Here is a 114,362-nt window from a genome sequence, read left to right as displayed (position 1 = left end):
CACACCTATGAACGCGCCTGGGTTGCGAATTCGCCGCTACTTGTGTGTGGTGGAGTTGTGACGAACACTTCCGGAGACGCGTATCCCCTCGCGGACACGATGACCACCACCGTCGCCGCCCAGGACGGCGCGACCGTCCTCACGGTGGCAGGCGAGGTCGACCTGGCGACGGCGCCGGCCCTGGAGAGCTCGATCGAGGCGATCCTGAACGGCAAGCCCGCGGCCCTGATCATCGACCTGAGCGCGGTCAGCTTCCTCGCCTCGGCGGGCATGGCCGTACTCGTCGCTACCCACCAGCGTGCGGGTGACTCGACCGCGATCGCCGTCGTCGCCGACGGCCCGGCCACCAGCCGCCAACTGAGAATGACCAATCTCGACCAGGTCTTCGCCGTGCACTCCACCCTGGAGGCGGCCCTCGCGGGCTTCCGCGACCGCTGATCCGACCGCGGCGCTCAGCCCAGATCGAGGTCGTCTCGAAGTGGGGCCAGGCGCTGCGGCCCGGGGGGCGTCCGGTTCGCCGGCCCGCCCCCGGCCGCCGCGGAGTCGTCCGCAGCCCGCTGATCGTCGAGCTCGGCACCCAGCTCATAGATGCGCCACGCCGCGTCGGACAGCTCCTCCGCGTCGGCGTCGGCGACACCGTGCCGACGGGCGACGTCCACCAGGCGCAACACGATCCGCGCGCGACGAACGAGCTGATCGAGCATGAATTCACACGTCTCGAGGTAGGCGTACGCACCCAGCAGCGCGAGTGGGCCGCGCAGGTCCGGATCCAGATCCGGGTTGTCCAGATACAGATCCACCATCAGCGCCACATCACCCCACTTCGGGGCGGTCGAATGGGTCAGCGCCGGGTCGAAACGCTCCGCCAGCGGCGCGGGCAACCGCCCCGACGCGATGAACGCGACCAAGCCAGGTGGCATCTCCGGTATGTCCAACATCGTCCTCGCCCGCAAGCCGAATCACTGATCGGCACCGCACCGCGGACCCGACCACGGCAGCCTACGGCGCGGCGAGCAAGCCGACAATGCTTGCCCGCCGGCCGCTTCGGCGAATCAGCAGAGTTCGCGCAGCTGCTCGATCAGCTTGACCCGGGCGGCCGGGGTGGCGGCCATCGGGAGCACGTTCAGCACGGTGACGCCGGCTTCGGCGAAGGCGGCGACCCGCTCCTTGACGTAGCTCGCGGGGCCGACCAGCGAGACGTCCCGGACCAGGGCGTCGGGGACGACCTTGGCCGCCTCCTCCTTCTTGCCCGCCAGATACAGCTCCTGGATGCGGTCGGCCTCCGCGCCGAAGCCGTACTTGGTGGCCAGCGCGTGATAGAAGTTCTTGCCCTTGGCGCCCATGCCGCCGATGTAGAGCGCGAGGTGCGGCTTCACGAATTCCAGCAGCGGCTCGACGTCATCGCCGATGGCCAGCGCCGGGCTCGCGTACACCTCGAGCGGGCCGAGCTGCGGATCCCGCTTGGCGAAACCGGCCTCGAGCGACTCGCCCCAGATCTTGTTCGCCTGTTCGGGCAGGAAGAAGATCGGCTGCCAGCCCTCGGCGATCTCGGCGGTCAGCTCGACGTTCTTCGGGCCGATCGCGGCGAGCAGCACCGGAATGCGTTCGCGCACCGGGTGATTGATCAGCTTGAGCGGCTTTCCCAGCCCGGTGCCCTGCCCAGCGGGCAGCGGGATCTGGTAGTACTTGCCCTGGTATTCGAGCTTCTCCCGCCGCCACACCTTGCGGCAGATCTCCACCAGTTCCCTGGTGCGTCCGATGGGCGCGTCGTAGGGCACGCCGTGGAAGCCCTCGATCACCTGCGGACCCGACGCGCCGAGGCCGAGGATGTAGCGGCCGTCGGAGACGAAGTCGAGGCCGGCCGCGGTCATCGCGGTCAGGCTCGGGGTGCGGGTGTAGATCTGCAGGATGCCCGAGGCCAGCTGCAGCCGCGTGGTCTTGGCCGCGAGGTAGCCGAGCGCGCTCACCGCGTCGTACGAGTACGCCTCGGGAACGAACACGATGTCCAGGCCGGCCTGTTCCAGATCGGCGACCTCCGCCGCCGCCTCTTTGAAACCGCCCGAGTAGTTGATGCCCAATCCGATCCGCATAGCACTCAACATAATGGCGACTACGGGCCGCCGCCGCACCGGACCGGTCCGGCAGGCGACGCCGACGGTCAAACCGGTAGCGTTGACCGCGCACTCCCCACCGCCGCCGCACCATGAAAGGCCACTGACCCGTGTCGCAGCCGAGCACCTCGTCCCAGGAAACCGCCTCCTCGTTCGGCGAGGCGACGCTCGCGCGGTACCTGGACGATCTGGCCGCCAAGATCCCCGCGCCGGGCGGCGGAGCCGTGGCCGCGCTGCATGCCGCGCAGGCCGCCGCGCTCGTCGCGATGGTGGCGCGCTACACGACCCGGGCCAAGGACGCCGACAACCGGCCGGTGGTCGACCGGATCATCGAGGCCGCCGACGCCGCCCGCGCCCGCTCGCTGGCCCTGGCCGACGCCGATGCCGCCGCGTTCACCGCGGTCGGCGCCGCCTACAAGCTGCCGAAGGACACGCCGGAGCAGATCGCCGAGCGCACCGCCACGATCAACGCCGCGCTGGTCGAGGCCGCGCGGGTGCCCGCCGCGGTGGTGGACGAGGCCGACGAGGTGCTCTCGCTGGCCACCGAGCTGTTCCCGATCGGCAACCCGAACGTGGTCACCGATATCGGCGCCGCCGCCGACGCCTGCCGGGCCGCGGCAGGCAGCTCGCAGCTCAATATCGAGATCAATGTCGCGTCGCTGCCCGCCGCGGCGGGCGACCAATTCGCCCCGGTTTTGCTGCGCATCGAGGAGCTCGTCGCGCGGGCCGACAGCCTGCATGCCGACGTGGTGCACGCGGTGCGCGGCTAGCCCCGGTTTCCGTAGCGCACGGCCGGGTATGTCGGCGGAAAGTCGCCGACCAAGCCGAGGAGGTAGCCGTGCAGATCGGATATAAGCTGGCCGCGGAGGCATTCGGACCCAAAGAGCTGATGCGCCAAGCGGTTCGGGCGGAATCCGCCGGATTCGACTTCGTCGAGATGAGCGACCACTATCACCCGTGGCTCGACGTGCAGGGGCATTCGCCGTTCGCGTGGACGGTGCTGGGCGCGATCGCGGCGCAGACCGAACGGATCGGCCTGGCGACCGGGGTGACCTGCCCGACCGTCCGCTATCACCCGGCGATCATCGCGCAGGCCGCGGCCACGCTGGCACTGGTCTCCGATGGCCGGTTCACCCTCGGCGTCGGTTCGGGCGAGCGGCTCAACGAACATGTGGTCGCGCGGGAGTTCCCGGACGCGCACCGGCGGCAGGAGATGCTGCGTGAGGCGCTGGAGATCATCCGGCTGCTGTGGCGCGGCGGATATCGCTCGTACGACGGGCGCTATCTGTCGCTGTCGGATGCGCGGGTCTTCGACCTGCCCGACGAACTGCCGGTCATCGCCGTCGCGGCCAGCGGACCGCCCTCGGCGCGCATCGCCGCCGAACTCGGTGACGGGCTGTTCGCCACCGAGCCGAAGGCCGAGATCGTCGAGCGTTATCAGGCGGCCGGCGGTACCGGACCGCGCTATGCGGAGGTCCCGATGGCCTGGGCGCCGGACGAGGAGACCGCCGCCAAGGCCGTGCTCGAGACCAGCCGCTGGGCGCTGACCGGGTGGAAGGTGATGAGCGAACTGCCCAACCCGGTCAATTTCGACGCCGCGTCCAAGACGGTGCGGATCGAGGATGTGGTGCAGCAGTTCGCCTGCGGTCCGGATCCGGCCCGCTATGTCGACGTGGCGCAGCAGTTCGTCGACGCGGGGTTCGATCACCTGGTCATGCAGAACGCCGGACCGGACCCCGACGGTTTCATCGACTTCTATCAGCAGGAGCTCGAACCCCGGCTCCGGCAGCTCACCCCGCGGCCCGCGGCCTGATCAGATCGGCGAATTCCACGCCGTCAGAACGATTTTGCCGCGCACCCGGCCGGATTCGCCGAGCTGATGCGCCTTGGCCACGTCGGCGAGCGGCAGCACCTGATCGACGGTGACGCGCAGGTGCCCGTGGTCGACCATGGTGGCGATCTCGCGCAGGGACACACCCGACGGTTCGACATAGAAGCGTTCGTAGCGCGGATCGGTGGCGTCGCCCGGATCGGTCGCGGAATCCGGGCCCTGCATGTCGAGGTAGCGCCCGTTCGGGCGGAGCACGCGCAGCGAACGCGCACCGTATTCGCCGCCGACCAGGTCGAGCACGACATCGATGTCACCGACCGCGTCGGCGAAATCGACTGCGGTGTAATCGATCACCTCATCGATGCCGAGTTCCCGCAGATACTCGTGGTTGCCGGCGCGGGCGGTGCCGATCACGTGCGCGCCCCGATGCTTGGCGATCTGCACCGCGAGATGTCCGACGCCACCGGCCGCCGCGTGCACCAGGACGCGCTGCCCCGCGCCGACGGCGGCCAGCGCCTGCCACGCGGTCGACGCGGCCACCGGCAACGCCGCCGCGTGGACGTGGTCCAGGCGCGCCGGTTTCAGCGCCAGCGTATGCTCCTGCGCCACCAGGTATTCGGCGTTCGCTCCGCCCATCACCATCCCGTGGACGGCATCGCCGCGCTGAAACCGTCCGGCCCCGGGCCCGAGCTCCTCGACGATCCCGGAGACGTCCAATCCCAGTGTCAGCGGCGGACTTCCGAGCACCGGCAGCTGTCCCGCGCGAACCTTCCGGTCCGCCGCGTTGACGCTGGTCGCGACGACCCGCACCAGCACCTCCCCCGGCCCCGGCCGCGGTTGATCCACCTCGGTCTGCTGCAGGACGTCCGGACCGCCGAATGCGCGTTGAATGATTGCCAACATGCCGACGATTCTGCGGCGACCTAGTATCTATTGGAAAGAAGGCACCTTAATGATCCCGAGGTACCCAATGGATACTGCCCCGCCTCCGACGCTGGTCGAGAGCTACCTGCACCAGTGCCCGGCGCGCGAGATCTTCGCCGTGCTCGCCGACAAATGGGTCCTGCTGGTCCTCGTGGTATTGCGCGACAGCGGGACTCCCGTCCGCTTCAACGATCTCCGCCGCCGCCTCGACGGCATCACCCAGAAGATGCTCACCCGCACCCTGCGCAACCTCGAACGCGAGGGCCTCGTCCACCGCGCGGTCTACCCGACCGTCCCGCCCAAGGTCGAATACTCCCTGACCGCCCTCGGCGAAAGCCTCGGCGTGATCAGCCAGGCCCTCGGCAATTGGTCGGATCAGCACCAACACCAAATCCTCGCCGCCCGAGCGGCTTTCGACGCCCGCCCGGCCCCGGAGCCGCTTCCCCGCTGATCGCACGCTCCGATGCGTTCAGGATCGGCGGGGAACGCTCGGATCGATCACTGACCTGCACGAACGTTCGTGCGAGCGGTGAATACCCGGGTTTGCGAGCAGAGGGGGCGGGTAGGCAACATAGGGAGGGGCATGGTGGTCGGTTACGACTGCGGCACGGCTGGGATCGATTCGTAGACCCGAATTGATCATGCGGCCTAAAATTTAGTTTGCTTGCCTACCCACCATCTCGAAGGGGTGGAGCTCATGAGAAAAGTCATCCGATATCTGTTCCTAATGATCTTGATCGCGGCAATGGCCGTGTTCTGGTCGGGAACGGCGACAGCGACGCTGATCGGAAACACCACAACAATCGGTCCGGTCGAATCGATCGGGCCCGCGGCCGGGCAGGTGGTTGGCGTGGCCCACCCGGTGACCGTCCGATTCGCCGCGCCGGTCGCCGATCGCACGAAAGCCGAGCGGAGTATCGATATCCGGGCCACGCAACCGTTGACCGGGACGTTCGCGTGGACCAGCGACCGGGAGGCGGTGTGGACGCCGACCGGCTTCCTGCCCGCCAATGCCAGGATCACCGTCGGCGTGGGCCACGCCCGCACCGAATTCGAAACCAACGCAGGCGTTTACGGGGACGGCGACATGTCGGCGCACACGTTCACGCTGACCGTCGGCGGCATACCGAGGACGATGCCCGCCTCGTACGGCAAGCCGAAGTACCCGACCCCGTCGGGCACCTTCCCCGTGCTGGAGAAGGCGCGCAGCGTCGTCTTCGACTCGCGCACCATCGGCATTCCGCTCAGTTCACCCGAGGGATATGTGATCAACGGTGAATTCGCCGAACGCCTCACCTGGGGTGGTGTTTACATCCACTCGGCGCCGTGGTCGGTCGAGGATCAGGGCAACGCGAATGTCAGCCACGGTTGCCTCAACCTGTCTCCGGAAAACGCCGAATGGGTCTATAACGTCATCAATGTCGGTGATCCGGTAACCCTGCACTGGTAAAAACGCACCGCACACCCGCGCACCGTTTCGGCGGTCCGCGGGTCCGGATACCCGCATCGGGGCGGCGAACATCGCGTCGCGGGCAGCTCCCACGCATGACATGATCGAGCGAGTGAGACAGCAGATCTCAGTCGCTGGACCTGGTAGGAGCTGATTGATGACGACCGCGACCCGCTCGGATATCGAATTCCAGTCGGACGGCAGCACGGTACGCGGCTGGCTATTCCGGCCGGAGAGCACCGGCGATCCGGTTCCCGTCGTGGTCATGGCGCACGGGCTCGGCGCGGTCAAGGAGATGCGCCTGGATGCCTTCGCCGAACGGTTCGCCGCCGCCGGGATCGCCGCCGTGGTGTTCGACTACCGCCATTTCGGGGCCAGCGACGGCGAGCCGCGGCAGCTGTTGAGCATCGGCCGTCAGCTCGCCGACTGGTCGGCGGCGATCGATTACGCCGCGCGCCTCGACGGTGTCGACTCGGCTCGAATCGCTCTGTTCGGAACGTCTTTCAGCGGCGGCCATGTGTTGCGCGTGGCCGCGCAGGACCGCCGGGTCGCGGCGGTCGTCTCGCAGTGCCCGTTCACCGACGGTCTCGCCTCGGCGCCGACCGTCGGCCTGCGGCCGCTGCTGGGCATCGCCGCCCGCGCCATCGCGGACGTCGCCGGCGCGGCGCTGCGCAGGCCGCCGGTCACCGTCGCGCTGACCGGCAAGCCGGGCGAGACCGCCCTGATGAACGCACCGGACGCGGCCCCCGGCTACACCGGACTGGTGCCACCGGCGTTCACCCACCCCAACGCCGTCGCGTCCCGCATCGGCCTGACCCTCCCCCTCTACCGCCCCGGCCGCAGCCTGCGCAAGATCGACGTCCCGGTCTTCCTCGGCGTCTGCCTGGCGGACACCGTCGCCCCGGCGCGCCGCACCCTGCGGTACGCGGCGGCCGCAGGCCCCGCCGTCGAGGTACACGAGTATCCGGCCGGGCATTTCGACATCTACGTCTCCCCCGACTTCGACCGGGTGGTGGCCGACGAGACCGCGTTTCTCGTCGAACACCTGCTGCGCTAGGCCGCCTCGATCAGCGCGTCGTCGCGGGAAAGCAGTGCGGCATAACGCCCGTCGAGCTCCATCAGCTCGTCGTGCGATCCGCTCTCGACGATGCGTCCCCGGTCGAGCACGACGATCTGATCGGCATCGCGAATGGTCGACAGCCGGTGCGCGATGGTGATCGTGGTCCGGTCGACCGACAGCGCATCGATCGCCTGCTGCACCTCTTGCTCGGTGCGGGTGTCCAGCGCACTGGTCGCCTCGTCCAGCACCAGGATCGGCGGATTCCGCAGCACCGCACGGGCAACCGCGAGCCGCTGCTTCTCGCCACCGGAGAACCGGTAGCCGCGCTCGCCGACCAGGGTGTCGTACCCGTCCGGCAGGCTCATGATGTGCTCGTGGATCTGCGCGACGCGGGCCGCGTTCTGCAATTCCTGTTCCGTCGCATCGGGTTTGGCGAAACGCAGGTTGTCGGCGACCGTGGCATGGAACAGGTAGGTCTCCTGCGACACCACACCGACGGCGGCGGCGAGATCGGCGAAGGACAACTCGCGCACGTCCTTACCGTCGATGGTTATCCGTCCCGAGGTCACGTCGTAGAGCCGCGCCACGAGATAGCCGAGAGTGGTCTTCCCGGAACCGGTTTCGCCGACGATGGCCAGGCTCGACCCGGCGGGCACCGTGATGTCGATGTCGCTCAGCACCTCTCGGCTCCCCGATCCGTAGGAGAACCCGACGTGATCGAACCGGACCGCACCCGTCACCGGGCCGAGCGGTACCGGCTCGACCGGCTCTTCGATATCCGGCTTCAGATCCAGGTACTCGAAGATCCTGCCGAACAACGCCATCGAGCTCTGCACCTCGACACCGGTCGACAGCAACTGCACCATCGGCCGCAGCAGCGTGGTCTGCAACGTGGTGAACGCGACCAGGGTGCCGATCGACACCAATGGCCGGCCGCCCGTCGCGGTGAGCCCGGCTGCCCAATAGATGACGGCAGGCATGGCAGACATGACGATCATGATGGTCGACTGCCGCCACCGACCCGCCATGCTCGCGCGCACCTCCAGATCGACCAGCCCGCGCGATTCCCGCGCGAAACTGTCGACCAGCGCGGGCGAGCGCCCCATCGTGCGGCCGAGCAGAATGCCGCTCACCGAGAGCGACTCCTCCACGATCGCCGACATGCGGGCCAGTTTCTCCTGGCGCTGACCGGTGATCTTGCGCCGCTCGCTGCCGACGCGGCGGCTGATCCAGACGAACAGCGGCAGCATGACCAGCGAGACCAGGGTCAGCCGCCAGTCCAGCACGAGCATCGCGGTCACCGCGGCGAGCACCGTGGTGAAGTTCGAGACCAGCGACGTCGCGGTGGAGGTGACGGTCGACTGCATGCCGCCGATGTCGTTGGCGATGCGCGACTGCACCTCGCCGGTGCGCGTCTTGGTGAAGAAGGACAACGGCATTCGCTGCAATTGCGCGTACACCGCCGAGCGCAGGTCGTGCATGACGTCCTGGCCGACGGTGGTCGAGATATAGGTCTGGAGCACGCCGAACACACTGGTCAGCGCGGCGACCGCGACCATGCCGGCGGCGAGCAGGGTGAGCAGGCCGGTGCGCCCGTGCGGGAGCGCGTCGTCGAGCACCGCGCGCAGCATGAACGGCGAGGCCAGCGCGACGACCGAGGAAAGACACACGAGGGCGGCCACGAGGGCCAGCCGGGCCCGATAGGGCCGGAACAGCCGGACGATCCGGCGGAGCTGATGTGGGGGCTGCATAGGCGCCTCCTTCCGAGAACTACCTCATGAAACTGAGCATGACTCATAATTGTTCCCGAAACAATGAGTTATGCTCAGAATCATGGAGCCCGTCGACACCGACCTGCCCGAACTGTTCCTGCGCGCGGCCAAGCGGATCCGGCGCAACCAGGTCGGCCGGCTCGCCCCGCTCGGCCTCACTCCGGCGCAGGCGCGTGCCTTGCGCATCATCGCGCACCACGACGAACCCCTGCGGATGACCGAACTCGCCGAACGCCTCGGCATCGTGCCGCGCTCGGCCACCACCGTGGTCGACGCCCTCACCGCCGCCGACCTGGTCACCCGCGCACCCGACCCGGCCAACCGCCGCGCCACCCTGGTCACCCTGACCGAGTCCGGCCGCGCCACCCTCGCCCGGATGGCCGAAGCGCGCCGCGCGGCCGCCGAGGAACTCTTCGCCACCCTCACCGCCGAGCAGCGCGACACCCTGCGAGACCTGCTGGCCACCCTCGATTCGACCAGCGGATAGCACAATCCGGACTTACCGGCCGGTATCCCCCGCGCGTACACCATTGTCAGCAACCGGGCAGTATTCTGCCCGGAGCGACAGCGAGTCGGCTGGACATACGCGTCCGCACGTTGCTGCATTTCGGGAACGGTGCGGATAACCTGGCGATATGACCTGACGAAGGTGGGGCGATGGATCGACCGGAGATGGGCGGACAGCCCGGATACGACTATGGGCGGGGGCCGCAGATGATGAATCGTGGTGTGCCGGAACAGCGGTACACACCGGAGCAACGGTATGCACCGGAGGAGCGGTACCGGGGCGAGTACGCCGACTGGGTCGACCAGATGCCCGCGCGCGAGCCGGAACCGGACTACCAGCCGGAGTACTTCGAGGACGAGTTCAGCGGACTGATCGACCGGTCCAAGCGAAACCGATCCGCCCGGCGGTGGGCGGTGCCGCTGCTCGGTGTACTCGGCGCGGCGGCGGTGGCGGGCGCCGCCTTCGTCTTCTTCGCCGGCGGCGACGAGCCGGCCTCGGTGGCGACCAGCACGCCGCGGATCGCCGATCCGGCCGCCTCCCCCGGCGCGCAGTGCACGTCGGAGAAGGTCGGCAATCGGATCAAGGGCAACGACGCGGGCAACTTCGACTCCGGGCCCGGCGCGATCTTCGCCTTCCAGCACGCGTACTACGTCACCCGTTCCGGTGACGAGGTGCGCGCCGCGACCACCCAGGACGCGGCGGTGGAACCGGCCGACGCCATCCAGCGCGGCATCGACAGCATTCCGGCGGGCACCACCTACTGCGTCGCGATCACCCCCGGCGCGTTCGCCGGCCAGTACATGGTGGTCGTCACCGAGAACCGCCCCGGCCGCGCGCCGGTCACCTACAACCCGCAGCTCGTCACCACCACCAAGGATGACGGCCGGACCCTGATCAGCGCCATCAGCCCCGGCCAATAACCCTGCGGCTCAGGCGAACTCGTACTTGGCGACGACGTCCTCGTCGAGTTCGATGCCGAGCCCCGGTCGCTGCGGCACCTGCACCTGATTGGCCCCGTACGTCAACCGGGTCTCCGGGGTGAGCAGCTGTTCGAAGTTGTAGATGCCCTTCTCCAGCGCGAAGTACTCGACGACCAGCGTGTTCGCCACCGCGCCGCACAGGTGCACGTGCAGGTTGTGATGCCAGTGCGGCGCCATCCGCAGGCCGAACGCGTCGGCCGCGTGCGCGACCCGCAGCCACTCGGTGACCCCGCCGACCACCCCGGCGTCGGCCTGCAGGATCGAGGCCGCGCCCGCCTCGATGAGTTGCCGGAATTCCCACCGGGTCTGGTGGATCTCGCCGGTGGCGACCGGCGTGCGGATCTGCCTGGCGAGCTCGCCGTGCCCGGCGATCGCGTCCGGCGAGAGCGGCTCCTCGAACCACCACAGTTCCCGGTCACCGGCCGCGCGCTCGAACGCCTCGATGGCCCGGCGGGCTTCGTGCACCGAGGGATAGGCGTTGTTGGCGTCGAGCGCGAGCCTGCCGGTGTCGCCGATCGCCTCGATCGCGGCCGCCACCCGACGCGCGTCCTCGGCCACGCTCAGGCCGCCGACCTTGATCTTGTGGTCGGTAAAGCCCTGTCCCGCATTGAATTCGATCTCCTTACGCACGGCCCGGGTCCATTCGCCCTCGTCCGGCCGGTAGTAGCCGCCGGACGCGTACGCGGGCAGCGGGGCGGCCGAGCCGCCGAGCAGGCCGACCAGGGGTAGTCCGGCTCGCTTCGCGCGCAGGTCCCAGAGCGCGATGTCGATGGCCGACAGGGCCCGCAGCACGGCCCCGCGACGGCCCGCGAGCAGCGCCTCCTGGTAGGCCAGGCTCCACAGTCCGGAGACGTCGTTGTGGTCGGCGCCCAGGTAGACCGGCGCGAGCAGGTCGTCGACCGCGCACTTGGTCAGCGCGCCGCCGCTGGTGCCCGCATAGGTGTAGCCGAGGCCGGTCGCGCCGGTGTCGTCGGCGACCTCGACCAGGACGTAGTGCCGATCGGTCAAGTCGCGGTTGGACATTCGGGTCGGCTTGTCGACCGGGATGCCGACCACACGGGCGGAGATTCGGGTGATGGTCATCGACTGCTCCTCGCGGATGGGGCGGTGCGTACCGCCTGGATGTTGGCGAATTCGGTGGCGCCGTAGGTGCTCAGCTCGCGGCCGTGCCCGCTGGCTTTGACCCCGCCGACGGGCAGGCGCGGGTCGGATTCGGAGATGCGGTTGACGAAGACGGAGCCGGCCGCGATATCGGCCGCGAGTTGCTCGACCCGGCCGAGGTCACGACCCCAGATCGAGCAGCTCAGGCCGTAGGCCGAGGCGTTGGCGGCGGTCAGGGCGGCCGCCGCCGAGCCGACCGGCAGTAATGCCCCGAGCGGGCCGAACGTTTCCTCTTGGAACGCAACGGAATACGTGTCCGGCACCTCGACGATGGTCGGCGTGAACCAGGCGCCAGGACCGGAATCGCCCGCGCCGCCGACCAATACCTCGGCCCCGGCGGCGACCGTCGCGTGCAGTTGCCTGCGCAATTCGTCGCGCAGGTCGGCGCGCGCCATCGGGCCGATGTCGGTGCCGGGCAACGCCGGATCGCCGACGACCAGCTTGCCGAGTTCGGCGACCATCGCCTCGGCGAACTCGGGAAAGATGGTCCGCTCGACGATGATTCGTTTCGCGGCGATACAGCTCTGCCCGGCGTTGAGGAACCGGGAGCGCACCGCCGCGGCGGCCGCGGCGCCCACCTCGGCGTCGGACAGCACGATGAACGGATCGGACCCGCCGAGTTCGAGCACGACCTTCTTGACCGCGCGACCGGCCCTCGCCCCGACGATCGCACCGACCCGATTGCTGCCGGTGAACGCCACCGCCGCGATGCGCGGATCGTCGATCAGCGGCCCGATCCGGTCCGGCGGCAGCAACACGGTGGTCAGCACCCCCGTGCCGCACACCTCGTCGAACAGCCGCTGCACGGCCAGCGCGCACCCGGTGACATTGTCGGCGTGCTTGAGCAGCACCGTGTTGCCGATCGCGATCGCGGGCAGCATCGACCGGAAGACCTGCCAGAACGGGTAATTCCACGGCATGATCGCCAGCACGACGCCGAGCGGCCGGGTTCGGATCTGCCCGCCGTCCGGGAAGACGTCGACCGCCTGCGGCGCAACGAGATCCGGCACCCGATCGGCGTAGTAGTCACAGGTGAACGCGCACTTCTCCAGCTCGGCGAGCGCCTGGCCGATCGGCTTGCCCATCTCGGTGGTGATCAGCGCCGCCAGCGTAGGCGAGTCGGAGCGCAGCCGGGCGGCCAGCAGCCGCAGCCGATCGGCACGGTCCGCCAACGGCGCGTCGACCGCCCGGCGGCTGGCGGCGACGGCTCGGTTCAACAGCGCCGACAGCTGGTGATCCGGGGTGAAAGAGTATGTCTCGACCGGACTTCCGTCGACGGGATTGATCGTGGTGATCATCGGCCCGCCTGCTCGGTGGAGCGGGCGGCGAGCCAATCCTGGAAGCGCCGACCGAGGATCACCGGGTTCTCCAACAGCTTCGGCACGCCGGTGGCATTGCCCACCGCGATGCGGACGTGCAGCAACACCGGGCCGTCGAGCGCCAGCACCTCGGTCAACCGTTCGCCGAGTTCTTCGGGATCGGCCGCGCGACGGACCGTCCAGCCCGCCGCGGCGGCCAACTCCCCCAGGTCGATGCGCGAACCATAGGTCGGCAGATTTGCCGTCGCGCCGTACACGCCGTTGTCCAGCAACACCATCACCAGCTTCGCCGGCCGCAGAAAGCCCGCTGTCGCAAGCACATTCGGGTTCATCAGCAGCGATCCGTCGCCCTCGATCGCCAGCACCTTCGGCACATCGGTGTCCGCGATCCCCAGCGCGACCCCGGTGGCCACCGAACCGGCCAGCCCCATCGCGTCGAGCAGATACAGATGGTTCGGCCGGTCCGCCACCGCCGCCAGCTCCCGGCTGGACGCGGCACAGGTCACCACCACTGGCAGATCGGTCGTGTGGTTGGCGATAATGCGCAGTGCGTCAATGCGTTTCACGATCAGGCCGCCTTACCGTCGGTCGCCCAGAAGTGCGCGAGCACCACCACGGGGCGGAAAGTCATGCGGGCGTGCACCCCGGCCTCGGTGACCACCGCCGCCCAGTCCTCGGGGCCGCTGCGCCGGTCGAGCTGGAAGGTCTGGATGCCGAACTGGTCGAGCACGCGCGGCACGTGCTGGCTGAACGTGTGGATCATCGAGTTGTACTCGCCGAGCCCGCCCCTGGTGTTCGCCACGATCAGCATCGGCAGGTGGTAGGCCACGTTGAACGTGGTCAGCGCGGTCAGCGCGTTGCCGAAACCGTTGTCCTGCATGACGATCGCGCCGAGCTTCCCGGTCAGCGGCAGAGCGCCGATCAGGCCGGCCGCCTCTTCCTCCCTGGAGAGCGGGAACACCCGCTCCGAGATGCCCGCCGTGCCGCCGCTGGTCTGTACCAGCGCGGTGATGACGGGCGCCACGCTGACCGATGGCACATACCCGACCAGATCGACCTCCGCCGCCCAGATGCCGCTGGCGACGGACGTCGCATACGAGTTGGAATTCACCGAATGTCCCTTCGCCGGACCGGCTGCCGAGCGCAGCCTCTTGGCGTGTGCAACATACTACTCATCTTGAGTAGCATGCAACACTCGAATATGAGTGACACCTATCCGGTTTCGAACGGAACTCTCAGTAGGTGACTCGGTCGCCCTCGGGCACCGACACCGAGACCCAGCGCCGCCATTCCGCGACCAGGCCGCGGTTGTCGTCGCTGCTGTGCGCGACGAGCAGATCACCCGAACGCACCAGATGTTTGCGCATCGCGCGCTCGGCGCCGACCCCGTCGCGCTTGCGCAGCGCGTCGATGATGTCCCAGTGGTCCTTCAGCGCGGTGTCCACCGGCTGATAGCGCGGCACGCTGTGCCTGCCGTCCAGGGCCAGCGTCTGGCGCAGCTCGTTGACGAACTTGGCCAGCCGGCGATTGCCGCTGGCCTGCAGGATCAGTTCGTGCAGGCGCTCATCGGCGGCGAAGTACTCGGTGCCGCCGTCGGCGGTGCGCTCCATGATCCGGTATTCGGCCAGCATGGCCTCGTCGTCGCGGCTGGTCATCACCGCGGCGGCGCTGCGGCAGGCAGGCGGTTCCAGCAGCACGCGCAGGCTGCACAGGTCGACGATGCCCCGGCCGTCCTGCCCGAGCACCCGGGCGCCGCGGTTGCGTTCGATCTTGACCAGGCCCAGATCGGCCAGCTTCAGCAGCGCCTCCCGCACCGGCGTCCGCGAGGCCCCGAACCGTTCGCCCAGTTCGCGCGACGAGTAGAGGATGCCGCGCTCGAGCCGCCCTTGCCGGATCGCGTCCCGGATCTCGGCAGCGATCTGCTCGGACTTGCTGTCAACCGCGTCCTGCGACAAGGCACCTCTTCATGGAGCGAAAACAATGGGAAATCGCCCGTGGCACACCGACCTCGGGCGATTCCCCAGCATAGCCGCTCAGGCGGCGGGTACCGCCGCGGCGCGGCGGGCCCGCGTCCGCACCGCGATGGCGCCGACCACCGCCAGCGCGCCGACATTGGCCAAGATCATCACCGCGATCGCGAAGCTGGTGTGCCCGCCGGACGCGTCCTTGATCCAGCCGAACGCGTACGGGCTGACGAACCCGGCCGCGTTGCCGAGCGAGTTGATCAGCGCGATGCCGCTGGCCGCGCCCGCGCCGGCCAGGTAGGCCGTCGGCACCGACCAGAACAGCGGTTTCGCCGTCTGCGCGGCCATGGTCGCCACGGTGATCGCGGTGAACGCCAGCAGCGGCGAGCCGAGCGCGAACGCGGTCACGGTGAACGCCACTACCGAGATGGCCAGCGCGATCAGCACCGGCCGCGACGAACGGTCGTTGCGCACCAGCCGCCCGGTGACATACATCCCGACCGCGGCGAGCAGGAACGGAACCGCCGAGAGCCACCCGATCTGGAAGCTGGTCAGCCCGTGCCCGACCTCCTTGACCACCGACGGCATCCAGTAGGCCAGCGGGTACGCCCCGCACAACACCAGGAAGTAGGCCAGGCACAGGGCGATCACCCGCCTGTCCCGCAGCGCCGCGAGGTGACCGGCGGGCGCCGTCCGCGCGCGCTCGGCGTTCTCCGCGTCCAGGGTCTCCTTCAGCCACGCACGCTCGGTCTCGTCGAGCCATTTCGCCTTGTCCGGCGACTCGGTGAGCAGGCAGAAGAACACCACGCCGAGTAGCACCGCGGGCACGCCGCCGACGATGAAGATCCAGCGCCAGCCGTCCAATCCGAGCACGCCGTCGAACGTGTCCAGAATCCATCCGTTGAGCGGACTGCCGAGCACGCTGGCCACCGGGATGGCCATCATCACGGTGGCAATCACCTTGGTGCGCTGGGCATTCGGATACCACCGGGCCAGATACACGATGATGCCGGGAAAGAAGCCCGCCTCCGCGACGCCGAGCAGGAAGCGCAGCACGTAGACCATCTCGACACTGGTCGCGAACGCGGTCAGCGCGGCGATGAGGCCCCAGGTGACCAGGATCCGGCTGAGCCAGACCCGGGCGCCCACCTTGGTCATGATGATGTTGCTCGGCACCTCGGCCAGCACGTATCCGACGAAGAAGATGCCGGCCACGAACCCGTACTGGGTCGCGCTCATGCCGAACGTCTCCTCCATGCCGAACTTGGCGAAGCTGACGTTAATCCGGTCGATATAACTGACGATGTAGCCGATCACCAGCAACGGCACCACCCGGCGGGTGATCTTCCGGATTGCGTTCGCCTGCATAACTTCCCCCTCGATACGGGGGATCGCACGGTCCATCTTCTTTCCTCCACAGCACAGAGCCACAAGCTGTGATGGCATGCCACCCAGATAAGTAACATGTCCAACTTGATGAGTGGCATGCTACTCATGCTGTGACCTGACGCACAAGAGTTTCGCAGACGCGCCGGACGGAGATGGCCGAAATGCGCTAGCGCGGATCCGGCACGCTCGATCAGCCGATCGGTGGTGCGAGGTACTCCAGCGCGTAACCGTCGCCGGCGGAGGTGATGCGGGCGATGCCGGGCGAGTCGAGATGGGCGCCGGCCACGAAATGGTGTGGCCGGGCCAGCTGTTCGAGCAGGCTCGCGCGCGCGGCGCGCGCCTGGGCCTGATCACCGTCGAACTCCCAGGTCACGCTGGGCCGATCGAATTGCAGCGTGGGCACGTGCACGGTGTCACCCCAGGCGATGAGGTGGCCTGCGCCGCCGCGGATCTCGTAGACGGTGTGACCGGGCGTGTGGCCCGGCGCCGGGATCGCGGTGGCCCAGTCGTTGATCGCGACCCGCTCCGACACGGGCACGACCCGGTCCCGCAGCGGCGCGAGCCGCCCGGTGAACACCGAGGTGTCGCCCGCCCCGATCCACACGCGCTCGAGCGCGGCGAACGCCGCCGAACCGCCCGGCGCGATCAGGCCGCCGACATGATCTTCGTGCCGGTGGGTGATGGCCACATCGGTGATGGTCGCGCGGTCGATTCCGGCCTCGTCGAGCGCGGCGTAGATCAACCCCATGGTGGGTTCGTGCCAGGCGTCGGACGCGCCGGTGTCGACGAGCAGCGACCGCGTGCCGTCGGTGACGAAGAAGGCGTTGACCGACAGGCGCAAGTTGTCGCCGACCAGGGGAACGGCGGGCGGCAGCGCGGCGAGCACGCATCCGTCCTCGCCGCGGAGCCGGGACGGCGGCATGTCGATGTACCCGTCGCGCAACGAAACCACCTGCAGGTCACCGAATTCGAACGTGGCGTGGTGCCGGCCACTAGAGCTGAGTCGCATGGAACCTCCATCATGTTCGGCGCGTAGCGCGCCTCTCCGATAGGAGATTACATCTACTTTGGAAGAAAGCTAGACTGAGCGCAGCAAGGCGCCCATCGATCGAGGAGCAAGGTGGTCCAGCAAGACGCGAACGCGGCCGAAGCCAAGCGGCGTGACGACCTGGCCGGCGCGTTCGGCGGTAACGTGCGGCGACGCCGCGAGGAGGCCGGTCTGACGCTGGAGCAGCTGGCCATCCAGTCATCGGTCAGCCGGGCGATGCTGTCGAAGGTCGAACGCGGGGAGAAGAGCCCGACGATCGGCGTCGCGTCCAAGATCGCCCACGCGCTCGACGCGTCGCTCTCGGACCTGATCGGCGGGCCGGCCGGCGGCGGGTCCGGTGTGGCCGTCGCCCTGCGCAGGCACGAACGCCCCGTATTCCGTGACCCGGCAACCGGTTTCGAGCGGCACATGGTGTCCGCGGCCCCCGGCGCGAGCGGCGCGGAGATGATCGTCCACCACCTCCCCGCGCACGTCTCGACCGGCCTGCTGCCCGCCTATCCCGCGGGCACGGAGAAGCAGCTCGTGGTGCTCGACGGCACCCTCACCGTCGCGATCGGCGGCATCATCGAGACGCTGAACACCGGCGACTCCCTGTTCTTCCAGGCCGACGCCGACCACGGCTTCGCCAACCGAACGAACGCGCCCTGCGAATACATCATGGTCATCACCCGCAGAACCTGATCGGCCGCTCGGCGACGGCCGTCGCCTCGGCCACGGCCGGACCGAGTTCGCTACGCTGCCCCGGCCCAGCCGTAATCGATTGCGGCGCAGCGCAATCGGACTCCGCGACTGGTCTAGTTCGCGGCTTTCTCCGCGGCGACGACGACGTGCCGCATGAGCAGCGCGGTGGTGACGGGGCCGATCCCGCCGGGGACCGGGCTCAGGGCCGCGGCCTTGCCGCGCACCGAGTCGGCGTCGACATCGCCGACGATGCTGCCGTCCGCGGCCTCGTTGGTGCCGACATCGACGACGACCGCGCCCTCGCGCACGTGCTTGCCGGTGACCAGGCCGATGCGCCCCGCCGCGGCGACGACGACATCCGCCGCCGACGTCACCGCGGGCAGATCGGTGGTCCGCGAGTGACAGATGGTGACCGTGGCGTTCTCCGCGAGCAGCAGTTGCGCCAGCGGCTTGCCGACCACGTTGGACCGCCCGACGACCGCGACATGCCGACCGGACAGCGGAATCTCGTGATGCTTCAGCAGTTCGACCACCGCTTCCGACGTCGCGGCGACGAATCCGTCCAGCCCGGAGGCGAGCAGGCCGAGCGACAGCGGGCTCACGCCGTCGACGTCCTTGGCCGCGGCGATCGCCGAGCTGACGTCTTCGAGGGTGATGCCGGCCGGCAGCGGCGTCTGCAGCATGATGCCGTCGGTCGCGCGGTCCGCGCTGCGCGCCGCGAGTTCCGCGCGGATCGTGTCCGCGGTCGCGTCGGCGCCGAGATCGACGGTGTCGCAAGCGATTCCGAGACGCTCGGCGGCCTTGCGCAGCGAGTTCACGTACCAGGTGCTGGCCGGGTCGTCGTTCGCCACGATCAGGGCCAGGCGCGGCGCGGCGCCCGCCTCGGCGCGCGCGGCGGCACGTTGCTTGGTGTCGGCGTTGATGGCGGCGGCGAGTTCCTTGCCGGTGAGCGAAACGGTATCCACGCTGTCACACCTTATCCGGACCGCCGCGCGGCGCGGTGACCGCGCCCGACGAGCCGCGCCCGGTTTGTCCCGATGCCCGAAATAAGCCGCAGAATCCGCCCGGCAAATACGCGATTTCCAGATCACGCCGCCGTATCGTGATCATGCTTGCCCACGGCTAACTGCCAGCACGTGCCCTACCCGTTCTATGCCCTCAGCATTTTCGCGGAAAGGTGTCGACTGTAGTGAAGATTTCGAGGCACTGGAAACATCTGGCCGCGTCCCTGTTCGCGGCCGTCATCGTCACCGGCCTGGCCGGCGTCCCGGCGCACGCCGGTGAGACCGACGCGCTCTACAACTCCGCCCAGCGCAACTTCACCGACGGCAACGACGTCGCAGGCCGCGCCGACCTCCGCACCCTGATCGGCGCCGACCCGGACGACGCCGACGCGCTCTCGCTGCAGGCCATCTGGTCGCACTACGCGGGCGATCTGCCCGCCCTCGCCGACGCGATGGCCCGGCTCAATGTCGTCGACCCCGGCATGGCGGCGGGCACCACCCACGTGCTCAACGCCATCGGCGCGGCGGTCGGCACCCTGCCGAATCCGCTGCCCGCGCTGATCGGCCCGCAGACCGGCATCGTGGTCCTCGGCTACGGCCTGCTGCCCGACGGCGCGCTGCGCCCCGAGCTGGTGAACCGGCTGACCGCGGCCTGGCTGCAATCGATCGCCGCGCCCCTGTCCCCCATCGTGGTGACCGGCGGCAACCCGCAGAACGGCATCACCGAGGCGGACGCGATGGCGGGCTGGCTGATCGGCCACGGCGTGCCGCCGACCCGGATCAGCGTGGAGGGCCGGGCCGGGTCGACCGTGCAGAACGCGCTGTTCGGCACGCAGAAGCTGCGCGAGGTCGGTGCGACCAGCGCGGTGGTCGTCACCTCGCCCAATCACATCCGGCGCGCGGTCGCCGACTTCATCGTGGCGGGCACCCAGGTGGTCGGCGCGACCACCTCGCTGGAGCAGCTGGTCTCCCAGCTGCCGCCGCCGGCCAGGCAGTCCCAGCGCGGCATCTACCTCGACGCCACCCGCACGTTCGAGTTGGACACCTCGCGCTGAGCGCGGCGCCCGCGCCCGGGATCCGCGCGACCGAGCCGATCCCGGGCGCGTGGCCGTCGAGACCGGCGTCACCGGAAAATCCAGTGGCCCGGCGGCGCCCCGGCACGGCAGGATGTCCGGGTGATGGCAGGTAGTACCGAGGTGGTCGAGGTCTTACGCGCGGCGGGATGCGTCTTCGCCGAGGAGGAAGCCCGCCTGCTCATCGCCGCCGCCGCGGAAACCGGCGCCGAGCTGAACGCCCTGGTGGCGCAGCGGGTCGCGGGCACTCCCCTGGAACATCTGCTCGGCTGGACCGAATTCCACGGCCTGCGGGTCGCGGTGGCACCGGGGGTATTCGTGCCCCGCCAGCGCACCGCCTTTCTAGTCGAGGCCGCCGCCGAGCTGGTCCGCGCCCGCGACCGGCATTGCGTGGTCGTCGATTTATGTTGCGGCTCAGGCGCATTGGGCCTCGCGCTGGCCACCATGCTGACCGCCGAGCAGGCGCTCGTCACGCTGGCCGCCGCCGATATCGACCCCGTGGCCGTCGAGTGCGCCCGCCGCAACCTCACGCCGATCGGCGCACCGGTCTACCAGGGCGACCTCTTCGCACCCCTGCCCGAGGAACTGCACGGCTGCATCGACATCCTGCTCGCCAACACCCCGTACGTCCCGTCCGGCATGATCGAGCGGATGCCGCCGGAAGCCCGCGACCACGAGCCGCGCGCCGCCCTCGACGGCGGCCCGGACGGCCTGGACGTCTTCCGCCGCGTCGCCGCGGACGCCCGGACCTGGCTCGCCCCCGGCGGCCACCTGCTGATCGAATCCAGCCGGGAGCAGGCGCAGGCGGCCCTCGATGTCCTCGCCGAGCACGGACTCACCGGCCGGATCGCCGAATCCGACGAGGACTACGCCACCGTCGTCATCGGCACCAGACCCGCTCGCTAGCCCCTACTTCTTGCGACCGGTGAACTCGTCCATCGAGTGGTAGACGCCGACGGTGTTGAGGAACAGGTCGCGCAGCTTGATCGGCAGGATGCCGGACAACGCCTTGTTCAGCCGCGACGTCCACGGCAGGATCACCAGCGGCGTGCCGTTCTTCATCGCCCGCCACGACGTGTCCACCACCTCGTCCTGCTCCAGGATCGGGGTGAACAGGAATCCCTTTGCGCCGTCGAACATTCCGGTGTTGATGTAGGTCGGACAGACCGTCGTCACCTTGACGTGTTCGTGCCCCGCCTGCTCCAGCTCGATGCGCACCGAATCCGACCAGCCGAGCGCCGCCCACTTCGACGCGGCGTACACGCTCATCCGCGGGTTCGACACCAGTCCGGCGGACGACGCGATGGTCAGCACCCGCGACTCGGCCGAACCGGCCACCATCGCGGGCAGGAATTCCAGGGTGACGTACATCGGCGCGTGCGCGTTGATCGCCATCGTCTGCTCGATGTCGCCGCGGTTCGCCGTCTCCCAGAAGTAGCTGTTGCCCCGGACGATGCCCGCGTTGTTGACCAGGACGTCGATGGCGCCGACCTCGGCCCGGACCGACTCCGCCGCCTCGGCGATGGCGTCCGGCGCGGACACGTCGACCACGAAGTGGTGGATGGTGCCGCCGAGCCCGGTCAGTTCCGCGGCGGTCTCCTTCAGCGCGAGCTCGTTGATATCCCACAGCACCACCGCGGCCGCGCCCTCGCGCACCGCCCGCTCGGCGAACAGCTTGCCCAGGCCCATCGCGGCGCCCGTGACGAGCACCTTCTTGCCCGCAACCGTGTCGAGTTTCATCCGTCCCTATCCCTGTCGATTCCGCTGAAAGTTACTTCTGCCGAAGCTTTTTCATGACCCCGAAGTAGAGCGTCATGGTCTTGGCCCACAGCTCCTCGGACATGCCGGGCAGCGGCGCGATCGGCAGCATCCGCTGCACCGCGATGGTCTGGGTGTCGATGTATTTCAGCAGGCCCTCGGCGCCGTGCCTGCGTCCGGTGCCGGAGATGCCGAGCCCGCCGGACGGCGCGTCGGCACTGCCCCAGGCCGCGATGAAGCCCTCGTTCACGTTCACCGACCCGGCGTTGATCCGGGCCGCCACCTCGCGGCCACGGCCGATGTCCTTGGTCCAGACGCTGGCGTTCAGGCCGTACGCGGTGTCGTTGGCCTGCTCGACCGCCTCGTCGTCGCTGCCGACCCGGTAGATCGACACGACCGGGCCGAAGGTCTCCTCGCGGTACACGGTCATGCCGGGCCGCACGCCGCTCAGCACCGTCGGCTCGTAGAAGTACGGGCCGAGGTCGGGCCGATGCTTGCCGCCGGCCAGCACCGTCGCGCCCTTGGCCACCGCGTCGTCGACATGCGAACGGACCGTGTCCAATTGGCGCGGGAAGGTCAGCGAGCCCATGTCGTTGTCGTAGGTCAGCCCGCCGCCGAGCTCGATTCCCCGGACGTGCTCGACGAATTCGGTGACGAACTGGTCATACACCTTGTCGTGCACATAGATTCGCTCCATCGATTCGCACAGCTGCCCGGCCGAGGCGAAGCAGGCGCGGATGGCGATCTTGGCGGCCCTGGACACGTCGGCGTCGGCGAGCACCACCAGCGGATTCTTGCCGCCGAGTTCGAGCGAGTAGCCGATGAGCCGCTCCCCCGCCTGCTGCGCGATGGTGCGCCCGGTCGCGCTGGAACCGGTGTAGTCGACGTAGTCCGCGCGACCGATCACCTCGTGCCCGATCACCGAGCCACGTCCGAGTACCGCCTGCCACAACCCCTTCGGCAGGCCGGCCCGCTCGGCGGCGTCGATGGCCCAGAGCGCGGTGATCGCGGTCTGGTTGTCCGGGCGCGCGACCACCGCGTTGCCCGCGACCAGGGCGGGCAGGGCGTCGGAGGCGGCCAGCGCGAGCGGGTAGTTCCACGGCGAGATCACCGCGACCACGCCCTTCGGCCGGTGCCGGACGTCGACCTGGGTGAGCACCGGCAGCACGCCGCGCGGTTTGCGGGTGGCCAGCAGTTTCGCGGCGACCTGCGCGTAGTACCTGGCGTTGACCGCGACGTCGCCGACCTCGTCGAAGGCGTGCGCGCGCGACTTGCCGGTCTCGGTCTGCACGATGTCGAGGATGGTGTCCTGCTCGGCGAGCACGATGTCGTGGAAGCGGCGCAGCACCGCGGCGCGCTCGCGGATCGGGCGGCGGGCCCACTCCTGCTGCACCGCGCGCGCCGTCGCGAAGGCTCGATCGATGTCGGCGACCGAGGACTGGGGCAGGTCCGCGAGTTTGGCTCCGGTGGCGGGCGCGAACACCTCGACCGCGGGCGCGCCACCGGCGACCGCACGGGCGAGCAACGGCTCCACCAGCGACGATGGCAATGCGTCGGCGGCGGTGAGCTGGGCGGCGGTCGTCATTGTCTGCCCTCTCCTGGGGACGGTCGGCGGCGTCACAGCACAGCCACCCTTAACTGAACACTAGTGTTAGATTAATAGCCGTGCCACACCTCGTGTCAAGCTCTTCGTCATGGAACACAGGCATGACCGGCGGTTCGCTGTGAGCCGGCACCATGTCCACGAGGCGCGATGACCGAGGCGACGACGCGGCGCGGCCGACCGCCGCAGACGCAGGAGCAGGCCGAGGAGGTCCGCGCCCGGATCGTGCTCGCCACCGCCGAGGTGTTCACCCGCAACGGATCGCGCGGGCTGAGCGTCGCGCAGATCATCGAGCAGGCGGGACTGGCCCGCCCCACCTTCTACCGCTACTTCGGCAACGCGACCGAGCCGCTGCACGTGCTGCTCAACACCTCGAACGACGGCCTGGTCGACGGCATCCGGCTGGCGCTGACCGGCACCGACGAACCCGTCGACCTCGGCATCCGGCTCATCGACGCCTATCTGGACTGGGCCGGCGGGCACGGCGCGATGCTGCGCCCGCTGTTCGCCGAACTGCACGACCCCGGCTCGCCGGTCTCGGCGTATCGCGAACGGGCACTGGACGATATCCGCGGCCTCGTCCGCGCGAGATTCACCGAACTCGGCCGCCCGGTCCCCAGCCCGCTGGATCTCGATGCGGCACTGCACGTCTGCGAGTACATCGTCTATCGCATCTCCGCGGGCACCGAACCCGGCGGCGAGCCGGACCCGGAAACCGTTGCCGCGGGCCGGCTCACGATGATCCGCGTGCTGCTGACCACCCTCGGCACCCGCACCGACCTCGAATACGCGATGCGGCTGCCCGGTATTTTCCCGGTGTGATCGCGGCGGGTCAGCGGATCGCCGACCCGCGAACTCGGCGAACGACGTTGGTCGCCGAGTCCACAGGTTTCAGGACACCGGCGCGAAACGCTCGGTGTACAGCGCTGCCGTCGGGTCGTGCAGCGACAGCACCTGCCGCGCGGACTCGGCCAACGGTGTTGGGGCGCAGACGTATACGGCCGCGCCGGTGGGCGTCTGCTCGAAGATCACCCGCGGGTTCGGCCTGCCGAACTCGTCGTCCGGCCGCACCACCACGTCGCCGCCGGTCAGTCGCGCCAGTTCGCACAGGAACGGCATCCGTGCCCTGGACCGACCGAGATACATGAGCCGCCAGCGCGTTCCGGCGCGTTCGGCCGCGTGCACCATCGACAGGATCGGCGCGATCCCGACGCCGGCGGCGACGAACAGGTACTGCCGCGCCTCGACGAACGGGAAGGTGTTGCGCACGCCGCGCACCGACAACCGATCACCGGCCCGCAACCGCTCGTGGATCTCCCGCGATCCGCCGTCGCCATCGGCGATGTGGCGCACGGCGATTCGGTATCGCCCGCGATCGAAAGGATCACCGGTCAACGAATACTGCCGCCGCCTGCCCGACGGAAGACTCACGTCGAGGTGCGCGCCGGGCGTCCACGCGGGTAACCGCACGCCGTCCGGATCGGTCAGGATCAGGCTGACCACCCCATCGGCCTCCGGCTCGATCCGATCCACGACGACCTGCCGCATCGAAAGCGGCTGCGGCGCTTCGACCGAGGCCATCATCCGCAGCCCGGAGCCCGCCCGATACCCTTCCTCGACGACCGTCACGCGACCGCGCGCGCCTGATCGGTACAGACCGTGGAGCTCATCTCGCATCCCTCATCTCTGATCGGCGAAGCCCAGCACCGGCAACGAAGCCCAGTATGCTGGCAATCTATTGATGACATCAGACGCTGTCAACATCGCCCGATGTCAATACCCGGCCTGTGAGAAGATGGCGGGATGGTCGCCGAAGACGACGGGTCCATCCCCGGCATGCGCCGTTGGCGCGGACGGTCCCCCGCCGATCGGGTCGCGGGACGCCGTGAGCAACTGATCGAGGCGTGCACCGAACTGATGGCCACCGTGGGCGCCGCCGAGACGTCGATGCGGGGCGTGTGCCGGCAGGCCGGGCTCACCGAACGCTATTTCTACGAGAGCTTCGCGAACCTGGACGCGCTGCTCACCACCGTGCTGGACGCCGTCGTCCTCGGCGCACGGGACCGACTACTCGACGCGTTACCCAGCGCGCCGATCGAGCGCGACGCCATGTTCCGTCATCTGGTCGGCGTTTTCACCGACTACCTGGTCGACGATCGCCGCCGCGGCCGGATCATGTTCGTCGAATCGCAGGCCACGCCGGTGCTGATGCCCCGCGCCAACGAACTCATCGGGTTATTCACGGCGCCGATCGCTCTGACGATCGGCGCCGGTGACTACTCGAACGCACCACCCGACGAGCACGACAACGCCCTCAACGCCAGCGCCATCTTCGGCGCCCTCGCCTACCTCTACCGGCCCTGGCTGGACGGCGAGATCCCGGTTCCCCGTGCCCGATTCGACGAACACGCCGCGACCGTGCTGGAACACATCGCCCGCGCCCGGTCCTCGGTGCGCACCGAGGCCTAGTCCGGCACCGCCACCGGCGCGGGATGCCCGGCCCGCGCGAAACTGATCGCGTCATCGGCGACCGACCCGTGCCGCAGCGTGACCAGGTCGCGCAGATAGTTCATCCGCAACCGCCACGGCGCCCGATCGCCCTGGATCGGGAACTCGCTCGCCGAACGCAGCACATAGCCGGGATTGAAGTCGGCGAACAATGATTCGGCGCCGACCGACGGATCGCCCACCGGCATGCAGCGCACGTAACCGCGCCGGTCCATGTGCCGGAGCAACCGAACCACGTACTCGGACACCAGATCCGCCTTGAGCGTCCACGAGGCGTTGGTGTAGCCGATGATGTAGGCGAAGTTCGGCACATCCGAGAGCATCATCGCCTTGTAGGCCATCCGTTGCGCCAGTGCCACCGGCTCGCCGTCCACCACCAGCTCCATGCCGCCGAACGCGAGCAGGTTCAATCCCGTTGCGGTGACGATGATGTCGGCGTCCAGCGTCGCGCCGGAGGCCAGGCGCAGACCGGTCTCGGTGAACGTCTCGATCCGGTCGGTGACGATCTCCAGCCGGTCCTTGCGGATGGCCCGGAAGAAGTCGTTGTCGGGGGTCAGGCAGAGTCGCTGATCCCACGGGTCGTAGCGGGGCGTGAAATGTGTGTCGATGTCGTAGCCCGGCGGCAGCCAGCGTTGCTGGAGGCCGCGGATGCGGGCGCGCATCCAGGCCGGATAACGTTGACTCAGTTCATACATCGTCGTCGTGAAGGCCACGTTCTTGGCCCGGACCACGGCATAGGCCGCCCGCGGCGACAGGTAGCGGCGCACCCGCATCGCGATCTTGTCCCGGGCGGGGCGGGAGACGATATAGCTCGGACTCCGCTGCAGCATGGTGACGTGCGCGCCCTGCTCGGTCAGCGCGGGCCCCAGGGTGACCGCGGTGGCGCCGCTGCCGATCACCACCACCCGCTTGTTCGCGTAATCGAGGTCCGCGGGCCAGGACTGGGGATGCACCACGGGTCCGGCGAAGCGGTCGACACCGGCGAACTCCGGCACATACGGCTCGTCGTAGCGGTAGTAGCCGGAGCAGGAGAACAGGAAACCGGCGGTGAGCGTGACGGTTTCGCCGGTGTCGGTGCGCTCGGCGGTCACGGTCCAGCGGTTGTCCGCCGAGGACCATTCGGCGCGGCGCACCCGGTGCCGGAATCGGATGTGGCGATCGATGCCGTTCTCCGCGGCCGTCTCCCGGACGTAGTCGAGGATGGTGTCGCCGTCGGCGATCGACTTCTCCCCGAGCCACGGCTTGAATCGGTAACCGAGGGTGTACATGTCGGAGTCGGAGCGAATCCCGGGGTACCGGAACAGATCCCAGGTCCCGCCGAGCGCCGCGCGACCCTCCAGGATCGCGTAGGTCCGGCGCGGGAACGCTCGCTGCAACTGATAGGCCGCGCCGATGCCGGACAGTCCGGCCCCGACAATGAGCACATCGATGTGCTCGGTAGCGGTTGTCATCGCTGTCTCCTCGGCTAGGCGGGATGCGTGCCCAGCCTACGACCCAGACAGTTGCTTCCGCGCGGCCGGCTGAATCGTGGGATGTATACGCCGCGGCGCGGCCGCCCGCTGTGCACGGATTCCGTTCGGCCCCAACGTAGTTAAGCGTTGAACGAGCGGGATGCGCCGACCGGAACCGATCGGCATCCCATCGCCCGGCCCGCAGTGAACTCACTCACATCACAGCAGCGCGCCACCCATTGTCCGCCCGCGAAGTTTGCGTTAGCTGAGCATTCGCTAGCTCGCCGAGCCGTCGCCATGCACAACGCCGCCGAGCCGTCGTACACCAGACCCGAAAACCATTGGCGACCCGCGAAATTCGGGCCACAGCAACACTGTTCCAGCTCCATAGCCAGCCGGTCACCAGTTAGTGATACCTCACGGAACACATACTCCCGCACTGTCACTCACCCCAACATCCGAGCCATAGGCGTTCCTAGTTACCGTCGGGTAGTGTCCGTCGCACCGAAGATCAGAGACGATCCGGAACCGTTTTCTTTCCACGATTTCCAGGAGCGCGCGTGTCGCATTCTCGATTCGAATCCATCGGCGCCTATCTGCCTTCGAATATCGTCACCACCCAGGAGCTGCTCTCCCGACTCAAGGAACCCCCGTCTTTCGATCTCGAAAAAATTACCGGCGTGAAACAACGCCGGGTGCACGACACGAACCCGGACAGCTACGAGGACTCCTTCGCGATCGCGATGAAGGCCGCGGAAGACTGTCTGTCCAGGTCGCGGTACGACGCGAGCGAGCTCGACGTCATCATCTCCACCTCCATCACGCGGAGCAAGCACGCCACCCGCATGTACATGGAGCCATCCTTCGCCGGTTCGATAAGCCGTCTTATTGGCGCGTCCAACGCCATTACGTTCGATGTATCGAACGCCTGCGCCGGAATGCTCACCGGCACTTACATCCTGGACCGGATGATCCGCTCCGGCGCGGTGCGCAACGGCCTGGTGGTCAGCGGTGAGGCCATTACTCCGATCGCCGACACCGCGGTGGCCGAGATTTCGGAGAAATACGATCTGCAGTTCGCGTCGCTGTCGGTGGGCGACTCGGGCGCCGCGGTCGTGCTCGACGAGGCCGTCGACGACAACGACAAGATCCACTACATCGAGATGATGACCGCCGCGGAGTACTCGCAGCTGTGTCTCGGCATGCCCAGCGACAAGAGCCAGGGTGTTGCGCTGTACACCGATAACCGCAAAATGCACAACGAAGACCGCTTCCTGTTGGGCACCAACAGTCAGATCAACTACCTCCAGGCGCAGGGCCGCACGTTCGCCGACGAGCAGTTCGACTACGTCATCCACCACCAGTTCGGCGCGGCCGCCATTCCGTGGATGAACGCCATCTGCGAGCGCGAGTTCGGCACCCCGATGCCGCCGGATCTGCGGGTCATCGAGAAGTACGGAAACACCTCCACCACTTCGCATTTCATCGTCCTGCACGATCAGCTCAGCGACCAGAACATTCCGGCGGGCTCGAAGCTGCTGATGATTCCGGCCGCCTCCGGCATCGTGACCGGGTTCCTGTCCACCACCATCTCGTCTCTGAAGGTCTGAGGTCAGCCATGGGCGTGCGCATCAAATCCGTCGGCATCAGCCGGGACACGCAAAGCAGTGTGGAGAACAGCGGCCGGGCCGCGAAGCAGAGCCTGGAGCGGGCCGGGGTCCGGCCCGACCAGGTCGGCGTGCTGATCAACGCGGGAGTCTTCCGGGACTCGAACACCGTCGAACCGGCCGTGTCCGCGCTGATCCAGAAGGCGGCGGGCATCGGCCTGGAGTACGCGAAGAACGACCCGCGGACCTTCTCCTTCGACCTGATGAACGGCGCGACCGGCGTGCTCAACGCCGTGCAGGTCGCCAGCTCGCTGCTGGCGACCGGCAGCGCCGAGCACGTGCTCATCGTGGCCGGCGACGGCCACCCGTCGATGACCCGCACCGCCGCCGCGGACGACTTCCCGTACGCCACTTCGGGAGCCGCGTTGCTGCTGGAGTACGTCGACGAGCCGGACGGCTTCGGCACGGTTCACACGGTCAACGGCGAGGGCACCCCGGCGGTCGAGGCCTATGTCGACACGGCCACCATGGGCAGCGTCGGCCGCGGTCTGATGACCGTCGACCGGGAGCCGGACTTCGAGGATCGGCTGCTGCGCGTCGCGACCGAGGCGGCCAAGGCCGCGCTCGCGGAGCATGCGGACCTGGCGGGCACGGCGCTCATCGCCTCGACGCCGACCGTGCAGTTCCCCACGCGGCTCGCGGATGTCCTTGGCATCGACCAGGATTCGGTGCGGACACCGGACCTGACCGACGGTGACCCGCACACCGCGTCGCTGCCGCAGGCCTACGACCGGGCCGTCATCGCGGACACGCTGCAGGATTTCACCCATGTGCTGTTCGTCGCGGCCGGCGCGGGCCCGTCGGCGGCGGCGGTGCTGTACCGGCTGCCCGCGCTCGCCGGGGCGGCTGCGTGACCTCGGCGACCTACTGGGCGGCCATCGACCGGTTCCGTGCGTTCGCGCGCACGGAACCGGATCGAGAGGCGGTCATCTTCCCCGACGGGACGGCGTCGAGCGACCTCCCGTCCTATCGGCATGTCACCTACCGTGAGCTCGACGACTGGTCCGAGGCCATCGCCGAGCGCCTCACCGCGGCCGGGGTCGGCTCGGGCACCCGCACCATCGTGCTGGTGCTGCCGAGCCCGGAGCTGTACGCGATCCTGTTCGGGCTGTTGAAGATCGGCGCCGTGCCCGTGGTGATCGACCCGGGCATGGGTCTGCGCAAGATGGTGCACTGCCTGCGCGCGGTCGAGGCGGAGGCGTTCATCGGGATCCCGCCCGCGCACGCCGTGCGGGTGTTGTTCCGGCGCAGCTTCCGCAGGGTGCGCACCACGGTCACCGTCGGCAAGCGCTGGTTCTGGCGCGGCGAACGACTGGCGGCGTGGGGCAGGACGCCGTCCGGCGCCGCGCCGCAGCGGACGCCCGCCCCCGCGGACGACGTGCTGGTCATCGGATTCACCACGGGCAGTACCGGACCCGCCAAGGCGGTCGAGCTGACCCACGGCAATCTGGCGTCGATGATCGACCAGGTGCACACCGCGCGCGGCGAGGTGGCGCCGGAGACCTCGCTGATCACGTTGCCGCTGGTCGGGATTCTCGACCTGCTGCTCGGATCCCGGTGCGTACTACCGCCGTTGATTCCGAGCAAGGTCGGTTCCACCGATCCGGCGCACGTCGCCCACGCGATCGAGAAGTTCGGGGTGCGGACCATGTTCGCCTCCCCGGCGCTGTTGATTCCCCTACTGCGCCATCTAGAGCGGCAGCCGGCCGAGCTGAAGACGTTGAGCAGCATCTATTCCGGTGGCGCGCCGGTGCCGGACTGGTGCATCGCCGGATTGCGCGAGGTGCTGGCCGAGGACGTGCAGATCTTCGCCGGCTACGGATCGACCGAGGCACTGCCGATGTCGCTCATCGAATCGCGGGAACTGTTCGGCGGTCTGGTGGAGCGCACGCATCGGGGCGAGGGCACCTGCATCGGCCGTCCCGCCGACAAGATCGACGCGCGGGTCATCGCGATCACCGATGCGGCGATCCCGGACTGGGCGCGGGTCGAGGAGCTGGCCGGTGAGCTCGAGAACTCGCGCGGTATCGGCGAACTCGTGGTCGCGGGCCCGAATGTCAGCACGCACTACTACTGGCCGGAGGAAGCCAACCGGCAGGGCAAGATCGTCGACGGCGACCGGATCTGGCACCGCACCGGCGATCTCGCCTGGATCGACGACGAAGGCCGAATCTGGTTCTGCGGGCGCAAGAGTCAGCGGGTGCAGACGGCCGACGGCCCGATGTTCACGGTTCAGGTCGAGCAGATCTTCAATACCGTGCCCGGCGTCGCCCGCACGGCCCTGGTCGGCGTGGGTGCGCGCGGCGCGCAACGGCCGGTGCTGTGTTTCGAGACGAAGCCCGAGGCCGACGGCGCAGCGGTCGGGGCCGCGCTGCGGGCCCGCGGACAGGAGTTCGAACTCACCCGCACGATCGCCGATTTCCTGAGCCATCCCGGGTTCCCGGTCGATATCCGGCACAACGCCAAGATCGGCCGCGAGCAGCTGGCCCCGTGGGCGGCCGAGCAGATCGGAACGCGCGGATGAGCGGGAAAACAACGGCCCTGCGGGCAATTCCGGTGCTCGGCTGGCTGTACCTGGCCGGCGGCGTCCTCGCCGTCGCGACGGATCGGGTGCCGGGCAACCGGCTGCTGCGCGCCGCGTGGTGGATCGACGCGTTCCTCAGCGTCGTCGTGCACGCGGCGCAGATCCGGCCCGCGCTGCGGGCGGCCGAGGGTTCGGGACGCTCCCCCGTCGAGACGGCCGTGCTGACGCAGATCTTCGGAATGACCTGGTGGCGAACGCAGGAGACGCGATGACAAAGGTATTGGTGACCGGCGCCTCCGGGTTCCTCGGCGGCGCGCTGGTCCGCAGGCTGGTGCGCGACGGCGAGCACGATGTCTCGATCCTGGTGCGGCGCACCAGCGACCTCACCGACCTCGGCGCGGACGTCGATCGGGTACAGCTGGTCTACGGCGATCTGACCGACCCGGCCTCGCTGGTCGCCGCGACCAACGGCGTTGACATCGTGTTCCACAGTGCCGCACGGGTGGACGAACGCGGGACCCGGGAACAGTTCTGGGCAGAGAACGTCCGGGCGACCGAACGCCTCCTCGACGCCGCGCGGCGCGGCGGCGCGTCGCGGTTCGTCTTCATCTCCAGCCCCAGCGCGTTGATGGCCTACGACGGCGGCGATCAGCTCGACATCGACGAGTCAGTGCCCTATCCGCGGCGCTACCTGAATCTCTACTCCGAGACCAAGGCCGCGGCCGAACGCGCCGTATTGGCCGCGAACACCGAGGGTTTCACCACCTGCGCGCTGCGCCCGCGGGCGATCTGGGGCGCCGGTGACCGGTCCGGTCCGATCGTGCGCCTGCTCGGCAAGACCGCCGCAGGGACGCTGCCGGACATCTCGTTCGGGCGCACCGTCTACGCCTCGCTGTGCCACGTCGACAACATCGTCGAAGCGTGCGTCGAGGCGGCGGCCTCGGCTGCGGTGGGCGGCAAGGCCTATTTCATCGCCGATGCCGAGCAGACCGATGTCTGGGAGTTCCTCGGTTCCGTCGCGACGGATCTCGGCTACGCGCCGCCGAGCCGCAGGCCGAACCCCAAGGTGATCAACGCCGTGGTGAACGTCATCGAAACCATCTGGCGCATACCGGCCGTCGCGACCCGCTGGTCGCCACCGCTGTCCCGCTACGCCGTCGCCCTGATGACGCGCAGCGCGACCTACGACACCACCGCCGCCACCCGCGATTTCGGCTACCGGCCGGTCGTCGATCGGGACACCGGGCTGGCCACCTTCCTCGCGTGGCTCGAAACCCAGGGCGGCGCAGCAGAACTGACCCGACATCTGCGCTGAGCACTCCCCCAGTCGTCACCGGAGGCCATCATGACCACAGACACCGTCTTCCGCCGGAAGATCTCGCCCACGGAGCGCCTGTACTTCTTCACCAGGGAGGTATCGCCGCCGTTCCTGATGCACATGGTCGTGCACGGCGTCGGCACCCTCGACCCCGACGTGGTGCAGCGCGCCGTCGACGTGGCGTCCGCGGCGAATCCGGGTGCGCGGCTGGTCCGCGACGGCAAGTACTGGGTGGACAGCGGCGTCTCGGCGCAGGTCCGGGTCGTGCCGGGGTGGACGCTCGACTACGCCACGCTGGAGAACGACGAGGTCCTGAACAGCCCGATCGGGCCCACCCCCGACCGGACCACCGAGGTGCTGCTGCTGACCGGTGAACACACCGCCGTGGTATTCCGTGTCTTCCACGGAGTGATGGACGGGATGGGCATGCGGATGTGGGTCGACGATGTACTGCGCGCGCTGCGCGGCGTGGCTCCGCTCGGCGCGCCCGACCCGATCTCCGACGCCGAGCTGGTGGCGCAGGTGGGGGCGCCGGGCAGGCAGACGCTGGTGCTGCCCACCTATCCGGCGCCCACCGGACGCGGTCGGCAGGATCCGGGGGCGTCGCGCTGGTTGTTGCGGCACCGGACCATTCACGCCACCGGCAAGGGCATGGTCGCGCGGGTCGCGGCGATCCTCGCCGCCGAGACGGGCGCGCGGTCCCGCTTCATGGTCCCGGTCGATCTGCGCAGGCACGATCCCGCGCTGCGCTCGAACGGAAACCTCGCGCTGCCACTGTTTCTCGACGTGGAGCCCGGCGACAGCTGGGAGACGGTCAGCGCCCGCATGCGCACCGGATTGCAGCAGAAGACCGAACTGAATCAGCTCGACAACGGCGGCCTGTCGAAATTCCCGCCCGCCGTGATCCGCGCCGTGCTGCGGGTCAGCAACTGGATCGGCGCCAGATTCAACCGGAACATGGTGTCGGCCACCGTGTCCCACATGGGCAAGTTCGACCTGGACGAGATGGCCGTGCCCGGGTGGACGCCGAGCACCATGCGGGTGCTGCCGCAGCACAGCGGGGCGATGCCACTGCTGTTCGGGATGATGGAATCGGGCGGAAAGATCGACCTGACGGTCTCGTGCCGCAACGGCGAAGGCATCGAGCCGCGGCTGGAGGCCCTGCTCGACAAGATCGCCGCCACGCTGGAAGCCGAGCTGGCGCCGCAAGATTCGCCGGTGCGATGACCGGCTGGGCTCGGTTCGTCCTCGCTCGGCCGCGCACGGTGCTGGCCGTGGTGGTCGGGGTGATGCTGCTGTTCGGGTTGCTCGGCCTGCACACCGCCGACAAGGTCAGCGCCGCCGGATTCAATGACCCGCACAGCGAGTCGGCGGCGGTCGATCGGCTGGTCCGCGACCACTTCGGCCCGCAGACACCCGACGCGGTCGCGCTCTACACCGCGCCCGCGGGCGAGAGCCTGGACGACATCGGCCCGCGCGTGCGGCAGTCGCTGGACCGGATCGATCCGGCCCTGCTCCAGCGCCCGATCGAAACCTATTGGAACAGCGTCCCGCCGCGGAAACAGTTCCTGAAGTCCGCCGACAACCGGCAGGCGCTGGCGGCGGTGTTCCTCGCCGGCGACGACAACCGGCGGGTCACCGCCTACCCGGATATCGAAGCGGCACTGAAGGTTCCGGGCATCGATACCAAGCTGTCCGGCTACAGCGCGCTCGCGACCCAGATCAACGGTCAGTCCCAGCACGATCTGGTGCGCGCCGAATCCATCTCGCTGCCACTGACCTTGCTCATCCTCGTGCTGGTGTTCGGCGGCCTGGTCGCGGCCTCGATGCCGGTCGCGGTCGGTGTGCTCGCCGTGCTCGGCGCGATGGGCACCATCCGGGTGCTCACCGAATTCACCGAGGTCAGCACGTTCGCGGTGAATATCGCCTCGCTGCTCGGGCTGGGCATGGCCATCGATTACGGGCTGTTCCTGGTGACCCGATTCCGGGAAGAACTCGCCGGTGGTCGCACCGTCGAGTCCGCCGTCGAACGCACCTGCGCCACCGCCGGCCGCACCGTCGCCTTCTCCGCCCTGCTGCTGATCTGCGCCTTCGCCGGAACATTCGTCTTCCCGCAGGCCGTGCTGCGCTCACTCGGCTTCGGCGCCATCGCCGCGGTCGCGCTCGCCGCCGGACTCTCGCTCACCGTGCTGCCCGCCATGCTCGCGCTGTTCGGTGCCCGAATCGGCAAGGCCGGCAACAAGAATCGCACCGAGCGAGGCTGGGGCCGGGTGGTGGACGCCGTGCTGCGCAGGCCCGGCCTCGTCGCCATCGTCGTCGGCGCGGTGCTGCTGGTCCTCGCCGTGCCGCTGACCGGCGCGAAACTCGGCGACATCGATCATCGCGCGTTGCCCGCGGGCGACGAAATGCGCACCACCGTCGAGGAACTCACCACCGGGTTCCCCGCCGCGAGCAGCGGCGTCACGGCGGTGCTGCAGGGCACCGACGGCCCGCCGCAGTCCGCCGCGGTCGACGCCGCGAGCACCGCGCTGAGTCACGTCGAGGGCGTCCGGCAGGTGCTACAGGTGGGCCGCGCCGATGATTTCGTCGTCTTCCACGCGTTCCTCACCGCCACCGACCGCAGCGAAACCGCCGCGGCCACCGTCCACGACCTCCGCGCCCTGACGCCTCCCGACGGCACCGTGCTGCGGATCGGCGGCGACACCGCCGCCACCGTCGACAGTGTCCGCTCCATCGTGCACGCCATGCCGTGGATGATCCTCGCCATGGTCACCGCGACCGTCCTGCTGCTCTTCGCGGCCTTCCGGTCGATCGTGTTGCCGCTCAAGGCCGTGCTGATGGCGTTTCTCAGCCTTGCCGCCACCTTCGGCGTGCTCACCTGGATCTTCGGCGACGGCCACCTCGCGGGCCTGCTCGGCGTCAGCCCCGGCCCGCTCGCCGCGGGCATGCTCGTCTTGATCATCGCGGTGGTCTTCGGCCTCTCCACCGACTACGAGGTCTTCCTCCTCTCCCGCATGGTCGAAGCGCACAACGCCGGTGCCGACACCGCGACCTCGGTCCGCGTCGGCACCGTGAAGACGGCCCGGGTGATCACCGCCGCCGCCACCCTGCTCGTCATCGTCACCGGCGCGTTCACCCTCTCGCCGCTGACCCCCATGCGCTTCCTCGGCCTAGGCATGATCATCGCCCTCCTGATCGACGCCACCCTCGTGCGCATGCTCCTGGTCCCCGCCCTCGTCGAACTCATGGGCGCGGCCAACTGGTGGACGCCGCTGCGCCGCCCGCGCCGAATCGCCGCCACCGTCGAACGCACAGCACAACCAGCGCCAATTCCGTGAATCATGCTGGGGCCCGGTCGAAGCGCAACACCGGATCCCGAAAACATCTGGAACATCGGTGAATATCTTGTCCGCCGAATATTTTTCATACCGATCAGTCGCCACGCCGCGATGAAGATTGCAATACCTTCGATCGCTCTCCAGGCTTAGCTCCCATGTCCGCCGCCTGCCCCTCCTGCTCCTGGCCATCGCCCATGCTTGTGTCCACCCACGGGGCGGTGCGCTATATGCGCTGTGTATGCGGCAGATTCCTGGTTTCGCACCAGGGCGGGGTGAATTCGGTGACCGGCCGGAGTGCTTGCAAGCCAGCTAAAGTTGCCGAACACCTCGAGCTGATTCCGATTCCCGAGGCGTAGCACTCCGCCGGTCATTCACCGGTTCACATACCGTGCCGACGATCGGCCGACACCAATTCGCTGACCCGCGCTTCGTTTTCGGCGGCGAACGGGTTTCGATATGCCGCCACGGCTCGTTCGGTGTCCTCGGTCACGAGGTCCGCGTTGATCTGCGCGGCCGCGAAAGCGCCTGCCGCAGCGGCCCCACCGACCTGCGCGGACAGATCGGTGACATTGCCCGCGACCCACACGCCGGGCACCTCGGCCCGGCCCATCGCGTCCGCGACGAGGTGCTCGCCGAGACCGGACGGGTGCTGGGTCGGCCGCAACCCGAGTCCGGCGAGGAAATCGGTGCGCGCCGACATCCGGCTCGTCACCGTGAGCGCCGCGCGATGGACCAGCCTGCCGTCGCGCATGCGCACGCCGACCAGTCGATCGTCGACGATCTCCACCGACGCCACCTCGCCGTTCACCACGGCGATGCCGCGCGCGGCGAACTGCTCCAGCTCCGCACCGCTCGGCGCCGGCATGGTGTGCGTGAAAAGGGTGATGTCCGCACTCCATTGACGGAACAGCAAGGTCTGGTGCACCGCCATCGGCCCGGTGCCGAGCACCCCGATCGCCTGATCGCGGACCTCCCAGCCGTGGCAATACGGGCAGTGCAACACATCTCGGCCCCACCGCTCGCGCAGGCCGGGAAGCTCCGGCAACTCGTCGACCAGTCCGGTGGTCACCAGCAGTCGCCGCGCGCGAACCGTCCGGCCGTCGGCCAGCGTCACGACGAATCCGTCGTCCGCGCGGGACACGGTCTCGACCGCACCGGAGACGACCGCTCCCCCGTATCCGCGCACCTCCGCCCGACCGCGTGCGACCAGCTCGCCCGGCGCCATCCCGTCCCTGGCCAGCAGCCCGTGCACGCCGCTCGCCGGGGCGTTGCGCGGCGCGCCCGCGTCGATCACCACCACCGACCGGCGCGCCCGCGCGAGCATCAGCGCCCCGCTCAATCCGGCCGCGCCGCCGCCGACCACCACCACGTCATAGCCGTCTTTCAGCTGTTCAGTCATCATGACCACCTCCACGACCACTCTGCGGGCATGTCCGGCGTATCGGCAAACTTTGTTGCCGATATGGCAAGCTGTGGGCATGGACGAAGACCTCGATCAGGCACTCGACGCGGTCGGGCCCCGGCTGCGCGCGCTGCGCAAGCAACGCGAAACCACGCTGGCCGCGTTGTCGGCAGCCACCGGCATCTCGGTGAGCACCCTGTCCCGGCTGGAATCCGGCGGGCGCCGCCCCACGCTCGAGCAACTGCTCCCGCTCGCCCGCGCGCACGGCGTCACCCTCGACGAACTCGTCGACGCCCCGCCCACCGGCGATCCGCGCATCCACCTGCGCCCGGTGGCCGCGAACGGCATGACCATCCTTCCGCTGACCCGCCGGGCCGGCGGCATCCAGGCCTACAAGATGGTGCTGCCGGCCAAGTCCAGCCGCACCGAGCCATCGCCGCAGACCCACGAGGGCTACGAGTGGCTCTACGTGCTCAACGGCAAGCTGCGGCTCGTGCTCGGCGAACGCGACCTCGTGCTCACCCCGGGCGAGGCCGCCGAATTCGACACCAGGGTGCCGCACTGGTTCGGCGCCGCGACCGCCGAATCCGTCGAATTCCTCAGCCTTTTCGGCAAGCAGGGCGAACGCGCGCACCTCCGTGCCCGGCCCAGACAGCCGGATAAGTAGTGGTCAGAAAATGGTTCGAGATCGTCACCGGCAGTGGGCACCATCCGATGTCATGGAGTGATGACCGATGCCGAGTGCGCCCGCCGAATAGCGCTGCCGCAGTAGCGGTTCGAGCGTCCGGCGGTGCTGCCCGCATCCGTCATCACTCCTGCGACCTAGGACACTCATGCCCGACGAAACCTTCCTGCAGCACGTCACCGACCGGTTGGCCACCATCCCCGGCGTCCGAGCGGTCACGCTCGGCGGCTCGCGCGCCCAGGGCACGCACACCCCGGACAGCGACTGGGACCTCGCCATCTACTACCGGGACACCCTCGACCCCGCCGACCTCCGCGAACTCGGTTGGCCCGGTGAGGTTTCCGAACTCGGCGGCTGGGGCGGCGGCGTCTTCAACGGCGGCGCCTGGTTCACCATCGAGGACCGCCAGGTCGACGTGCACTATCGCGATCTCGACGTCGTCGAACACGAACTCGCCGAAGCCGGACAGGGCCGGTTCCATTGGGAACCGCTGATGTTCCATCTGGCCGGGATCCCCAGCTACCTCGTCGTCGCCGAACTGGCCATCAACCAGGTGCTGCACGGCGCCCTGCCCCGCCCCGACTACCCCCGGGCGCTACGCGCGACCGCGCCACCGGTTTGGCAGAGCCGCGCCGCGCTGACCTTGCAGTACGCCGAGCACGCCTACGCCACCCGCGGCCAGCGCGCCGAAGTGGCGGCGTCCCTGGTCATCGCCGCGATGCAGACCGCCCACGCGGTCCTGGCCGCTCGCGGCGAATGGACCACCAACGAGAAGCGGCTGCTGGACCGAGCCGGACTCCGCGACATCGACACCATCGTCAGTGGACTCGACTCGGACCCGAAGTCGTTGACCGAGGCCATCATCGAGACCGAGGCACTGCTCGCCAGCGCGATGAACTGAACCGCGCGCCCGCTCCTCGGCAGGACTGCCGAGGAGCGGGCGGGTCTCAGTGCGGCCGCAGCCGGCTTTGCAGTCGCGGGCTGTGGTGTCCGTATCCCGGCTGATTGAGCACTGCGACAACGAAATCGGTGGGCAGCAGCCTGCGTCCGAGCCGGGATTCGAGACACCCGACGCACAGAATGCTGTCCGCCGCCGCCGCGGCGCTTGCCCATACCGAGTCGTGCACCGTGTACCACTCATCCGGGCCGTCGATGGGCGCGGTTGCCACTCCGCATTCGTGGCACGGGAATTCATCGCGCTCGTCATGCCGCGCGGCGATGGAGCGATCGCCGATGCCGTTCAGCCACATCAGCAATCGATGCAGCGAGTCCGGAATAGCCTGCGCTGTCATCGCTTGGCGCGGCGCTGCACTCTGCCTTTCTTTATGCACGAGGTACACACCTTCATTCGCACGGGCGCACCGTCTTTCACGGCTCGTACGGATTGGATATTCGGATCGAACCGGCGGCTCGTCCGGCCCTTCACGTACCGCTGCTGCGCACGGCGGCCAGCGCGCGCCACCTGCTTTCCGAAGCTCGGCTTCTTGCCGCAGACGTCACAATGGGCGGACATCGTCTCTCCTGTTCTCCGAAGGGGTTGCCGTCGGCGTCGGTGGTCACTGGCATTGTTGATGGTCGCCGCGAACCGTGCGGCGCGGCCGAGCCGCGGGGTCGGCCCTGGATAGGGGCACTGAACAGCGCGAATAGCGTTCGTTCCGGCAGTCGCCGGTCACCGGATCGATGCGGATCGCACGGCATTCCGTGCAGAGTGCACTGCTTCAGATCCAGCCGCGGTCGGTGGCGATCCGGATCGCCTCGATGCGGTTGCGCGCGCCCACCTTGTGCTTGATGGCGGCCAGGTTGTTGCGCATCGTGCCCGGCGAAAGATGCAGCGCCGCGGCGATTTCGGCGGGCGTGCGGCCGCGCGCGGCCAGCCGGAGGATGTCGACGTCGCGGGCGTTGAGCGGATTGCCCGGTCCGTGCAGCGCCTCGGTGACCGCCCGCGGGTCCAGTACCCGGTCGCCGTGCGCGACCCTGCGCACGGTGTCGGTCAGCGCGTCGATCGATGCGCCCTTGCTCACGAACCCCTCCACCTGCGCGGCGAGCGCGGCCCTGAGTACGTCGGGCCGGTCCGGGGTCGTCACGATGATCACCCGGCAGTCCGGCAGCACCGACTTCAACCGTGCGCCTGCCGAAATCCCGTCCAGCCCTGCGAGTTCCGCGTCCAGCAGCGCCACGTTCGGCCGGGTGCGCCGCGCGCTCGCCAGCACCTCGGTGCCCAACTCCACCTGCGCGACCACCTGTATCCCCGGCACGCCGGACAGGACAGCGGCCACCGCCTCGCGGGGGAGCCGTTGACCCCCGGCGATCAGCACTCGAATCATGAGCGTATTCCTTGTCGGCGAATGCCGAATACACTGCGCCCGTCGACGTCACGCGACCGCCCGCGCGCACCGCGCCGATCTGCCCGGAACTCGGTACCGGGGTCGGGCAGCGGAATATGCGACGGGCAAGGCCAGGCCACGTGCGTCAACTGCGCACAGGGGCAGGAAAGGTACAACGAATATCCCAGGCCATGGGGAGCGGCCGTCCACAAACTGACCCGAGCACGCCTCAGCGGCTCACGGTGTCAGTGCCGGAACGACGACTCCTAAGCGTTTGGGATAGGTCATCACCTCAGAACTCGATGGAAGCCGGACGCGGTTCGCGCCCCGCGAAACGCCATCACCCTACGACCGGCCTCCGCCGCGCGCCAACCTATTTTCGCTCAGCTGCTCGATCATCAGGTCGCGGAACCGGCGCGCCGCGTGGGACAGATAGGCGTCGTCGCGCCAGACGAGCCGCAGCGTGCGGTAGCTGTCCGGGCTGTTCAGCCGCACCCAGCCGACCTCGGGATGGGTACCGACACGCAGCGACATCGCCGGGATCAGGCCGATGCCGAGCCCGGCGCTGACCAGGTACTGCACCGCCGCGAGCTCGTCTCCTTCCACGACGACGTTCGGGACCAGGCCGGCCGCGGCGAACAGCTGATCGGTGAGCGCGCGCTGCCAATATCCGGTGCGGGTGGTGACGATCGGCTCGCCCGCCAGCGCAGCGACCGGGACATCGCCGCGGCCGGCCAACGGATGCGCGGCAGGCACGGCCAGCAGGACAGGCTCGCGGGCCAGCTCGACCGTGTGCAGGTCGGGGCCGGTGAGCGGCTGGGACGCGAGGCACAGATCGACCTCGCGCGCGGCGAGCTGCTGCACCATCCGTTCGGCGGTGGACTGGTAGAGCTGGATCTCGACTCCGGGATAGCGGGCGCGGAAGCCGGGCAGGAACTCGGTGAGCGAGAGCAGCGTCTCCGACGCGACCGCGACCAGGCCCTGCTCCAGGCCGGCGGCATCAGCCAATTCCCTACGCGCGTCGTCGATTTCGGCGAGGGCGTGGGATATCCGGCGCAGGAAGGCGGCGCCGAATCGGTTCAACCGGATCTGGCGGCCCTGCCGGTCGAACAGCTGCACACCGAGTTCGGCCTCCAGGCGGGCGATCGTCCGGCTGATCGACGGTTGCGCGACGCGCAGCTCCGCGGCGGCGCGGCTGATGTGCTCGTGGCGCGCGACCACTTGGAAATAGCGCAGGGCCAGCAGGTCCACGCCGACCACCCCCTCATAACCGTCATGGCATCAATTCATGAGCATTTCGGTCTTGGACGCTATCACCCGTCCGATTCTAACGTTGGTCGTGCCGCCGTCGAGTGCGTGCTTTCCGAGCGATAGTTGTTCTGCGAGAGGATGTTCCATGCCCCAGCAAGAATCCGGCGCGTTCGTGCGGGCGATGATGCGCTGGCACTTCAGCGAGCAGACCGGTTCGCCGTTCTGGTTGGCCCGGGCCAAGACCCTGGATTTCGATCCGCTGGTCGACGTCCGCGGCTTCGACGATCTCGCCCGGTTTCCCAATGTCGTCGACGAATTGCGCGACATCGAGGTTCGCGACCTGATTCCGCGCGGCTGTGACGACCGCGCGGTGCGCGTATTCGAAAGCGGCGGCACCACCGGGCAACCGAAGCGGGTGGTGTTCACCGCGGACTGGGAACGTAGCGCCGCGGTCTGGCTCGGCGAGCGCTTCGACGCGCTCGGCATCTCCCGGGACGCCGACTGGCTCAGTGCGATTCCGAGCGGACCGCACGGTGTCGGCGCGACGATCGCCGGCCTGTGCCGCGCGCGGGGCAACCTGAACTTCACCATCGATCTGGACCCGCGCTGGGTGAAGCGACTGATCGCCGACGGGCACGGCGACCAGGCCGAGGCCTACACCGACCATCTGATCGAGCAGATCGGTCACGTCCTGCGCGGCCAGGAGGTCGGCGTGTTCGTCTGCACCCCGCCGCTGCTGGAACGGCTGGCGCGGCACGACGATCTGGTCGACCTGGTCGATCGTAAGGTCCGCACGATCATCTGGGGTGGCGCGCATCTGGACGCCGATACCAGGAACCTCCTGCGCTGGGAGGTCTTCCCGCACGCCGACCTGGTCGGAATGTACGGCAGCACAATGATACTCGGCGCGGCGATCGAACGTCCCGGCCTGCGGGACGACGAGCCGTGCGTATTCGACACGTTCGCCCCGTACACCACCTTCCGGATCGTCGACCCCGACACCGGGCACGTTGTTCCGTACGGCGAACGAGGTCAGGTCGTGATGCATCATCTGAGCAAGGCGGCACTGCTGGTCAACAACGCCGAACGCGACCATGGCGTGCGAATGGCCGCGCCGACAGCGGGTTTCGGGGATTCCGTCGCCGACGTCGCGCCGGTCGCCGCCTTCGGCGGTGCGGCCGTGATCGAGGGGGTGTACTGATGCTCCAGCTCGATGCGCTCGGCCCCACCGGCCCGTACCGCGCACGCAAGCAGGAGACCATCCGGGACCGCACCGGAAACCCTTTCGCCACACTGAGTCTCGTGCCCCAGCTCTACGTCACGCGGGCGATGCGCGCCATGCACCGGTCGTCCCCCGTCCCCGTCGATGAACGGATCGCGGCGATCGCGCGGGCGGGCCGCGCATTCGCGACCGAACGGGTCGCCGGCCAGACCGCCGACGAATACCAGCGCACGGTCAGCGCGGTCGCCGGCCTGCCGATCACCGTGGTGCGCCGGGCAACCGAGGACATCGAGCGCGCCGCGGCGCACGCCTATCACACCGTGCAGAACGCGCGCCCGACCGGTGCGGTCGGCGAGTGGCGGGACCCGTCCACCCGTGCGGGCCGGGCGGTGTGGACCCGGCGCGGCGAGGTCTTCGCCGTGCATGCCGCAGGCAATCACCCTGCGGTGCACCAGGGTTGGCTGGAACCCCTCGCCCTCGGGTATCGCGTCGCGGTGCGTCCGTCACGCCGGGAGCCATTCACCCCGCACCGACTGATCAGCGCACTGCGCGCGGCCGGATTCGGCGACGACCAGGTCATGCTGCTGCCCACCGATCACGATGCGGCCGACGAGATCCTGCGCCTGGCCGACCTCGGCATGGTCTACGGCGGTGACGACGTGGTCGCCAAATACGCGGGCAGCCCCGGCATCCTGCCCCAGGGACCGGGACGTTCCAAGATCCTGCTGACCGCGGACACCGACTGGACCGCCGCCCTCGACACCATCGTCGAATCCGTCAGCGGCGGTGCAGGTGTCGGATGTGTCAACGCCACCGCAGTGCTCGTGGAAGGCGATCCCACCCCGGTAGCCGCCGCGCTCGCCGAACGCCTCGCCGCCCTCCCCAGCCTGCCCGCACACGACGAACGAGCGGTCCTCCCCGTCTACCCGCTCGAAGCCGCCCGCCGGTGGGAAGCCCACCTGCTCGAGCGGGCCACAGGCACCAAACCCTGGCTCGGCGGCACCGGAATCGTCGACGACCTGGGCGACGGCAGCGCCGTCCTCCGCCCCGCCGTCCACCAGGTAGACACACCCCTCGCCGACCAGATCACCGCCGAACTCCCCTTCCCCTGCGTCTGGATCGCCCCCTGGACCCCCACCACCGGCCTCACCCCCCTACGCGACACCCTCGTCCTCACCACCCCGACCACCGACCCCCACCTCATCGACAACCTCATCAACGACCCCACCATCAGCAACCTCCACCTAGGCAACCACCCCACCAACTCCCGCACCCCCGGCCTCCCCCACGACAGCTACCTGGCCGACTTCCTCATGCGAACCAAAACCGTCCTCCGCTGACGACCGTGTCACCCGCCATCGGCATCTACTTACCCTGGCCGACCAAATCTGTTGGTAATGAATTGATCCCGCCATCCTGAGGCATCACCTCGGATTGTTTCGGCGCCGCAGGGACCCATCCGCGCAGCGGCTGCACCACCGATCCATAGAACGCGTCGGTCGCCGACTTCACACTGGCGATGAAGCTGGCTGCGGTCCCGGATCGCCGGTTGCCCATCGGGAAGTTCTGCTCCAGTACGAACGACACGATCGGACCCGTTCGACCCGCCGTCAGCACCTTCGGGTTCGCACGCACCGTTGCGAGGAGTTCGCACGCTTCGGTGCCGCGTTCCGCAAAAACCACTTCGACCTGTAGGTCGTCCGGTGCGTCGTCGAGTTGCCTGATCAGCCAGGACAATCGGCGACCAGAGGTGCCCTCGTTCGGTGCGTCGAGGGTGGTGCGACAGCGAATCTTGTTGGTGCGCACATCGGCGACCACCACCAGGTCGCCTGCGGTGTCGGGGATCCGGAGCACCGCCTCGAATGTTCCATCGGTAGCTAGCCGTTCGGCCACGGCAGCACTGCGGGCGGCCGGATCGGCACGGTGGCGGCGGGGCAGCACATGGTTGACGGTCGCGCCGAGCTGAGCGGTCAGCCGCAGCGCGAGGTGCCGGGACAGCGACACCCAGGTGTCGGCGACGGCCAGCGCCTTCTGATCGCCCGCGCGCAAGGTTCCGGCCGTCACCGAGTCCCGGACCGCGACCCAATGTCGGCCCATGTCAACGAATTCCGAGGCACCCGAGCGTGGGCAGTCGAGATAGCGCAGGAATTCACTCAGAATCCAGGCGTGCAGGTCCTCTTCGATACCGCCGTGCGAGAGCAACATTCGTGCCTCGTGCGCCACCTCGGACCACGACAGATGCCGCAGTGCGACCTTGGCGAGCTTGCGCCGATCGACCTCGACCGGAAGTTCGCCGGGGCCGGCCGGAACATCGTTGGACAGGCTGACCACCACGTCGTACTTCTTCCTGCGCGCCACATCGAGGTAGTTCTCCAACTGTTCCCGCCGCAGCTTGCCGTTGCCGGTCTTGACCTCGAGCAGCCCGGTCCACACCCGGTTGCCGCGCGCCACCTTGAGCACCGCATCCGGAACAACCTTCGAATCACCACGTTCGAACGGCACCTCGACATACCCCTCGAACGCCCCGACCGGTGCACCGATCCGCGCACATATCGCCCGTGCGAACGGGCGCACGGCCTGCATCGTGGCAATCAGAGCCGATGTCGCACGCCGCTCTTGCTCTTCGCCGGCACCGACCCCGATCACCGAGAACAGCGGAACGCGCTGCCAGGTATCGAGCTCGGCAAGCTTGAACTCCATCGGCTTTGCCTTTTTCAATGCCCGCTTGGTGGTGCGTACTCCGCGGTTCCGTACCGGAGGGGCAGCGTGTTCGCGCGGCGGTGGTGCGGAGACAGTCGGTTCCGGACGCACCGATGGCGCCTCGACCGGCTCCTGCTCGACGTCCTCGTCCACCTCGACGCCGAAGTGCGTCGCCAACCCGGCCAGACCTGACTCCCACCCCTGCCCCACCGCGCGGACCTTCCACTCACGGCCGCGCCGGTACACCTCACCGAAGACGAACGCCGACTCCGTGGTCGCATCGGCGGTGGTGTACTCCGCCAGCGAGTGTCCCGCAGCATCAACGACTTTCAACGTCAGCTTGCCGAGTTCGCCGAACGTACCGATACCGAGGCTGCCGACAAGCGCCACGGTATGAACCGACTCGGAGACCGCCGACAAGTCGACCGCGATCCGCGCCTGCGCGCCCTCCTCGGTGGCGCTCATCCCGAGGAAACGTACCGCCCCGTCCACCGATTCCGGCTGGTTGTAGAAGACGAAATCGCCGTCACACCTGACCTTCCCGTCCGCCCCCAGCAGCAGCGCCGACCCATCGACCTCGATCTCCGACTCGGTCCACCCGATCACCACGTCGATGTGCACGACATCATCCGGCAACGACAGATTCTGTCCTTTGCTCAGCATCGGAGACGTCACAGCGACCACCCTTCTCGCGGTTCGACACGCCCGATGAGTCTCCCAACCAGGACATTCGATGTCTGTCCCCCGAACACTCGACACCCGCGCCACCGCTTCGGACCGGCGGATCAGCGTGTGACGGAGCATGTGTGGCCCTCCCCTGAGTTCACGCACCGTCTCCGAGAAACGGCGACGCATACGACCGCGCATAGGTGTAGTGCGGCGACACGGTGATCACGTCACACACCCGCACCACCCGCTCCGGCACCTTTCCCCCGAAATGCTCCGCACTGGGCACCACAACCGCCTCGGCCCCCACAGCGCGAATCACGTTCAGCAGGCGATCAACCGGCTCGTCGGTCTCCGCACCGAACACCACCGTCTTCGCCACCTCATATCCCAACCGCTTTGCCAGACTGCGCATCTGAGTCTCATGCCAAGGCTGCGAGAAGCCGGACACATCGCGCCGCAGATACCCGATCGCCTTAGGTCGACTCACCGTTTCACCCCATTCGACTCGCTGTTGGCCGGCAGCTCGGAACCGGGTTGACCGGCACCAGTCCCAAGCGCCGCTTACGACGTTAGGAAGATCGACGATGGCGGGTCCAGCACATTGCACGATCGTGCACCAAACTCATTTCTCCACTACAGAACCGGTATCGGTGGACGATAATGGTTCCATCGAAAGCATGATCCTGCACGAGCCAAAGGAGAACGCATCATGCGGTTACGGTTCCTTGGTAAAGGCGGTAGCACGAACAACGGTTGCCCTTCGCTGTTCGCCACCGACCAAGACAGCTATGTGGTGATGGGCTGGAAGACCGAACGCCCCGAGACTGTTGAAATCCCGCACCTCCTAACAGGGTTCGCTGAGCCGAAGACGTTCATCGGAGCCGCGCTCGGCGACACCGGACGGGGCACTTTCACTCTCACCGGCCGGCCGATCACCGATCGCGAGACGTTGAGTCAGCTGCAACTTGCCGACGATGAGGTAGCGGTCGAAGTACCCAAGCGTGAAAGGACGTTCTACGGTGCAGCTGGTAGGTGACGATGGATTCAGGGACTTACTACGATCCTGCAAACGCGAAGCTTTCCATCTGGAAGTGCTCGACTCCTATGCCGAACCGCATGAGCACGAACCGCTTCGCCGTTTTCTCGATGGCGAGCCAGACGACTATGCCTGGTTCCGACCGTGGATGAATATCGTGCAGGAAACCACGGACCGCGGAGTAGCAGTCACCCGAACTCGGATCGTGTCGGTGCCCCACACCGACTACACGAGGTTCTCGCTGGCCGTCGCTGAACTCAACATTCAGGCCGGGGAGGATATCCGCTACCTGCCGCGCCATGTGGCCGAAGATGTACCACCAGACGACTTCTGGCTGTTCGACGACGAACTGGTGATCTTCTCGGCGTTCGGCCCGTCCCGCGCGTGGTCCGGCGCGGTGACCGTCGACGCAACCATTGCGGGCTATTGCCACAGGATGAAGGAACAGTTCTGGGCACTGTCCGTGCCGTATTCGGAGTACATCACGGCGTGACCGATTCCATACAGCAGCAACGTGAATCCCTCGGAGCACGGCTTCGGGAGATGCGTGTTGCCGCAAGCGTCTCCGGCGCCGAGCTCGCCCGCCGCAACGCATGGCATCCGAGCAAAGTCTCGAAAATCGAATACGGGAGGATCAAGCCGTCGCGCGCGGACATCACGGCGTATTGCCGCGACTGCGACGCCAACAACCAGTTGGCAGATCTCCTCGCAACTCGGCACAACATTGATTCCGCATACATGGAGTGGCGGAAGATTCTCGGCACCGGAACCAAACGGCGCCAACAAGCATCAGTCAAATGGGAAGCCGAAGCCCGGGTTCTGCGGTGGTACGAGCCTGTACTCATACCTGGCCTTCTCCAGACCGCCGACTACGCGACGGGCATACTCCGGAAGGTCATCGACTTCCACCGTGTCCCTGATGACCTCGACGAAGGCGTGTCCAAACGCATGGAACGCCAACGCGTTCTGTATCAGCGGGATCATCTGTTCCACTTCGTCATCGCCGAACAGGCGCTGTACACCACCGTCGGAGACAACCAAACGATGATCGGCCAGCTGGACCGACTCATCGCCATTCAGGGAATGTCCAGGGTAACCCTGGGAATCGTGCCCTGCACGGCACCATTCGAGACCGCAACGACAAGCTTTGTCATGTTCGACACCAAGATGGTCCTGGTCGAGGGAATCACGGCTGAACTCAGCATTACTCAGCCGAGGGAAATCGGAATCTATCACCGAACGTTCGACATTCTCGTCAAACAGTCGGTAACCGGAGATCCCGCTCGAGCGCTCATCGGCAAGGCACTCGAACACAGACGCGCCATCAGCTAGATCTCAAAGTACCTATGCCCGAGAGGATGTCACGGTGCAGCAGCAGGAAAGTCATGAGTGGCGAGACGTGCTCGGTACCGGCCTGGAACGCCGTCAGCAGCGATCTATCGAGCTCGAAGCCGAAACCACCGAACTGCGCGTCTACCAGACACAGATCGTACCCGGTCTGCTCCAGACAGCAGAGTACGCGGAGGCGCTGATGCGCAGACTGGTCGACTTCTATCGGATACCCGACGACATCGAACGGGGTGTTGCCGCCCGGATGGCACGGCAACGCGTCCTCCATCAGTCCGGTCATCAATTCAACTTTCTCATCGCCGAACAGTCGTTGTACTCAACCGTGGGCGGGGAGAACGTGATGTGCGACCAACTCGATAGATTGGCGTCGACTCTCAGCATGCCCCGCATCAGGCTGGAAGTCATACCGGCCGCAGCTGAGGTGTACACAATCTCGACCAGTTTTGTCATGTTCGATGACCGCACGGTGATGGTGGAGGGCACAGCCGCCGAACTCACCATTACCCAACCGCGGGAGATAGCCATCTATCGGCGCGCGTTCGACACGATCTCGAAGCAAGCCGTGACCGGCGTCGAGGCTCGAGCTCTGATCATGTCGGCCATCGAACATCGACGCGGCGCCGAATCGCAGCCGCCTATCTCGTGATCCAGGCGGTGTCGCCTTCGGCGGGAGTTGGGCGGGATGCGGCAAGCGGTCATTGCCCGTAGGAGAGGCGGAGGTTCGCGAAGAGTAGGTGGTTGAGGCGGCGGCGGAGGTGGCCGGTTTTGCTTTGGTCGGGCGGGGCGGTGGGGGTGCAAAGGGTGAAGTTCAGGAGGGTTTCGGCGGAGTCGGTGGGGGCCAGGTGGAAGCGGATCTGGTCGTCGGGTCTGGTGGGCCAGAGGGAGGACCAAATGACTCGGTGGGGTTTTTCGGCGGCCAGCACCGTGGGGTCGACTTCGTCGGGGAGGAGGTCCAGCCAGGGGCGGGACTGGGGGCGGCGGGGGTGGGTGAGGGATTCCCAGACGATGTGGGGTGGGGTGGGGCGGGGAGGCGGCGGGTTCTCGAGCCGAACTCGATCATCCTTGCAGCGTAGGGCGGCGAACGCGGGTCTGGCGACACCGCGCGGAGGTCGGTTGCGGATAGGTGAAAGCGGGTAGAGCCCCTGCGACGAGGGGCTCTACCGTTCACTGCTCGGGGCTGAGGATTTCTCCGGTGTCGGCCGCGCGAATGAGGATCGCCTCGATCGGGCAGGATTCGGCGGCATCGATGAGCAGGTCGTCGGGCTGGACGACCTCGGCGATCGGACTGGAGCGGCCGTCGACGAGGGTGAAGTGCTCGGGGGCCAGGCCGGTGCACATGCCGGAGCCGAGGCAGGCGCCACGATCCACTTCGACCCGCCACTTCTGTTCTGCCATAACAGTTTCCCCTTACCAGCTGACGGGAAGCGCCTTCGGCCCACGGACCAGCAGGCCGGTCTTCCACGGTACTTCCTCGAACGGGACCGCGAGGTGCAGTGTCGGGAAGCGTTGCAGCAGTGAGCCTAACGCGACCTGTAGCTCCAGTCTGGCGAGTTGGGCGCCGAGGCAGTGATGAATGCCGTGACCGAACGCCATGTGCGGGTTGTTGTTTCGGGTGAGATCGAGCTCTTCGGCGTTCTCGAAGACGCTCTCGTCGCGGTTGGCGGCCTGGGTGTTGACGATCACCGACTCCCCCGCGCGCACGGTGACGTCACCCAGCACCACGTCCTCGGTGGCCACCCGGGCGAAGGACCCGCCGGAGCCGAGCTGGACGTAGCGCAGCAACTCCTCGACCGCGCCGGGCAGCAGCTCCGGCCGGCCGCGCAGCAATTCCCAGTGCCGCGGCTCGCTGAGCAGGACATAGGTGAAGTTGGCGATCTGGTTGGCGGTGGTCTCATGACCCGCGATCAGCAGACCGATCCCCATGTTGACCAGCTCGTCCTCGGTGAGCCGGTCGTCGTTGTCGCGGGCGGCGACCAGCGCGGCGAGCAGGTCGTCGGTGGGCTCGGCCCGGCGCTGCGCCACCAACTCGGCGAGGTACTGCTCGAGCGAGGCGCGTGCCGCGTCGATCTGCTCGGGGGTGTGCGCGGTGGTGGACAGCACGGTGTCGGAGAAGTCGCGGAAGCGGTGCTGGTCCTCGGTGGGTACGCCGAGCATCTCGCAGATCACGGTGACCGGCAGCGGCAGCGCGAGACCCTGCACCAGATCGGCGACCGGGCCGGATGATTCGATCTCGGTCAGCCGCTCGTCCACGATCTGCTGGGCACGCGGACGGAGCTGCTCGACCCGGCGGCTGGTGAACGCCTTGGCGACCAGCTTGCGCAGCCTGCTGTGTTCGGGCGCGTCCATGTTGAGCATCGAGTTCTGCCGCGCCGGGCCCGGCGTGGTGCGCGGAATGTCTTCGCGGTCAACGGTTACCGCGCGACTGAACCGCGGGTCGGCGAGCACCAGCTTGGCGTCCGCGTAGCGGGTGACCAGCCAGCCCTCGCCGCCGTAGGGCAGCTGGACGCGCGAGGTCGGCTCCTCGCGGCGCAGCTTGGCGAAGAGCGGATCCATGTCCAGGCGGATGGGTTCACCGAAAGGGTATTGGCGCACCTCGGTTTTCACGGTCATGCGAGTCTCCCTTGGCCGACGCTCAGTGGCGCGGTAGCGATGTAAGCAATTGCTTACAACACTTCATGTTAGGGAGGTCACAATGCCCCGTCAACGGTCGGATTCCGTTACGGCGGCGGGAAATTCACGTCCGTCCTGGGCAGCAACGCCTGGGCGGCCTTCAGCACATGCCGGGCAACCGTGGCCGAATCCGCGCTGGCCAGCGGCTCTCTGCGGTGCACGGTGCGCAGCAGCCCGATGCCGAGCAACCAGGCGAGCAGCAGATCGGCACACAGCTCGCTATCGGGGTCGTCGCCGAGCGAGGACATCGCTCGCACGTACTCGTCGCCCAGCTCGCGGCGGATCGCCGAGGCCCCCTCGTCGTGTCCGCTGGACCGCAGCGCGGCCTGCAACCAATGCTCCTGCCCCACCGAACCGCTCGGCTCGAGTATTCCGCCGAGCAGCCTGCCCAGCAGTCCTTCGACCGGCCCCTCCGCCAGTCTGCGCCGTCCCTGATCCGCGATCGCCGCCCGGAACAGTTCGTCCTTGTTGCCGAAGTACCGGAACAGCAACGCCTGGTTCACCCCGGCCCGCGTCGCGATGTCGCGCACCGTCGCCCGTTCGTAGCCGCGCTCGGCGAACAGCTCCTGCGCCGCCGTCAGAATCGCGGCGCTGGTGGCGGCCGAATCCCGTTTGCGGCTGACCGTTTCGTTCTCGCTGGACATGCATCCTCCGGTTGCCGAATCTCCGGGAGAGCAGCGTAAAGCAGGCAACCGATCCTTCGCTGACACCGGCCGCGGCGGGCGAGCGAACGGGCCACGGCTGACGCTAAGGATTGTCTACTTTGCCCGTTCTGGCGAGGTCGGCGGTCACGCGCCGAGCGCACCGGCCAGCAGCGGCCAGGAATCGTGCAGGTCCGTCTCGAACTGTCCCCAGGTATGCGCGCCCTCAGGCCGGTTGACGTGCACCGCGGGCACTCCGAGCTGATCGAGCCGACCGGCGAACGCGGCCGTGCACGCGCTCGCGATGGCTTCGATCGGCGGAAAGGCCAGTCCGCCTTCGTCGATCGCGCCGGGAGTGCCGGTCGCGGCGGACAGGTAGATCGTTTTCCCGGCCAGCGCAGCGGCATTGGCGAACGCGTCGTGCGCTCGCCAGATCGCGTCCCCCGGCGCGCCCCACATGTTCGCGGTGTTGCCCCCGCCGCGCACGACCTGGGCGCTGACCATCGCGACGCCGAGCGCGTCAGCGGTCCACGGACATCCGCTGTAGGCGGCGACGGCGCGATACACGTCGGGCGCCTGGATCGCGAGGTCGACCGCGGAACCCGCGCTCATCGACACCCCGGCGATGGCGTTGCGTCCGGTGCTGCCGAGTTGCGCGTCGAGCACGCCGGGAAGTTCGCGCGTGAGATAGGTCAGCCAGCGGTTGCGGCCGACCATCGGGTCGTCGGCGAGCCAGTCGGTGTAGAGACTGTACGCACCGCCCACCGGCATCACCACGTTGACGTGCTTGTCCGCGAAGAACTCCCGCACGTCGGTGTCGTCCCACCAGGAGATGCCGTCGGTCCCGCCGCCGATCCCGGTGAGCAGATACAGCGTGGGCGCCGGGCCACCCGCGGCCCGGATCACCCGGTTGGTCACCACCCGATCCATCGCCGGCGAGTAGACGTCCAGCCGCGCGACCGACCCGCCCAGCGAGGACTCTTCGACCACTCTGGCGCCGGACGGGGCCGACGCGGCCGAGCCGATGGACAAGGCCGAAACCATCACCGCACCGACCAGCGAAACCAAAAACCTTGAAGCCGCCACTATTTCGTAGTACCGCCGCATGATCGGCCCGAAACCCGAAGGCGAAGACCAAGATTCGGGTCTTGACAAGGCCGCCCGTTCCGCGCTGCCGTCCGCGCTCGCCGAAACCCGAGCGCGACACATCGTGGCCGACACCATGACAAATTTGATCGTACCCAATTTCTGGCGAGAAATCTCAGCGAGCTGGACACCCAGGAAATTAGCGCGTATAAGCAGCCCGAAACCCGCACCGCGCGACAATTTTCCTGCCGTGAAAATTCGCCACCGTCGCTCGCGCCCGAACTAAACCCCGATTTCGGTGAACAAATCACACTCAATGCCGCACCGCCTGGCGGATCCGGCGGCGCGCCGAAGGATCGACCCAGGTTGTCGGCGGAGCCGCCCACCCGCGATCCGCCGGAAAAAGGTAGGCTGACGCGGCGCTAGTGCTGTCGGCAGCAGATCGGCCGAGCAGTGAGCGGAGAATGCTTTTGCACACATTCCGCTCGCCCGCGTTAACCATGCGGCCAGCGCGCATGGAATGCTGTCCACTGAGTCCGTAATTTTGCAACATTTCTGTGGACTGAAACATCACTGAGTACAAGGAGAAAATATGACACAGGGCGTCGTCAAGTGGTTCAACGCGGAGAAGGGGTTCGGCTTCATCGCGCAGGACGGCGGCGGTCCCGACGTCTTCGTCCACTACTCGGCTCTCGGCGGGTCCGGGTTCAAGTCCCTCGATGAGGGACAGCGTGTGGAGTTCGAGGTCGGCCAGGGCCAGAAGGGTCCGCAGGCCACGGACGTCCGCGCCATCTGATCAGGCCGGATTGACGCTCCTCCCACCGTTCGGGTGGGAGGGGCACACCTGCACGACTCCTCACATGCCGCGATCGATCATGTCCAGTATCCGCTGTCCCATGGCGTCGAGCTGATCGTCCGGCATGGATCGCAATGGCCCGTCGATGGCCAGGAACGCCAGCCCGTGCACGGCCGACCAGGCCAGATACTCTGCGCCCGGCCTGCGTTCGGCGGGCAGGCTCCCGGTATCGACCATCTCGTCGAGCGCGTCTCCGAGAAGCTCTATGCCGGATCGACCGGTAGGGCCCGCCGCTTCCGGTGAGCCCGTCGCGGTGTCATCGCGCCCGATGGTGAACGCGGTGCGGAACAGCCCGGGTTCGGTCCGGGCGAATCGCAGATAGCCGAGGCCGACACCGCGGAACCGCTGCCGCGCCGCCACCGCGGGATCGTCGCTGAGCGTCAGACCTTCCTGCTCGGCCGCCATCATGGTCGCCATCTGCGCCAGCGCCGCGCTCGCCACCGCGCCGACGAGCGCGTTGCGGTCGGCGAAATGGGTGTACGCGGCGTTCGGCGCGACGCCGGCCTGCCGGGCCGCCTCCCGCAACACGATCGCGTCCGGGCCGCCGCCGGCCCGCGCCAGGCGCAACCCCGCCTCGATCAGCGCCGGCTTCAACGCACCATGCCGATAGGTCGTGCGACGCGCGGCTTGCGGACCAGTCATGACACCCCTAGTTGTGATTCGCCTCACACGATCTGTACGGCATCCAGATTACGTTCTACGTTCTGTACGCCGTTCAGATTAGTGGAACGGACACATCTACCGAGGACGACTCATGGACCCCATCAAGCTGTTCACCGCGATCGCGCTGATCTCCCTGCCCACCGTGATGTTCGGCGGGGTCATGGCGCTGCGCCTGCTCGCCGCGCAGAAGCTGACCGAGTACCAGCGCACCTACTTCCGGGCCGGTCACGCGCACGCCGGCGTGCTGCTGGTGATGACCTTGGCGACGCTGGCGATCCTGGCGGACACCGGATTCGGCGACGGCGTGCGGTGGGTGGTGTGCACGCTGCTCGCCGTCGGGGTGATCGCGCAGTCCGGTGGCATGTTCCTCAATCTCGCGGTCGGCACGCCGGGCAAGTGGTCGGTCGCGAACACGGTGAGCGCGCTCGGCGGTGTGCTGCTCGCGATCGCGATGCTCACCACCGCGTACGGCGTGCTGGCCTGACGGGTCGCCGGTCTCAGATAGCCAGCGGCAGTATCAGATCCGCGGACTCGAGGTCCAGCAGGGCGCGTTTGGCCGGCAGGCCGCCCGCGTAACCGGTGAGCGCGCCGTCCGCGCCGACCACCCGGTGACACGGGAGCAGGATCAGCAGTGGGTTGCGGGCGAGCGCGCCGCCGACCTTGCGGGCGTCCGCGCGGTCACGGCCGAGGGCGCGGGTGAGTGCGCCGTAGGTCGTCGTGCGGCCGTATCCGGTTGTGGCTTCGAGGGTTTCCAGGACCTGCCGGTCGAAGCCGCTCAGCCCGGCGCGGTCCATCGGCACGGTGAACTCCCGCCGGGTACCGGCCAGGTACCCGGCGATCTGGGCGGTCGCGGTGACGAGATATTCGAGGGCGCAGGAGTTCTCGGCGGTCGGCACGGCGGGCGCGGCCGCGGTGAACGCGACGCGGGTGACGCCGAGCGCGCTCGCTTCGATGCGGAGGTTGCCGAGGGGCGAGGCGTGAACTGTGCGGGCAGTCGAGGTCTGCATGGTGTGCTCCTGTTCGGCGTTCTTGTCCTTCGGTAGACGCCAGCCGGGGCGGAACCGTGAGATCACTCGGAATTGTTGTGCCCTGCGGCTTTCCATGCCGCGTACGACCGCGGCAGGCAGACCGCGCACGGCCGGTAGCCGGCGCCGATCGCGGTGGGCTCGTCGGCGAAGAAGACGCGGTGGGCGCGATAGGCGCCGCGGGACAGCGCGCGCAGCGCGGATGGGCAGTCCAGGCGGCCGTAGATCCGGCCGCGCCGATTACCGCCGTACGTTCCCGGAGCCGGGCTGAGATACGGGCGGCCATCGGCGTCGAGCAACGTGAACATGTGGTTATTCGGCGTCATGCAGCACGAGGCCGAGGGTGTGCCGGATGCCGCCACGAATTCGGCTGACGCCGTGGCGAACCGGCGCACGCGACCAGCCGCGGCTCGACGGAGTCGGCCGGTCCCGAGTGGTGAAGATCAGGCCGTGTCCCTGTTCCAGCACGGTGACGGTGGCCTTCGACTGCGCGCGTGGACGTTGCTCGACGAGCGTGAACTCTCCGCCGGTGTGGTCGGTCCCCGGGCGGTCCAGCCCGATCACCACCTGCAAGGGGAACACCAGGTCGCCGTAGAGGTCGCGATGCAAAGCATTCCAGTCGCCTTCGGTGTAGCGCAACAGAATCGGCGTCGGCTTGGACTGGCCCGCGGCATGACAGGCGTCGAGCCAGTCGCCGAAGTCGTCGGGCCACGGTGCCGGATCACCCAGCCGTTCGGCCCAGGAACGGGCCACCGGCAACAACTTCCGGTAGAACGCCGCACGCATCGCCATGATCGGCTCGGGCACCGGAGCGGCGAAGTAGCGATAGGTGCCCTGCCCGAATCTGTAGCGCGCCATGTCGATGGTGGAGCGGAACAGCGCCGGGTCGTCCCACATCGCGGTGAACTCGGCGCATTCGCCGGGGGTCAGCAGCGGGCCGGTCTGGGCGCAGCCATAGGCGTCGATCTCCTCGATCAGGTCGGGCCAGGACTGCGCGGCCACTCGAGCGGCCGGCGGGGCCGCGGTTTCGGTGTTGTGCATTCCGCCTCCAAGGTCAGCGGGGTCGTCGGCGCCGCGCTGACCATCCGCGGGTGATCACCGGATGGTCAGCGCCGCACCAGGTCTCGGTTCTGCCGAGCCGGCGGGTGACCGGCACTCACGCGGCTTCCAGGGTCAGCAGCGCGGTTTTGGCCGCGATGCCGCCCACGTACTGTCCGATCGTGCCGTCGCTGCGCACCACCCGATGGCACGGAATCACCACGGGCAGTGGGTTGTGCGCACACGCCGAGCCGACGGCGCGCACCGCCCGCGGGTTGCCGACGGCGGCGGCGACGGTGGCATAGCTTTCCCGGTGCCCGTATCCGATGTCGACCAGATGCTCGATCACCTGACGACGGAAGCCTCCGGTCAGTCGCAGATCCAGGGGGAGGTCGAAATGCGTTCGGGCACCGGCGAAGTACTCATCGATCTCGCGGGCGGCGGCGTCCAGGCGGGCGGGTGCGGCGAGCACGCGCGGGCTGATCCGCTCGGCGAGCGTGGCGAGGACGGTGTCGTGGTTTTCGTTGGGGTAGGCGACGCGGACCAGGCCGGCCGGGGTGGCGGCGAGCAGCAGCGTGCCGACGGGGGTGTCCATGGTGCGGTAAGCGACGTCGAGCAGGCCCGCGGACTGCGCCTCGGCCGCCAAGCGGCGGCGCAGTTCGGTCAGCCGGGCGGCGTCCGGGGTCAGGCCGTCGAACAGGCCGTTCGGGTCGCCACGATCGATGGTGGCCATCATGAGTCATCCTTCGGGTAGAGCTTGCGCAGAGTTTTCAGGCCGTCGGCGGCGGCGCGGCGGGCGGCATCGGTGGAATTGCCCAGGAGCTCGGCGATTTCGGCGTGGGGCAGGCCTGCCAGGTAGTGGTAGGCGACCGCCTGGCGCTGCTTGGGCGGCAGCGTCTTCAAGGCGGCCCAGAGGTGCGGGTCGTAGTCGGCGGGGTCGGGCGCCGCGGACGGGCGCTCGGGCAGGGTCTCGGCCGGGATCGGCGCCCGGGTGAGCGCGCGGCCGACGTCGATCGCGCGGCGGTGCGCGATGGTGACCAGCCAGGCCTCGATGTTCGCGTCGGGGTCGAGGTCCGGATAGGCACGCAACGCGGACAGGAACGTCTCCGACCACGCGTCGGCCGCGTCCGTCGGACCGAGCACGGCCCGGCAGACGCGCAACACCATCGGGCCGTACTCGGCCACCACTTCCTCGAACGGAGGCAATCTCACACTGGGTAGACGCGCGGGGCAGGGAAAACGTGAGATGCGCCGGTCATCGCGCGCCGTCCGCCCGGCGGGACAGACCGCTGGCGCGCAGCACGCGCCGGGCGATGCCGGCCCGGATGGACTCGTCGGTGCCGATCACCCGGACGTGGCGGCGGGCGCGGGTGATCGCCGTGTACAACAGTTCCCTGGTCAGCAGGGTCGACTCCGGTTCGGGCAGGACCACCGAGACGGTGTCGTACTGACTGCCCTGGCTGCGGTGGATGGTCATGGCGAACACGGTGACCACGGCCGGGAACTGGGTCGGGTGCACCAGGTACGGCTCGCTGCCGCGTTGCAGTGCGGCGCGCAGCGAGCCGTCGGGCATGCGCACCACGACGCCGGTGTCGCCGTTGTAGATGCGGGCCTCGTGATCGTTGGCGGTGACCAGCAGCGGCTGGCCGGGATACCAGGGGGCGGAGTGGGATTCGGGGCCCGCCCCGCCGGCCGCGGCCCATTCGGCGGCCATCCGGTCCCAGCGTTCGACGCCGAACGGGCCTTGGCGGTGCGCGCAGAGCAGGCGGTGCGATTCGAGGGCGGTGAGCGCGCCCGCGGCGTCGCCGTCGAGGGCGGCGGTGGTCACCTGGCGGGCCGCGCGCACGACATCGGCACGCACACCGGCCATTTCGTCGGGGGCGCTGAGCGAGAGCTCGTCGCCGCCGGCGCGGAGCAGGTCCAGGGCGGTGTCGGCGTCGCCGGCCCGGACGGCGACGGCGAGGTCGGCGATCCGGCCGCCGAAGCGGCGACCACGGGTCAGGCGAACGATGCCGCCGCGCAGGCGGGTTCGTTCCAGGGCGGTGAGGGCCGACGAGTTCTGTTCCGGCGCGGCCGATTCCGGGGAGTCGGCGCCGAGGATCTCGTCGAGCAGCGGATTCGGGGTGCCCGCGACGGGTCCCGCGACCAGGTCGGCGAGCACGGCGCCCGCGTCGACGGAGGCGAGCTGGTCCGGGTCGCCGACGAGGACCAGGCGGGTGTCCGGGCGCAGCGCGGCGAACAGCCTGCTCATCATGGTCAGCGAGACCATGGAGGTTTCGTCGACCACGATCACGTCGTATGGGAGCCGGTTGAATTCGTGGTATTTGAACCGGGTGGTGCGGCCGCGCTGCCAGCCGAGCAGGCGGTGCAGGGTGGCGGCGGTGAGGTCGGGCAGGCCGAGTTCGTCGGCTTGTTCGCGCACGGCCTCCTGCAGGCGCGCGGCGGCCTTGCCGGTCGGTGCGGCCAGCGCGATGCGCAGTGCGGGCAGCTTGGGGTTGGCTTTGCGGTGCGCGTCGAGCAGGCCGATGATGCGCGCGATGGTGTGGGTCTTGCCGGTGCCGGGGCCGCCGGCGACCACCGTGGTCCAGTGGGTGGCGGCGAGCGCGGCGGCGAGGCGCTGGCGGTCGGGCACGCCGTCGACCGGCGCGTCGAACAGCCGATCCAGTTCGCGGCGAATGATTTTCGGGTCGACCACCGGGTGATGTCCGGAGCGCTCGGTGAGGACGCGGCGGACCGTCTGCTCCTGCTGGTAGTACCGGTCCAGGTAGAGCAGCGGGCCGGAGTCGTCGCGGCTGCGCGATTCCACCAGCCGCAACGGTTGCAACGGACCCGCGGGTCCACCGGTGACCAACGGGCTGACCCGCAGCGCGGCCACCACCGCGTCGATGTCGGGCCACGGCAGCGTCGCCGGATCGATGCGCTCACCGGTGTCCCAGGTTTCGTCCGCGTCGATACCGATCTCCCGCATCCGATGCAGCTCCAGGCACACCGACCCGGACCGCACCGCCCGCACCGCAAGCGCCGCCGCGAACAACACCACCTCGGTGTCCTCCCGCCCCAACCGCCCCAGCCGCACCGCGACGTGCACGTCCGCAGCAGACAACACCCCCGCCTCATTGAACGTCCGCAACAGCCCGGTCCCCCGCTGCGCCAACTGAATCGACGTCACAAGACCACCCCGCCGCACCACTCTCGACTCCCCGCACCGAGATTCGCATGCAATTCCCGGTGCGCGAAATCAGAACCCGTGCGTCGGTGCGAGCCATCGGCCCGGCCGGGCGGTGGCGACGGGAAGACGCACACCTGTTGATTCGTCGCACACCCCATCGCATGCGGAGCCGTGTGCGGGAGGTCAGCACATGTGCGGCTGTGGGGTTGGGGGGCGGGGGCGCGCAGTTGTTGGGTTTCCGCTGGTGTGATCGCGTGGGGTTGGGTCATCGGGGGGCTCCGGCGAGGAGGCGGGAGATGGCGAGGATCAGGGGGGCGGGCGGGGTCCAGGTGAAGACGCCGTGGCCTTCGGGGGTTTCGGGGCCGATCATGCCGCGGACGAAGAGGTAGCGGGCGCCGCCGAGGTGGTGGGCGGGGTCGTAGGCGGGCAGGCGCCAGCGCAGGTAGCGGTGCAGAGCGACCGCGTAGAGGAGGGCCTGCAGGGGGTAGTGGGAGCGGATCATCTCGGCGGCCATGCGCTCGCGGGTGTAGTGACCGACGGTGAGGTCGCCGGTGCCGAGGCGGTTGGTTTTGTAGTCGACGATGACGAAACGGGTTTCCGTGCCGTCGGTTACGCGCAGCACGGCGTCGATGCTGCCGGTGAGGTAGCCGCGCAGCGGGATGTCGTCGAGCGCGGCCAGGTGGTCGGCGTAGCCGTACAGGTCGTCGTCGGGCGACAAGTGCGTGCGCAGCAGGTCGGCGATCTGACGCAGGGTCGCGGTCTCCGCGCTCGGGGTGTCACCACCGGCCAGCGGCAGCTCGAATTCCAACTCGTTCAAGCGATCCCGGGTCGAGATGTCGGCGAGCGAGCCGATGCCGAGCGGAGTGCGCAGCGCGGCGAGGACGGCGGTGCTGAGCACCCCCGGGTCGGCCTCGGCCATGAGTTCGTCGACGGCCGCGCGGCAGCGGCTGTCCACCTCGGCGGCGAGATCCGGTGCGTCCGTGTCGATCAGCTCGAACACGCCGTGCACGAGGGTGCCGAATTCCGCGCCGTAGGGCAGGGAGTTCATCAGCGACGCCGGGCCGGCGAACACCTCCTCGACCTCGGCGACCACCGGCGTGCTCGGCTCGTCGGCGGGGCCGCGGGTGTCCTCGGGCTCGATCTCCAGCTCGGGGGTGACCGGGCCGTGCGCGGAGGCGGTGAGCGCCGAGTACGAGGTGCGGCGCCAGTGCTGATCCAGCTTGCGCTCGAATCGTGCGGCGGCCAGCTCACCGGTGACGGGTTCGGTGCGCACGCGGTCGATCGCCACGTCATCGGTGCCGACCACCGCCGTCACCGAGATAGCCTCCGCCGCTCCTCCGGCCCAGGCCGAAAGCAGTCCCGGCGCAACGGCATCCGCGGGTACCGACGCGCGCGGCGGAACGGTGTCACCACCATCGGGGCGGCCGAGGATCATCCGGTGCAGCGGCGATGCGGCGGTCGTGATCGCCGGCGCCCACCAGGCGACGACCTGGCACATGGCCCGGGTCAGCGCGACGTACAGCAGGCGCAGTTCCTCACCGGCCTCCTCGGATTCGCTGCGCAGCTTGCGTTCCGCGTAGCCGGCGGCATCCGGCCCGCCGACATCGAGGACGCGCATGTCGTTGTCGTCGTGGAACAGCAGGGTCGCCGGGTACGGGTTCTTCGCGTTGTCCCAGGCGAAAGGCAAATAGACGATCGGGAATTCGAGACCCTTGCTGGCGTGCACGGTGGCGATCTGCACCGCGGCGGCGTCGCGGTCGAGCCTGCGGCTGCGGTCGGCGACGGTGCCCGACGCGGGATCGCGCACGCGATCGCCGAGCCAGCGGGTCAACGCGGTCAGCCCGAGCGATTCGGTGAGCGAGACCTGATCGAGCAACTGGGCGATGTGCCGCAGATCGGTCAGCTGGCGCTCGCCGTTCTCGACGGCGAGCAGGCGGTGGGCCAAATCCGCTTCGGCGGAGATCTTTTCGAAGACGGCCGCGAAACCGGCACGGGCGAAAAGCCGCGCGGCGTCGCGGAGTTGCGCGCTGACCCGGCCGACCAGATCCGCTCCGCCGCTGTCGATCTCGGCGGCGGTGATGCCGATCAGCGGGGTGCAGGCGGCCAGCCGCACGCGGTCGCCGCGGTGCGGCTGCTCCAGCGCCCGCAGCAACCAGAGCCAGTCGGTGGCGCTGCTGGTGGCGAATACGCTGGTGCCACCGGCGAGCACGGACGCGACGCCGACCCGATCCAACGCCGCTCGGACCACGTCGATCTGCGACCGCGTCCGCACGAGGACCGCGATATCGCCCGGGCTGATCGGCGTGCGCGGGACCATCGCCGTTCCTGGATCGGCGAACCCCGTTCCGGCACTGAGCGGGCCGGAATCCCGGGTGCCGTGGCTCGGTCGCGCGGTGGTGCCCAACGCGACATCGGACTCGAGCAGCCGGACGATGTCGGCGGCGAGATCGTCGGCGACCTTGGCCCGCATGCGGCCGACCGCCGGGAAACCGGATTTGTTCAAAGGCCCTGCGCCGGTACGGGTCAGGCACCGCATGCGCAACGGCGTGATCAGTTCGTCCGGTCCGGACAGGCGCGACCAGGAGCGGGTGGCGTTCACCGGGTACACGGTGATCTCCTTGTGCCCCAACGCCGCACCGCCTTGCAGGTGGTCCAGCGCGGCGAGCAGACCGGCGTCGCTGCGCCAGTTGGTGGTGAGCTCCTTGCGGGTGTCGGCGTGCGCGACCGCGTCCAGGTAGCTGAGCACCTCGGCGCCGCGGAAGGCGTAGATGGCCTGCTTCGGGTCGCCGACCAGCACCAGCGTGGTGTGGCCGTGGAAGGAGCGGCGCAGGATGTCCCATTGCAGCGGGTCGGTGTCCTGGAACTCGTCGACCAGCGCGACCCGGTAGCGCTCGCGAATGCGGCGGCAGGCGCGCGGGCCGTGCTCGTCGTCGGCCAGCACGTCGTGCAGCAGGACGAGCAGGTCGTCGAAGTCGCGCAGCCCGGCCAGGCGCTTGCGGCGTTCGGTTTCCGCGCGCACCGCCGCCGCGAAGGCCACCCGTTCGCCGGCGGCGGAGTCGCCCTTCGGCATCAGCACCGCGTGGCGGTCGCGCACGGCGGCCAGGGCCAGGGTGTGCGCCTCCTTGACCGAGAACGGCGGTTCGGTACGGGCGTACCGGTTCAGGTACAGGTCGTCGGCGACCGTGCCGATCAGCTCGTCGACGGTCTCGACCAGCCGCGATCCGGGATCGTGCTCGCCGGCCAGGCCGAGTTCGTCCAGCATCCGCTGGCAGAAGCTGTGCGTGGTCGCGATGGTGCCCGCGTCGAAATCCGAAAGGGCCGCGAGCAATCGGGCCCGGCGGCGGCGCACCTCGTCCGGATCCGCCTGCGCGAGATGCCGGATCAGTTCGTCGGCGTGCGCGCGGGCCAGTTCGGGATCCGCCAACCCCGCGGCGACCGTCACGAACCGATCGCGCGTGCGCTCACGCAATTCCTGCGTGGCCGCCCGGCTGAACGTCACGAGCAGCAACTGGGAGACATCGATCCCGGCCTCGGCCACATACCGCACCGCCAGCCCGACGATCGCATGCGTCTTGCCGGTACCGGCGCTGGCCTCCAACACGGTCGTCCCGGTGGGCAGCGGCCCATACGGCTCGAAGCTGTCCGGCGCCTCCATCTCGGACACCACGAACGAGGTGTCTTGCACGGTCACGCGAACACCCGCCTTCCGACCCGCCGAAGAGCCCATTCTGCCGCTCCGACGCGCACCGCCGTGCCACCGACACGCGTGACGATCGCCGCAGCCACCGCCGAACCGCGCCGAACTCGCCCACCATCGCCAGGACCCGGCGCCCGGTTCAGACCGCCGCCACAGCCCGACGTAACACTCACGCCATCACCTCGGTCGCAGTCAGCGACGTTCGATGTCACGCTGCTGGTATCGCTCGAGTTCGCTGCTGCGCCGATGCCGCCGCGGGTCGGCACCGGGCGCATTTGGTTGCGGGCGCTCACGGTTGGCCCTGGGTTTCGGCGGTCAGCAGTGGTGTCCACAGGCGTCGGGCCAAGGCGCCGAAGCGGGTTGTCTCCCCTGGCTCGCCGGGCGGGGCCGGGATCTCCATGAGGTGTTCCAGACGGGGGGCCGCACCCCAGATGTAGCGGAGGTGGCGGTCGGTGTGGTCGCCGAAGGGTCCGGGGCCGTTCGGGCCGCCGTTGAATTCGCGTTCGGCGGCGGTGACGGCCTCGTCGACGGTGGCGCCGCGGAAGCGGCGTTCGGCATAGGCGGCGGTGGCGGTGGGGGTGATCGGGAGGGGTTCGGTGAGTCCGGCGTCGCGCAGGGCGACGAGCTCGCGCAGGATGCCGCGGGCGGCCGGCATTTCCGGGGCGGTGATCTCCGAACGCCATGCGGGACGGCCGAATTGGCCGCGGCCGGTGGTGACGGCGCGCCAGGTGCGGTCCTCGGTGACCGCCAGGGCCAGCAGCGAGACCCAGGCGGCGATCCGGTGTTTCGGGGCGAGCCGGGAGAACGTGGTGCGGACCAGGGTCTCGCCGCGCACCTCGGGGACGGTGCCGGTGAGCCTGCGCCCGTTGCCGAGATCCACCGCGATGTCGACGGCGCGCGGGCTGCCCTCGTAGTCGCCCTGCGACGCACGGACCAGCTTGTCCACCGTGTGTTCGACCTCGTCCAGCACCGCCGCGCCGAAACCGAAGGGCGGCAACGTGCCTCGCCGCCACTCGGCGGCGCGCAGCCCGGCCGCGTCCGCGCCGGTCAGGCGGGCGGCCAGCAGGCGTTCGCCCAGTTCCCATTTCGCCAGCCCGTCGAGTTCGATGGGCAGCCGGTCGGCGATGTCGTCTTCGTGTTCGGGCACGCGCAGGCCGAGCCGCTGCCACAGGAACGCGCGGATCGGATGCTCGACGAACGAGATCAGGTCGGCCAGTGCCACATCCGCGAGTTCCGGGGTCGGCAACGGCTCCGGCAGGAACGGTGGGCGCGGCACCGGTGGTTGCCCGGCGGACCGCGCCCCGGCGAGCGCGACGGTGTCGAAGCTGAACGGACGTTCGGCGCGGAAGTTGCGACGATCGAAGGCCTGCAACGGATGCCGGGTCAGCACCGCGTCCATGCCGTCCGCGCCGACCTGAGCGCGCAGCACATCGAGCAGCTCGGCGACCGGGATGGCGGGCGGCCGGTGCGCGCCGGTGACCGGGTCGGCGCCGGTGTGCAGCACCAGCAGCTTGTCCCTGGCCGACAGGATCGCGTCGAGCAGCAGCTGCCGGTCCTCGCTGCGCGGATCTCGTTCGCCGAGTAGCGGATTGCGGGCGAGCACGTCGTCGCCGTCGATGCCGCTGGTGCGCGGGAACACGTCGTCGTCGAGGCCGAGCAGCACCACCACGCGATGCGGCACCGACCGCATCGGCACCAGCGTGCACACGGTCAGCTCGCCGGTGCGGAAGTTGGCGCGGGTGGGCCGGGCCGCCAGCCGGGAGTGCAGCAGCACCCCGACATCGGCCAGCCGCAACGCCACATCGCCGGCGTGCTCGGTCGCGGCGGCCAGTTCCTGCCGGGCCTCGGTGCGCACCCAAGACTGTGAATCCGGCACGTCGGTCAGCAGATCCAGCGCGCGGCCGAGCACCGCCGCCCACTCGTGCGCCGGGCGCGGGCCGCGCAGATCGCGCAGGCAGACGGCGAGTCGATCGATGAATTCGGCGAACCGGCCGGCCAGATCGACATCGTTGCTGTCCACGTCGTCCAGGGGCAGCGCGAGATCGAGCCAGTCCTCCGAGGTTTCGCCCGCGGTGACGCCGAGCAGGATGCGGTCCACCGCGGCGTTCAGCGTGTTCTGCGCGAAGTCGGCCAGCCCGAACGCCTGCCGCTGCCGCTGCCCGATCCCCCAGCGCGCGCCGGACTCGGCGGCCCACTCGCGCAGCCGCTCGATATCGTCGTCGTCGAATCCGCAACGCCGCCGGACCGTTTCGGCCGCGGCCAGATCCAGCACCTGGGTCACGGTGACCCGGCCGTCGGCCAGCTCTAGCAGCACCCCGATCACCGCGAGCAGCGGATTGGTGATGCCCCGGCCGCGATCCGCGAGCCGAACCCGCAGGCGATGCGCCGGATGTCCCGAATCCGGCGCCTGCTCAACCGATCCCGGCACCCGCTGGCCGAAGGCCGCGCGCACCAGCGGCGCGAACGCCTCCACCTCGGGGCACATGACCAGCACGTCGCGCGGTTCCAGGGTCTCGTCCGCGGCGAACAATCCGAGTAGACATTCGCGCAACACCTCGACCTGTCGCGCGGGTCCGTGACAGGCATGGACCTGCACCGTCCCGTCCCCGGCGCGCACGGCGACCGGCGGCCAGCGATCGTCGCGGATCCCCGCCTGCACCGCCGCGAGCAGCGTCGTCTCGGCCGTATCCGCCTCCGCAACAAGATCATCCGAGGCCGGATAGTGGGTATCGGAGCCCACGGACCCGGCCAATCGCTGCTGCAATTCGCGCACATCGCGCGCGAGACCCGCCAGCAGCGGATGCCGCACGGCGCTTCCGCTGAGATCGTCCGCCCGGGAACGCGCCGCCGGACTCCCGGCCAGCTCGGTCCACATCACCGGACTCGGGTGGGGCAGCCACAGATGGATCTCGCGCGTCTGCGCCAGCGCGGCCAACACCGCGAGCTGATCGGTGGACATCCGGGTCGCGCCGAACAATGAAAACCGCTGCGGAAATGGAACAAGTTCAGCGTCCGCCCGCAGCCGCGCGCACGCCGCCTCCAGCCGCTCCGCCGGACTCGGCACGCCGACCTCGGCACGCAGCCGCCGCCACAGTTCCGGCTGCCACAGCAGATCGCCGGGCACCGGATTTCCCGCGCCGTCGGTGTCGGAACCCGCGGCCCACTCCAGGATCAACCCGGGCCGCTGCGCCGCGTAACTGTCGAACAGCGCGGCCAGGTGCGCGGCCGTGGCGTACCGGCGGCCGATCCGATGGGCGGCTCCGGCCGGGTCGTTCGCGCCGAGATGCCGGGCGAGCACCGCGCACCACGGCTCGCCGAGCGCGGCGTCGATCACCCGCAGCAACGTCCACACGACCCGCTCGCCCGCCCACGGATCGTCCTCCGGCCGAACCCCGCTCGCCGCCGCCAACGCGGTCGCGACCAGCGCGGACGGCGACGGAAACTGGATATTCGCCGCGACGCCGTCGGTCGAGCCCGCGTCGAAGGACGCCGAGAACGCCACCGCCCCGGACACCCCGAGCACCGAGGACAACCGCTGGGTCAGCCACCGCTCGACCCCCTTCGCCGGCACCGCGACCACCTCCGCCGCGAACGGATCGGGCAGCGGCGTGGCCAGCAGCTCGGCGAGTCCGTCGGCCAGGACGTCGGCGCGCTCGGCACGGTGGATGTGCAGCGGCATCTGCGCCTCTCGGTCGGTGGAAAGGTCGGACGGGCGCGGGGACTCGCGACTGACGGTGATCGCTCACGTGTGGCGAATCGCCTCCGGGCTTCGTGCACGTTTATACGCCCAGTGACTTCGAGGCAACTTTGCCACCCCGAAGCAGTTCCGAACGGACCTCTTCGCGTTACCTGTGTGACTGGAGTGAAATGAACCACATAAGAACACATTCCTACGCCGTGTCCGCTCGGATCCGCGCGCCCGATGTGCAACAGTGCTGAACCGGGGAGGACGAGAGAGCTGCACCGAAAGGCTGGTTCGCGTTCATGACTGCGATGGTGATTCCCCTGGTTCCGCGAGGCGGGTTCACAGTCCGCCGCGTAGGAGATCGTTGGGAGCTCGTCAACTCGCGAGGCTACGGCCGCACTGTCGTCCTACATTCGTGGCCGCGCGACCAGCACACCGAGGCGTTCGAGCACTGCTACCGCCTCAATGGACGCACTGTAGAGGAACTCGAGGCCGCGTTCCGCTGAACCGTGCGCGGTGGCTGAAACCCGCTGGGGCGCAACTACGCAACACGCCTAGCACACGCCGGTCCCGAGCTCAAGACGTGCGTCCGGCTCGCCGATGTGCGATCGTGTTGCCTCGTGCGTCATCCCTCGCCCGCCACCCGTTCCGTTCCGCGCGTGGCCGCATCCGCCTGTGTCCTCGCCGCCGCGGCGATCCTCATCCCCAGCGCGCCCGCGCTGCTACCCGGTGCCGCCGCGGTACCCATCGCGCATACCAATGGGTGCATGGCCGGTTTCGACTGCGATATGAGCAGCCGGATCGCCGCCGTGGACAAGTACCTGGCCGGACGCCCCGGCGTCACCGGTTACGTTGTGCGCGACCGGGTCTCCGGCGGCGTGTACGCGAATGCCAACGCGGAGAACAAGGTCTGGACCGCGTCCACGATCAAGCTCGCCATCGCCGAGGACCTGCTGAACCGGGCCAGGGTCGGCGCGATCAACCTGACGCCGGAAGATCGCGGAACCATGGAGGCGATGCTCGCCACGTCCAACGACGGCGCGGCGGACATCCTCTGGACCAAGTACTCGGGCCTGGACCGGATGGCGTTCAACAACGCGTTCCGCGCGAACGGCATGGCCACCCTGGACCCGCAGCCGACCAACACCGCGCTGTTCCCGGACTGGTCGTTCCAGAAGTGCACCGCCGCCGACCTGGACCGGCTGATGGACAACATCCTCAGCCGGATGCACCCGGACGACCGCAACTACCTGCTCGACCGCATGCGCTCGGTGGACAGCAACCAGCACTGGGGCGTGTGGGGCGCGGGTGCGGCGATGCGACCGGGCCTGAAGAACGGCTGGTCACAGGAGCAGGGCGGCTGGGTGGTCAATTCGGTCGGCTTCGCAGGCCCCGGCGAGCGCTACACGCTGGCCATCATGACCTCGCTCGGCGACGGCGGCGTCTTCACCGACGGCGCGGACACCGATACCAAGGTCGCCGAGATGCTGTTCGCGGGGCGCTGAACCCGCCACGCGCACACCGGGTTACGCGGAGCGCCGACGCAACACCATCGGCGCTCCGTCCCGCGGGAACGGAATCGAGGTGAACCCCCACGGCATTCGGTAGGCGTCGGGAATCTGCCACGCGTACGCACGCACCAGCGCGGCGATGACCGTCTTCACCTCGAACGTGCCGAAGTGCATGCCGATGCACTTGTGCGCGCCCGCGCCGAACGGCATCCAGGCCAGCCGGTGCGACTTGTCCTCGCGCCGTTGCTCGCCGAACCGTTCCGGATCGAACAGCTCTGGGCGCGTCCACAATTCGGGCAGCAGATGGTTGACCTGATAGGCGAGATCGATCGGCGTGCCCGCCGGTATGTAGCGCCCGGCGATCTCGGTGTCGCGCACCGCGCGCCGCGCCAGCCCCGGCACCGGCGGCATCAACCGCAGGCTCTCCTTGATCACCAGATCCAGATCGCGCAGGCTCTCCAGATCGGGGATAGTCGGTGCCGCGCCGCTCTTTTCGCGGTCGAGCGCGAGCACCTCCCGGCGCACGCGCTCCTGCCACTCCGGGTGCTTGCCCAGGTAGTAGGCGACGGCGGTGGCGGTGGTCGTCGTGGTGTCGTGCGCGGCCATGATCAGGAAGATCATGTGGTTCACCACGTCCGCGTCTCCGAACACCCCGCCGTCCTCGCTGCGCGCGTGACAGAGGCCGGAGAAGAAGTCCGGTGATTCGGTGCGCCGCTTCTCCGGCAGCATCGCGGTGAAGTAGTCCTGCAACACTTTTCGGCCGCGCAGGCCCGAGCGCCAGTGGCCGCCGGGGACCGAGTGCCGGATGATCGCCAGGCCCGCGTGCGTGCAGTCGATGAACGCGTCGATCAGCTGCTGCCGTCGCGCGCCGACGTCGACGCCCATGAACGTCTCGCCCGCGATGTCGAGGGTCAGTTCCTTGAGCGTCGGATAGAGCTGGACCGTCCGTTCGGCGTTGCCGCCCTGCGGAATCCAGCGATCGATGCTCGTGCGCACGACCGGGGTCAGCGCGGCGAGGTGCGCTTCCAGCCGTTCCCTGGTGAAGGCCTGCTGCATGATCCGGCGATGGAATTTGTGCTCCTCGAATTCGAGCAGCAGCAGCCCGCGCCGGAAGAACGGGCCGATGAAGTAGTCCCAGCCCTGGCCGAAGTCGCGGCGGCGGCGACCGAGCACCTCGTCGAGCGCCTCGGGTCCGGCGACCAGCACGCGGTCGATGCCGAGCGAGGTGTTCAACGAGACCGGTCCGTACTTGCGGTAGCGGCCGACCATCTCGGCCGGACCCCAGCGCATGTACTGGAGCACGCGTCCGAGGTAGGGCAACCCGGCGTCGCCGTGCACCGCGGTGGTCTCGCTACCCTGCGGCGGGGTCGCCAGCACCTGGTGCCGCTCGGGGATCAGGTCCAACGCCCGGTCCAGCAGACGGTCGTGCGGGATGTCGATCAGCGCGGAGTTCTCGGAGCGGGGTAAGTCCCCGGATTTCCCGCGCACGCTGGGCTTTCGGTCGACTGCACGGTCCCCGGCGACCATCGCGAACCTCCCTGAACGAGGGTATTCATCCTATTCTCTTTCGCCGTTTCCTCAGGCCGGTTCGCCGCAACCGACTCGGGCAAATACGACGCGACCGCACGGGGCAACACACCGGGAACAGGGACGTCGTCGCGACGGCCAGGATGGAGCCGACTACGGTTGGGACCTGACAACAACCGTTCGCGGGGGACAAACCCCGGGTCTGTCGAGGAGTCAGGATCATGAGCACAGCATCGCGCAGCGATCCGGTGGGGGGCGGTGGCCGGACGGGTCGTCACCAGGTGGTGGTGATCGGCTCCGGCTTCGGCGGTCTGTTCGGCACCAAGCATCTCAAGCGCGCGGACGTGGACGTCACGTTGATCTCCAAAACCACGTCGCACCTGTTCCAGCCGCTGCTCTACCAGGTTGCCACCGGCATCCTCTCGGTCGGCGAGATCGCGCCGGCGACCCGGCTGGTGTTGCGCAAGCAGAAGAACGCGCAGGTGCTGCTCGGCGATGTCATCGACATCGATCTCGAGGCCAAGACGGTCACCTCGCGGCTGCTCAACTCGAACACGGTCACCCCGTTCGACAGCCTGATCGTGGCCACCGGCGCGCAGCAGTCGTACTTCGGCAACGACCAGTTCGCCACCTACGCCCCCGGCATGAAGACCATCGATGACGCGCTGGAGCTACGCGGCCGCATTCTCGGCTCGTTCGAGGGTGCGGAGCTGGCCACCAGCCAGGAGATGCGGGACCGGCTGCTCACCTTCGTGGTCGTCGGCGCCGGGCCCACCGGAGTCGAATTGGCCGGGCAGATCGCCGAACTCGCCGATCGCACGCTCGAGGGCACGTTCCACAACATCGATCCGCGCGACGCCCGCGTGGTGCTGCTCGAGGGGGCAGGCGCGGTGCTCGGGCCGATGGGACCCAAGCTCGGGCTCAAGGCCAAGAAGCGGCTGGAGAAGATGGGCGTCGAAATTCAACTCAACGCCATGGTCACCGACATCGACGCGCTCGGCGTCACGGTCAAGGACTCCGACGGCACCATCCGCCGCATCGAATCCTCCTGCAAGGTGTGGTCGGCCGGCGTGCAGGCCAGCCCGCTGGGCAAGATGCTCGCCGAGCGTTCCGACGGCACCGAGGTGGACCGGGCCGGGCGGGTCATCGTGGAGCCGGATCTCACCATCAAGGGACACCCGAACGTCTTCGTCGTCGGCGACCTGATGTCCGTGCCGGACGTGCCCGGCCAGGCGCAGGGCGCGATCCAGGGCGCCACCTACGCGGCCAAGGCGATCAAGGCGGGACTGAACGGTCAAGCGCCGCAAGACCGTAAGCCGTTCAAGTACTTCAACAAGGGCAGCATGGCGACCGTGTCCCGGTTCAACGCCGTGTGCCAGGTCGGCAAGCTGGAGTTCAGCGGGTTCATCGCCTGGCTCGCCTGGCTGGCGCTGCATCTGTACTACCTGATCGGCTATCGCAGCCGGATCGTCACGGTCATCCAGTGGTTCGTCACCTTCCTCGGACGCAGTCGCGGGCAGATGGCCGCGACCGAGCAGTGGGTGTTCGCCCGGCTCGCGCTCGAACAGGTCAATTCCGATGAGGAGGAGGCCGACGAGCTGGCGGCCGCGCTCGGGGCGCCGCCGGCGGAACGCGGCAAGCTGGCCGAGAAGGCCAAGGCGGCCGTCGAGGGCCGCGTCGGCTGACACCCGCCACTCCCGCCGACCGAAGGCGACCTTCCCAGCTGTTCCGGCAGCGCGAAGGTCGCCTTCGGTCGTTTGTGGCGGCGTTTGTGACCCGGACGTAGCTATTCGTTGGCAATGCCGCGGGCGGCAAGTCGGCCGGAAAAGAACCCATCCAGGCGCCGAGCAGATCCGAATGTCGGACGTCGAAAGTGACATCTCTTCTGACCTGACGAAAGGCGATCTACCTATGGGCACAGGCAAGCACAGAGCCCCCAACCCGCAGCGGCAAAAGGTGGGCTCGATGGTCGCGGCAGGTGCGGTACCGCTGGTCCTCGCACTGGTCGGCACCGGCACCGCCAATGCCGAGCCTGCACAACCCAACGTGACGGCGCAGCCCGACCATCCGGTGCAGTGGCCCGCCGCCGAGCCGCCGAACGCGATGCCGTACGAGGGCTTGAACATCCCGGACAACACCAAGAGCTCGCTGCAGTGGTCGCGGCCGATGCCGGAGAAGAAGTACCTGGCGCCGGTCGGCGTGCTGCACGCGCCCGTCCCGGTGGCTCCGGTGCCGCCGATCGCGCCGCCGCCGGGCAAGTTCCGCTTCGGTGACGTGCAGGTCGATGCGCCGGACTTCATCGACTCCGAGCAGGCCATCCAGATCAACGACAACTCGGCCATGCTCGAGGCCAACCTGGCCACCTTCTTCGACTCGGTCGGCATGGAACGCAGCCGGTCCGACCGGATGGCCGGGCAGATCGTCGGCACCGCCGCCATGGGCGCCGTGGCCGGCGCCGCCTCGGGTGCGCCGATCGCGGCGACCTCCGCGCTGGTCGGCGGGGCGATCGGGCTGGTCGTCGGGCTGCCGTTCGTGCCGGTCGGCATCGTGGCCGGGCCGATGCTCGGCGCGTCCGTCGGCGCTGCCGTGATCACCGTTCCCGCGGCCGCCGTGGGTGCCGCGGCCGGTGCCGCCGTCGGCGCGGTCAACGCGTTCAACGCGCCGTCGCGAGTCGTGGGCGACTGATCACGTAGGTGCGACTGGAACCGAACAGGGTGGGAACCCGACGACACTGTCGAGTTCCCACCCTTTCTCGTTTCTCCCCCGCTGGGCGGGATACACCTCGAGGTGACGGCGGACACCCACCCGCGTTTCTGATTCGGCGAGTCGCTTTCGGCGAGTCGTGCCGCGATCAAGATCGGCGCAACCCGGCAGCAATTATCTGGAGCGGACGTGATTCACCGGGCGGCGAGCAGCGGACTCGTTCGGGTGCGCAGGGTGCCGCCCGCCGCGAGCGGGAGCCGGGTTTCGGCAAGGTCTAAGGTTTCGGCCGGGCGATCGTCCGGGTAGCGGAGCTCGCTTTCCAGTGCCCGCGGCGCGGCGAGCGGATCGTCGGCGACCGTGCCCGCGCCCAGCTCCAATCGGTGTCGCAGTAGCGGCAGTTCACCGAGATCGGCGATGAGGTCGCCGCGCCAGCCGCCGGCGTCTTCGCCGGAACGGCCGATCTGCACGCGTTCGCGCAGGCGCAGGCGGGCGTCGGCGGCGAGGCGGACCGAGGTGATGGTGTGGTGGTGTGCGCCGCCCGCGACGATCGTCGGCTCCGGGTCGAAGTCGAGTTCTCCCCCGGTGTCGACCCGAAAACGCCAGTGCGCCAAGGACGACGGTGTCGCCGCGCTCGGCAGCGCGATGGTCGCCGCGACCGAGCGCACGGCGAGGCGCGCGCCCGGGCCGACCACGATGGTGATGTCGAGCTCGTCCCCGCCGAGCGGGGTCGCGGCCGTGCCGATCAGGTGCACGGTGTGCGGCGCGGTGCGGCGGGCCGAGAGCCCGCCGCTCGCGTGGATCTCGGGCAGCGCCGTGGCGCTCGCGACGATCCGGACCTCAGTGCGCAACAGCGGATTCGGTGCCGGACCGGTCCTGCTCGGCGATGACGCGCAGTTGCTCACGCACCCAGGCGAGCACCTTGGTGGCGGCCGGGTCGTCGGTGAGCGAGATGAGCGCGGTCGGGCGGCCCTCGCGCACCTTCGCCGCGTCGCGTTCCATCACGCCGAGGTCCGCACCGACCAGCGGGGCCAGGTCGGTCTTGTTGACCACGAGCAGGTCCGAGAAGGTCACGCCCGGACCGCCTTTGCGCGGCACCTTGTCACCGCCGGCCACGTCGATGACGAAGATCTGCACGTCGATCAGGCCGGAGGAGAACGTCGCGGTGAGGTTGTCGCCGCCGGATTCGACCAGGATCAGATCGAGCGGCGGGTTGGCCGCGATCAGGTCGTCGATGGCGTCGAGGTTCGCGGTGATGTCGTCGCGGATGGCGGTGTGCGGGCAACCGCCGGTCTGCACGGCGGTGATCCGCTCGTCCGGCAGCACCGCGTGCCTGCGCAGGAAGTCGGCGTCCTCGGTGGTGTAGATGTCGTTGGTCAGCACGGCGAGCGACAGTTCCTCGCGCAGCTGCCTGCACAGCGCGGCCACCAGCGCGGTCTTGCCGGAGCCGACGGGGCCGCCGATGCCGATGCGCAGCGCCTCGCCGGGGGTGCGGTCGCGTTTCGGGCGATCATGGCTGTGGTCGTGCGGTTCACCGTCGATCAGGTGCGGTGACATGGTGGCGATCTCCTTCTATCGGGGACTCAGCTGGCGAACAGGGGCATGTCCCGGTGCAGGTGGCGTTCGGCGAGCACGTCTTGCAGCGGGTCGGAGAGGCAGGCGAGACCGTCCACGGCGGTGGCGGCGGTGCGGTCGCAGAGGGCGGCGAGGCGGACCGTGCAGCCGGCGATGGCGGCGGGATCGAGCGCGAGCAGGCGTTGGGCGGCGGTGGCGGCGCCGGTCAGGGTCGTGTAGACGACCACGCCGGCGATCTCCTTCGGGGTGACGGCGCAGGCCGCGCCGACCATGCCGAAAACCGTCGACAGATGCGGGCGCGGGCCGAGCGCGGACCACTCTTCTTGCGGCCACAGCTGTTTGGCCAGTCGCAGCAGGCCGCGGCCCTGTGCGCGCGAGGCGGTGCGGGCGGCGGGCGACGGCGTCCGCGCGTCGGCCTCGGCTTCCGCCCGCGCCGGTTCGAGCGCGCCGGCGCACACCGCGGCCGCCAACGAGGCCGCAACAAGTCCCGAGGTACTGATCCGGCGACGCAGATACAACTCGACCGTCGCAACATCCCGCACCACCCCGGACGCGATCGCCTCCTCAACCCCACCCGAATGCACATGCCCGCCGATCGGCAACCGCGAATCCGCCAACGCCAACAGCGTCGCCAAACTCACCGACCCGATTTCACCCACCGACGGATCCTAAGCCCGGCGTGTTGCATCGGCGTGTCCCGGCCCGCCCTCCCCACCCCCACACCCCCAGACATCTCCCCCGCGAAGGGGACATAGCGGCGACGAACATCGAGTGGCGACACCATGATGTCCCGCTCAACGGCCTCCGCCGAACTCCTTGCCGCCCAACGGGACAACGACCCGCTTCAGCGAGGTGCGGTGCCGCCTTGATGTTCGGCTTCCAGCAGGGCGAGCAGCCCGGGAAATCCGCGCTCGACGTCCGTGCGCCACGGGCGGATGCCCTTGCGATTTCCAAAGTCGATCTCGTCGATGAGGCCTGCTTCGCGCAGCACCCGGAAGTGGTGGCTCTGGGTCTGCTATCGGCGGTGTTCGTCGGCGAGGCGCGAAGCACCACGCCCCAGCTCGAGCGCACCGGCCGCGGGTCTCCCGACCGCAGCGGAACTCGATGCCCCTGCGGTCGGGACAGCTGGGCGGGCGAGTTCTCGATGTGCGCCGGGTCGGATATCAAGATTTGCGAATTGATCCTACGAAATGGGCGGCGAAACTATTCCGCCATGAAATACCGCCTGGTCTCGGCTCTTTCGACCTTCTGGATAAGCACTAGCCCGTGCTAATCTACGAAGTTGAGTGCGCTATTCCATTATCCCCGCGCACTGATATCCAAAACCGGGGGCTCTTCTGTGACTATACAAGTCGATCTGGAGAAGCTGCGCGCGATGTCCAAATCGCTGCACGCGTTGAGCGGCGAGGCCGCCGAGCTGGATGCCATCGAGGGTGTCCCGATGCGATTGCTGGTGCCGTTCGGCCGGGAAGGCTCGATATTGAGCTCGGTCGTCGAGGCGAGCAGGATGGCGGTCGGTGTGCAGTCCGGCCTGGTTCCCGCGGTATCCGCTCGGCTGCGGGAGATAGGCGAGCTCATGCACGCGGTGACAGTCCAGTTCCGGCAGGCCGAGGAGTCGAGCGTGGTGGCGCTGGCCGCGACGTACACCAAGTCCTCCGGTGCGTGGGGCACACCGAAATGACCCCGACCAGAAGCCAATTGGACGACTACGATGCCCAGCCCCTCTGGGATATCGCCGACACGTTGCACCACCTCGGGCCGAAGGTGGAGAACCTGTTCGAACGCTACGTCAGCACCGTCGCCGCGCCCGGCTGGCAGGGCGCCGCCGCCGAGGCGGCGCAGGACCGGGCCGGCCGGGACCGCAAGATCGCGTACGCGATGGCTGATGCCGTGGTGGACTGTGCGCGCCGGCTCGAGCAAGGGTACTGGGACGTCAACACGCCGCTGAAGGCTGCACGGCAGCACATCATCTCGGCCGAGGCCGCGGGATTCACGGTAGGGCCTTCCCTCCGCGTCTCCGTTCCACCCGACAGCCATCCCACTTCGGCCCTGGAACGGGCCAGGGCCGAATGGGAGCGCCAGATCCTGACCACCGCGAATGCCGTGGAGACCGAGGACCGGCGGCTGCACCGGGATCTGGCGAAGCTCAGCACCGCGATGCAGGTCGTGTTCGAGACGATCGGCGGGAGCCAGACAACGCTCGACGAAGTACGATTCGCCGCCGCGGAACGATTCATCTTCGACGAGATGAAGCGCAATATCGACTCCGACACCGTCGAGTCGATCCGGACGCTGCTACACAAACCGAGATGGTACGAATTCGGGCGCGATTACGGCAGCGATGTCCGCACGGCCCTGGTGATGTGGGGCCAAAAAGTCGCACCGAACCAAGAATGGGATCACAAGCCGCAACTGAAAAAACGTTTCCACCTGGAGACGCCGGACGATTTCTATTTCAAGCAGCCAGGCACCGATCGAAAAGTATTTTACGATATCTATTCGAACATGCACTACGGATACGTCGGCCGGGCCGCGGGAATCGACGCCTCGACGCTCATCGAGGGCGCCTCCCTCGGCGAGCAGATCCTGACCGGCGACGACGACGCGGCCGACCAGATCACAATGCGCGCCGGGATCGAACTCTACGACAAATACGGCCCCGACATGACAGCCGAACAGTTCCACCGAGGGGTTATCCAGGCCATCGACAAGCTGGAAACCGCCGAGCGCGAAGGCCGGGATCTGACCCAGTTCAGACACGAGAACTGAGGGGTTCAGCTGCGGCGGGAGTTCCCTGGCATGCGGCGGGGCATTCGTTCGAAGAAGCGTTGGACCTGGTTGCGGGTGAGGTTGGTCCAGGCCTGGACGGGGGCGGACCACCAGGGGGCGATTTCCCGTGGCTTGGCGGTGACGGCGTGGCAGACGAGGTCGGAGGCTTCGTCGACGGTCAGGCCGGGGACTCGGCTGAAGTCGGTGGGGGCGCTCATTCTGGTGTGCACCAACGGCATATAGATGGAGGTGGAGGTGACGCCGTCGCCGGCCGCCTCGGCGGCGACGCTGCGCAGCCAGACGTCGAAGGCGGATTTCGAGGCGCCGTAGGCGGCCCACTGCGGGGCGGGCGGGACGAGGATCGCCCAGGTGGAGATGTTGACGATGTGGCCCTGTTTGCGGTCGCGCATGTCCGGTAGCAGGGTGAGTAGCAGGCGCACCGGGCCGAGGTAGTTGATGTCGATGGTGCGGGTGAAGTCGTGAAAGCGGTCGTAGGACTCGCTGATCGGGCGGCGAATCGACTTGCCCGCGTTGTTGATCACCACGTCGACGTGGCCGTGTTCGTCGAGCAGGCGCCTGCCGAGTTTCTCGACGGCGTCCATGTCGGTGAGGTCGGTGGGGTAGACGTGCGCGGTGCCGCCGTCGGCCTTGATCTCGGCGGCCACCTGGTGCAGATCGTCGGCGGAACGCGCGACGAGCAGCACGACAGCCCCGGCCGCGCCGAGCTTGCGCGCGCTCGCCTTGCCGATGCCGTGCGACGCGCCGGTGACCAGCACGATCTTGCCGTCCACCGCCGCGTGCAGCTTGCTGTCGCGCGGGCGCGAGGTCGGATAGAGCAGTCGCGCGGCCACTCGCTCGGCGATCGGGCGACCGTTGCTCTGCGCCGGAGTCTGGTTCACGGTTCCGACTCTATTAGCAGTGCGTCAATTTGGCCCGCGATCGTCGGGCACGCCTGCGACGTGCGCCCCGGACCTAGTGACTGACGCCGCTCGTGTCGACTCGGGCCGGTGAGGCGAATCGTGCGATCATCGCCATCGCAATGAGCACCGTCGCGCCGACCGCGGTGGCGATATGCATGCCGGAGACGAAGGATTCGCGGGCGGACTCGATCAGGGCGGTGTTGTCGCCCGCTTCCTGGATGGTCTCCCCCAGCGTCGCGGCGTAGTCGCCGCCGGAGCGGAAGATCAGTGCGGCAAGGGATCCCAGCAGGGCCAGGCCGAGCGCGTTGCCGAGCTCGAAGCTGGTCTCCGAGATGCCGACCGCCGAGCCGGCGCGTTCGGCGGGAACCGAGGACACCGCGACGTCCGACACCAGCGTGAACGCAAGGCCGTAACCGACGCCGGCCACGGTGGATCCGACCAGGTACCACCACAGCCCGCCGTGCACGCCGACGCCGAGCAGCATGAGATTGCCTACGGCCGAAGCGGTCAGCGCGAACACGAAGGTGTTGCGCGTACCGAAGCGGCGACCGAACCGGGCGCCGCTCATCGAGCAGACGAACACGGCGACCGCCATCGGGATGCCGAACAGGGCCGCGGCCAGCGGGTCGCGCCCGGTCACCGATTGCAGATAGATGCTGGTGAGATAGCTCATCGCGGCCAGCGACATCATGCCGACGAGGCTGGACCCGATCGCCACCGAGAACCCGGCACGGGTGAACAACCGCAGATCGAGCAGCGGCTCGTCGAGCTTGCGCTGCCTGCGCACGAACACGGTCAGGATCACCACGCCGATCAGCGAGATCAGGATCGCCTCCGCGTCGACCCCGTCGGCCGCCGCGTGCTTGATGCCGTACACCAGCGGCAGGATGCCGCCGATGGACAGCGCGACGCTCGGCAGATCCAGCGGTCCGCGCACCCCCGCGCGATGCTCGGGCAGCACGAACGGGCCGAGCGCGAGCAGGATCAGCAGCACCGGGATGTTGATGAGAAAGACCGAGCCCCACCAGAACTGGTGCAGCAGCATGCCGCCGATGATCGGCCCGACCGCCGAACCGCCGGCGAAGAACGCGGTCCAGATGCCGATGGCGGCGGCCCGCGTGCGCGCGTCGGGGAACAGCGTGGAGATCAGCGCGAGGCTGGACGGCAGCAGGGTCGCGCCGCCGATGCCCATCATGGCCCGCGCGATGATGAGCACCGCGGCGCTCGGCGCGAACGCGGCGAGGATGGAGGCGACGCCGAAGATGGCGGCGCCGACGAGCAGGATGTTGCGCCTGCCGATCCGGTCGCCCAGGTTGCCCATGGTGATCAGCAGGCCCGCGATCAGGAAGCCGTAGATGTCCAGGATCCAGAGCTGCTGGGCGGCCGACGGGTCGAGGTCGACGGTGAGGGTCGGCATGGCCAGGAACAGCACCGAGATGTCCATCGACACCAGCAGCACCGGCAGCAGCAACACCGCGAGGCCGAGCCAGGCACGGCGCGAGCCGCCGGTCGGCGCCGCCTGCGCGGGCAGCACCGCCTCAACGTCTGTCATCCTTGGTAATCCTCTCCATCTCGCGTACGCCGTACGCACAACTGGAGTACAGTGTACGCAAGCTCCCCCGGAAGTGAAAGTGAGTCATGGGATGTCTGAGCTCAAGCTCAACCGAGCCGCCATCATCGACACCGCGATAACGCTTGCCGACGAAGAGGGTCTCGACGCGTTGTCCATGCGCCGGATCGCCGACAAGCTGGGCGTCGGCGCCATGTCCCTGTACCGGCACGTGGCGAACAAGGACGAACTGCTCGCCGAGATGACCGACGAGGTGGCCAGACGCAATCCCTACCCCTCCGCGGAGGGACAGCAGTGGACCTGGCGCGATCGGGTGCGCATCGCCGCTGAGATCGATTGGGCGCTCTATCAGCAACATCCGTGGGTTCTGCTCACCTTCGCGACGCCGCGCTACAGCTTCGGTCCGATGAGTCTGGCCTGCCTGGCCTGGATGGTCGAGGGATTTTCCGAGCTCAATGTGTCGACCAGGGAAGCCACGACCATGGCGTTCACCGTGTGGAATCACATCTCCGGCGCGACCCTGCCGCACATCAGCGCCGCGCTGATGGCGCGCAAGGGCATGAACCCCGAGGGCGACAACGGGCTGCGCACCATGCTGAAAGGAAGATCACAATTCCCGGTGCCCGCCGCGCTCGCGGATCTGGAGGGCAGCGGGATCAACGATCTATCCCAGGAAGATCTGCTCTATGCCGGTCTCGCCGCTTTGTGCGACGGCTTTGAGGCCAAGGCGCGGCTGCGGGCCGACTTGACCTGAACCTAGCTTCATGTTGCACGGTGGTCGGCGACCATCACGAACAGGAGCCACCGTGCACGCGATCCGCCTTCATGCCTTTGGCCCGGCCGACAATCTGCGCTACGAGACCGTTCCCGATCCGAGTCCAGGGGCGGGTCAGGTGCGAATTGCCGTGGCGGCGGCCGGGGTTCATCTGATCGACACGGCGTTGCGCAAGGGGTTGCCCGGGCCGTATCCGGTTCCGGAGCTGCCCACCGTTCCCGGCCGCGAGGTCGCCGGGACGATCGACGCGGTGGGCGCCGAGGTCGATCCGGGGTGGGTCGGCAAGCGGGTGGTCGCGCACCTGGGCATGGTGCCCGGCGGTTATGCCGAGCTCGCGGTGACGGAAGTGGCTCGGCTGCACGAGATCCCGGACGGACTCGGGACCGCCGAAGCGGTGGCGATGATCGGAACCGGGCGCACGACCATGGGCATTCTGCAATTCACCGAACTCGGTCCGGACAGCGTCGTCATCGTGACCGCCGCCGCGGGCGGAATCGGCACGCTGCTGGTGCAATTCGCGAAGAATGCCGGAGCGACCGTGATCGGTCTCGCTGGTGGGCCCGCGAAAGTCGAACTGGTGCGACGCAACGGGGCCGATCTTGCCGTCGACTATCTACTTCCCGACTGGCCGGAACAGGTCCGGCGTTTCCTCAGGGATCGGCGTGCGACAGTCCTTTTCGATTCGGTAGGCGCGGAGACGGCGCGTGCCGCCATCGATCTGCTGGGTAAGGGCGGACAGCATCTGGTATTCGGTGCGTCCGGGCAGAGCCCGAAAGACGCGACAGCGCTGACCCTTTCCGCGGAGGAACTGGCCGCTCGCGGCATCACCTCCGAGTTCGTGCTCGGACCGCCGATGATCCAGCGCGCCGGTGGCGACGTCCGAGTGCTCGAGCATCGGTCGATGGCGGAGGCGGCGGCCGGGCGGTTGCGGCCCGCGGTGCAGGAGTTCCCGCTGGCCGAGGCTGCCGCGGCGCACCGGGCCCTGGAGACGCGGGCGACCGTCGGCAAGGTTGTGCTGGTTCCGTGAAACCGATTGAGCCGTCCGTCTCCGCCGAGCGTCCAGCGCCCGCGATCGCCTGGTCTCAGTCCGTCTCGTCTTTCACCACCGCGTAGGCGAACCCGTCCCAGCCCTTGCTGCCGACGGTCTGCACGACGGTCGCGTCCAGGGTCGGCTCGGCGGCGAACAACTCGACGACGGCGCGGCTGGCGCGGATCGTCTCGTCTTCGGAGACCGAGTCGGCCAGGCCGCCCTTGCGAACGACGTTGTCGACGATGATCACCGAGCCCGGCCGGGTCAGCTTCAGCGCCCACCGGACGTAGTTCGAGTTGTTGACCTTATCGGCGTCGATGAACACCAGGTCGAACGGTTCCTGCCCCTCCTCGGCGAGCACCGGGAGGCTGTCCAGCGCCGCGCCGACCCGGATGTCGACCCGATCGCCGACCCCCGCGTTGTCGAGGTTCGTGCGCGCGACCTCGGCATGCTCGGCCTTGAACTCGAGCGTGACCACCTGCCCCTTCTCCCCCACCGCACGCGCCAGCCAGATCGTGCTGTACCCGCCCAGCGTGCCGATCTCCAGCACCCGCCGCGCCCGCGCGGTCACCGCGAGCAGATACAGAAACTTCCCCTGCGGCGGCGAGACATCGATCGCGGGCAGTCGCGCGGCCGCATTCGCCGTCAGCGCCGCCGCGGTATCCGCGTCCCGCACCAGAGTGTCCACGATGTAGCTGTCTACATCGCCCCATTCGGTAGTCGTCATACCTCGCAGTCTGCCACCGAACCCGTCCCCCTCGCCGAGATCCGCACCCGCCCATGACCAACGAGACACTCGCCGCGACATTCGCACCTGGACTCGGGATCGGCAGTCGGAATAGGGGCCTACAGCGGGTTCGGATCTCGAGAAAGGATGCGGATTCACTGGAGGCGAGCGTCTACTCGCCGTGAGGTCGCGGTGGGTTCGGGTCAGTGGGGGGCGTTGATGGGGAGGGGCCAGTGGTCGATGTGGTCCAGGACCGTGCGGTTGGTGCCGGCCAAGGCCGAACGGGCCTGGGCGACATAGCGTTCGGCGTAGCACCCGGTGCGGTGGGGGCGGTGCAGGCGGTGCGCTTCGGCCAGCCAGCCGCTGGCTTGGCGTTGGACCTCGGGGCGGGTGAGCCGGTGACCGGCGGCGAAGAGGGGGCCGCCATATTGCGGGGCGACGACTACGGCGGAGCCGAGGTGTTGCAAGCACCGAGCGACGCCGAGGTCGTCGGCCAGAGTGCGGTAGCCGGTCAGTGCCTGCTGCCAGCAACGCAAGGCACGGCGGAATTCGCCGCGCGCCCACCACACGACGCCCATCGTCTCCTGGACCTGGGCGCGCCCGTCGGGGTCACGGCCGGTGCGGGTCAGCGATTCGGCCAGGTCGAGGCGGTCCTGAGCCGCATCGAGGCGGCCCTGGTGGATATGCACGACGGCCAGGTTGATCAACGCGCAGACCTCGCCCGCCACGTCTTCCCGTGGGAGCAACCACCAGGCGGCCTCCAACCGGTCGGCCACCACGGGCAGGACGTCGCGCTGCCACCGGTGTACGGACAGGCGGCGGCGCGAACCGTTCAGCAGGCGCAGCGCACGCCGGTGTGCCCAACGCGCGGCCAGGCTGGTGGATAGGTTGCGTGGCCGGTACCGCTTCGGTCGGCGGCGCAGCCGGCCCGCCCGGATGTGCACCAGATCCCGTTGCACCACAAGGTTTTCCAACCCGGATGCGCGGGTGAGCCGGGCAGCCACGCCGCGATAGTTCTCCGGCTCGCCGATTCGGGCATACCACCCGTCCAGCGCATCGCCTATTCGCACCAACTCCGGCACGAGAGCGACCGGCACGGAGGTATCGAGTGCCACGCAGGCGGAGACCAGGCCTCGAAGCCGCGGCTCCTCCGCCTTGAACCACCGGCGCGCGCCCGCGGCGAAGCGCACCGAATCCAATGCGGACGCCCACCGGGTGGCGCGATCCGCGTAGTAGTGCACGAACGCGGTCAACGCCGCCCGCCACTGCGCGCCGGCGGCGACCTGCGAACGGTCGGGCAGTTCCGGCACCTTGACCAGGCAGTAGCGGTCCACGCCCAACGTTGCCACGATGCCCGCCCGGAGGAGATCGGCGAGCAACAGCTCGGCCGTGGCATGCGGCTCGACCCGCTCCACCGGCAGCCGTGCCGGTGCGTCGAGAGCGGCGGTCAGCACGGCAAGCAATGCGGCCGTTTCGAAATCACGCCCGGGCAGATCGCGCAACACCGCGATCAACTCGTAGTCCCACGCCGGATAGAACACTTGGCGCGGACGTTCCACCGCCGCCGCCCGCACCCTGGCCCCCGGTTCGACCAGATCCGCGATCAGCTCGAGTTCCTGTGCGGTACGGACCTTTTCGCGATACCGCTGCACGAACCGGTAGCCCACATAGACCGCTGCCGCGGCAACGACGAGCACCGACAGCCACCGCAACGCCCCCGCCGCCACCTTGACCGCGGTGCTCTCCCCTAACGAGTTCAGCACCAGATTGCGCGCCAACTCGAACAGCAGCGCATAGGCCACCACCGACGCCGTACCCAAAAACCCTTGCCAAATAGACGATCTCGGCGTCCCAGGCTCGACCTGCGACTCCCCCTCCCGCCGCCCAGCCACCCCAGGATCACTCACCGCAAACACCCCCATCGCACGCGCCCATCCCTGACGATGCCGCCACATCAAGGGCCACCGGTGCCGCCGCACACGCCCCTACCGCCGAGACACGCTGCGACACAGAGTCTCCGGAGTGGCTCATCGCACGCCTCCGCCACTCGGCGCCGAGATCTCCGGCAAGTCCGCCGAGCCGTCGACGGCGGCGCGGACTCGTCGTGCGGACTCTTGCGACGCCAGCGGATCGCGGCCCGAACGTGCTGCGGCCTCCGAGGATTCCGCCGGGACACGTTGCCGCGCTATACCTTCAGACCCACCGAGCGTGCTCATCGCAGGGCTCCGCCGGTGAGGCCGGGTACCAGCCAGCGGCGCCAGGTGGCCAGGAGTAGTGCGACCGGCAGGATGGCCGACATCAGAGCGCCTGCGGCCAATTGGGCGAAGTTCTCGGTGAACTGGCGGGCTTCGCCCCAGAGAAGGAGGGACCACGGCGTCGCGCCGGCGCCGCTGATCAGCAGGCCGATCACGAAATCGTTCCAGACCTGGATGAATTCGAGCACCGCCACCGCACCGAGGGCCGGGCCCGCGGAGGTCAGTACCCGTCGGGCGATCGTGCCCGGACCGGCCAGGCCGTACAGGGCGTCGGCGGCGGGGCTGCCCGGCGCGGCGAGCAGGGCGCCGCGTAGCACCAGGATGGCGATGGGCAGGCCGGCCGCGGCGTGCAGCAGGATCAACGGGATTCGGGTGCCGGAGAGTCCGTAACTGTCGATGAAGGCGTTCACCGGGCCGAGATAGCTTTGCACCGGCAGCACCGAGAGCAGGACCAGGCAGACCACCGCGATGCCGGCGGCGGGCCGGTTCGGTCGCAGCGCCGCGAGCCGATACGCGACCGGCACCGCGGCGGTCACCACGACGACGGTGGTCAGGCCCGCCACCCACACGGTCGTCTCCAGCGACCGCAGCAGAGCCGGGTCACGCCACATGCGGGCGATCGCGCCCATCCCCCAACCGTCCCGGTCCCGGAGCATGGCCAGGATCAGCGCGACGATCGGAATCAACGCCACGCCCGAGACCGTCAGCATCCCGAGCATCCGCAGCGGATTCGCCGGCGGCCGCGCCACCGGCCCGGCCTGCTCCGATGGCGCGGACCAGCTGATCCGATGCCTGCGCACACCGGTCTGCAACAGCCAGGCGATCAGGCCGACCAGCACGGCGAGCGGCAGCCCGTACGCCGCCGCGACGCCCGGCTCGGTGTCGGCGTCCACGGCCAGCCGCCACCAGTGCACGGTGGCGCTGTCCACCTGATACTGGATCGAACCGGGCACCCCGATCAGCACCACGTCGAAGACCCTGGCCGCGGCGACGCCAACGGCGAGTCCGACGATCAGTACCACCGGGCGCAGTAATGCGTAGAGCCGCACCGGCAATCGCCTGCCCTCGCCCCGGTACAGATAGTTCGCGCGCACCGGGTCGGACTCTATCGCCCGGATGCCCGCGCGGAACAGACCGGTGACGAAGCCGAGCCAGGTCCACAGGAACGCCGACGCCAGCATCGCCACGAACCAGATCCGATAAACCGCAACACTTTCGATGCCGAGCCGATCCCCGAGGTACTGGAAGATCAGCCGGAAGGCAACGCCGGACACCACCGCCGAGATCCCGAACGGCACGATCAGCGATCGCCACAACCACCGTGAATCCCTTCCCCACCAAGCGATCCCGAACGCCAGCCCCAACAGCACCACCCCGAACAGCACCCACATCAGCGTGCGCAGATAGGCCCAACTGCCGTCCCGCCCCAGGGCGGTGCCGAGCAACCACAGCCCCGCGACCAGCGGTGCGCTCGGGAACGGCCACAGCACCGCGACCACGAGCACGCCCGGAATCGGCCACGGCCCCACCCGAAGTGCCGAATGCGATCGATGCCGGACGAGCAGGGTCAGCCCGACCGCGCCGACCGCGACCAGCAGACTCGAACCGACCACCAGCGGCCGCGCCCGCACCGCGAGCACCACAGTCCACACCACCGGCACCGCGATCAGCGACACCGTCAGCACGGTCGCGGGCAGTCCGGCCGCCCAGCCGATCCATCGCCGCGGATGGCTGCCCGCGACCAGCGGCCCGCGCATCCGGCGGGTAGCGAGCTCCAACGCCAGCCCGTGCGACTGATATTCGGGTGATCCGCTCCTCGCCGCATTCCCACTCGGACCCGTCATCGCCGCCCCCGGTCCACCGCGTTCAGCGCGGCGATCGCGCGATCGGTCGCCTCGTCGAGTCGTTCGGTCTGCCCGTCGCCGACCGCGATCAAGAAGTCGGTCAGTATGCGCCACAACCCGTTTCGGCCGCCGACCGCGCCGATCCGATCGGACAGGTCGAACGCGGTGCGGGTGCCGAGGGTGCGCGCCGCCGGTTCGAGGAAGGGCGAATATTGTGCGCTCGTCCGCAGATTCGGGCCGATGAAGCCGCCGTAGTCCGTGATCCACGGCAGCGGCGCCGCCGGCTCGGCCAGCGCCCTGACCAGGTCCATCGCACGATCGGAGGCGGACTCGGTCACCACCATCACGTCGCCGCCGACGATCCGCGGCGGGGCCTGCCCGGCCGCGACGGCGGGAAAGGCGGCGACGCCGACCACATCTTCGGCGCGCCGCCCGGACCGGCGCACGGCCGCCCGGACGATCGGTTCGGCGAAATCCGGCGTCACCACCATCACCGCGCGTCGATGCTCGAAAACCTCGCGGACCGCGTCCGGGAACTGGCGGGTCAACGCCGAGGCGATGCCGCCGGGAAACGCGTGCCGGTGTCCCCACAGCGAGCCGAGGTGGCCGAACGCGGCCCGCACGGCGGGACTGTCCCAGGTGCGATCGTTGCGCCCGGTGGCCACCTCGTCGTAGATCCGCGGCGACTCGGCGAGCAACGCGTTCTCGAACACGTCGGTGAGCACCCAGCCGTCCGCCGCGCCGAGGGCGAGCAGCCGGACGGGGGTCTCGGCGAGCACCTCCATCCGGTCCAGCCAGTCGGCGAGGGTCCAGCCGGCCGGATCGCCGAGGCCGTACTTCTCCACGAGTCGGCGGTCGTACCAGACCATCGACTTGTCCGCCGCCTTGAACGGCACGCCGTACGGTTTCCCGTTGTGCTGCACCAACTGCCGCCACACATCCGGGTAGCGCGAGCCGATGTCGTCGGACCACAGCGCGTCCGGAACCGGTCGCAGGTCGCGTTGCTCGGCGAGCGGGCGCACCCGCCCCGCCTGCGGCAACATCACGAGGTCCGGCGCGGACCGGCCACCCGCGGTGAACGCGGTCTCGATCTCGTCGCCGAGCGGGACGACGTCCACCTCGTGGCGGAAGTCGAGACGAGCGAGCACCGCGCGGAACGCCGCGAGTTCGGACCCGCTCCACGACACCCCGATGCGGATCGCACCGGGGTTGCCGAGCAGCAGATTCGGGGCACAGGCGGCGGCCAGCGGCGCGATGAGCGCCACTTGCAGAAGTTCCCGCCTGGTTCGCATAGCCCCCCGGAGCCCCCTACGTCGAGCGAGCGCCTACTTCGAGAAGTTCTCCGGCGGCTGCCACGGGCGACCGTGCGGGTCGTCGGGGCGGTACTGCTGGGGTTGTTGCTGCGGCGGCTGCTGTTGCGGCAACTGCTGCGGTTGCGACTGTTGCGGCGGCAACTCCTCCTGCGGCGGCATCACCGGCTGATGCGGCGACGGCTGGCGCGGGGCCACCGGCGGCGGGTTCATCAGGCCGTCCACCGAGGTGCGAGCGGTCTCCTCGGCGGCGCGCACCGCCTTGGCGATGGCCGGGTCCGGCGCGGTGTCGAACCAGTCCGCGACGTCCTCGGAGTCGTCCTCCACCTTGGTCGCCTCGCCGTCGGCCGCGGGCGGTTCGTACCGGAAGATACCGTCCTCGCCCTTGCTGCCGAAGCTGGTGGCGAAGCCCTCGAGCGCCTTGCCGAAGTCGCTCGGCACCAGCCACACCTTGTTGGCGTCGCCGCGCGCGACCATCGGCAGCGTCTGCATGTATTGGTAGGCAAGCAGTTCCGGCGTCGGCTTGCCGTTCTTGATTGCCGCGAAGACCTTCTCGATGGCCTTGGCCTGGCCTTGCGCCTGCAGATAGGAGGCGGCCCGCTCACCCTGCGCGCGCAGGATGCGGCTCTGCCGTTCACCTTCGGCCTCCAGGATCGCCGACTGCTTGGCGCCCTCGGCGGAGAGCACCTGCGCCTGCTTGGAACCCTCGGCCATCTTGATCTGCGATTCGCGGGTGCCCTCGGCGGTGAGGATCATCGCGCGCTTCTCGCGGTCGGCCTTCATCTGCTTTTCCATCGACTCCTGGATGGACGCGGGCGGGTCGATGCTCTTCAGCTCGACTCGTGCCACCCGCAGGCCCCAGCGCCCGGTCGCCTCGTCGAGCACGCCGCGCAGCTGGCCGTTGATCTGATCGCGGGAGGTCAGCGTCTGTTCCAGGGTCATGCCGCCGACCACGTTGCGCAGCGTGGTGACGGTGAGCTGCTCGACCGCGGCGATGTAGTTGCTGATCTCGTAGACCGCGGCCTGCGGGCTGGTGACCTGGAAATACACCACGGTGTCGATGTGCAGCGTGAGGTTGTCCTCGGTGATCACCGGCTGCGGCGGGAACGACACCACCCGCTCGCGCAGGTCCACCTTGGCGCGGATGCGATCGGCGAACGGAACCAGGAACGTCAGCTGACCGGACACGGTGCGCGAATACCGGCCGAGCCGCTCGATCACCGCCGCCTCGGCCTGCGGCACCAGCGCGATCGACTTGAACACCACCACCACAATCAACAACACGAGTACGGCGGCAACGATCAGTACAGCCATTACGGCCCCTTCCAGACGACGGCGGTCGCGCCTTCGATCCTCATGACATACACCTTCGTACCCGGTTCATAAACCTCGGACTCGTCCATCGGCCGCGCGGTCCACACCTCACCGCCCAGTTTCACCTGGCCGGTGTGCGCGGCGACCTCCTCCAGGACGGTCGCCGACTTGCCTTGCAACGCATCCACGTTCGTCGGAGTCGGCGGCGGCGTGCCGAAGCGGCGGCGCAGCAGCGGCCGCACGCCGAGGAACAACAGCAGCGTGAGCACACCGAAGACGACGGCATCCACCACCAGCGTGGTGTCGGCGACCGCGCTGACCCCCGCGGTGCCCAGCGCGGCGACACCGAGCATGAGCAGCGTCAGGTCACCGGTGAGCATCTCCGCCGCCGCGAGCAGGATCCCCGCGACCAGCCAAACTATTGCGGCCACGAAACCCACTCTAGTGCGCTTTCGCGCCGCGCCGGTGCTCTTGCCGCAGGTACGTGTCGCAAACGTTGCCGCACCGCGTGCGCGGGCCGAATGTGCTTCCCCGCCTGCTAGGTTCGGGCGGGTGAGCGGACATGACAGCTATGGCGGTGACATCTTCGCCGGCCACGCACGCGCCAGAAAACGGGTGGTACCGCAGGTGACGGCGGACCGCGACCTGGTCGTGGAGGACGCGGCCACCGGATTCTGCGGCGCCGTGGTCGGTTTCGATCGCAGCTACGACGGCGAGTTCGTGAAACTCGAGGACGCGCGCGGCGCGGTGCGGCTGTTCGCGCTGCGCGAGGCCGCGTTCCTGATCGACGGCGAGCCGGTCACCCTGGTCCGGCCGACGGCCGCCGCGCCGAAGAAGCAGACGCGTTCGGCGTCCGGGTCCACCCGGGTGGAGGGCCTGCGCGCCCGGATCGCCCGGACCAGCCGGATCTGGGTGGAGGGTGTGCACGACGCGGCGCTGGTCGAGCGGGTATGGGGACACGATCTGCGGGTCGAGGGTGTGGTTGTCGAACATCTGGAAGGCCTGGACAATCTGGGCGAGCGCCTCACCGAGTTCGAACCGGGACCCGGTCGCCGGGTCGGGGTGCTGGTCGATCATCTGGTCACCGGGTCGAAGGAGACTCAGCTCACCACCGGACTCGGACCGCACGTGCTCGTCACCGGTCATCCGTTCATCGACGTCTGGCAGGCGGTGCGGCCGGCGACGGTCGGGATCGAGGCCTGGCCGAACGTGCCCCGCGGCGAAGACTGGAAAACAGGCATTTGCGATCGGCTCGGCTGGGGCACCCCGCAGGAAGGCTGGCGACGGGTCTACGGCTCGGTGGAGTCCTTCCGTGACCTCGAGGCTCCGCTCATCGGCGCGGTCGAGCGGCTCATCGACTTCGTCACAGAACCGGAATAACCCGTCCAACCTGGTCGCTCGCGCCGCTGCTCAGGAATGCTCTTTCCGGGAATGCCCGCGAATAACCGTCACCCTTTATGCTCGATAATTATGTGCTCTCCTAGTGCCACGCTGACGGTGTGGGCCGGCTCCTGGCTGGCCGGCTGTAGCGCGCCCGACGACGTGTTGGAGGCCCTGCACGCGTGGGCGCCCCAGCACACCATCGCCGCCGGTGACCCGGTCACGGGTGGTCGCACCGACCTGCCGTGGTCGTCCAGGGGCAACCTGCCCGGCACCGGAATGATGGCGCTGCTCAAGGTGATTCGGGAAAGCATGGCCGAGCCGGGCGCGCAGCTGCGGCTGGTGCTGCCGGTGCCCGGCGACGTGCGCGGCCTGCCCGCCGGTACCGCCTTCGCCGCCGACGCGATCGAGGCGGAGGAGGGCCTGCTGATCGGCGTGCCCGGCGCCGAGGGCACCGGCCTGATCCCGCAGTGGACCGACGAGGACACGTTGCAGTGGGCCGTCTACAGCACGCCGATCCCCCCGGCGCCGGGCCAGGACATGTCGCTCGGCGAGGCCGAATACGCGATGCGCGAAGCGGTCCGCGACGCGGCCGACGCACTGCTGCAACTGCATACGACGTCGGTCGGTTCCGCCGACTCGGACCCGCGCGAACTCATCGAGGCCGAACTCGCCGACTACTCGCGACACGACTATCCGGACTCGATCCCGTTGCGCGCCAGGAAGATTCTCGACACCGCCGACCACGTAGCAGCAATACTCACAGTGGCACAACGAGAACCGGCGTCCTCCCCGACCTCCGCAAGCGCCATCAACACCCAGGAGTCCCTACTACGCCCGCTCTGGGACGCAATCCGCGCCGCCCGCCTGGTAGCCATCCACGCGGCCGCCCGCAGCTCGCAATGAGTTCGACCGGCAGGTGGTATAACATGCAACTTCCCCGTCGCGGTGCCGCGACCCTGGTCGCCACGTTGATCGCCCTCGGCCTGCCCGCCGCGGCGCCCGCTTCGGCGATCGTCGGTGGTGCCGAGGCCGAGGCAAGTGCTTATCCGTGGCTCGGCGCGGTCGGTAGTCCGCTGTTCTTCACCCGGCCGTCGGGCCAGTTCTGCGGTGGCGCGCTGATCTCGCCGGATCAGGTGCTCACTGCGGCGCATTGTGTATCGCTCGCCCAGGTGGTCGCCCAGGCGGTCACGGTTACCTTCGGCCGCACCGACTTACGCGACTCCGAGGGAGTCGAGGTGCACGTCAAGGACATTCGGATCCACCCGGGCTTCCATGACACCGACTTCGACGGCGAGGCCGTCCATCACAACGATCTGGCCATCCTCACCCTGGACCGTCCGCAACCCGGTCCGTTCGTGAAAGTCGCCGCCGCACAGGGGAACACCGGAACGATTCTGGGCTGGGGCGCCACCTCGGAGTCCGACGAGTCGAACACCCATCTGCGCAGCGCCACCGTCCCGCTCGTCCCGGACGCCGACTGCGCCGCCGCGTACGGCTCCGCGTTCGATCCGAACGAGATGCTGTGCGCCGGCTCCCCCGCCGCCGACACCGCCGAATACGACAGCGGCGGAACGCTTCTGGTCGACGGACAACTGGCCGGCCTCACCTCATGGGGCAAGGGCGCCGCCCGCCCGGGCTTCCCCGGGGTCTACACGAAGCTGTCCGCCGTCGGGTTCTGAAAACGGCGGACAGCTCGGTGAATCAGCTCGGTACTGCGCCGGCGGCTACTGGTACGGCTGCTGCGGGTACTGCTGCTGCGGCTGCTGCGGCGTGTACGGCTGCTGATACTGCTGCTGCGGCGCGTACTGCTGGCCCGGATAGGGCTGCTGTCCCTGATACTGCTGCGGCGAATACTGCTGCTGTTGCGCCGGATACGGCTGCTGACCAGGATATTGCTGCTGCTGGCCCGGGTATTGCTGCCCGCCATACGGCTGCTGATACGGCTGCGGCGCATTGTGCTGCTGCGGGAACTGCGTCTGCTGCTGCTGATTCGAGTTCTTCTTGCGTGAGATCACGACGAGCACCACGATGCCGAGCAGAACCAGGCCGAGACACACGAACCCGACCACCCACGAACCGCCGCTGCTCCCCCCATGGCTACGGCGCCGAGCTTCGGTCGTCTCCAGGCCGGCCGCCCAGACGCTCTGGTCGGACCAGACCTGCGGATCCAGCAGCCCGGTGGTCAACATTTCGGTATAGATCATCCAATTTCATCTTTCGCCCCGCTTCGGCTTTCTCCGAAGGCGAAGCGATGCTATCGCAATCCGATTCGCGTCACTCGGCGGACGTTGGCCGCCGCTGCGGTGCACAGCAACCGACGGCGCAGGGTGCGCCGTTCACGGTGCATCCGTAGCCGGGCACCTCGCCGAGGTGCCGGGAAGCGGTGTCGTTCAACTGCTCATCGATCAGTTCGACGACCAGCCGGGCGAAGCGCGGATCGGTGCCGGGGGTGGCGGCGCGGGCGAACGCCATGCCGAGCTCGGCGGCCCGCTCCTTCGCCTCGTTGTCCAGATCCCAGATCACCTCGAGGTGGTCGGACACGAACCCGACGGGGCAGACGATGACCGCCTCGACGTCCTTGGCCGCGAGATCGTCGAGATGATCGACGATGTCCGGGTCGAGCCACGGCACCTGCGGCGGGCCGGAGCGCGACTGCCAGACGACATCGTAGTCGGTGAAACCGGTTGCGGCGGCGGCTAGTCGGGCCGCCTCGGCGACCTGGCGGCTGTACAGGTGCCCACCGTCGGCGGGCGGTCCCGCGGCGGTGTCGGCGCTGATCGGGATGGAATGCGCGGTGAACACGAGCCGAGCACCCGCGCGCCGGTGCGCCGGAAGTTCTTCCCGCGCCGCCCGAATCGCGTCGGCGAACGCCTCGATCAACAGCGGATGATCGAAGTACTGACGCAGTTTCACCAGATCCGGGGCATCGGCGCCGAAAGCGGTTCGCGCCCTGGTGATGTCCTCGTGATACTGCAGGCATCCCGAGTACCCACCCCACGCCGACGTGGGGAACACCAGAGCGGAGCGAACACCGTCGGCGGCCATCCGCGCGACGGTGTCCTCCACCATCGGAGCCCAGTTCCGGTTACCGAAGTACACCGGGAGATCGATGCCGGCCGTGGCCAATTCGGCCTCGACCGCCGCGATGATGTCCCGGTTGAGCGCGTTGATCGGCGAGACGCCGCCGAAGTGCAGGTAGTGCTCGGCGACCTCTTCGAGCCGTTCGCGCGGCACTCCCCGACCCCGAGTGACGTTCTCCAGGAACGGCATCACGTCCTCGGGGCGTTCCGGGCCGCCGAAGGACAGCAGCAGCAGCGCATCCGCAGCCCGAACCACAATGCCCTCCTCAGAGATCAGTTGATCGACATGCCCTCGGGGAACCAGGTGTTGTGGCTGGCTCCGCCGTCGACGTAGATGATCGACGCGGTGGTGCCCGGCAGCCAGTCCGACAGCAGCGCGACGATGGACTTGGCGACCACCGTCGGGTCGTCGACGTCCCAGCCGATCGGGGACGCGCCGTCCCAGTACTCGTTGAGCTGGTTCAGCTTGGCGGCATCGTCGGTCGCGGTGCCGGCGATGGCCTTGGCGGCCAGGGTCTTGATCGGGCCCGCGGCGATCAGATTCGAGCGAATCTTCTTGGCGGCGCCCACCTCTCGCGCCACGTACCGGTTGACCGACTCGAGCGCGGCCTTCGCCACACCCATCCAGTTGTAGTACGGCATCGCGGTGCGCGGATCGAAGTCCATGCCGACGATCGAGCCGCGCTCGTTCATCACCGGCAGCACCGCGCGGGCCAGCGACGCGTAGCTCCACGCGGAGATCTCGAACGCCTTGGCCGCGTCCGGGCCCGGGCCCTCGAGGAACGGACGCGCCTCCGGACCCATCAGGGTGCGCGGCGCGAACGCGATCGAGTGCAGCACGCCGTCGACGCCCTCGGGCGCCAGCTCGCGCACCTTGTCCGCCAGTTCGGCGAGGTTTTCCTCGTTGGTGACGTCGAGCGGGATGGCCGGGGGGACCTCTTGCGGCAGCCGCTTGGCGATCCGGTCGATCAGCCGCAGCCGCTCCGGAATGCCGGTGATGATCACCTTCGCGCCCTGCTCCTGCGCGACGGCGGCCGCGTGGAACGCGATCGACGAGTCGGTGATGATGCCGGTGACCAGAATGGTCTTACCTTCGAGCAGTCCGCCCATAAGTTTTCGGTTCTCCTGGAGTCGAGTGTGGAATTGCGTGCGGCCGCCGAGGTTTCGCCGGCCGCGGGATCCGTCAGGTCAGTGGCCCATGCCCATGCCGCCGTCGACCGGGATGATCGCGCCGGACACGTAGCGGGAATCCTCGGAGGCCAGGAAGCTGACCACGGCCGCGACGTCTTCGGGCTGGCCGAGGCGCTGCAACGGGATGAACTTCTTCGCTGTGTCGCGCAGATCCTGCGGCAGCTCCGCGGTCATATCGGTCTCGATGAAGCCGGGCGCGACCACGTTCGCGGTGATCGAGCGCGAGCCGAGCTCGCGGGTGATCGAACGCGCGAGGCCGATGACACCGGCCTTGGACGACGCGTAGTTGATCTGGCCGGGGCCACCGCCGAGGCCGACGACCGAGCCGAGGAAGATCATCCGGCCCCACCGCGCCCGCAGCATCGCGCGATTGGCCCGCTTCGCACAGCGGAACGCACCGGTCAGGTTCGCGTCGATGACCTTGGTGAACTGCTCCTCGGTCATCCGCATCAGCAGCGTGTCGTCGGTGATGCCCGCGTTCGCGACCAGCACCTCGACCGGCCCCTGCTTCTCCTCGACCTCGCTGAACGCCGCATCGACCGAAGCACTATCGGTCACATCGCATTTCACGCCGAGCATGCCTTCCGGCGCGCCCGACCCACGATGCGTGACGGCCACCTTGTGGCCGTCGGCCAGCAGCCGCTGGGCGACCGCGAGCCCGATGCCGCGATTACCGCCGGTGACGAGGACGGATCGGGATGTGATGTTCGACATGACGATCAACCTATCTGGTGAGGTTCGGACGCCGCGCCTCGGCTCCACCGCTTGGTAGATGCCACAAGTCGCAGGCGTTACGGCAGGCGTTGACGATAAAGCAATCCGGTGACGACGCCCGCGGCGACCAGCAGCATGCCGAGCAACAGCCACGGCCTGCTGGCATCGCCCCTGGTCATCTCGTAACCGATCTGCTGTTCGAGGGTGTCGTAGACCGCGGTCAGTTCCGCGAGGCTGGACGCGGTGTAGAAATCGCCGCCGGAGAGCTTGGCGATCTCGCGCAACGAGTCGTTGTCGACCGGCACCTTGACCCGCTGCGAACCTTTTCCGTCCTGGTCCGGGATCTCCACCGACCCCCATTCGGTGCCGAACGAGATCGTCGACACCGGGATGTTCTTGTTCTTGGCCAGGCGCGCGGCGGTGAAGCCGTGGCGCGGATTGTCGATGTCCTTGTCGTCCGGCACGGTCTGCTTACCGTCCGACATCAGCACGATGCGCGCGGGCGGCGGGGTCTCCGCGCCGCCGAGCACGGAGGCCAGGGTGTCGATGGAATTGAGCGCGGTGAAGATGCCCTCGCCGGTCGCGGTGCGCTCGGCCAGCTTGATGTTGTCGATAGCGGCCTTGACGGCTTCCCGGTTGGTGGTCGGCGAGACCATCACCGAGGCGGTGCCCGCGAAGGTGACGAAGCCGAGGTTGATGCCGGGGGTGAGTCCGTCGACGAACTCCTTGCCCGCCTTCTGCGCGACCTGCAACCGGCTCGGCGGCACGTCGGTCGCCTCCATGGACAGCGAAACGTCCATCACCAGAATGACGGTCGCGCGATTGCGCGGCACCTTCTTGACCGCCGTCGGGCCCGCGGCCGCGACGGTCAGGAAGACCAGGCCGACCAGCATCAGCGCGACCGGCACGTGCCGGAACTGACTCGGCCGCGCCGGGGCGACCTTCTCCAGCAGCTCCATGTTGCTGAACTGCAGCATGTGCTTGTGCCTGCTGCGCTGGACCAGGATGTAGCCGAGCGCGATCAGCGCGACGACGGCCAGGAAACCGAGCCAGATCTGCGCGGTGAAGTGCGAAATACTCACTGGCGTGGCACCCGCCCGGTCGGGGCGCCCAAGCTGTGGCGCCGGGTGGACACGAACCGGACCACGTCGGAGATCCAGTCCCGATCGGTCTGCAGGGTGAGCACCGGTGCGCCGCAACTGCGCAACGCCTCTTCGACCTGATTCCGGTGCCGTTGCGCGGCGGCCGCGAAATCGGCGCGCAGCGTGGGCGTCACGCTGAATTCGCGAGTGCGCCCGGTCTCCGGGTCGTGCAGCACGACGTCGCCGACGTCGGGCAGCGACAGGTCGCGCGGGTCGAGCACCTCCACCGCGAGCAGGTCGTGGCGCGCGGAGATGGCGCGCAGCGAACGCTGCCAGTCGATGTCACCGAGGAAGTCGCTGATGATCACCGCGAGGCCGCGCTTGCGCTGCGGGCGGCGCAGCGACTCGATGCCGCCGCGCAGGTCGCCGCGCACGCCGTCGCGGGCGTGCGGGGTGGTCGCGATGCTGCGCAGCAGCGACTGCGCGTGTACCCGGCCGCTGCGCGCGGGCACCCGGACCAGTTCCTCGCCGGTCGCGACGACGGCGCCGATCCGGTTGCCGCCACCGCTGGTGAGATGGGTGATGGCGGCCGCGGCGGCGATCGCCAGGTCGCGCTTCTGGCACAGGGCGGTGCCGAAGTCGAGGCTGGCCGACAGGTCGACCACCATCCAGGTTTCCAGCTCCCGGTCGGCGATGCTCTGCCGCACGTGTGGATGGGTGGTGCGGGCGGTGACCGACCAATCCATCTGCCGCACATCGTCACCCGGCTGATAGGTGCGCGCCTCGCCCGGCTCGGAGCCGGGTCCGGGGATCAGGCCGAGGTGGTCGCCGTGCAGCACACCGTCGAGCCGGCGGCGCACCGTCAGCTCGAGCGTTTTCAGCGCCGCGGTCAGCCGTGGGTCGGTCAGCTCGCCCGCGTGGAAAGAAGGCGGGGCGTGGGGAGACCTTGACGCTACGGGAAGCGGTTCCGGCGCTGCGGTCACTTGTTCTGAACGTTGCCGGCGGGCTGGGACTGCTGCCCGTTCGGCGGCTGCGGAACGGCCTGCGGCGCACCCTGCTGCTGCGGCTGCTGGGCCGGCTGCGGCGCGGGCCCGTTCTGCTGCGAAAGCTGTTGCGGCGCAGCGGGACCGGCGGGCGGCGCGGCGGGCGCACCGGGGGCGACGGCCTGCGGGGCGACCTGCGGCATGCCGACGGTCTGCAACACCCGCTTGATCACCTCCTCCGGGCTGATCTCGTCGGCCAGCGCGTCGTAGGACAGCACCAGGCGGTGCCGGAGCACGTCCGGGATGACCTCGACGACGTCTTGCGGCACGACATAGTCGCGGCCGCGGATCAGCGCGACGGCGCGGGCCGCGGCGATGATGCCGAGGCTGGCGCGCGGCGAGGCGCCGTAGGCGATCCAGCTGGCCACGTCCTGCATGCCGAAGTCGGCGGGCTTGCGGGTCGCCGCGATCACCCGGACCACGTAGTCGACCAGCGCGTGGTGCACGAACACGGTGGCGGCGACCTGCTGCAGGCGCACCACGTCCTCCGGGGTGAGGATGCGCGACGCCTCCGGCGGGGTGACCCCCATCCGGTAGATGATCTCGCGCTCCTCCTCGACCGAGGGGTAGTCGACGACGACCTTGAACAGGAAGCGGTCGCGCTGCGCCTCGGGCAGCGGGTACACGCCCTCGCTCTCGATCGGGTTCTGCGTCGCCATCACCAGGAACGGGTTGGGCATCGGGTAGGTCTTGCCGCCGATCGAGACGTGCCGCTCGGCCATCACCTCGAGCAGCGCCGACTGCACCTTGGCGGGCGCGCGGTTGATCTCGTCGGCGAGCACGAAGTTCGCCACGACCGGGCCGAGCTCGGTGTCGAACTCCTCGCGGCCCTGCCGGTAGATACGGGTACCGATGAGGTCGGTGGGCACGAGGTCCGGGGTGAACTGCACCCGGGAGAACGATCCGCCGATCACCTTGGCGAAGGTCTCCACGGCCAGCGTCTTCGCGATGCCGGGCACACCTTCGAGCAACACGTGACCACGCGCGAGCACGCCCACGAGCAGTCGTTCGACCAGCCGATCCTGGCCGACGATTACCCGCTTGACCTCGTAGATCGCCTTCTCCAGGGCCTGGACGTCACGCTCCAGGGTGTCGGGCGTGGACGCTGGCGCATCTTTCGCCAATTTCGCCCCGCTCACACCGTCTGTCGAAGTCACCAACATCCCCGCTTTCGCCTTGGTCCTGTGCGTGCTGCCACAACTATTCCAGGTAATGGCCGTATGTGCCGCAACCGGACCCGACATGAAGGGAATTCAAAGCTTTCAGCTGTCCGGTTCGGTCGATCCGCGGCACGGCGAAGGATAGACGTCAGCTGACGATCCGCACCGCGTACGGCATGATGCCACCCTCGCGCACCGACGTCACCCGGACGACCTCGCCGGACTCCGGCGCCTCGATCATCTGCCCGTTGCCCAGGTACAACGCGACATGCTCGCTGGCGTTCGCACCCCAGAACAGCATGTCGCCGCGGGCGCGCTGATCGACCGGCACGCGAGTGCCCGCGTTGTACTGGTACCCGCTGTAGTGCGGCAGCGAAACCCCGATCCCGGCAAAGGCATAGATCATCAGGCCGGAGCAGTCGAAGCCGATCTTGTTGTAATCGCCGTAGCTGTCGGCGACGCCGCCGTCGTGGATGCCGTAGGTCGGGCCGTCCTCGTCGCCGCCGCCCCAGGCGTAGATGACGCCGAGCTGGGACATGGCGCGGTCGACCACCGTCTCGATCGCCGCGGAGCCGCTCACCGACGGCAGGCTCGGACGCGGGGTGCTGCGGCGGGGCGGGGGCGAATTCTCCATTTGGGTGTGCGGGCGCTTGCCGTCGCCGAGCTGGCCGGCCCGGCCCTGGGCGTTCTGGTCGGCGGCGGCGCGCGCGGCGGCGGCCGCGGCGGCGGCGCGCACCGCGGCCTCTTCGGCCTTACGCTGCTGCTCCCAATTCAAATAGGCGTCCCGCTGTCCTTGTAAACCGGCGACGTTCTGTCGCGCGAAGTCCAAGCGATTCTGCGCATCCTGGCGCTGGCGTTGCAGGTTGTCGCGCTGCACCGTCTGCTGGTCGAGCGCGGCCTTGGCGGCGACCACCGCCTGCTCGGCGTCGCGCTTGGCTTGCTCGGCGGCCGCGGCGGCCGCGTCGGCGTCCGACTTCGCTTGGCGGGCACTGGAATTCTTGTTGCCCTGATCGATCTGGGCGCGGCGTAGGCCGTCGAGGACCTGCTGCTGGTTCTTCGAGACCAAGGATAGGAGCTGGGCTTGGTCGAGGGCGGCGGCCGGCGTGGCCGCGGCTAGGTAGACGACCATGGACTCGGCCGCGGGGCGGGTGTAGGCCTGGGCGGCGAACTGGTCGAAGTTGCGCCGGGCCGCGCCGACTTTCGTTCCGGCGTCGGCCAATTCGCGCTGGGTCTGCTCCACCACGGCGGCGGCCGCGTCGGCGGCGTCGCGCGCGTTCTGCAGGTCGACGAGCGCCTTGTTCACCTCTTCGCGCTTGCGGGCGACCTCGCTGTCGAGCTGCTGCAGCTGCTGTTCGACCACCGCGACCTGATTGATGAGTCCGCCGACCTCGGTCACGCCGGCGTCGACTTGGGCTCCGGCACCGGCGATCTCGCCGTCACTCGGGTTCGGCGGGGCGGGCGGCACCGCGGCGGCGGGTCCGGCCAGGACGAGCGCGACCGACACCAGCAACCCCAGAGCGATCCCCAGCGGACGCCGATAGGCGGCTTCGCCGTTGTTGCGCATCGCACCTCCCAAGGACCCGAACCCAGCAACGCCCCACGAGCACCAACCGCACCTACCGGCTCGATGGTGGGCAGATAACCCCTGACAACACTTCTTCCCCATCGGTAACTACACGACCGTACGACACTCGAGTCACCAAAGGAACTCCAGCCACAGAATGACAGGCGCGTAATTTTGCCGTTGCCTGAAAATAGCCGGATGCGGCAGAGGTTTCCGAGCGGTATTACATACCGGTCGTCAGGAAAAGTAGCTGGTTAGCAACCAGCTATACGGTGGAGGTCCGATCGCCGTCCGAATCTGAAACACTCACCGGCGTGGCGGGTTCGGCACGCCGACGCGACTTCACGAAGTAGAGCCCGATCACGACCGCGGCCGTGCCCGCGAGCAACACACTGGCGATCGCGGTCCAGGAGACGGCCTCCGGCTGCTCCAGCTTGGCAACGAACTGTTGGGCCGCCTCGGCCGAGTGTCCGCCGTTGAACTTCGCCTTGTCCTCGGCCCACTCCAGCCGGACCCGGGAGATGGAGTCGCTGTAGGTGCCGGCCCAGTCGTCGCTCAGCACCAGGACGGTGCCCTGCTCATCCTTGCCGATCGTGGTGGCCAGGTCACGCAGGCTTTCGTGGCCGGGGGCACCGGGCACGATCACGATGTTCAGCGGGATTCCGTGCGCGTTCGCGTCGGCGGCGACGGCGGCCAGTTCCGTCTGGTCCTTGCCGTCGAGCGTGGCGACATGGTTGTCGGCCAGGTCGGTTTTGATGGTGGCGACGGTTTCGTCGGTGACATTCGGCGGCAGGCCGGCGGCCATGGGGGTGAGAACCGAGGTGTGCGAGACGGTCATCTTCCATCCGGTCTGTCGAGCCGCATCGGCATCCGAGGCGACGTGCATCCAACACTGCTGAGTGAGCGCAACTCCACCCGGCTGGCTCCGAAAGCACAGTACGCGACGGAGAGTCGGTGCATGCGCAGACGGCACGCGACGCGCCCCCGCGCGGCTGCGCGCGGGGCACTGGCGCAGACTGAGCGGGCGGGGCCGATGCGCTCACAGGACAAGCGTACTGTTAAGGTCGTAGCGCGAGGAACCGGCGCGACTAGTGCCGGGGCACCTGCAAAGACCATCGCTAGCGACTGCTTGCAGGTCGCTCGAACAAGCCAGCCGCCGGCACAGCCCCGCCGACGGCCAACCCTCACAGACGAGTGGAGCTGACGTGACGACAAGTATCGATACTTTCGGCGCCAAGGGCACCCTCGAGGTCGGAAGCAACTCCTACGAGATCTTCCGCCTCTCCGCCGTGCCCGGCACCAAGAAACTCCCCTACGCACTCAAGGTCCTCGCGGAGAACCTGCTCCGCACCGAGGACGGCGCGAACATCACCGCCGACCACATCCGCGCCATCGCGGACTGGGACGCCTCGGCCGAGCCGAGCATCGAGATCCAGTTCACCCCGGCCCGCGTGATCATGCAGGACTTCACCGGCGTGCCGTGCATCGTCGACCTCGCCACCATGCGTGAGGCCGTGCAGACCCTCGGCGGCGACCCGGACAAGGTCAACCCGCTCGCGCCCGCCGAGATGGTCATCGACCACTCGGTGATCATCGACGTGTTCGGCCGCGCCGACGCGCTCGAGCGCAACGTCGACATCGAATACTCGCGCAACCGCGAGCGCTACCAGTTCCTCCGCTGGGGCCAGGGCGCGTTCGACGACTTCAAGGTCGTCCCCCCGGGCACCGGCATCGTGCACCAGGTCAACATCGAGCACCTGGCCCGCACCGTCATGGTCCGCAACGGCCAGGCCTACCCGGACACCTGCGTCGGCACCGACTCGCACACCACGATGGTCAACGGCCTCGGCGTATTGGGTTGGGGCGTCGGCGGAATCGAGGCCGAGGCGGCCATGCTCGGCCAGCCCGTCTCCATGCTGATCCCGCGCGTCGTCGGCTTCAAGCTGACCGGTGAGATCAAGCCCGGCGTCACCGCCACCGACGTGGTGCTCACCGTCACCGACATGCTGCGCAAGCACGGCGTGGTCGGCAAGTTCGTCGAGTTCTACGGCAAGGGCGTCGCCGAGGTGCCGCTGGCCAACCGCGCGACCCTGGGCAACATGAGCCCCGAATTCGGTTCCACCGCAGCGATCTTCCCGATCGACGAGGTGACCATCGACTACCTGCGCCTGACCGGCCGCAGCGACGAGCAGCTCGCGCTGGTCGAGGCGTACGCCAAAGAACAGGGCATGTGGCACGACGCCGAGCACGAGCCGGTGTACTCGGAGTACATGGAGCTCGACCTGGGCGACGTGGTCCCGTCAATCGCTGGCCCGAAGCGTCCGCAGGACCGAATCCTGTTGTCGGACTCCAAGACCGCGTTCCGCAAGGACATCCACAACTACACCAACGACGCGGAGAGCGGCCCCGCCGCCGCCACCCCGCACACGCATCTCGACGAGGCGATCGAGGAGTCCTTCCCGGCCAGCGATCCGGCCGTGCTGTCCTTCGCCGACGACGACGCGGTGCTGATCCCGTCCGCCGCGAACGGCGCCGTCGGCCGCCCGAGCAAGCCGGTCAAGGTGTCCTCGGAGGAGTACGGCGACTTCGTGCTCGACCACGGCGCGGTGGTGGTCGCCTCGATCACCTCCTGCACCAACACCTCCAACCCGTCGGTCATGCTCGGCGCCGCGCTGCTCGCGCGCAACGCCGTGGAGAAGGGCCTGACCTCCAAGCCGTGGGTCAAGACCTCCATGGCGCCGGGTTCGCAGGTCGTCAACGACTACTACAACAAGGCAGGCCTGTGGCCCTACCTGGAGAAGCTCGGCTTCTTCCTGGTCGGTTACGGCTGCGCCACCTGCATCGGCAACACCGGCCCGCTGCCGGAGGCCGTGTCCAAGGCGATCAACGACAACGACCTCTCGGTCACCGCGGTGCTGTCCGGCAACCGCAACTTCGAAGGCCGCATCTCCCCCGACGTGAAGATGAACTACCTGGCCTCGCCGCCGCTGGTCATCGCCTACGCGCTCGCCGGAACGATGGACTTCGACTTCGAGCACGACGCGCTCGGCCAGGACGCCGACGGCAACGACGTGTTCCTGAAGGACATCTGGCCGTCCTCGAAAGAGATCGAGGAGACCATCGGCACGGCGATCAGCCAGGACATGTTCGTCAAGTCCTACGCCGACGTGTTCAAGGGTGACGAGCGCTGGCGCGGGCTGGAGACCCCCGAGGGCAAGATCTTCGACTGGGACGCCGACTCCACCTACGTGCGCAAGCCCCCGTACTTCGACGGCATGCCGCAGGAACCGGCGCCGGTCACCGACATCAGCGGCGCCCGGGTGCTGGCCCTGCTCGGCGATTCGGTCACCACCGACCACATCTCCCCCGCGGGCAACATCAAGGCGGGCACGCCGGCCGCGCAGTACCTCGACAGCCACGGCGTCGAGCGCAAGGACTACAACTCCTACGGCTCGCGTCGCGGTAACCACGAGGTGATGATCCGCGGCACCTTCGCCAACATCCGGCTGCGCAACCAGCTCCTGGACGACGTCTCGGGCGGTTACACCCGCGACTTCACCCAGGACGGCGGCCCGCAGGCCTTCATCTACGACGCCGCGCAGAACTACCAGGCCGCGGGCATCCCGCTGGTCGTGCTCGGTGGCAAGGAGTACGGCTCGGGTTCCTCGCGCGACTGGGCGGCCAAGGGCACCTCGCTGCTCGGCGTCAAGGCCGTCATCACCGAGTCGTTCGAGCGCATCCACCGCTCGAATCTCATTGGCATGGGCGTCATTCCGCTGCAGTTCCCGGCCGGTGAGTCGGCCGCGTCGCTGAAGCTGGACGGCACCGAGACCTTCGACATCGAGGGCATCACCAAGCTGAACGAGGGCACGACGCCGAAGACCCTGAAGGTCACCGCCACCAAGGAGAACGGTGACAAGATCACCTTCGACGCCGTGGTCCGGATCGACACCCCCGGTGAGGCCGATTACTACCGCAACGGCGGCATCCTGCAGTACGTGCTGCGCAACATGATTCGCGGCTGATCACGCACACGCCGTTAGTCGAGGGTCCGCGCACCGCGTTTTGGCGGTGCGCGGACTTCTCACACCTCTTGGAGGAGCACGCCCGCTATGCCCAAAGTCAGTGATGATCACCTCGCCGCCCGGCGCAGCCAGATTCTCGACGGGGCGCGGCGCTGCTTTGCCGAATACGGGTACGAGGGCGCCACGGTCCGGCGGCTGGAGGAGGAGATCGGCCTGTCCCGCGGCGCGATCTTCCACCACTTCCGGGACAAGGACGCGCTGTTCCTCGCGCTGGCGCAGGAAGACGCCGAACGGATGGCCGACGTCGCGGCCAACCAGGGCATCGTCGGGGTGATGCGGGACATGCTCGCTCATCCCGAGCAATTCAATTGGCTGGGAACGCGTTTGGAGATCGCGCGGCGGCTGCGCACCGATCCTGAGTTCCGTGCGGGGTGGACTCAGCGCTCGGCGGAGCTGACCGCGGCGACGCTGGCCCGGCTGGAGCGCCGCAAGGCCGCGGGCGCGTTGCGCGACGACGTGCCCACCGATGTCCTACTCGGATACCTGGACCTGGTGCTGGACGGCCTGATCGCCCGCATCGCCTCCGGCCACACCAACGAAAACCTCACCGCGGTACTCGATCTCGTCGAAGCCTCGGTCCGGCGCCGCGACTGAGTTCGCGAGCCCGTGCGGGAACTCAGCACGGGCTGGTGTACGGGACCGCGGGGAGCAGGGTGCGCCACTGCTGGTCGTCGCGCATGGCGGACGAGGCGGTGCACAGTTTGGCGGCTACCGCGGCCGGGTCGGTGTACCAGAGGGTGGAGAGTTGGTCGCCTACGCCCAGTAGGCGGGATTCGTCGGCGGGGTCGAAGCGTAGGAACCAGGTCCAGCCGATTTTGGCCTCGATCGGGTCGCCGTAGGCGCGCAGGTGGGACGGGGTGGTGATGTCCCATCGGCGGGCCGTCTCGTCCGCGCCGCCGGAGGCCAGGCGGTGACCGGATTCGTCCATGGCCAGCGTTCGGATGGCGGCCGCGTGGGCGCGGATGGCGTCCAGTTCGCGGGCTTGTGCCGGGACGGTGATATCCCACGCGCGGATCATGCCGCTGTCGTCGCCGCTGTACAGGGTTCGGCCATCGGGCGCGAAGAGCAGGGCGCCGGCTTTCGCGCCGTGCAGGTCGAGTGCGGCCGGCCGGGCCGGATCGGTGGTGTCCCACAGGTAGATTCGCGCATCGTCGGCGGTGGCCGCCACCACGGGGCGGCCGGGGGCGAAAGCGGCCAGTTCGAGTTCGCGGTCGTGGCCGGTCGTCAAGGGGCCGCCGAGCGGGCGCGGGGCGGCTCGATCGGCGACATCCCACAGTTGCAGCGACCGGTGGCCCACGCCGGTGAGCAAACGTTCTCCCTTCGGGGCGAAGGCAATCGGCTCGGTGGCGGGCACCGCGCCCAGCGGCGCGGGCCTGGCCCGGTCGGCCAGACTCCACAGCCGGACCTCGTCGACGCCGGTGGTGGCCAGCAGGGTACCGTCCGGCCGCAGTGCCACCCGCGTCCCGTGGCGATCCGGCGGGCCAGCCCGTACCTCGCTGAGCATCGAACTGAGCAGCGGTGCGGTGGTATCCCACACCGCCGCTTCGCCATCGCGAAACCCACCGACCAGGGTCTTGCCCGCCTGATCGAAGCCGAGCGAGGTGAGCGAGCTGGCGAACGCGATGGGCAGGCGCGCGCCCGCCTGGCTCCAGGTGCGGAGCTTTCCGTCGGCGCCGGCGCTGATCGCGGTGGTGTTCGTGACCACCACCAGCAACTGCAGCGAGTCGCTGTTCACCAGGTCCAGGACGACGGGTGACACGCGATCGAGGCGGCTGGTGTTCCATTCCCTGGCGGTGCCGCCCGAGTCGGTGACCACCAGCGCGCGGCCGTCGAGCCAGTACTGGAGCCCCGAAATCGGCACGGGACGAGTCTGTTTCCGGTCGACGAGCTGCGGCCGATCGCGGTCGCGAGCGTCCCAGAACAGCAGTTGCCCGTCGGCGGTGCCCGCGACGAGCCGGCCGAGGGCGCCGAAGGTGAGGGCCTGCACGACTCCCCCACTGTCGAGCGGAGCGCCGACCGGGCGCGGCTGTTCGGTACCGTCGACGGCCCACAGGCGCACGGTGTGGTCGTCGCCGGCGGTGGCGAGCACCGGCGCGTCCGGCGCCAGGGCCATCGACTTGATCGCGGTCGGGTGTGCGCCGAGGACCGCGCCGAGCCGCCGGATGGCTTGCGGTGCGGTGATATCGAGGAAGGCCAGGGTTCCGTCGTCGCCGCCGACCGCCAGGGTGCGACCGCCGGGCAGGAAGGCGACGGTGGTGAGCCGGGTGCCGTTGTCGAAGGTACCGGCCAGGCTCGTCTTCGCCGGCTCGTGGATGTCCCAGAGTCGTAGCGTGCCACCGGAATCGAGGGTGGCCAGCATGGTGCCGTCCTGGTTGAACTCAACCGATTCGGCGGGGCCTCGATGCCCGCTCAGGGACGGTCCGACCTGGGTGAGGGTGCTGGGATTCGCTATGTCCCAGAGCTTTACCAGTCCGTCGTCGCCCGCGGTGGCGACCAGGCGGTGGCTCGAGCTGAAGGCCAGGCGGCGGATGGGCCCGTCGTGGGCCGGCGCCGTGACGAGTTCGATCGGTTGCACCTGAGCGGCCAGTAGCCGCGCCCTGGCCGCGGGATCCGCCGGGTCGAGCCGGTAGGCCGCGAGCGCGAGCTGGGTGGACAGCACCGGGTTCACGTTCTCCACGCGCTCGGATTGGTCGACGAGCTGGCTGAGCATCGTGTCCTTGTGCTCCTGCGTGACAGTCGCGCGTTGACCGACCACCACGACCGAGAGCACCAGTGCCATAACGGTGAGCACGCCGACGGCGGACAGGAAGATCCGCCACCGGATGGTGCGGGCGCGATGCCGGGCCTGCGACACCGAGACGAACTCGCGCGCCAGCCGGTTCGACGACTCCGTGCGCCGCATCCACCCGGTCGCGTTCTCCAGTCGGGCTTTGGTGTACAGCAGCGAGATCGGGCGTTCCATCCGCGCCCACTCGCGGGCATCGGCCTCGATGCGCTGCCGGTCGGCGGCGAATTCCCGCTCCTCGGAAAGCCATTCGGCCAGTCGGGGCCAGCCGGTGAGCAACAGCTCGTGCACCAGCTCGATATCGTCATTGTGCTGCACCAGGATTCGGCCCGAGATCAGCTTGGTGATCGCGGCGCGGGCGGCGTGTGGATCCGCCGATTCCTCGATCAGCAGTTCGACCGGCATCCGGTTGCGTACCACGGCGGTCGGCTCGGTGATGGTCAACGCGACGAGGACCTGCCGGGCCGTCGACTGCTCGCGGTCGGTGAGCTGGGCCCAGACCGACTCGCAGCCGACCGCGCAAGCCCCGCTCAGGCCGCCCGCTTCGCGATAGCCGTCGACGGTCAGCGTGCGTCCGTGGCGATTCGCCCAGGTCATGGACAGGGCCAGCGATAACAGCGGCAGCCGGAACGCGCTGTCCGCCTGGATGGCGCCCAGATCCTGCAACACCACCTCGACCAGACTGTCGTCGACGCGCAAGCCGGTGGCCTCGGCCGGACGGACGATCACCTCGCGCAGCTCCGGGAGGGTCATCGGGTCGAGCAGCATCGCGTGCTGGCGCAGCGGTTCCACCGTCCACGAGTACCGCAGGAAGGCGTGCAGCAGCTCATGCAGGAAGGCGAGGTCGAACGCGGCGACGACGGTGGTCGGCGGCTCGGCGGCGGGATCGGCGAGGGCGGTCAGCCTGCGCAGGAACTGTTGGCGCAGAGCGTCATCCGTGCACAGCGTGAACAGTTCCTCGCCGTGATCGATGAGCAGTAGCCTGCGGACCGACGGCTGGTCCGCGAGCGCGGCGTCCAAGGCGGCCACCGGGTCGTGGCCCGGGGTCATGGCGATCGGGGTGCGCGGCCCCGGTGCGGCCTGTAGCCCGGCGGCGAGCAGGGACGACTTGCCGATGCCGGAGGGACCGAGCAGGAGGGCCGCGGCCGGTCGATCGGTCGACTCGACCGCCGAAATCAGCTCGAGCAGGCGCTGTTTCGCGTCGGCACGGCCGAAGAACAGGTCACTGTCCTCGAACCGGTACGACTGGAGACCGCGGTACGGTGCGCGATCGGCGTCGACGCCCGGCGGCTCGACCTTGGCCGCCTCCCAGTCCTGGTGCCAGCGTTCCAGATCGAGCAGCGTGGGGTCGATCCGTGGGTTCTCCAGTGTTCGTCTGCGGGCGTCCGCGATCAGGACCTCCAGCACCGGACGGACCGAGTCGAACACGGCCGGCGTGCGCCGGCCGCGCCGCCAGTCGCTGATCCGCTGGAAGGTGATCTTGCCCGCGCCCTGCGGAAGGCGGGCGTTGGCGGCTCTGACCACCGACTTCAACGGGGGTCCACCGGCCGCGGCGAACAGGTCGCTGAGCCGGTCGGCGAACAGGCGGCGGCCTTCGGCCCGGCTCGGGGCGGCGTTTCGCTGGTCGACCACGGGTGGTTATCCGCGGGGACGCGTCGGGTTGGGACAGACCAGCGAATCGGACAATCGCATGTTCACCACCGTGGGGTCGGGTGTCCAGGAATTGCGTGCTGAGCTGAGCGAACGCTGTTCTCCAGCCGCTCGAGCATACCAGTCGGTATGTTCAAGGTGCGTCCACAGCGCTGCGGGTGGCGCGCACGGTGCGCGCCACCCGGTTCGCTACGACTGCACCAGCAGGACGGCGAACTGCACCGCCGGGACGAAGCCCAGCGCCGCCGCCAGCATCATGCCGACGCCGATCGTGAGCCGCCGGTGGCGAGACCACCAGCCGACGTGCGCAGGCGATGCGGTTTCGGTGTCACCGACGTTCCGCGCGTAGTAGCCGAACCCGATCGGCGCGGAACCGATATCGAGCAATCCCTCGGCCCTGGTATCCAGGTTTGGGTTCACCTCGAACTCCTATGTTCGTCGTATTGCGTTGCGAGCGAGTAGGTGTGGTCGACGACCCCGTCCGTGGCGGACGCGAAGTCCGCCACGGACGACCACGGACAAATGGTCCGTCCGATCAAGGTTCAGACCGCTACCAGTTCGCGGTCATTCGCGTCCGGTCCGTGGCTCACTTCGCTATCCACCTGCGGTGCAACGGAGTTCGTGTACGCGGTTCCGTATGCGCGCGGCCCTCCCTGCGGTGCAGGCTCGATGTACTGCCGCGGAGCGGGTTCCGAGTACTGCCAGGGAGCAGGCTCCGCGTACTGCCGTGGTGCCGGCTCCGCGTACGGAGCGGGTTCGCTGTACTGCCACGGTTCGGCGTACGGCTGCGGTGCCGGAACGTACGGTTGCGGCGCGGGTTCGATATACGGCTGCGGGGCAGGTTGCGCGTACGGCTGCGGCACGGGCTCGGAGTACTGCCACGGCTGCGGGTACGGCGCAGGCTCCGCGTACGGCCGCGGCTGAACCTGCGGGGCAGGCTCGCTGTACTGCCACGGCTCGACATACGGTCCGGGCTCGATCCGCGGCGCCGGCTCGCTGTACTGCCACGGTTCTACGCGCGGAGCAGGCTCACTGTACGGCCCCGGTGCGGGCGCCGAGTAGGGCCGAGGCTCGACATACGGCCTGGGCTCGAACTGCGGCGCGGGTCCGGTGTACGGCCTTGGCTCCACTCGAGGCTCGGCATAGGGCCGCGGCTGAACCTGCGGAGCGGGCTCGCTGTACGGCCCCGGTTGCGTGCGCGGGCCGCTCTCGCCATTGGGCGAAGGCGCTGTGCGCGGACCTGTTTCACCGTTCGGCGAGGGCGCGTTACGCGGTCCGGTCTCGCCGTAAGGCGTGGGCGTGGCCTCGCCATTGGGCGAAGGAACAGTGCGCGGACCGCTCTCACCGAACGGCGAAGGCGCTGTGCGCGGGGCAGATTCGCCGAACGGCGACTGCGGCGGAACTGGGCCCGTCTCACCGTAGGGCGACGGCACCGTACGAGGAGCAGGCTCCCCGAAAGGTGACGGCGCGGTCCAGGGCGCCTCGCCGAAAGGCGAAGGGGCAGTGCGCGGAGCCGCACCGAACGGCGACGGCGTGGCCCGCGGCACCTCGGGCGCGAATCCGGTCAGCAGCGACCCGATCAGCTCCTCGAAGAGCGCGACGCCCTCCAGCTCCTCCAGCACCGGAATCGCCAGGAACAGCATCGACAGCATCCCGAGCGTCAGCAGCACCACGAACGCGGCGGGCACGCCGAACTCGAGCAGCGGGACACCGATCACCGTCACCAGCGCCATCCCGGCGCCGGCCGTCGCGGCGGCAGCCGAGCCCGCCATCAGCATGCCGATCAGCACCGTGCCGATCGCGCCGGCGATCATGCCGCCGACCACGAGCAGCCCGGCACCACCGCCCGCCGCCAGACCGGCCAGCGCACCGAGCACGAACACACCGAACCCGAGCACCTCCGGCAGCGTGAACAGCGCGCCACCGAACAGCACCGCGGCACCCAGCGCAAGCACCCCGAGCACCTCCGGCGCCGCCAACAACGCACCGCCGAACAGCACCGCGGCACCCAGACCGAGCACCGCCAACACCTCCGGAGCGGCCAGCAACGCACCACCGAGCAACACGGCGGCGCCCAAACCGAGCGCGCCCAGCACCTCCGGCGCCGCCAGCACCGCGCCCCCGAACAGCACCGCCGCTCCCAGCGCGAGCGCACCGAGCACCGGCACCGCAACGGCGATCTCGAACGGCAAGGCCAGCACTTCGAGACCGGCGAGCACGGCGCCGATCCCGAGGACCGCCGGAATCGCGATCGGGGCCAGCAGAACCGCGCCGACCGCCAGCGCACCGATGATCTCCGGTGCGGCCAGCACCGCGAGCGCCGCGGCCGCGCCCATCGCCAGGGTGCCGAGGACCAGCCCCCCACCGATGATCATCGGCAGATCAAGAAACGGCAGCATCGCGTCGTGCCTGCCCACCACGCCACCGCCGTCCAGCCCGCCGCGCGCCGTGCTCAGGTCGAACACCGATCCGACCGCAACAGCCGGATCACCGAGCAGCACTCGCGCGCCGGAAACAATGCCCGACAACAGATCCCCACCACCTGTCGCCTGTCCGAGCAACGAGCCGAGGCCGGCGGCCGCAGGACTACCGATGAACTGTCGCATGCCAATAGCCAAGTCCGACCACGGGTCCGCACCAGCCGTCGCCTGTCCGAGCAACGCGCTCAATTGCGAACCGAGGCCAGTGGCGACCGGATCGCCGACAAGCTTCGACAGGCCTGTAGCCGGGCCGAGCAACGAATCCCCGCCGCCGTTCGCCTGCCCGAGCGGCGGATTCAGGAGATCGCGTAGCTCCTCGGTGGGGTCGGGTCCGGAGGTCGGGAAGTCGAACAGGCTGCGGGCCTGGTCGGCGATGTTCTCCAGCGGGGTGCCCAGGAGGTCGCGGCGCAGGCCGGCCTGTTCGATTGCTTCGTCCGCGAACACGAGCAAGTCCCGGACGGGTTGGCCGAGCGGCCCGGTCGGCACAGCCGCATCGGCGAGCTGACTCAGGTCCGCGGTGCCGGCGAGTTTCCCGGCGACCACGGCCAGTTCGGTGATCGGCTGCGGTGTCGCGACGCTCGGGGTCGGGCCGGCCGAGTCGTCGGATGTCGAACCCAAGGGCGCAGACAAAGGCTCCGGCGCGGTCAGGTCGTGGATCGTCTCGCCCGGGCCGGCGGCCGGTGGGGCGGCCGGCACCGGGCCGAGTGCGGAGAGCGCCTGGGCGAGCACGTCCTGCGCGACCGGGGCCCAGGTCGCCGCGAGGTCATCGAGTTCCGGCACCCCGGTGGGGGGTGGCACCGAGTCGCCGAACTCGGTCACCGCTCGGCGGATTTCCGGCACCGCGATGGCGACCATCGAGTTCACTCCGGGAACGATGTCGCTCGGGTTCGGGGGAACCGGCGATTCGGCGGCGGCTTGGCCGGTCGACAACAGGACGGTGGCCAGCGAGGCGACCGCGGCGGCCGCGTAGCGGCCCTTGCGGTGCGCGCCGGGCGCGGTTACCCGGCGACGTTTGTGTGTTGCAAACATACGAGGACCTTTCGATCGAGGTGGTGCAGCGAGTACGCGGCCGGATCGGACCGGGCGGGCAGTACTCGCGCGAAGCTCTTCGAATGGGGGCGAATTCGCCGGTCGGGCGCACCGGTCGCGCAGACCGTCCGCGACCACAGACCGGCGATTCCGGTGGCGGTCGCGCGACGGACGAGGATTGCGCCGCCGGCGTCGCGAGAGCACAGATACGCGCGTTGCCCGACGCCCGCGCCCGGCGGGAACGGTGATCGCGGCCCGGGTGGACAGGCCGCGGAACACCCGCCGGACGGCGGATCGTGCACCGGGCGCACGGCGGACGGTGCACGCAGTACGACCGAAGCACGTGCGGTAGCTAATTTTCCGCATCTCGCGTAACTGGTCATGCTTCCAGGTTTGGGAAGCGACACACGCCCGTCAATGGACAAAAAGGTCTCACTGGACATCTGACCAGCTAGGCCCGCAGATCGCACCTTTCCGCCGCGGAATGGGTTTACGGAATACTGACGGCCTGCGCTCTTGACACGCAGCGCCCGACAGCTCTCGAGAGATCAAAGCGGAGGCACAGCGACACCGTAGCTATCTTTTCTGAGCGCCCAGCAAACCGGGCGAACCGACTCGATTCCCTCCGAGTGATGCGAGGAAACCGATCAGAAGTTGTCGTTGATGTAGTCGGCCGCGTCGGTCGTCCACAAATGATCGGTACCCGGCATGTTGTGCCCGGAGTACAAAACATGCTGCCCGTCCGGCCACGGCGTCAGATACCCGACGATCCCGCGAACAGCCGCGGCGTATCGATCGAGATTCGCGATCGGATCATGCATCAACCACTCCAGCAGCTCCGCGAAGATCAGCGGACCGAGGTTGCCGATCCGGGCACCCTCCAGGAACGAGAACGGCGAGATGCCGACGTCGATGAAGCGCAGCGGCGAATCGGCGGGCGCGGCGGTGATGATGTCGCCCGGATTGGCATACTCCCGAACGGCGACCGCGGCCGGCCACGCACCCCGCTGACCATGCAGGCCGTAGGTCGACGGCGGGCAGAGATTCCCCACCGATTGCCCCGCCCGGCGCAACGGATTGGCGATATTCACCGCGAACGCGATCTCCAGCGGCGACCCGTCGGTGTTCTTGTACCTACCCGAGCGCACCCCTTCCAGGATGTGGCTCGCACAGATCCCGCCGAGCGAATAACTCAGCAGCCCACAGACATTCGGCGAATCCTGGATCGCCTTGACCCCCGCGGCGGTGCCCAGCCGCACCGACGTGTCCAGCGAGGACCCCCACACATCCGGCGACGGCCCGACCGAGGCGGGCCAGTTCGGCTCGAAGAACGAGAAGCGTTCGGTATCGAGCAGTTTCGTGACGTCGTACAGCATTCCCGCGGGCGCCCCGTTCGAGTTCCGCGGCTCGCCGGTTCCGCGGAGGGTGATGATGTCGATCATCGTTGGTCTCCTAGCCCACCACACCGAGGTTTTCGGCGCAGAACCCCACGGTAGGCCCGCCACACGACCAGTGCGTGCGTAACGAACTACTCGATCCGGCCAACGAACCAACAATGCCGAACGGACCCGTGGGGGGGGCCGGGGGCGGCGCGGCGCGACCCGGGGGGGGGGCCGGTTGGGGGGGGGGGGGTTGGGCGCCCCGGGGGGGCGGTTGGGGGTGGCCCCGGGGGGCCCCC

At 68.8% G+C, this 114,362-nt stretch carries 104 protein-coding genes; 42 read left to right on the top strand and 62 right to left on the bottom strand.

The window, feature by feature from the left end; genetic code table 11:
• Nucleotides 1-99: 99 nt before the first annotated feature.
• On the top strand, nt 100-438 hold the full coding sequence (locus ACFQ9K_RS24830; protein ID WP_378721540.1) for an STAS domain-containing protein: 339 nt from the start codon (nt 100-102) through the stop codon (nt 436-438).
• A gap of 14 nt (nt 439-452) precedes the next feature.
• Here the strand turns inward: ACFQ9K_RS24830 and ACFQ9K_RS24825 are convergent, their stop codons facing one another.
• Together ACFQ9K_RS24825 and ACFQ9K_RS24820 are read right to left on the bottom strand one after the other, a co-directional pair.
• The gene (locus tag ACFQ9K_RS24825; RefSeq protein WP_378721530.1) at nt 453-938 is read right to left on the bottom strand and encodes a hypothetical protein; all 486 of its coding nucleotides are present in this window, start codon (nt 936-938) and stop codon (nt 453-455) included.
• Nucleotides 939-1,052: 114 nt separating this feature from the next.
• Complete coding sequence (locus tag ACFQ9K_RS24820; protein WP_378721529.1) at nt 1,053-2,090, bottom strand: LLM class F420-dependent oxidoreductase; 1,038 nt, start codon at nt 2,088-2,090, stop codon at nt 1,053-1,055.
• Between the two features lie 131 nt (nt 2,091-2,221).
• On the opposite strand from ACFQ9K_RS24820, the gene ACFQ9K_RS24815 reads away from it, so the two are divergent.
• Together ACFQ9K_RS24815 and ACFQ9K_RS24810 are read left to right on the top strand one after the other, a co-directional pair.
• Nucleotides 2,222-2,881 carry a cyclodeaminase/cyclohydrolase family protein gene (locus ACFQ9K_RS24815; protein ID WP_378721528.1) on the top strand — a complete coding sequence of 220 codons (660 nt, stop codon included), beginning with the start codon at nt 2,222-2,224 and terminating at the stop codon, nt 2,879-2,881.
• A gap of 68 nt (nt 2,882-2,949) precedes the next feature.
• The gene (locus ACFQ9K_RS24810; protein WP_378721526.1) at nt 2,950-3,924 is read left to right on the top strand and encodes a TIGR03557 family F420-dependent LLM class oxidoreductase; all 975 of its coding nucleotides are present in this window, start codon (nt 2,950-2,952) and stop codon (nt 3,922-3,924) included.
• On the opposite strand, the gene ACFQ9K_RS24805 is transcribed toward ACFQ9K_RS24810, so the two are convergent.
• Nucleotides 3,925-4,845, bottom strand: a complete 921-nt coding sequence (locus ACFQ9K_RS24805) for an NADP-dependent oxidoreductase (RefSeq protein ID WP_378721524.1) — start codon at nt 4,843-4,845, stop codon at nt 3,925-3,927.
• Between the two features lie 67 nt (nt 4,846-4,912).
• Here ACFQ9K_RS24805 and ACFQ9K_RS24800 point away from each other — a divergent pair, with 67 nt between their 5' ends.
• From ACFQ9K_RS24800 to ACFQ9K_RS24790, 3 genes are all read left to right on the top strand, one after another.
• Nucleotides 4,913-5,317 (top strand): winged helix-turn-helix transcriptional regulator, encoded by a 405-nt coding sequence (locus ACFQ9K_RS24800; RefSeq protein ID WP_378721523.1) that lies wholly within the window; start codon nt 4,913-4,915, stop codon nt 5,315-5,317.
• 246 nt (nt 5,318-5,563) lie between these two features.
• Complete coding sequence (locus ACFQ9K_RS24795) at nt 5,564-6,316, top strand: L,D-transpeptidase family protein (protein WP_378721522.1); 753 nt, start codon at nt 5,564-5,566, stop codon at nt 6,314-6,316.
• A gap of 157 nt (nt 6,317-6,473) precedes the next feature.
• Nucleotides 6,474-7,373, top strand: a complete 900-nt coding sequence (locus tag ACFQ9K_RS24790) for an alpha/beta hydrolase (protein WP_378721520.1) — start codon at nt 6,474-6,476, stop codon at nt 7,371-7,373.
• On the opposite strand, the gene ACFQ9K_RS24785 is transcribed toward ACFQ9K_RS24790, so the two are convergent.
• Nucleotides 7,370-9,127, bottom strand: coding sequence for an ABC transporter ATP-binding protein (locus tag ACFQ9K_RS24785; RefSeq protein WP_378721519.1), 1,758 nt, complete (start codon nt 9,125-9,127; stop codon nt 7,370-7,372). The genes ACFQ9K_RS24790 and ACFQ9K_RS24785 overlap by 4 nt on opposite strands.
• 82 nt (nt 9,128-9,209) lie before the next feature.
• On the opposite strand from ACFQ9K_RS24785, the gene ACFQ9K_RS24780 reads away from it, so the two are divergent.
• Nucleotides 9,210-9,635, top strand: coding sequence for a MarR family winged helix-turn-helix transcriptional regulator (locus tag ACFQ9K_RS24780; protein ID WP_378721518.1), 426 nt, complete (start codon nt 9,210-9,212; stop codon nt 9,633-9,635).
• 170 nt (nt 9,636-9,805) lie between these two features.
• Nucleotides 9,806-10,576: a hypothetical protein gene (locus ACFQ9K_RS24775; protein ID WP_378721517.1), complete on the top strand. Its 771-nt coding sequence runs from the start codon at nt 9,806-9,808 to the stop codon at nt 10,574-10,576.
• A gap of 9 nt (nt 10,577-10,585) precedes the next feature.
• Here ACFQ9K_RS24775 and ACFQ9K_RS24770 read toward each other — a convergent pair whose 3' ends face one another.
• The 7 genes from ACFQ9K_RS24770 to ACFQ9K_RS24740 form a co-directional block, all read right to left on the bottom strand.
• Nucleotides 10,586-11,719, bottom strand: coding sequence for a mandelate racemase/muconate lactonizing enzyme family protein (locus ACFQ9K_RS24770; RefSeq protein WP_378721515.1), 1,134 nt, complete (start codon nt 11,717-11,719; stop codon nt 10,586-10,588).
• A complete protein-coding gene (locus ACFQ9K_RS24765) occupies nt 11,716-13,095 on the bottom strand; it encodes an aldehyde dehydrogenase family protein (protein ID WP_378721513.1) in 1,380 nt (459 codons plus the stop codon). Before ACFQ9K_RS24765 ends, ACFQ9K_RS24770 begins: the two co-directional genes overlap by 4 nt.
• Entirely contained in the window at nt 13,092-13,682 is a 591-nt protein-coding gene (locus ACFQ9K_RS24760; protein ID WP_378721512.1) for a thiamine pyrophosphate-dependent enzyme, read from the bottom strand. The genes ACFQ9K_RS24765 and ACFQ9K_RS24760 overlap by 4 nt, the downstream gene beginning before the upstream one ends.
• A gap of 2 nt (nt 13,683-13,684) precedes the next feature.
• Nucleotides 13,685-14,227, bottom strand: coding sequence for a thiamine pyrophosphate-binding protein (locus ACFQ9K_RS24755; RefSeq protein WP_378721510.1), 543 nt, complete (start codon nt 14,225-14,227; stop codon nt 13,685-13,687).
• Nucleotides 14,228-14,351: 124 nt separating this feature from the next.
• Nucleotides 14,352-15,071, bottom strand: a complete 720-nt coding sequence (locus ACFQ9K_RS24750) for a GntR family transcriptional regulator (protein ID WP_378721509.1) — start codon at nt 15,069-15,071, stop codon at nt 14,352-14,354.
• A gap of 78 nt (nt 15,072-15,149) precedes the next feature.
• Nucleotides 15,150-16,448 carry an MFS transporter gene (locus ACFQ9K_RS24745; protein WP_378721507.1) on the bottom strand — a complete coding sequence of 433 codons (1,299 nt, stop codon included), beginning with the start codon at nt 16,446-16,448 and terminating at the stop codon, nt 15,150-15,152.
• Between the two features lie 211 nt (nt 16,449-16,659).
• A complete protein-coding gene (locus ACFQ9K_RS24740; protein WP_378721506.1) occupies nt 16,660-17,478 on the bottom strand; it encodes an MBL fold metallo-hydrolase in 819 nt (272 codons plus the stop codon).
• A gap of 111 nt (nt 17,479-17,589) precedes the next feature.
• Here ACFQ9K_RS24740 and ACFQ9K_RS24735 point away from each other — a divergent pair, with 111 nt between their 5' ends.
• Nucleotides 17,590-18,198: a helix-turn-helix domain-containing protein gene (locus ACFQ9K_RS24735; RefSeq protein ID WP_378721505.1), complete on the top strand. Its 609-nt coding sequence runs from the start codon at nt 17,590-17,592 to the stop codon at nt 18,196-18,198.
• Between the two features lie 113 nt (nt 18,199-18,311).
• Here ACFQ9K_RS24735 and ACFQ9K_RS24730 read toward each other — a convergent pair whose 3' ends face one another.
• The gene (locus ACFQ9K_RS24730; protein WP_378721504.1) at nt 18,312-19,163 is read right to left on the bottom strand and encodes a bifunctional 5,10-methylenetetrahydrofolate dehydrogenase/5,10-methenyltetrahydrofolate cyclohydrolase; all 852 of its coding nucleotides are present in this window, start codon (nt 19,161-19,163) and stop codon (nt 18,312-18,314) included.
• Between the two features lie 224 nt (nt 19,164-19,387).
• Here ACFQ9K_RS24730 and ACFQ9K_RS24725 point away from each other — a divergent pair, with 224 nt between their 5' ends.
• Both ACFQ9K_RS24725 and ACFQ9K_RS24720 read left to right on the top strand, forming a co-directional pair.
• Nucleotides 19,388-20,257, top strand: coding sequence for a YdcF family protein (locus ACFQ9K_RS24725; protein WP_378983655.1), 870 nt, complete (start codon nt 19,388-19,390; stop codon nt 20,255-20,257).
• 123 nt (nt 20,258-20,380) lie between these two features.
• Nucleotides 20,381-21,181 carry a putative protein N(5)-glutamine methyltransferase gene (locus ACFQ9K_RS24720; protein WP_378725450.1) on the top strand — a complete coding sequence of 267 codons (801 nt, stop codon included), beginning with the start codon at nt 20,381-20,383 and terminating at the stop codon, nt 21,179-21,181.
• 3 nt (nt 21,182-21,184) lie between these two features.
• On the opposite strand, the gene ACFQ9K_RS24715 is transcribed toward ACFQ9K_RS24720, so the two are convergent.
• Together ACFQ9K_RS24715 and ACFQ9K_RS24710 are read right to left on the bottom strand one after the other, a co-directional pair.
• Entirely contained in the window at nt 21,185-22,015 is an 831-nt protein-coding gene (locus tag ACFQ9K_RS24715; protein WP_378725448.1) for an SDR family oxidoreductase, read from the bottom strand.
• 31 nt (nt 22,016-22,046) lie between these two features.
• Nucleotides 22,047-23,618: a succinic semialdehyde dehydrogenase gene (locus tag ACFQ9K_RS24710; RefSeq protein ID WP_378725446.1), complete on the bottom strand. Its 1,572-nt coding sequence runs from the start codon at nt 23,616-23,618 to the stop codon at nt 22,047-22,049.
• A 168-nt stretch (nt 23,619-23,786) separates the two neighbouring features.
• Between ACFQ9K_RS24710 and ACFQ9K_RS24705 the strand changes: the two genes are divergently transcribed.
• Nucleotides 23,787-24,458 carry a TetR/AcrR family transcriptional regulator gene (locus ACFQ9K_RS24705; RefSeq protein ID WP_378725444.1) on the top strand — a complete coding sequence of 224 codons (672 nt, stop codon included), beginning with the start codon at nt 23,787-23,789 and terminating at the stop codon, nt 24,456-24,458.
• 69 nt (nt 24,459-24,527) lie between these two features.
• Here the strand turns inward: ACFQ9K_RS24705 and ACFQ9K_RS24700 are convergent, their stop codons facing one another.
• Nucleotides 24,528-25,265 (bottom strand): ferredoxin reductase, encoded by a 738-nt coding sequence (locus ACFQ9K_RS24700; protein ID WP_378725442.1) that lies wholly within the window; start codon nt 25,263-25,265, stop codon nt 24,528-24,530.
• A gap of 174 nt (nt 25,266-25,439) precedes the next feature.
• Between ACFQ9K_RS24700 and ACFQ9K_RS24695 the strand changes: the two genes are divergently transcribed.
• Nucleotides 25,440-26,105, top strand: coding sequence for a TetR/AcrR family transcriptional regulator (locus ACFQ9K_RS24695; RefSeq protein WP_378725440.1), 666 nt, complete (start codon nt 25,440-25,442; stop codon nt 26,103-26,105).
• Here ACFQ9K_RS24695 and ACFQ9K_RS24690 read toward each other — a convergent pair.
• Nucleotides 26,102-27,595 carry a flavin-containing monooxygenase gene (locus tag ACFQ9K_RS24690; protein ID WP_378725438.1) on the bottom strand — a complete coding sequence of 498 codons (1,494 nt, stop codon included), beginning with the start codon at nt 27,593-27,595 and terminating at the stop codon, nt 26,102-26,104. The genes ACFQ9K_RS24695 and ACFQ9K_RS24690 overlap by 4 nt on opposite strands.
• Nucleotides 27,596-28,155: 560 nt before the next feature.
• On the opposite strand from ACFQ9K_RS24690, the gene ACFQ9K_RS24685 reads away from it, so the two are divergent.
• Genes ACFQ9K_RS24685 through ACFQ9K_RS24655 form a run of 7 tightly spaced genes read left to right on the top strand, consistent with a single transcriptional unit; the run spans nt 28,156 to nt 36,442 of the window.
• Nucleotides 28,156-29,205, top strand: coding sequence for a 3-oxoacyl-ACP synthase III family protein (locus ACFQ9K_RS24685; protein ID WP_378725436.1), 1,050 nt, complete (start codon nt 28,156-28,158; stop codon nt 29,203-29,205).
• A gap of 8 nt (nt 29,206-29,213) precedes the next feature.
• Nucleotides 29,214-30,116: a hypothetical protein gene (locus ACFQ9K_RS24680; RefSeq protein WP_378725435.1), complete on the top strand. Its 903-nt coding sequence runs from the start codon at nt 29,214-29,216 to the stop codon at nt 30,114-30,116.
• Entirely contained in the window at nt 30,113-31,786 is a 1,674-nt protein-coding gene (locus ACFQ9K_RS24675) for a fatty acid CoA ligase family protein (RefSeq protein WP_378725433.1), read from the top strand. Before ACFQ9K_RS24680 ends, ACFQ9K_RS24675 begins: the two co-directional genes overlap by 4 nt.
• Nucleotides 31,783-32,058 (top strand): hypothetical protein, encoded by a 276-nt coding sequence (locus tag ACFQ9K_RS24670; protein WP_378983652.1) that lies wholly within the window; start codon nt 31,783-31,785, stop codon nt 32,056-32,058. The genes ACFQ9K_RS24675 and ACFQ9K_RS24670 overlap by 4 nt, the downstream gene beginning before the upstream one ends.
• Nucleotides 32,055-33,101, top strand: coding sequence for an NAD-dependent epimerase/dehydratase family protein (locus ACFQ9K_RS24665; RefSeq protein WP_378726423.1), 1,047 nt, complete (start codon nt 32,055-32,057; stop codon nt 33,099-33,101). Before ACFQ9K_RS24670 ends, ACFQ9K_RS24665 begins: the two co-directional genes overlap by 4 nt.
• Before the next feature lie 30 nt (nt 33,102-33,131).
• The gene (locus ACFQ9K_RS24660) at nt 33,132-34,331 is read left to right on the top strand and encodes a peptide synthetase (RefSeq protein WP_378726421.1); all 1,200 of its coding nucleotides are present in this window, start codon (nt 33,132-33,134) and stop codon (nt 34,329-34,331) included.
• Nucleotides 34,328-36,442 carry an MMPL family transporter gene (locus ACFQ9K_RS24655; protein WP_378726419.1) on the top strand — a complete coding sequence of 705 codons (2,115 nt, stop codon included), beginning with the start codon at nt 34,328-34,330 and terminating at the stop codon, nt 36,440-36,442. Before ACFQ9K_RS24660 ends, ACFQ9K_RS24655 begins: the two co-directional genes overlap by 4 nt.
• Before the next feature lie 379 nt (nt 36,443-36,821).
• Here ACFQ9K_RS24655 and ACFQ9K_RS24650 read toward each other — a convergent pair whose 3' ends face one another.
• Nucleotides 36,822-37,841 carry an NAD(P)/FAD-dependent oxidoreductase gene (locus tag ACFQ9K_RS24650; RefSeq protein ID WP_378726425.1) on the bottom strand — a complete coding sequence of 340 codons (1,020 nt, stop codon included), beginning with the start codon at nt 37,839-37,841 and terminating at the stop codon, nt 36,822-36,824.
• A 79-nt stretch (nt 37,842-37,920) separates the two neighbouring features.
• Between ACFQ9K_RS24650 and ACFQ9K_RS24645 the strand changes: the two genes are divergently transcribed.
• Together ACFQ9K_RS24645 and ACFQ9K_RS24640 are read left to right on the top strand one after the other, a co-directional pair.
• Complete coding sequence (locus ACFQ9K_RS24645; protein WP_378726417.1) at nt 37,921-38,511, top strand: helix-turn-helix domain-containing protein; 591 nt, start codon at nt 37,921-37,923, stop codon at nt 38,509-38,511.
• 166 nt (nt 38,512-38,677) lie between these two features.
• Nucleotides 38,678-39,430 (top strand): nucleotidyltransferase domain-containing protein, encoded by a 753-nt coding sequence (locus ACFQ9K_RS24640; protein ID WP_378726415.1) that lies wholly within the window; start codon nt 38,678-38,680, stop codon nt 39,428-39,430.
• A 46-nt stretch (nt 39,431-39,476) separates the two neighbouring features.
• Here ACFQ9K_RS24640 and ACFQ9K_RS24635 read toward each other — a convergent pair whose 3' ends face one another.
• The 4 genes from ACFQ9K_RS24635 to ACFQ9K_RS24620 all read right to left on the bottom strand — a co-directional run bounded on the left by ACFQ9K_RS24635 (nt 39,477) and on the right by ACFQ9K_RS24620 (nt 42,104).
• Nucleotides 39,477-39,821 (bottom strand): hypothetical protein, encoded by a 345-nt coding sequence (locus ACFQ9K_RS24635; protein WP_378722665.1) that lies wholly within the window; start codon nt 39,819-39,821, stop codon nt 39,477-39,479.
• Nucleotides 39,818-40,042 carry a 50S ribosomal protein L28 gene (gene rpmB, locus ACFQ9K_RS24630; RefSeq protein WP_378722667.1) on the bottom strand — a complete coding sequence of 75 codons (225 nt, stop codon included), beginning with the start codon at nt 40,040-40,042 and terminating at the stop codon, nt 39,818-39,820. The genes ACFQ9K_RS24635 and rpmB overlap by 4 nt, the downstream gene beginning before the upstream one ends.
• A gap of 205 nt (nt 40,043-40,247) precedes the next feature.
• Nucleotides 40,248-40,853, bottom strand: coding sequence for a DNA-binding response regulator (locus ACFQ9K_RS24625; RefSeq protein ID WP_378722668.1), 606 nt, complete (start codon nt 40,851-40,853; stop codon nt 40,248-40,250).
• A 345-nt stretch (nt 40,854-41,198) separates the two neighbouring features.
• Nucleotides 41,199-42,104, bottom strand: coding sequence for a LysR family transcriptional regulator (locus ACFQ9K_RS24620; protein ID WP_378722669.1), 906 nt, complete (start codon nt 42,102-42,104; stop codon nt 41,199-41,201).
• A 145-nt stretch (nt 42,105-42,249) separates the two neighbouring features.
• On the opposite strand from ACFQ9K_RS24620, the gene ACFQ9K_RS24615 reads away from it, so the two are divergent.
• The gene (locus ACFQ9K_RS24615) at nt 42,250-43,305 is read left to right on the top strand and encodes an AMP-binding protein (RefSeq protein ID WP_378722670.1); all 1,056 of its coding nucleotides are present in this window, start codon (nt 42,250-42,252) and stop codon (nt 43,303-43,305) included.
• On the top strand, nt 43,305-44,666 hold the full coding sequence (locus tag ACFQ9K_RS24610; protein WP_378722671.1) for an aldehyde dehydrogenase family protein: 1,362 nt from the start codon (nt 43,305-43,307) through the stop codon (nt 44,664-44,666). The genes ACFQ9K_RS24615 and ACFQ9K_RS24610 overlap by 1 nt, the downstream gene beginning before the upstream one ends.
• Nucleotides 44,667-44,691: 25 nt before the next feature.
• Here the strand turns inward: ACFQ9K_RS24610 and ACFQ9K_RS24605 are convergent, their stop codons facing one another.
• Together ACFQ9K_RS24605 and ACFQ9K_RS24600 are read right to left on the bottom strand one after the other, a co-directional pair.
• Nucleotides 44,692-46,701, bottom strand: coding sequence for a TerD family protein (locus tag ACFQ9K_RS24605; protein ID WP_378722672.1), 2,010 nt, complete (start codon nt 46,699-46,701; stop codon nt 44,692-44,694).
• Between the two features lie 148 nt (nt 46,702-46,849).
• On the bottom strand, nt 46,850-47,074 hold the full coding sequence (locus ACFQ9K_RS24600; protein ID WP_378983649.1) for a hypothetical protein: 225 nt from the start codon (nt 47,072-47,074) through the stop codon (nt 46,850-46,852).
• Nucleotides 47,075-47,404: 330 nt separating this feature from the next.
• On the opposite strand from ACFQ9K_RS24600, the gene ACFQ9K_RS24595 reads away from it, so the two are divergent.
• From ACFQ9K_RS24595 to ACFQ9K_RS24580, 4 genes are read left to right on the top strand one after another with little or no spacing between them, the layout of a single operon-like run.
• Nucleotides 47,405-47,731 carry a hypothetical protein gene (locus ACFQ9K_RS24595; protein ID WP_378722674.1) on the top strand — a complete coding sequence of 109 codons (327 nt, stop codon included), beginning with the start codon at nt 47,405-47,407 and terminating at the stop codon, nt 47,729-47,731.
• On the top strand, nt 47,697-48,224 hold the full coding sequence (locus ACFQ9K_RS24590; RefSeq protein WP_378983646.1) for a DUF6879 family protein: 528 nt from the start codon (nt 47,697-47,699) through the stop codon (nt 48,222-48,224). The genes ACFQ9K_RS24595 and ACFQ9K_RS24590 overlap by 35 nt, the downstream gene beginning before the upstream one ends.
• Nucleotides 48,221-49,063, top strand: coding sequence for a helix-turn-helix domain-containing protein (locus ACFQ9K_RS24585; RefSeq protein ID WP_378722677.1), 843 nt, complete (start codon nt 48,221-48,223; stop codon nt 49,061-49,063). The genes ACFQ9K_RS24590 and ACFQ9K_RS24585 overlap by 4 nt, the downstream gene beginning before the upstream one ends.
• A gap of 34 nt (nt 49,064-49,097) precedes the next feature.
• Nucleotides 49,098-49,727, top strand: a complete 630-nt coding sequence (locus tag ACFQ9K_RS24580) for a DUF5753 domain-containing protein (protein ID WP_378722679.1) — start codon at nt 49,098-49,100, stop codon at nt 49,725-49,727.
• 518 nt (nt 49,728-50,245) lie between these two features.
• Here ACFQ9K_RS24580 and ACFQ9K_RS24575 read toward each other — a convergent pair.
• The 4 genes from ACFQ9K_RS24575 to ACFQ9K_RS24560 form a co-directional block, all read right to left on the bottom strand.
• Complete coding sequence (locus ACFQ9K_RS24575) at nt 50,246-50,476, bottom strand: ferredoxin (RefSeq protein ID WP_378722680.1); 231 nt, start codon at nt 50,474-50,476, stop codon at nt 50,246-50,248.
• Nucleotides 50,477-50,488: 12 nt separating this feature from the next.
• Nucleotides 50,489-51,691, bottom strand: coding sequence for a cytochrome P450 (locus tag ACFQ9K_RS24570; protein WP_378722681.1), 1,203 nt, complete (start codon nt 51,689-51,691; stop codon nt 50,489-50,491).
• 107 nt (nt 51,692-51,798) lie between these two features.
• On the bottom strand, nt 51,799-52,395 hold the full coding sequence (locus ACFQ9K_RS24565; protein WP_378722682.1) for a TetR family transcriptional regulator: 597 nt from the start codon (nt 52,393-52,395) through the stop codon (nt 51,799-51,801).
• 144 nt (nt 52,396-52,539) lie between these two features.
• Nucleotides 52,540-53,436: an alpha/beta hydrolase gene (locus tag ACFQ9K_RS24560; protein ID WP_378722683.1), complete on the bottom strand. Its 897-nt coding sequence runs from the start codon at nt 53,434-53,436 to the stop codon at nt 52,540-52,542.
• Between the two features lie 634 nt (nt 53,437-54,070).
• Here ACFQ9K_RS24560 and ACFQ9K_RS24555 point away from each other — a divergent pair.
• The gene (locus ACFQ9K_RS24555) at nt 54,071-54,274 is read left to right on the top strand and encodes a cold-shock protein (RefSeq protein WP_069166293.1); all 204 of its coding nucleotides are present in this window, start codon (nt 54,071-54,073) and stop codon (nt 54,272-54,274) included.
• 60 nt (nt 54,275-54,334) lie between these two features.
• Here ACFQ9K_RS24555 and ACFQ9K_RS24550 read toward each other — a convergent pair whose 3' ends face one another.
• A complete protein-coding gene (locus tag ACFQ9K_RS24550; protein WP_378722685.1) occupies nt 54,335-54,976 on the bottom strand; it encodes a TetR/AcrR family transcriptional regulator in 642 nt (213 codons plus the stop codon).
• Nucleotides 54,977-55,088: 112 nt separating this feature from the next.
• Between ACFQ9K_RS24550 and ACFQ9K_RS24545 the strand changes: the two genes are divergently transcribed.
• Complete coding sequence (locus ACFQ9K_RS24545; RefSeq protein WP_378722686.1) at nt 55,089-55,481, top strand: hypothetical protein; 393 nt, start codon at nt 55,089-55,091, stop codon at nt 55,479-55,481.
• Between the two features lie 13 nt (nt 55,482-55,494).
• On the opposite strand, the gene ACFQ9K_RS24540 is transcribed toward ACFQ9K_RS24545, so the two are convergent.
• The 8 genes from ACFQ9K_RS24540 to recC form a co-directional block, all read right to left on the bottom strand.
• Nucleotides 55,495-56,070, bottom strand: coding sequence for a methylated-DNA--[protein]-cysteine S-methyltransferase (locus ACFQ9K_RS24540; protein ID WP_378722687.1), 576 nt, complete (start codon nt 56,068-56,070; stop codon nt 55,495-55,497).
• Complete coding sequence (locus tag ACFQ9K_RS24535; RefSeq protein ID WP_378722688.1) at nt 56,067-56,330, bottom strand: Ada metal-binding domain-containing protein; 264 nt, start codon at nt 56,328-56,330, stop codon at nt 56,067-56,069. Before ACFQ9K_RS24535 ends, ACFQ9K_RS24540 begins: the two co-directional genes overlap by 4 nt.
• 4 nt (nt 56,331-56,334) lie before the next feature.
• Nucleotides 56,335-57,063 carry a 2OG-Fe(II) oxygenase gene (locus ACFQ9K_RS24530; protein WP_378722689.1) on the bottom strand — a complete coding sequence of 243 codons (729 nt, stop codon included), beginning with the start codon at nt 57,061-57,063 and terminating at the stop codon, nt 56,335-56,337.
• 115 nt (nt 57,064-57,178) lie between these two features.
• A complete protein-coding gene (locus tag ACFQ9K_RS24525) occupies nt 57,179-57,793 on the bottom strand; it encodes a methylated-DNA--[protein]-cysteine S-methyltransferase (RefSeq protein ID WP_378722693.1) in 615 nt (204 codons plus the stop codon).
• Entirely contained in the window at nt 57,793-58,266 is a 474-nt protein-coding gene (locus ACFQ9K_RS24520) for an RNA polymerase sigma factor (RefSeq protein ID WP_378722694.1), read from the bottom strand. Before ACFQ9K_RS24520 ends, ACFQ9K_RS24525 begins: the two co-directional genes overlap by 1 nt.
• 49 nt (nt 58,267-58,315) lie before the next feature.
• Entirely contained in the window at nt 58,316-60,229 is a 1,914-nt protein-coding gene (recD, locus tag ACFQ9K_RS24515) for an exodeoxyribonuclease V subunit alpha (protein ID WP_378722690.1), read from the bottom strand.
• A gap of 265 nt (nt 60,230-60,494) precedes the next feature.
• Complete coding sequence (locus ACFQ9K_RS24510; protein ID WP_378983689.1) at nt 60,495-63,884, bottom strand: UvrD-helicase domain-containing protein; 3,390 nt, start codon at nt 63,882-63,884, stop codon at nt 60,495-60,497.
• 331 nt (nt 63,885-64,215) lie between these two features.
• Nucleotides 64,216-67,605 (bottom strand): exodeoxyribonuclease V subunit gamma, encoded by a 3,390-nt coding sequence (gene recC / locus ACFQ9K_RS24505; protein WP_378725672.1) that lies wholly within the window; start codon nt 67,603-67,605, stop codon nt 64,216-64,218.
• A 665-nt stretch (nt 67,606-68,270) separates the two neighbouring features.
• Between recC and ACFQ9K_RS24500 the strand changes: the two genes are divergently transcribed.
• Nucleotides 68,271-69,116 (top strand): tat pathway signal sequence, encoded by an 846-nt coding sequence (locus tag ACFQ9K_RS24500; protein ID WP_378725670.1) that lies wholly within the window; start codon nt 68,271-68,273, stop codon nt 69,114-69,116.
• A gap of 21 nt (nt 69,117-69,137) precedes the next feature.
• On the opposite strand, the gene ACFQ9K_RS24495 is transcribed toward ACFQ9K_RS24500, so the two are convergent.
• Nucleotides 69,138-70,649, bottom strand: a complete 1,512-nt coding sequence (locus ACFQ9K_RS24495; RefSeq protein ID WP_378725668.1) for a cytochrome P450 — start codon at nt 70,647-70,649, stop codon at nt 69,138-69,140.
• Between the two features lie 221 nt (nt 70,650-70,870).
• Here ACFQ9K_RS24495 and ACFQ9K_RS24490 point away from each other — a divergent pair, with 221 nt between their 5' ends.
• Together ACFQ9K_RS24490 and ACFQ9K_RS24485 are read left to right on the top strand one after the other, a co-directional pair.
• Nucleotides 70,871-72,334, top strand: a complete 1,464-nt coding sequence (locus tag ACFQ9K_RS24490; RefSeq protein WP_378725666.1) for an NAD(P)/FAD-dependent oxidoreductase — start codon at nt 70,871-70,873, stop codon at nt 72,332-72,334.
• Nucleotides 72,335-72,614: 280 nt separating this feature from the next.
• Entirely contained in the window at nt 72,615-73,334 is a 720-nt protein-coding gene (locus ACFQ9K_RS24485; protein WP_378721404.1) for a hypothetical protein, read from the top strand.
• Between the two features lie 212 nt (nt 73,335-73,546).
• On the opposite strand, the gene ACFQ9K_RS24480 is transcribed toward ACFQ9K_RS24485, so the two are convergent.
• From ACFQ9K_RS24480 to ACFQ9K_RS24465, 4 genes are all read right to left on the bottom strand, one after another.
• Nucleotides 73,547-74,200, bottom strand: coding sequence for an urease accessory protein UreD (locus ACFQ9K_RS24480; RefSeq protein ID WP_378983641.1), 654 nt, complete (start codon nt 74,198-74,200; stop codon nt 73,547-73,549).
• Nucleotides 74,190-74,906 carry an urease accessory protein UreG gene (gene ureG, locus ACFQ9K_RS24475; RefSeq protein WP_378721401.1) on the bottom strand — a complete coding sequence of 239 codons (717 nt, stop codon included), beginning with the start codon at nt 74,904-74,906 and terminating at the stop codon, nt 74,190-74,192. Before ureG ends, ACFQ9K_RS24480 begins: the two co-directional genes overlap by 11 nt.
• A gap of 26 nt (nt 74,907-74,932) precedes the next feature.
• On the bottom strand, nt 74,933-75,565 hold the full coding sequence (locus ACFQ9K_RS24470) for an urease accessory protein UreF (RefSeq protein ID WP_378721405.1): 633 nt from the start codon (nt 75,563-75,565) through the stop codon (nt 74,933-74,935).
• A 203-nt stretch (nt 75,566-75,768) separates the two neighbouring features.
• Nucleotides 75,769-75,915, bottom strand: coding sequence for an ArsR family transcriptional regulator (locus tag ACFQ9K_RS24465; protein WP_378721400.1), 147 nt, complete (start codon nt 75,913-75,915; stop codon nt 75,769-75,771).
• 348 nt (nt 75,916-76,263) lie between these two features.
• Between ACFQ9K_RS24465 and ACFQ9K_RS24460 the strand changes: the two genes are divergently transcribed.
• On the top strand, nt 76,264-76,605 hold the full coding sequence (locus ACFQ9K_RS24460) for a hypothetical protein (RefSeq protein ID WP_378721399.1): 342 nt from the start codon (nt 76,264-76,266) through the stop codon (nt 76,603-76,605).
• 17 nt (nt 76,606-76,622) lie between these two features.
• Nucleotides 76,623-77,693, top strand: coding sequence for a polymorphic toxin type 44 domain-containing protein (locus ACFQ9K_RS24455; protein ID WP_378721398.1), 1,071 nt, complete (start codon nt 76,623-76,625; stop codon nt 77,691-77,693).
• A gap of 5 nt (nt 77,694-77,698) precedes the next feature.
• On the opposite strand, the gene ACFQ9K_RS24450 is transcribed toward ACFQ9K_RS24455, so the two are convergent.
• On the bottom strand, nt 77,699-78,592 hold the full coding sequence (locus ACFQ9K_RS24450; protein ID WP_378721397.1) for an SDR family NAD(P)-dependent oxidoreductase: 894 nt from the start codon (nt 78,590-78,592) through the stop codon (nt 77,699-77,701).
• A 73-nt stretch (nt 78,593-78,665) separates the two neighbouring features.
• A complete protein-coding gene (locus ACFQ9K_RS24445) occupies nt 78,666-80,165 on the bottom strand; it encodes an MFS transporter (protein ID WP_378721395.1) in 1,500 nt (499 codons plus the stop codon).
• A 91-nt stretch (nt 80,166-80,256) separates the two neighbouring features.
• Between ACFQ9K_RS24445 and ACFQ9K_RS24440 the strand changes: the two genes are divergently transcribed.
• Nucleotides 80,257-80,937: a TetR/AcrR family transcriptional regulator gene (locus ACFQ9K_RS24440; protein ID WP_378721394.1), complete on the top strand. Its 681-nt coding sequence runs from the start codon at nt 80,257-80,259 to the stop codon at nt 80,935-80,937.
• Between the two features lie 52 nt (nt 80,938-80,989).
• Nucleotides 80,990-81,985: a zinc-binding dehydrogenase gene (locus ACFQ9K_RS24435; protein WP_378721393.1), complete on the top strand. Its 996-nt coding sequence runs from the start codon at nt 80,990-80,992 to the stop codon at nt 81,983-81,985.
• Nucleotides 81,986-82,040: 55 nt separating this feature from the next.
• Here ACFQ9K_RS24435 and ACFQ9K_RS24430 read toward each other — a convergent pair whose 3' ends face one another.
• From ACFQ9K_RS24430 to ACFQ9K_RS24405, 6 genes are all read right to left on the bottom strand, one after another.
• Complete coding sequence (locus ACFQ9K_RS24430; protein WP_378721392.1) at nt 82,041-82,715, bottom strand: O-methyltransferase; 675 nt, start codon at nt 82,713-82,715, stop codon at nt 82,041-82,043.
• A gap of 203 nt (nt 82,716-82,918) precedes the next feature.
• A complete protein-coding gene (locus tag ACFQ9K_RS24425; protein WP_378721391.1) occupies nt 82,919-84,535 on the bottom strand; it encodes a tetratricopeptide repeat protein in 1,617 nt (538 codons plus the stop codon).
• A gap of 392 nt (nt 84,536-84,927) precedes the next feature.
• Entirely contained in the window at nt 84,928-86,748 is a 1,821-nt protein-coding gene (locus ACFQ9K_RS24420) for a hypothetical protein (protein ID WP_378721390.1), read from the bottom strand.
• Nucleotides 86,749-86,810: 62 nt separating this feature from the next.
• Entirely contained in the window at nt 86,811-88,079 is a 1,269-nt protein-coding gene (locus tag ACFQ9K_RS24415) for an ABC transporter substrate-binding protein (RefSeq protein WP_378721389.1), read from the bottom strand.
• Nucleotides 88,080-88,139: 60 nt separating this feature from the next.
• A complete protein-coding gene (locus ACFQ9K_RS24410; RefSeq protein ID WP_378721388.1) occupies nt 88,140-89,438 on the bottom strand; it encodes an SPFH domain-containing protein in 1,299 nt (432 codons plus the stop codon).
• Nucleotides 89,438-89,869: an NfeD family protein gene (locus ACFQ9K_RS24405; protein WP_364731303.1), complete on the bottom strand. Its 432-nt coding sequence runs from the start codon at nt 89,867-89,869 to the stop codon at nt 89,438-89,440. The genes ACFQ9K_RS24410 and ACFQ9K_RS24405 overlap by 1 nt, the downstream gene beginning before the upstream one ends.
• A gap of 121 nt (nt 89,870-89,990) precedes the next feature.
• Between ACFQ9K_RS24405 and ACFQ9K_RS24400 the strand changes: the two genes are divergently transcribed.
• From ACFQ9K_RS24400 to ACFQ9K_RS24390, 3 genes are all read left to right on the top strand, one after another.
• Complete coding sequence (locus ACFQ9K_RS24400) at nt 89,991-90,818, top strand: DUF3097 domain-containing protein (protein ID WP_378721387.1); 828 nt, start codon at nt 89,991-89,993, stop codon at nt 90,816-90,818.
• 90 nt (nt 90,819-90,908) lie between these two features.
• Entirely contained in the window at nt 90,909-91,724 is an 816-nt protein-coding gene (locus ACFQ9K_RS24395) for a hypothetical protein (protein WP_378721386.1), read from the top strand.
• Between the two features lie 23 nt (nt 91,725-91,747).
• Entirely contained in the window at nt 91,748-92,500 is a 753-nt protein-coding gene (locus ACFQ9K_RS24390; protein ID WP_378721385.1) for a serine protease, read from the top strand.
• A 45-nt stretch (nt 92,501-92,545) separates the two neighbouring features.
• Here the strand turns inward: ACFQ9K_RS24390 and ACFQ9K_RS24385 are convergent, their stop codons facing one another.
• From ACFQ9K_RS24385 to ACFQ9K_RS24345, 9 genes are all read right to left on the bottom strand, one after another.
• Complete coding sequence (locus ACFQ9K_RS24385; RefSeq protein WP_378721384.1) at nt 92,546-93,025, bottom strand: hypothetical protein; 480 nt, start codon at nt 93,023-93,025, stop codon at nt 92,546-92,548.
• Nucleotides 93,026-93,095: 70 nt separating this feature from the next.
• Nucleotides 93,096-94,157 (bottom strand): ferrochelatase, encoded by a 1,062-nt coding sequence (locus tag ACFQ9K_RS24380; RefSeq protein ID WP_378721383.1) that lies wholly within the window; start codon nt 94,155-94,157, stop codon nt 93,096-93,098.
• Between the two features lie 17 nt (nt 94,158-94,174).
• On the bottom strand, nt 94,175-95,011 hold the full coding sequence (gene inhA, locus ACFQ9K_RS24375) for an NADH-dependent enoyl-ACP reductase InhA (protein WP_150404436.1): 837 nt from the start codon (nt 95,009-95,011) through the stop codon (nt 94,175-94,177).
• Nucleotides 95,012-95,089: 78 nt separating this feature from the next.
• Nucleotides 95,090-95,806, bottom strand: coding sequence for a 3-oxoacyl-ACP reductase FabG1 (gene fabG1, locus ACFQ9K_RS24370; protein ID WP_378721382.1), 717 nt, complete (start codon nt 95,804-95,806; stop codon nt 95,090-95,092).
• Nucleotides 95,807-95,883: 77 nt separating this feature from the next.
• A complete protein-coding gene (locus ACFQ9K_RS24365) occupies nt 95,884-96,888 on the bottom strand; it encodes a VWA domain-containing protein (RefSeq protein ID WP_378721381.1) in 1,005 nt (334 codons plus the stop codon).
• On the bottom strand, nt 96,885-97,871 hold the full coding sequence (locus ACFQ9K_RS24360) for a DUF58 domain-containing protein (RefSeq protein WP_378721380.1): 987 nt from the start codon (nt 97,869-97,871) through the stop codon (nt 96,885-96,887). Before ACFQ9K_RS24360 ends, ACFQ9K_RS24365 begins: the two co-directional genes overlap by 4 nt.
• Nucleotides 97,868-99,094: an AAA family ATPase gene (locus ACFQ9K_RS24355; protein WP_378721379.1), complete on the bottom strand. Its 1,227-nt coding sequence runs from the start codon at nt 99,092-99,094 to the stop codon at nt 97,868-97,870. Before ACFQ9K_RS24355 ends, ACFQ9K_RS24360 begins: the two co-directional genes overlap by 4 nt.
• Nucleotides 99,095-99,239: 145 nt before the next feature.
• Entirely contained in the window at nt 99,240-100,655 is a 1,416-nt protein-coding gene (locus ACFQ9K_RS24350) for an NlpC/P60 family protein (protein ID WP_378721378.1), read from the bottom strand.
• A gap of 265 nt (nt 100,656-100,920) precedes the next feature.
• Nucleotides 100,921-101,493, bottom strand: a complete 573-nt coding sequence (locus ACFQ9K_RS24345; RefSeq protein ID WP_378721377.1) for a DUF6676 family protein — start codon at nt 101,491-101,493, stop codon at nt 100,921-100,923.
• A 367-nt stretch (nt 101,494-101,860) separates the two neighbouring features.
• Between ACFQ9K_RS24345 and ACFQ9K_RS24340 the strand changes: the two genes are divergently transcribed.
• Both ACFQ9K_RS24340 and ACFQ9K_RS24335 read left to right on the top strand, forming a co-directional pair.
• The gene (locus ACFQ9K_RS24340) at nt 101,861-104,680 is read left to right on the top strand and encodes an aconitate hydratase (protein ID WP_378721376.1); all 2,820 of its coding nucleotides are present in this window, start codon (nt 101,861-101,863) and stop codon (nt 104,678-104,680) included.
• A gap of 87 nt (nt 104,681-104,767) precedes the next feature.
• Nucleotides 104,768-105,334, top strand: a complete 567-nt coding sequence (locus ACFQ9K_RS24335) for a TetR/AcrR family transcriptional regulator (protein WP_147132001.1) — start codon at nt 104,768-104,770, stop codon at nt 105,332-105,334.
• A gap of 22 nt (nt 105,335-105,356) precedes the next feature.
• Here ACFQ9K_RS24335 and ACFQ9K_RS24330 read toward each other — a convergent pair whose 3' ends face one another.
• The 4 genes from ACFQ9K_RS24330 to ACFQ9K_RS24315 all read right to left on the bottom strand — a co-directional run bounded on the left by ACFQ9K_RS24330 (nt 105,357) and on the right by ACFQ9K_RS24315 (nt 114,126).
• Nucleotides 105,357-109,157 carry an NACHT and WD repeat domain-containing protein gene (locus ACFQ9K_RS24330; RefSeq protein ID WP_378726911.1) on the bottom strand — a complete coding sequence of 1,267 codons (3,801 nt, stop codon included), beginning with the start codon at nt 109,155-109,157 and terminating at the stop codon, nt 105,357-105,359.
• 207 nt (nt 109,158-109,364) lie between these two features.
• Complete coding sequence (locus tag ACFQ9K_RS24325; protein WP_378983638.1) at nt 109,365-109,595, bottom strand: hypothetical protein; 231 nt, start codon at nt 109,593-109,595, stop codon at nt 109,365-109,367.
• Between the two features lie 122 nt (nt 109,596-109,717).
• A complete protein-coding gene (locus ACFQ9K_RS24320; RefSeq protein WP_378726875.1) occupies nt 109,718-112,684 on the bottom strand; it encodes a hypothetical protein in 2,967 nt (988 codons plus the stop codon).
• Between the two features lie 647 nt (nt 112,685-113,331).
• Nucleotides 113,332-114,126, bottom strand: coding sequence for a hypothetical protein (locus tag ACFQ9K_RS24315; RefSeq protein WP_378726873.1), 795 nt, complete (start codon nt 114,124-114,126; stop codon nt 113,332-113,334).
• Nucleotides 114,127-114,362: the final 236 nt, after the last annotated feature.

The sequence above is a fragment of the Nocardia sp. NPDC056564 genome, assembly GCF_042793755.1.
Taxonomy (GTDB): Bacteria; Actinomycetota; Actinomycetes; order Mycobacteriales; family Mycobacteriaceae; genus Nocardia.
This window is presented reverse-complemented; position numbering and strand designations above follow the sequence as displayed.

Excerpts from the sequence above, each read along its gene's own strand:
- ACFQ9K_RS24830 (WP_378721540.1), top strand. The coding sequence starts at position 100 with ATGACCACCACCGTCGCCGCCCAGGACGGCGCGACCGTCCTCACGGTG.
- ACFQ9K_RS24825 (WP_378721530.1), bottom strand. The coding sequence starts at position 938 with ATGTTGGACATACCGGAGATGCCACCTGGCTTGGTCGCGTTCATCGCG.
- ACFQ9K_RS24820 (WP_378721529.1), bottom strand. The coding sequence starts at position 2,090 with ATGCGGATCGGATTGGGCATCAACTACTCGGGCGGTTTCAAAGAGGCG.
- ACFQ9K_RS24805 (WP_378721524.1), bottom strand. The coding sequence starts at position 4,845 with ATGTTGGCAATCATTCAACGCGCATTCGGCGGTCCGGACGTCCTGCAG.
- ACFQ9K_RS24800 (WP_378721523.1), top strand. The coding sequence starts at position 4,913 with ATGGATACTGCCCCGCCTCCGACGCTGGTCGAGAGCTACCTGCACCAG.
- ACFQ9K_RS24795 (WP_378721522.1), top strand. The coding sequence starts at position 5,564 with ATGAGAAAAGTCATCCGATATCTGTTCCTAATGATCTTGATCGCGGCA.
- ACFQ9K_RS24790 (WP_378721520.1), top strand. The coding sequence starts at position 6,474 with ATGACGACCGCGACCCGCTCGGATATCGAATTCCAGTCGGACGGCAGC.
- ACFQ9K_RS24785 (WP_378721519.1), bottom strand. The coding sequence starts at position 9,127 with ATGCAGCCCCCACATCAGCTCCGCCGGATCGTCCGGCTGTTCCGGCCC.
- ACFQ9K_RS24780 (WP_378721518.1), top strand. The coding sequence starts at position 9,210 with ATGGAGCCCGTCGACACCGACCTGCCCGAACTGTTCCTGCGCGCGGCC.
- ACFQ9K_RS24775 (WP_378721517.1), top strand. The coding sequence starts at position 9,806 with ATGGATCGACCGGAGATGGGCGGACAGCCCGGATACGACTATGGGCGG.
- ACFQ9K_RS24770 (WP_378721515.1), bottom strand. The coding sequence starts at position 11,719 with ATGACCATCACCCGAATCTCCGCCCGTGTGGTCGGCATCCCGGTCGAC.
- ACFQ9K_RS24765 (WP_378721513.1), bottom strand. The coding sequence starts at position 13,095 with ATGATCACCACGATCAATCCCGTCGACGGAAGTCCGGTCGAGACATAC.
- ACFQ9K_RS24745 (WP_378721507.1), bottom strand. The coding sequence starts at position 16,448 with ATGCAGGCGAACGCAATCCGGAAGATCACCCGCCGGGTGGTGCCGTTG.
- ACFQ9K_RS24740 (WP_378721506.1), bottom strand. The coding sequence starts at position 17,478 with ATGCGACTCAGCTCTAGTGGCCGGCACCACGCCACGTTCGAATTCGGT.
- ACFQ9K_RS24720 (WP_378725450.1), top strand. The coding sequence starts at position 20,381 with ATGGCAGGTAGTACCGAGGTGGTCGAGGTCTTACGCGCGGCGGGATGC.
- ACFQ9K_RS24715 (WP_378725448.1), bottom strand. The coding sequence starts at position 22,015 with ATGAAACTCGACACGGTTGCGGGCAAGAAGGTGCTCGTCACGGGCGCC.
- ACFQ9K_RS24710 (WP_378725446.1), bottom strand. The coding sequence starts at position 23,618 with ATGACGACCGCCGCCCAGCTCACCGCCGCCGACGCATTGCCATCGTCG.
- ACFQ9K_RS24705 (WP_378725444.1), top strand. The coding sequence starts at position 23,787 with ATGACCGAGGCGACGACGCGGCGCGGCCGACCGCCGCAGACGCAGGAG.
- ACFQ9K_RS24695 (WP_378725440.1), top strand. The coding sequence starts at position 25,440 with ATGGTCGCCGAAGACGACGGGTCCATCCCCGGCATGCGCCGTTGGCGC.
- ACFQ9K_RS24690 (WP_378725438.1), bottom strand. The coding sequence starts at position 27,595 with ATGACAACCGCTACCGAGCACATCGATGTGCTCATTGTCGGGGCCGGA.
- ACFQ9K_RS24680 (WP_378725435.1), top strand. The coding sequence starts at position 29,214 with ATGGGCGTGCGCATCAAATCCGTCGGCATCAGCCGGGACACGCAAAGC.
- ACFQ9K_RS24670 (WP_378983652.1), top strand. The coding sequence starts at position 31,783 with ATGAGCGGGAAAACAACGGCCCTGCGGGCAATTCCGGTGCTCGGCTGG.
- ACFQ9K_RS24665 (WP_378726423.1), top strand. The coding sequence starts at position 32,055 with ATGACAAAGGTATTGGTGACCGGCGCCTCCGGGTTCCTCGGCGGCGCG.
- ACFQ9K_RS24660 (WP_378726421.1), top strand. The coding sequence starts at position 33,132 with ATGACCACAGACACCGTCTTCCGCCGGAAGATCTCGCCCACGGAGCGC.
- ACFQ9K_RS24655 (WP_378726419.1), top strand. The coding sequence starts at position 34,328 with ATGACCGGCTGGGCTCGGTTCGTCCTCGCTCGGCCGCGCACGGTGCTG.
- ACFQ9K_RS24650 (WP_378726425.1), bottom strand. The coding sequence starts at position 37,841 with ATGACTGAACAGCTGAAAGACGGCTATGACGTGGTGGTGGTCGGCGGC.
- ACFQ9K_RS24645 (WP_378726417.1), top strand. The coding sequence starts at position 37,921 with ATGGACGAAGACCTCGATCAGGCACTCGACGCGGTCGGGCCCCGGCTG.
- ACFQ9K_RS24640 (WP_378726415.1), top strand. The coding sequence starts at position 38,678 with ATGCCCGACGAAACCTTCCTGCAGCACGTCACCGACCGGTTGGCCACC.
- ACFQ9K_RS24635 (WP_378722665.1), bottom strand. The coding sequence starts at position 39,821 with ATGACAGCGCAGGCTATTCCGGACTCGCTGCATCGATTGCTGATGTGG.
- rpmB (WP_378722667.1), bottom strand. The coding sequence starts at position 40,042 with ATGTCCGCCCATTGTGACGTCTGCGGCAAGAAGCCGAGCTTCGGAAAG.
- ACFQ9K_RS24625 (WP_378722668.1), bottom strand. The coding sequence starts at position 40,853 with ATGATTCGAGTGCTGATCGCCGGGGGTCAACGGCTCCCCCGCGAGGCG.
- ACFQ9K_RS24615 (WP_378722670.1), top strand. The coding sequence starts at position 42,250 with ATGCCCCAGCAAGAATCCGGCGCGTTCGTGCGGGCGATGATGCGCTGG.
- ACFQ9K_RS24610 (WP_378722671.1), top strand. The coding sequence starts at position 43,305 with ATGCTCCAGCTCGATGCGCTCGGCCCCACCGGCCCGTACCGCGCACGC.
- ACFQ9K_RS24595 (WP_378722674.1), top strand. The coding sequence starts at position 47,405 with ATGCGGTTACGGTTCCTTGGTAAAGGCGGTAGCACGAACAACGGTTGC.
- ACFQ9K_RS24575 (WP_378722680.1), bottom strand. The coding sequence starts at position 50,476 with ATGGCAGAACAGAAGTGGCGGGTCGAAGTGGATCGTGGCGCCTGCCTC.
- ACFQ9K_RS24570 (WP_378722681.1), bottom strand. The coding sequence starts at position 51,691 with ATGACCGTGAAAACCGAGGTGCGCCAATACCCTTTCGGTGAACCCATC.
- ACFQ9K_RS24565 (WP_378722682.1), bottom strand. The coding sequence starts at position 52,395 with ATGTCCAGCGAGAACGAAACGGTCAGCCGCAAACGGGATTCGGCCGCC.
- ACFQ9K_RS24560 (WP_378722683.1), bottom strand. The coding sequence starts at position 53,436 with ATGGTTTCGGCCTTGTCCATCGGCTCGGCCGCGTCGGCCCCGTCCGGC.
- ACFQ9K_RS24555 (WP_069166293.1), top strand. The coding sequence starts at position 54,071 with ATGACACAGGGCGTCGTCAAGTGGTTCAACGCGGAGAAGGGGTTCGGC.
- ACFQ9K_RS24550 (WP_378722685.1), bottom strand. The coding sequence starts at position 54,976 with ATGACTGGTCCGCAAGCCGCGCGTCGCACGACCTATCGGCATGGTGCG.
- ACFQ9K_RS24545 (WP_378722686.1), top strand. The coding sequence starts at position 55,089 with ATGGACCCCATCAAGCTGTTCACCGCGATCGCGCTGATCTCCCTGCCC.
- ACFQ9K_RS24535 (WP_378722688.1), bottom strand. The coding sequence starts at position 56,330 with ATGTTCACGTTGCTCGACGCCGATGGCCGCCCGTATCTCAGCCCGGCT.
- ACFQ9K_RS24530 (WP_378722689.1), bottom strand. The coding sequence starts at position 57,063 with ATGCACAACACCGAAACCGCGGCCCCGCCGGCCGCTCGAGTGGCCGCG.
- ACFQ9K_RS24525 (WP_378722693.1), bottom strand. The coding sequence starts at position 57,793 with ATGGCCACCATCGATCGTGGCGACCCGAACGGCCTGTTCGACGGCCTG.
- ACFQ9K_RS24510 (WP_378983689.1), bottom strand. The coding sequence starts at position 63,884 with ATGGAGGCGCCGGACAGCTTCGAGCCGTATGGGCCGCTGCCCACCGGG.
- recC (WP_378725672.1), bottom strand. The coding sequence starts at position 67,605 with ATGCCGCTGCACATCCACCGTGCCGAGCGCGCCGACGTCCTGGCCGAC.
- ACFQ9K_RS24495 (WP_378725668.1), bottom strand. The coding sequence starts at position 70,649 with ATGGTCGCCGGGGACCGTGCAGTCGACCGAAAGCCCAGCGTGCGCGGG.
- ACFQ9K_RS24490 (WP_378725666.1), top strand. The coding sequence starts at position 70,871 with ATGAGCACAGCATCGCGCAGCGATCCGGTGGGGGGCGGTGGCCGGACG.
- ACFQ9K_RS24485 (WP_378721404.1), top strand. The coding sequence starts at position 72,615 with ATGGTCGCGGCAGGTGCGGTACCGCTGGTCCTCGCACTGGTCGGCACC.
- ureG (WP_378721401.1), bottom strand. The coding sequence starts at position 74,906 with ATGTCACCGCACCTGATCGACGGTGAACCGCACGACCACAGCCATGAT.
- ACFQ9K_RS24445 (WP_378721395.1), bottom strand. The coding sequence starts at position 80,165 with ATGACAGACGTTGAGGCGGTGCTGCCCGCGCAGGCGGCGCCGACCGGC.
- ACFQ9K_RS24440 (WP_378721394.1), top strand. The coding sequence starts at position 80,257 with ATGTCTGAGCTCAAGCTCAACCGAGCCGCCATCATCGACACCGCGATA.
- ACFQ9K_RS24430 (WP_378721392.1), bottom strand. The coding sequence starts at position 82,715 with ATGACGACTACCGAATGGGGCGATGTAGACAGCTACATCGTGGACACT.
- ACFQ9K_RS24410 (WP_378721388.1), bottom strand. The coding sequence starts at position 89,438 with ATGGCTGTACTGATCGTTGCCGCCGTACTCGTGTTGTTGATTGTGGTG.
- ACFQ9K_RS24395 (WP_378721386.1), top strand. The coding sequence starts at position 90,909 with ATGTGCTCTCCTAGTGCCACGCTGACGGTGTGGGCCGGCTCCTGGCTG.
- ACFQ9K_RS24390 (WP_378721385.1), top strand. The coding sequence starts at position 91,748 with ATGCAACTTCCCCGTCGCGGTGCCGCGACCCTGGTCGCCACGTTGATC.
- ACFQ9K_RS24385 (WP_378721384.1), bottom strand. The coding sequence starts at position 93,025 with ATGATCTATACCGAAATGTTGACCACCGGGCTGCTGGATCCGCAGGTC.
- inhA (WP_150404436.1), bottom strand. The coding sequence starts at position 95,011 with ATGGGCGGACTGCTCGAAGGTAAGACCATTCTGGTCACCGGCATCATC.
- fabG1 (WP_378721382.1), bottom strand. The coding sequence starts at position 95,806 with ATGTCGAACATCACATCCCGATCCGTCCTCGTCACCGGCGGTAATCGC.
- ACFQ9K_RS24355 (WP_378721379.1), bottom strand. The coding sequence starts at position 99,094 with ATGTTGGTGACTTCGACAGACGGTGTGAGCGGGGCGAAATTGGCGAAA.
- ACFQ9K_RS24350 (WP_378721378.1), bottom strand. The coding sequence starts at position 100,655 with ATGCGCAACAACGGCGAAGCCGCCTATCGGCGTCCGCTGGGGATCGCT.
- ACFQ9K_RS24345 (WP_378721377.1), bottom strand. The coding sequence starts at position 101,493 with ATGACCGTCTCGCACACCTCGGTTCTCACCCCCATGGCCGCCGGCCTG.
- ACFQ9K_RS24335 (WP_147132001.1), top strand. The coding sequence starts at position 104,768 with ATGCCCAAAGTCAGTGATGATCACCTCGCCGCCCGGCGCAGCCAGATT.
- ACFQ9K_RS24320 (WP_378726875.1), bottom strand. The coding sequence starts at position 112,684 with ATGTTTGCAACACACAAACGTCGCCGGGTAACCGCGCCCGGCGCGCAC.
- ACFQ9K_RS24315 (WP_378726873.1), bottom strand. The coding sequence starts at position 114,126 with ATGATCGACATCATCACCCTCCGCGGAACCGGCGAGCCGCGGAACTCG.